A 115,343-nucleotide genomic window follows, 5' to 3' on the forward strand; every position below is an offset into this window, starting at 1 on the left:
GGCTGAAGCAGGCGTCAGCACCCATATGCCACGCTCTACGCAGGCCTGATAATCAATATTAGGCAGAAAGTTCGTTTCGACATTGAAGATGCCTTTGAGCTTTGACGCACGATCAAGCCGCTCTTTGGGCATAGCTGTCTGCCCTATCAGAAGCACGGTATCGGGCAGATAGCGCTCAACCGTCTCGTCATCCATTGGCTTGTCTTCGCTGATGACAAGCTCACCCAGCGCCTCTAGTCGAGTCCGAACTTCCGGACGCATGATCAGGTCCAGAGTCCGCGGCAACGGATCCACCAGAATTATATTCTTTGTCATAGCTCCTCCCACAAAGCCCACTTAGCTTGGTGGAAAAATCGATTTTCTGCAACAGGAATCTTATTGGACCGCTATTTTTCACAAAAGAAACCTTTACACTACAAGCACATTGGGAGCTAATCGCGACAACATCAAATACTCAGTGAAAATTTACGCTACAAAAAAATCTCAGTTATCGACGCACATCTAATCAATCGTTGTCGAGCGAGCCGTTTTTTGTAATCCTATCCCAAGATGGGGTTATTCATTTGCTGACCGGTGGAAGGTCGCGTTTGAGCCAGAAAATTTATTGGCGCCTTGATTATTTCAGGAGCTTCGACCGGGTGGTCTGCCCCCATCGGGTGATCCGTGTTTACTGTTAGTGCATGCTCGGTCGACTTGCCACTGTTGGTGTTGACGCTGGCCCATTTTGTGGGGGGCAGACGCCTGCAAGCGCTCCGGCAGCATAGTTTCGACAAAAGCGACGGGTTGTGATCCCGACAATCGGACCGCTCGATTTCACTAATTTACTGCCCCACTATTTAAGTCGATCGACTGGGTTAACCTAAACTAAGAAAGATTAGATCATCACCCAGGTCATCAGAAACCGTTTCCAGGTGTTTGATAATGGCTCTCCAGATCACAGGTTACTGTCATCGGTTATTGACGAATTGATGAATCCTGCCAAATCTCACATATTGAAGCGATAATTCAATAATTTATCCAATAAATACGAATGTTAAAACTACTCATTTGTATCATTATGTACCGTGAATAAATCATTCACATCATAATTTGTTAGCGCTAACTCTAGACACTGTGGGAGGCATCAGTGGGTATTTTGTTTGGGGCCCGGGTTCTCGATCGCTTAATCGTCAAGGCCGCACCGTTTGCGCTTGAGAAAATGCGGCAACTATTATTGCGGAGGCGGTGATAGCATGCAGGGAGGAGCATTAATCAGACAGCTTGGAAGGCACCGCGAGGCGTCAGTTCTTCTGATGCTGCTCGTAGTTTCGGTCTATCTAGCTTTTGCCAGCGACTACTTTCTCGCGCCGCGCAATCTCCTAAACATAGGACGACAGGCTTCAGTCGTCGCTATCGTTGCGCTCGGGCAAGCTCTCGTGATCATTGCTCGGGGCATCGATCTTTCGGTAGGGGCAGTTATCGGCCTATCTGCAGTCGTTGCCGCCGTGGTCACTCGTGATACTGGCGTTGAAAGCATCGGCCTGATTTCTGGCATTCTGACCGGACTGCTTTGCGGGTTGGTGAACGGGCTACTTTACACGAAGTTCCGAATTAACCCGTTTATAGCAACCCTCGGTACACTTTCTGTAGCCAGGGGCATTGCACTGCTCATGACCGGCGGGATTCCCGTCGAAGTCGGAGGTTTAGCAGAATTCATCGGCGCTGGAAGGCTGTATGGTGTCCCAATATCACTGCTTCTTATGATCGTGCTTGCCATTGTCGTCCACATCTTTGCCGGGCGTACAGTGATCGGCCGCGAAATTTACGCAATCGGCGATAATCCCAAGGCTGCTCGCTTGGCCGGCGTCAACCTGAAGCGCACACGCTTGTTCGTGTTCACGCTCTGCGGAACCTTAGCCGGCCTGGGAGGGCTGATACTATCAGGTAATCTTGCGAGCGCCGACCCTAATCTCGGACTTGGCTACGAGCTCGATGTCATCGCTGCGGTTATTCTTGGAGGGACAGCCCTTAGCGGTGGCCGGGGCTCGATCATTGGCGTCATCATCGGTGCTCTTCTGATGGCGGTCCTAAACAACGCATTCGTGCTTCTCGGCATCTCGGCCTATTGGCAGGTTGTGACTAAGGGTCTGGTAATCATCCTCGCGGTTGGCCTGGACGGCCTGCAGCGCGGTAGCGACGACGATTAATTCCACAGTTCAACGGAGGAGAATGTAATGAACTGGAAATCAATAAAAGCTGCCGCTGGCGTGGCACTTGCAGTGCTAACAATCTCAATGTCGGCCCATGCTCAGGATGCTCCGAATGGTGGATCAGTTGCGGCGGTTGAAAATAACAAGGGTCCGATCAAGATCGCATTCCTTTCGTTTCAGAACAATCCTTTCTGGACGCCCGTCACAGAAGGGGCCAAGGCCGCCAATGAGTATCTCTCCAAGTATAATGCGAAAGTTGATTTCGTAGACCTGGGCAACACGCTCTCTGCGGAGGCTGTCGTCGCGGGCATAGAAGGGGCGCTTGCAAAAGAATACAACGGTATCGTTGTCGTGCCGATCTTTGACGGCACGTCCCGCATCATCGACGAGGCAACAGAGTCGGGCGTGCCCGTTTTCAACATCGTGGCTGAGGGCAGTAAGCCGTCGCAACGCCTCGCATTCATTGGACAGAATGCAACTGCCGCAGGAAAGCAGATTGGCGAGTTCATTGTAGAGAAGATGGGCGGCAAAGGTGAGCTTGGTGTGATTACTGGCTACTTCGGTGCCACACAGCACACCGAGCGAATGAATGGTGCACTCGACTACATTAAGGCTAATGCGCCTGACATCAAGATCGTTGGGCCGTTCGAAAACAAGGACAAGGCTGAAGAAGCCTATTCCATCGTACAAAATATGGTCACCTCGAACCCTCAACTTTCAATGGTATACGTCACGGCTGGCGGCCCGTTTGGTGCAGCCAAAGCGATCAAGGACCTTGGTTTGACCGGCAAACTCGGGGTGATTGGCTTCGATCACACTCCCGACAACATGACCTACTTGAAGACAGGCGAGATGGTAGGTCTTCTTGATCAGGCTCCGTATCAGCAGGCTATCGATGCAAGCGTGTTGCTTTTTAACTACCTTGTCGCTGGAGTTCAGCCTCCTTCTAAGGTGATCCCTGTTGAAGGAAAACTCTTGAAACCAGAAGATGTGAAGTGAGAGCAGCAATTCGATGATCGGCGCACCTGTAGCATCCGTTCATCCCGGCTTGAAAGGTGATCCGCTCGTGCGTGCACGCGCGGTCGACAAGGCCTTTGCCGGGAACCCAGTCCTAAATTCGGTGGACCTTGACCTCTACCCTGGTGAGGTGGTCGGGCTACTGGGTGAGAATGGCGCTGGCAAGTCAACTCTAATGCATATTCTCTCTGGAGGCCTCGTCGCCGACACTGGATCCATCGAACTGGCCGGAAACGCTATTGATTTTAAAAACGTGAGCGATGGCATTGATGCGGGGATCAGCTTCGTTCATCAGGAGCTATCGGTGGTTGGAGCCCTGTCTGTTGCGGAAAACCTCCATCTTGGACGCTTCCCAAAAAAGCGGGGGTTTGTTGACTTCCGAGCAATGAAAGCGGCTTCTCAAGCGCTTCTCGAATGGATTGGTGCTGGCCACATCGACCCCTCTAAGGATGCAGGATCATTGCGTGCCGGTGAACAGCAGCTTGTTGAAATTGCCAAAGCTGCCGCGCGAAACCCTCGACTTCTAATCCTTGACGAACCAACGTCTTCTCTTACGCCGCATGAGGTTGAGAGTTTCGTCTTGTATGTGCGCGCTGCACGAGCAGCTGGCACTGCCATAATTTTCATCACGCATCGGCTTGAGGAGGCTCTGGCTCTTTGCGACAGACTTGTTGTCCTGCGTAATGGCTCCATTGTTAGCGAACGTATCCCGCAGGAGACCACACGAGAACAACTTATTACCGATATGACGGGCAAGCCCGCGATTTATGCGTATCGACCACGGGCGATTGACCGAACGCACGTCGCTATATCCTTGAACTCAGTGTCCGATGGCAGCCTTGTTCGAGATGTTGATATTTCGGTCCACAAAGGAGAGATAGTAGGTCTTTTCGGACTCGTGGGAGCTGGCCGGACCGAATTGCTTGATTTGATTCATGGCGTCAAACCTCTCGTTAACGGAAAGATCGAACTTTCTGGGGCCACGTATTCGCCCAAAAGCTCGAGCGACGCTGTCAGAAGCGGTGTGGCTCTCGTACCGGAGGGCCGAAAGACGGCCGGAATTCTCCCGCAACACAGCGTTCGTACCAACGCCGCAATATCGAGCATGCGCAGGTTCGCAGGAAGCATATTTTCGGACCGGCGTGGCGAAGCGGCCCGAATGGCTGGCTTTACGCGCGGTCTGGGTATTCGTATGGTGAACGATCTACAGCCTATTGCTACATTGTCGGGTGGCAACCAGCAGAAGGTTATTTTCGCACGAGCCCTCCTGACGGAGCCACGTATTCTTCTTTTGGATGAGCCTACCCACGGCGTTGACGTTGGCGCTAAAGCCGATATTTACACAATCATCTCTGAGGCTGCTGAGAATGGATTAACTGTGCTGATGGCCTCGTCGGAAGTACCAGAAATCTTAGCGCTATGTGATCGAGTAGCTATCCTCTCGAAAGGCAGATTGGCCGGCATGCTTGAGCGAAGCGAGATGACCGAAGACCGAATCCTTACTCTGGCATTTGCCGAACACTGAACGGGTTGCCGAATTTCAAATCTTTTTCCAGAGAACCAGATGTGCGGGTGACTATAAAAGACTTTAACTTTTATGATGGGTTTCGTTGCAAACATATTCTAGCAATGTAACCGAATGGCGCGAGATAGCCGGTTCGACGAAAGTTTAAATGCCTTAAAAGAAGACACATGCTCGTGAATTCGAATTCGCGAGAGACGTGTTTTTGTTAGTGTTAGTTGAATTGCGTTTATTGCGGGATTTTTGCGAATCCTTTGGAAAGAATCGGTCCAGTTGGCCGCCCTGTGGGCGAACCGCCAGCAGGCTCTAGCGTGAGTTCATAGAGTTGTTCGCTACGCGGCAACGGTAGATCTGGTGCCTTCAGCTCGGCGGATTGCGCACCTTCAAGCAAACCCATTGAGACAGGACCCATGTCCTGTGACGGAAGTGTCCAGACCTGAATGGTTTTACCTGATGGAATTTCGACATTGTTTAATAGCCGCACGCGAGCATTTTCATTGCCAAAATCTTCAACGATGGCCTGAACGCCTCCGGTATCATCCAGCAAAACAGCAATGACGACCGGCTCAATTGTTCTCGTGAGCGACCATCCGAGACCAATAGCAAGAAGGATTGATGCAGCCGATGCCGAGAGTGCCGCTAGTCGCCATCCATTAACACTAGGATCGTTATCGTTGGCACTTTTGACAGGTGTTGTAGCCGGGACTGGGCTATCCGAAAGCTGATTTTGAACACTTTCCCAGATGCGTTCATCAACGATCATCGGTGTTATGGACGTATCCAGCTCCAAAAATCGTTCACGACTGCGGGTAATTGCCTGTTTTAGCTCCTCATTGCGGGTAATTTCGGCCTCGACGTGAAGGACTTCGTCTGGATTAAGAAGACCGAGCACATATTCGTCGGCAATCTCTGGGGTATTATCGAATGATTTTATCATGTCATGCATGCTCGCAATGCGCTCAGACCGCGTCGTACCCAGGATTTTGCGGTTCCCAACGGTATTTGTAATCTGCCGGCGATTTCACCATGCGTGTAACCTCCGACATATGCCATGAGGATTCCATCCCGCTTGTCTTTGTCGAGAGCGTCGAGACATTCCTTTAGCTGGCTTGTTTGATCAAGCTGATGCCACGCCGTGAGAATTTCATTTGAATGCTCAGCTTCGCTTAAAGCGTCGACATCATTCACTGTCTGCTCACGTTTTCCATCGCGCAGAGCATTCAAGGCACGATTACGCACAATCGCATAAATCCACCCCTTGGCAGAGCCCTGATCGGGCGCATATTGATGGGCATGGGTCCAGATGCGAATGAGCGCTTCCTGCAAAACCTCTTCGGCAAGTTCGCGGCGGCGCAGAATGCGGTGGGCAACGGCCAGCAATCGTCCCGATTCCTGATCAAATATCGCACGGAGTCCTGACCGATCACGCCGCACGCAGGCAGCAATAGCCTTTGCCAGCTCATCCGTTTGCCCGCCCATTGCACACATCTCCTCATCCGTTCGACAGATTAGCCCTAATTCATCTACGCAGGAAACACGCAAACAGATGCATTGGGAATTTTATTTTTCTCCACTGCATCCAAACCGGCGTTCCCATGTGTCTGATAATCAGAGGCGCTGAAACCCACGACTTAAACGGCAGCTTCGAAAAGCGAAACAGAGGAGAACAATGATGCGTATCATTCAACTGGCACTGGCTACATCCACAATTCTTGGCGTTTCGATTATTCATGGCATAGCCGCACCTGCTCTTGGCCTGGTCGGTGACAAGACGCTTGTGATGTTTGACACAGATGACGGCAAAGTCACGAAGACACTGGAGGTTGATGGTGTTGAAAATCTGGTTGGAATCGATTTTCGACCTGTCGATAAGACTGTTGTCGGCGTTACGGGGGATCATCGTATCGTCGCAATCAGCCTCGAAAGTGGAGCGACAACAGAAATCGCTAAAATGAATACGATGTTGCCAATGGCTGAAGGGCAGGCTGTCGTTGTTGATTTTAATCCAATGGCTGATCGTCTTCGTTTCATGACGGGCACGACGAACCATCGTGTTCATCCCGATACCGGTGAAGTGACGGTCGATGGCAAGCTGGCCTATGAAAAAGGTGATGCTGGCGAGGGCACTGAAAGCAAAATTGTCGCCGCTGCTTATACCAATTCAATCGGCAAGCCTGAACAGACGGCCATGTTTAATATCGACGCCGGTAACAAAACCCTTGTGCAGCAGACGAAGCCGAATGATGGAACGCTGAAAACAATCGGTAAACTGGAAATCGAGGGAAGTCCGGAGATTTACGCTTTCGATATTCATGGAATGGAAGAAGATAAGAATATGGCTTACCTGGTCGGTGACAACACGATTTACACTGTAAATCTCGAAACTGGCGCTGCCTTGAAGATAGGCAACGTTGAGAAACTGGAAAGCAATATGCGCGATGTGGCTATTTTGCCAGCATCATAATTTCCGGAATGGGGCCGGTTTCAAACCGGCCCTTTTTCGTCTTTTGCCTCATCTACAATCTGACGCTCCACTTGCCTCGCTACAACACTCAAATCTATGTCTCGCCCCGCAACCTTCTCAATGGCTGAGCTCACAAGATCGCGTGCCACATAGTCAGATTTGTGCCCCATACCTTTGATCACATAAAGTTCTGACAGGGTAATGTCATTTGCTAGTCGTCGCGCATGCACGTCGGGCGATACAATGTCGTCTGTATCGCCTGTGATAATAATGGTTGGTGCTTTGATCTGTTTATAGTTTTTATGAGTAGTTTCAGCCCATTTACATAAGGCGCCGAGTTCTCGCGCATTATGTCGGAAGGCGCGGGGGCGCAACGTTTGCCATGCCTTTGTCCAACTGGTGTAGCCAGAAGGGTATTTATTTGGTGTGAAAACCGATTTCATTGCTTTTTTTAGACTTAATAGCCCGATTGTTGGCGCAACAAGCAGAGTGAACAATGCTCCAATTATGGGAGCCTTTGCCAGATTATTATACCATGAGATGCCGCCAACCCATGGATAGACAGCTGGTGAGAGGAAAATCAAACCTGCTACGCGTTCGGGATGACGGACAGCCAATGCGGCGGCAACCGCTCCACCGTAAGAGTGACCTACGATAATTGCATTATCGATACCGTGTATTTGCATAAGTCTGGCTATGGCATCTGCTTGTGCATCCGGGCGAATATTTTCAGCAGGTCCCTGTTCGGATTGTCCATGTCCTGGCCGGTCTACAAAAAGCATTTGCATGTCTTGCAGGCATAGGTCCGAGAACGTGAAATATGGATCCAAGAGGCTGCAGCTGGCACCGTGAATGAATAAAATTGTTGCTTCAATTGTGGAGTTGACTGGCGAAATAAGAATGCTGCTGAGCTGATAATTACCCAGATTTGTCATCATTCGGGTGCAGCGCATTAAGTTTGGATCCATGATCAGCAGGGCATTTGATGTGAAACGAGATTGATTTTAGATTTTTTATTTAACATTCGCAAAGCGAAAAAGCGCGCCATTGCTTCATTTGAGAAGATGCCCGCCGATGATAAGCGCCGTTCGACAACAGTTGAGATAATTTTCTTGGCTTAAAAAACATTAGAGTGTTCACTATGTTGACATATGTCATAAGTTGAGTTTAGATATTTGTGTAAGGCAGAATTCAACTCCAGGAGGCCTGTTAATCAGGTGAGGTGAATTGTGCTCGGGAGGAATAATAATGAACGCATATCAAATGATGCGAACGCGTCTCGCGTACGCTTGTTTTCTGACGGCTATGAAAAAGTCAGCGCAAGCGCGCGGCACAAAACCAGCTGTCATTCTTGCTGAAGATCGGGGCTTCTTTGCGCATAAGGTTGTTTGCGCATGAAGTATGAGTTCAGTTTCGCTTTCCTGGAAAAATATTGGCCATTGCTGCTGCAAGGTACAATCGAAACGATAAAAATGTCGCTCATCGTGACCTTTTTAGGTTTTCTATTGGGTGCCCTTTGCGCCGTCGCAAGCATTAGCAAGTATCGCTTCTTGCGTATTATCGTGGCGATATATGTCGAAGCCATCCGCAATACCCCGCTGCTTATCCAGCTGTTTTTGGTGTATTTCGGCCTGTCTTCTTTAGGACTAAAGTTCTCTGCGCAAGCTTCCGCGTTGATCGGGCTAACCATCAATGTTGGCGCTTATTCCAGTGAGATCATCCGTGCGGGCTTGCAGTCAATCAATAAGGGTCAGCTGGAAGCTGCCGACACGCTTGGTCTGAACCGTTTGCAAATGCTTGCCGCTGTGATGCTCCCGCCAGCGCTGGAACGTGTCTACCCATCGCTGGTTAGCCAATATGTGCTGTTGATGCTTGCAACAAGCGTCGCGTCCCAGATTTCTGCGGAAGAGCTCACGGGTGCCGCAGCGCGGATACAATCGATGACCTTCCGATCCTTTGAAGTCTATTTGGTCATTCTCGTGATTTATCTGCTGCTCTCGTTTCTTATGCGCGGCCTGTTCAAGCTTCTTGCGCTCGGCTTCTTTCCCCGCAAACGCCGTCTTGGCACCAATCTCTAGGAGGACGCAATGTTTACATCTTTCTCCTGGCTGCATGTTGAAGTTTTGCTGCAAGGGCTTGTTTGGACTGTCATATTATCGATTATCAGCTTTGTTTTTGGTGGGATTTTTGGGTTCGCGGTCTCTCTTGCAGGCATTTCCAAACACAAGGCGTTGGTTCGATTAGCCGATGCCTACATCGTTCTCGTGCAGGGCACGCCAGTCCTGATATTGATGTTTCTGGTCTATTTTGGACTGCCAATCCTCAACATTGAAGTGTCTTCACTTTTCGCGGCAAGCGTTGCCATGACGATCTTCGCAAGCGCCTTTCTTGGTGCGATCTGGCGCGGTAGTTTCCAATCGGTTTCGCGCACGCAATGGGAGGCTTCCGACTGTCTTGCACTGACCGGATTGCAAGGGCTGTGGTTGGTAATCGTTCCGCAAGCAGTTCGTATTGCGACACCGCCGACGGTCGGTTTCATGGTGCAAATTGTGAAGAATACATCGCTGGCTTCGATCATTGGCATGGCGGAAATGACCTATATCGGCAAGGAAATTAACGCCTCCACTTTCCAGCCCTTCACCACCTATCTCGTGATTGCTTTGTTCTATTTTTGCATCTGCTTCCCACTCTCGGCGGCAAGTCGCAAATTTGAGAGGATGTATAATGTCAGCCATCGTTAAGTTTGTTGATGTCCATAAAAGCTATGGCTCGCTACCCGTCCTCAAAGGGATCAATCTTGAAATTGAAAAGGGTCAGGTTGTTGCGTTAATCGGGCGTAGCGGATCGGGAAAGAGTACAGCATTGCGCTGCGTCGACCGGCTCGAGACCATCAATAGCGGTGATATTTGGGTCTGCGATCATCACGTCAACGATCCTGAACTTAATGTGCGTTCGCTTCGTCAGGATGTGGGGATTGTTTTTCAGAGCTATAATTTATTTCCGCATTTGACGGTTGAACAGAACATCACGCTCGCGCTTCGCTGGGTTAAGAAGCTCAACCGCACAGAGGCCAGAGAACTGGCTGAAATGGTGCTGCGTCAGGTCGGTCTCGCTGAGAAAATCGACAATTATCCGGAGCAGCTTTCGGGTGGCCAACAGCAGCGTGTCGCGATTGCGCGCTCTTTGGCGATGAAGCCGAAAGTCATGCTGTTTGATGAGGTGACATCCGCACTCGATCCAGAGCTGACAGGCGAAGTTCTCAAAGTCATCGAAGACTTGGCGCGCAATGGAATGACGATGCTGCTCGTAACGCACGAGATGGATTTTGCAAAACGGGTCGCAGACACGGTTGTGTTTATGCACCAGGGCAAGATTTGCGAACAGGGCAGCCCTGACATTCTAAGCAATCCAACGACACCGGAATTGAAGAATTTCGTTGGCGCACACCACTGATGTTTGCATTGGCGTAGAGGAGCGCCAAAGCAATTTTCAAATTTTCCAGGAGGAGGAAACATGACTGTATTTAATAGAAGAAGAATGCTCACCGCATTGGGGCTAGGGCTGAGCTTTATGGCACTTTCCCTGCAACCGTCTTTTGCTAATCAGCTCGAAAGCATCCGCGAAAAGGGTAAGCTGCAAGTCGCAATTGATCTCGGTAATCCGCCCTATGCCATGCGCGACGCCAAGTTTGAGCCAACAGGCTCTGAGGTTGAGACCGCCAAATTGCTTGCGAAAGACTTGGGTGTTGAAATCGAATTTTTGACAGTGCCGACGTCTGGGCGCATTCCGTTCCTCGTCTCTGGTAAGGCGGATTTGGCGGTATCGACATTGTCGATTACCAAAGAGCGGTTGGATGTGGTCGACTTCAGTGTTCCTTATGCTGAAACAGCTATCGTGGTGGCTGCACCCAAAGAATCCAATGTGAAGTCCTATGCCGATTTGGCGGGGTCGTCGGTTGCGGTCACACGCGGCACCGTCAATGACACCAATCTCACGGAAAAGACGGCTGATATTTCTGGCGTACAGATCGTGCGTTTTGAAGATGATCCGACCTCGAGTGCTGCCGTCACGAGTGGTCAGATGGCTATTTATGCAACCTCGCGTCCGCTTTTGACCGAGCTGATCAAAGCCAATCCAAAGCTCGATCTCGAAGAAAAGTTTGTTGCGCAAGCTTATCCGCTCGGGATCGCGATGCGTCGCAATGAACCACAGCTTAAGGAATGGATCGATGCCTGGGTAAAAACCAATCTCGATAACGGCAAGCTGGTCGAGATTTACGAAAAGTATCACGCTGCAAAGCTTGATCCTAAAAAACTCGCAACGATGGATCTGCCCCGATAATCCGCCTGCGCCAGAGACGGGTATGAAGTCACCGCCCTCTCTGGCCCATGACGCCGATCAAAATGGCATTTCCTTACAAATATACTCGGTCGTGCAAACCGTTCTTCGACCGAGACACGTTCAATATTAATGATTGAATTATCAGGATTTAAAATGGTCGATAAGTTCAGTGTGAAAGACAAAGTCGCGATTGTGACGGGTGGTTTGGGTCAGCTGGGAACACAGTTCAGCAAGTCACTTGCTGAAGCCGGTGCAAAGGTTGCTATCTTCAGCCGTCGTCCGATCAGTGCGGATGATCTCAGTGCCAAATTCCCTAGTCTCACAGACAATATCCGTGTCTATGTTGCAAGCGTCACCGATAAAAGCGCTTTGGAACAGGCAACCAATCAATTGATTGAAGATTGGGGCGTACCGCATATTCTCGTAAACAATGCAGGTATTGACTCCAAACCATCGGGTTCTGCGGATCAGAATAGTCCTTTTGAAATTTACCCGCAGGAATATTGGAACGAAATTATCGAGACCAATCTGACGGGTGTTATGCTCTGCTGTCAGGTGATCGGCTCCAAGATGGCTGATGTGAAGCGCGGAAGCATCATCAATGTTGGTTCGATTTACGGAATAGTCTCTCCTAATCAGGCGCTTTATGCATATCGCGAAGCGCGCGATGGCGAACCGTTCATCAAGGCAATTTCCTATGCAGCCTCCAAGTCAGGTCTGGTCAATCTGACCCGATATCTTGGCACCTATTGGGGCACTAAAAATGTCCGCGTTAACCTGATTTCATTTGGTGGCGTGAAGACGGCAAACTTCGACAAAGAGTTTATCGACGCCTTCCTTGAACGCGTTCCAATGCATCGTCAGGCAGAGCTTGATGAATATAACGGCGTTATTCAGTTTCTTGCCTCTGATGCGTCATCCTATATGACGGGTTCAAACGTCGTCGTCGATGGAGGATTTACAGCGTGGTAGCAGAGCAGGCAGACAGCCGACAGTCCCAGAAACGTGCCATCCCAGATCGGGATAAGCTGCATGTTTCAGTCGTGGAAGACTTCGAAGCGCAGATATTATCTGGGCAATTGGAGGTCGGTGATCGTTTGCCTGCAGAAGCGGCCATTGCAAGAGACTTTAACGTGAGCACGCGTTCGGTGCGTGAAGCACTCCAAATTCTTGAAACGAAAGGCCTTGTTCGTCGTAAGCATGGTGAACGTGCGCTGGTCGTTCGTGATGATGTTGGAGAGTTTCTCGGATCATTGGCCAAAACCGTGAAACAGCTTTTCGCGAACAACTCCGATTATCTTGTGCAACTGATGGAAGTGCGCCGGATCATCGAGACAGAGGTTGTCACGCGTCTAAGCTCGGAAGAGTTGACGATCACCCAAGAGGTCGAAGACTCGCTCGCAGAAATGCGCGCGGCGGCGCAAGCCAATGATATGTCGCGATTTACCGACAGTGATGCTGCGTTCCACCGTGGGCTTGTGCACTCGGTCGGCAATGAAATCCTCAATGTGGTCTACGACAATCTGTTTTCGATCATCATTGATGTCATTCGCGTGACGAGCCGCGTGCCAGATAAATCGCTTCAAGACGGGCTTGCAGAGCATGAGGAAATCTACAACCTCATCAAAGCAAAGCAGCCTGACGAAGCGCGTAATTCTATCCGCAGACAAATTGAAGAAAGCTCCCGCTACCTCAAGGTAGCAATGGACAAAGCAGCTATGAATTCAAAGGCGAGAAGCACATGAACAAGTTCGATTATGCAGATACTGATTGGGAATCCATCAAGCGTTTGTCAAAGTGGTATTCCGGCGATGTCCACGACAGCTTGGAACAGCTGGGTGGCTGGGGCTATCTTGATGGCATCTCATTGCAAGGTACCTTGGAGCCTGGCCAGGTTGTATGCGGCCCGGCAGTGACGGTACAGTTTGAACCAAGCGAACGCCGCAATCAGCCACAGGACGCATATCATCATGCGATTGATTGCACGCCAGAGGGCGGGATTATCGTTGTCGATTCATCTTGTGCTCAGGGCTCATGTTCTGGTGAATTGATGAGCTCAGGCGCAAAAACACGCGGTGCTGCTGCAACCATTGTGAACGGAACGGTGCGAGATATCGCGCAGGTTCGCGGTCTCGGGTATCCGCTGTTTGGCCGTGCACGTTCGCCTGTTTCTGTTTCAGGAAAAATGGAGCCAAAACGCTCTCAAGTCGAAATCGAAATTGCTGGCGTAAAAATCAATCCCGGCGATGTGATTTTCGCCGACATTGACGGTGTCGTGGTTATTCCAAAAGCTATGCTGTCGAAGGTTGCAGATCAGGCAGACCAATTGGGTGCAAACGAAGCCGCAGCACGAGATCGTATTCTTGGTGGCGAAAAACTGCAGTCGGTTTGGCCGGTTGAATCCAAATACGGCGTTTAATACCTGTAAGGCAGCTTTAGTCGCTTCGTTGCTAGAGCTGCCTAATATCTATGACTATTTGCTGATGCTGTCTTCGTCCTTGAACCTTTGCTTTTCTTGTGCCAGCATTTGGTTGGAGGAGGAGCAATATGGTGTCGGCACTGTCGCACATCAGGGAGATTGAGCGCGTCGCTATGGGCGGTGCGTCTGATCGTGATCGTCCGGTCATCCAATCCTGGCTGCGTTGTCTCAACGATTACCAGCTTAATCCTGCCCGGACGCAGGAGGCTTATATTGTGCCCGACGCATTGCTGCGCGAGCATCGTGAGCAGTCAGAAGAACTGATCCGGATTGGCAGAACCGGCCTTGAAGGCCTTTTCCGGCAGGTTGCAGATCAGAACTATGTGCTGTTGTTGTCGGATGCGCGCGGCGTCACCGTCGAGTTTATGGGCGATCCGACCTTTGATAATCATCTGCGCAAGGCGGGGCTTTATCTTGGATCGGAGTGGTCTGAAGATCGCGCCGGAACCTGCGCAGTGGGTGCCTGTATCGTATCGGGAAAGCCTGTCATCATCCATCAGGACGATCACTTCGATGCCTCGCACATTGGATTGACCTGCACAGCCGCTCCTATTTTCGACACTCTGGGTGATCTATCGGCAGTGCTCGACATTTCACAATTGCGGTCACCAACTGCCAAAGCCAGCCAACAGCTTGCATTGCATCTCGTGGCTTCCACAGCGCGTCGCATTGAGCTTGCCAATTTGATGACCAGAGCACGAGAAGACTGGGTTCTGCGGCTGGCAAAACTGCCGGATTTCCTCGATGTTGATCCTGACGCAGCACTGACTATTGACGGCAGCGGCATGATAACCGGAATGACACATGGCGGTTTTGGTGCTGTTGCACGCGGCATGAACCTCAACACTCTTTCGACCAAGGACTTTATCGGAAAGCCGATTTCCAGCGTCTTTGATGTCGATATTGATCAGCTCCCCGCGCTGATGCGGGGACGTCCTAATGGAGAGCGTTTGCTGCGCGCGCGCAATGGTCTGGCGCTGTTTGCAAGCGCGATTGCACCAGTTAGCAGTTTCCGCGCTCCAACAACCAGCATATCCGTGCGATTACCTGCCGCCTTGCGACAGTTGAGTTTTGGCGACCCAGCTATGGAGGCGCTGCAGGCTCGCGCCGCCAAACTGGCGGATCGGCATATCCCCATTCTCATCAAGGGTGAAACTGGCAGCGGTAAGGAATATCTGGCGCGTGCCATTCACGATAGCAGCGCCAAACCCGGTCCGTTCATTGCGGTTAATTGCGCGGCAATTCCTGAACAACTGATCGAATCCGAGTTGTTCGGCTATGTTCCCGGTGCCTTTACCGGCGCCATGCAAAAGGGAAAGATCGGGCTTATCGAGGCAGCCAATGGCGGCACGCTGTTTCTGGACGAGATCGGCGATATGCCGCTTATCCTGCAAAGCCGTCTGCTACGGGTTCTCTCAGAAAACGAAATTCAGCCGGTCGGCGCGCTGAAACCGAAGCCAGTCAAATTTCGGCTTTTGTCGGCATCGCATCGTGATCTTGCAGCGCTTGCTGCCGAAGGCCGTTTTCGCGAAGATCTGCTCTACCGGCTCAATGCCGCAACATTGACGTTGCCGTCGCTGCGACAGCGGCAGGATTTTGACGCGCTGGTTGATCACCTTCTACGCCGTATTGGCGAAGAAGAGGGCGAGACGATCACGATTGATCGCATAGCGAAGGCTAAACTTGCAGCCTATAGCTGGCCCGGAAATCTGCGCGAGTTGGACAATACGTTGCGTGTTGCAGCCGCAATTGCAACAGATGCAACTATCACAATCGACTGTCTGCCCGATCAGTTCCAGACGGATATTGGGGTGGCGAACAATCATCAGGGCCTGCGCAATCAGCTTGATGAATGCGGTAACAATATTTCGGCGCTTGCGCGCAAGCTCGGCGTTAATCGGTCAACGATTCATCGTCGCCTGAAACAGACCCACTGATGCTGCAACAGATGCAACACCTGTTGCAGGAAGCGTGTTGCATTGGTTTTAGTTCCCAATTTATTGCCAAATAAAATGAATAAAAATCAATATCTTATTGTCTAAGGTAAAACTGGCATACCGCTTGCTTTTCTTCTCTCGCAAATGGAGGAGAAATATATGCGTGCGTTGCGCTTTTATGCTGCCAAGGATCTGCGCGTTGAAGACGTGCCAGCGCCAGACGATCTTGGCCCGGATCAGGTTCTCATTGAAAATCGCTTCTGCGGTATCTGCGGCACTGATCTGCACGAATATGCTTATGGGCCGATTTTCATTCCGACCGAACCGCATCCTTTTACAAAAACAAGCGGCCCTCAGATTTTGGGCCATGAGTTTGGCGGCGTGGTCAAAGCTGTGGGCTCGGACGTCAGTCATGTCAAAATTGGTGACCGCGTATCGGTGCAGCCACTTATCATGCCAAGGGCAGGGGATTACTTTGCAGATCGTGGGCTTTATCACTTAAGCACCAGTCTGGCGCTTGCGGGGCTATCTTGGCATTCGGGCGGTATGGCAGAACAGGCTTTGCTCAACAGCTATAATGTCCAACCCATTCCCGACGATCTCAGTGATGAAGAGGCAGCTCTGATCGAACCGACGGCTGTTGCAGTCTACGCCTGTGACCGTGGCGGCGTTACGGCTGGCAATAGTGTGCTTGTTACGGGTGCTGGGCCGATTGGTATTCTGGTGGCGATGGCAGCACGGGCTGCAGGCGCGTCGCAGATATTCCTGTCCGACCTCAACGAAACACGGCTGCAGCTCGCGCGCGAAAAGCTGGGTGATATTCGCACCATCAATCCGAAGTCTGAAAATGTTGGCGATGTGGTCCGTGCGGAAACCGAAGGCAATGTCGGTTGTGATGTGGCCATCGAATGTGTCGGCAATGAACATGCCTTGAAGAACTGCACCGATGCCGTACGCAAACAGGGCGTCGTGGTGCAGACCGGGCTGCATCCGCATGAAAATCCGCTCAACTGGTTTGATGTCACGTTTAAGGATATCGATATTCGTGGTTCCTGGGCCTATCCCACACATTATTGGCCGCGTGTCGCAAGGCTGATCGCCAGCGGTCAGATTCCTGCAAAGAATATTGTAACCAAGACAATCGCGTTGGAGGACGCTGTTGCCGAAGGTTTCGACCGCTTGCTCGATCCGGCCGGCACCCAGCTCAAAATACTAATCGATTTGAAGCGATAGGCATTTCACTGCCGGGCTTGGGAGAGCCCGGCGTCAACATCTATGGGAGGAAATTGCAATGTTAGAGAAAACACCAACGGTCCGTGTGCAGGCCTTTCTCGATAAGTTCGGCTCAGCACTTGAAGCGGGTAGGATCGATGAAGCTGTTTCGATGTTTGCCGATGATTGTTATTGGCGTGATCTGGTTGCCTTCACCTGGAATATCAAAACGGTCGAGGGGCAGGATCAGGTGAGAGACATGCTGCAGTCACAATTGCAGCTGGTAAAGCCGACGAAATGGCTTGTTGCGCCGGGTGAAGCGGCGACAGACGCCGATGGTGTGACCGAAAGCTGGATCTCTTTCGAAACCGAAGTCGCTCGCGGCTATGGGCTCATCCGTCTGAAGGGTGGCAGGATATGGACGCTTCTCACCGTCATGTCTGAATTGAAAGGCCATGAGGAGAAATCCGGCTTCACTCGTCCGCTGGGAGCAAAGCACGGTCAGGATCTCGGCGCAAAGACATGGAAGGAAGAACGCGAGGAGGAAGCCCGTACGCTTGGTTATGAAACACAGCCCTATGTGTTGGTGATTGGCGGCGGGCAGGGCGGTATTGCGCTTGGCGCACGCCTGCGTCAGCTCGGCGTGCCAACGATTATTGTTGAGCGCAATGAGCGTCCCGGCGATTCATGGCGCAAGCGCTACAAGTCGCTCTGTTTGCATGATCCGGTCTGGTACGATCATCTGCCCTATATCGATTTTCCGAAAAACTGGCCGGTTTTTGCTCCGAAAGACAAGATTGGTGACTGGCTGGAATTCTACACCAAGGTGATGGAGCTGAATTACTGGACGCGCTCCACGGTCAAGTCTGCACAATGGAACGAAGACAAGAAGGAATGGTCTGTCATCATCGACCGGGATGGCGAGGAAGTCACGCTGCGACCCAAACAACTGGTGTTCGCAACCGGCATGTCGGGTAAGGCGAATATTCCGAGCGTGAAAGGACAGGACCGTTTCAAAGGTGAGCAGCAGCATTCTTCTCGCCATCCGGGACCGGACGGTTACAAAGGCAAGAAAGTCGTTGTCATCGGGTCGAACAACTCAGCGCATGATATTTGCGCAGCGCTTTGCGAAGCTGGCGTCGATGTGACTATGGTGCAGCGCTCATCCACGCATATTGTCCGCTCTGAACCGCTCATGAAACATGGGCTGGGCGCACTTTATTCAGAAGAAGCCCTGCAGAATGGCGTTACCACCGCCAAGGCTGATTTGATCTTTGCGTCACTGCCTTATCGTATCATGCATGAGTTCCAGATACCCATTTATGACAAGATCCGTGAGATCGATGCAGATTTCTATGCGGCACTTGAAAAGGCTGGTTTCCAGCTGGATTTCGGTTCCGATGGTTCCGGGCTATTTCTCAAATATCTGCGGCGCGGGTCCGGCTACTATATCGATATCGGCGCTTCACAGCTTATCATTGACGGCAAAATCAAGCTTGCTTCCGGTCAAATTGATGAGATCACAGAAAACGGTGTCAGACTTGCCAATGGTACGGAGTTGCCAGCGGACCTCATTGTCTATGCGACCGGCTACGGCTCCATGAATGGTTGGGTTGAAGATATTATTGATAAGGAAACCGCGGACAAGGTTGGTAAGGTTTGGGGATTGGGATCGGATACGCCAAAAGACCCCGGACCATGGGAAGGCGAACAGCGCAATATGTGGAAGCCGACCCAGCAGGAGGCATTATGGTTCCACGGCGGCAATCTGCACCAGTCACGACACTATTCGCAGTATCTTTCGCTTCAGCTTAAAGCCCGAATGGAGGGAATAGATACGCCGGTCTATGAGCTTCAAGCAGTTCACCATACGCATTAAAAGCAGGACTTGCGCGCGCCGATTTCGGCGCGCGCAGTCAAGCAGTTTTGTCTTAACCTCCACCCCCTTGACTTCATGCTCACCGAGCGCCGAAATCTTGCGGCTGCGAGGCGTTTCTTTAAGCACGCAATGGTCTTCCTGACAAAATCGTCATTGATAAAAGCGGAGTAAATCTGGCTGGTGCACAGGCTCTAGACAACATCCTGAAAATCACGGGCGCAGGCAAAGTGATTGAAATCCTGCAAGTCAAATATCTCAACAATATTCTCGCGCAGGATCATTGGTTCATCAAACGGATCACCGAACACATGTTAGGCTTCAAAACATTTCATTCCGCTGCAGCCACTATTGCCGGCATTGAAGTGGCGCATATGATCCGCAAAAACCCATTCGCAAATGACAATGGACCGCCATTCAAAGTCGTTGTGGAGTTCGCAGCATAATTGCGTCCAAAGATAGGCTTGTTCTTAACCTGCTGAAATATTTTCGACAGAGCCCAATTAACTCAGCGGGAAAGCGATGGCAGTGATAAAGCGATCAATAAGGTTCGGTCACCCCTTTTTATCACACCGCATGCTTAGGCTAAAGTTTAGGTAATGGTGCCATTGGAGGATGCTCCGTTCAGAACAGGTTCATGAAATTTTGGTTAACATTTTTGTGAGGTTGTCGCACTTTGTTCTTAATCAGCAAATACCGATAGCAACATAAGGCAATTTTGTTCCGGGAAAATGCTCGCAATTTATGCCTTCTATAAGGAGAAGGGCTATGTCTATTCGTTCTAAGCGTATGATGCTTCTTGCTACGGTCTTTGTACCAGCTTTTTCTGTTTCCATGAGCGTCCAACCGAGCATGTCAGAAACTTTAGAGCCCCCTGTGCTGTTGGCCCAGGATAGCGGTGAGCCTGCATCAGAAGGCCAAGATCTGCGTCAGCAGCAAGAAGACGAGTTGAGACGCGCTCAGGAAGAGGCCCGGCGCGCAGCTGACGAACAACAGCGAGCTGCAGAAGAAGAAAATAGACGCCAGGCCGAAGAGCAACAAAGAGCAGCTCAGGAAGAAGCTGATCGTCAAGCTATCGAGCAGCAGCGTGCTGCAGAGCAGGCGCGGCAAGCTGCAGAGGAAGATCAGCGCGCCATCGAACAACAACGTCAGCAAGCTGAACAGGCTCGTCAAGAGTCTGAAAAGCAGCAGCGTGCTGCCGAAGAAGAGATGCGACGCAACGCCGAAGCAGAACAGAAAGCAGCAAAAGAGGAAGCTGCGAAGCACGCTCTGGAGCAAGAGAAAGCCGCTGACGATGCAAAGCGGAAAGCAGCCGAACAGCAGGCAAACGAAGATAAACAACGTGCAACAGAAGAAGAGGCGCGCAGGAAAGCTGCTGAAGAACCCACACCACAAGAAGTGGAACAACAGTCAGCACCTCAAATGCCTGCCCAACCAGCTGACGAGCCGCTGCCATCCCCAGCTTTGGAAACTCCGCCTCAGGAAAATACTGCTGAACAACAACAGCAGCCATCACATAATGCCCGACCACTTCAAAATGAAGTTCCCCCGCAACCGGAACAACCCATTGATCAGCCTTCAATGCCCCCAAAAGTACCTGAGGGTGCATCAACTCAGCAGCCCGTTGAGCAGCCAATAGAACCAAACCGTGAGGTGCAGCAAACAATTGCTCCGGTACCGGCACCAGAGATTGTTGACGAACGTACGAACGATGAAAAGCAAGCGATTGCGAAAGACCCTGCAAAGAGTGACGAGACTGTTGTTTTGCCAGTCGAAAACGGTGCGGCAATCCTGGACAGCGATAAAGATGCAGACAATTGGGGTGGCAATAAATCTCGTGAAGATCGTCGGAAACAGCGTGAACAACAACGCGCGAGTGAGGAAAATACAGCGTCACCTGTCGACGACGCATCTGCGCAAGTCGCCATTCCAGAAGCGTTGAAGGCGGATTTGTCTAAAAAAATAGAGGCAAATCTCAAACAAGAGGGTACGCGCATTGACGCTGCCCCCGCCTTTGTCGTTCCTGAAACAACCAATATAATCAACAATACGGTTATCAATAACACTGTTGTTAACAACACGACGGTCAACAATATCAATAACAATGTGACAAACGTTAAGGTCGTTGAACAGGTTGACAATCGTGTCATTCTGGATGCTGGCGATCGTATTTTTGTTCGGGGTGACGACCGTCCTCGCCTTCGTCGCGATGCAGAGCGCACCTACTATGATGAATTGCCGGGAGGCCGCATGCGCGAGACAATTGTACGCCCCGGCGGCTACGAAATCGTGACAGTTTATAACCGCTATGGCGATATTCTACAGCGCAATAGGATCGATAGGGATGGCAATGACTATCTCATGATATACGCTCCCGAATATGATGATGGGCCACGCGCTGCTATCGTGGATGTCGGCTATGAACTGCCGCCAATGCGGCTGACAGTTCCTGTTCGTGATTATATTATCGATGTCGCAGACGATCCTGACCGCGATTTCTATGATTTCCTTGCTCGCCCTCCTGTTGAGCGTGTTGAACGTGTTTACACGATTGATGAAGTCCGCCATTCAGCCCGAATTCGCGACAAAGTAAGGCGCATCGATCTTGATACAATTCATTTTGCGACGGGAAGCGCCGAAGTCTCTCTTTCACAAGCAAAAACTTTGCGAAAAGTGGCTGATGCCATGCACAAAGTTTTGCAGAAAGATCCGGGTGAAACCTTTTTCATCGAAGGGCATACAGATGCTATCGGCTCGGATCGCTCGAACCTTATCTTGTCAGACCGTCGTGCAGAGTCTGTCGCCAGCCTCTTGACCGAAGTTTACGATATTCCAGCTGAAAACCTCGTCACACAGGGTTATGGTGAACGCTTCCTCAAAATACGCACACAGGCGGCCGAGCAAGAAAACCGGCGCGTCACCATCAGGCGTGTAACACCGCTGGTACGTCCTGTGGCACAACGTTAAGCTCTCGTTGTTCCCCGGCCATTCACCAGCTTGGCCGGGGAACACCTATAAATAATTCAGAAGGTTATGTTCGAAAACATGATGCGAGAGCGACACTGAGTGGCATGACGATTCTATTTAATCGCACGCGATATAAACAATACAGCTAATCAAGTGGGTGTTTGGTAGATTGCAAATCAACATCGCAACGACACCGATACCTTAACTTTAACGTAAGCTTGCGGTGTGATAAAAACGGTAGACCGAGCCTCATTCTTAGTTTTATGTCCGCCATCTTTTTCCGCTGAGATTATCGCAGAAGCAGTAAGGTCGTATTTTCGTTTTCCACTTAGCTTTCGCATAGTCGAGGCTATGCTGGCTTTCCGTGTCATGATTGTTACCCACAAGACAATTCGTGAATGAGCTGAGAAGTTCGGGCGACGCTACGCCAATAGTATAGTCGTCGAACGCCACGGCCTGGTGAGAAATGGACCTGGACGAATGTGTGATATCCATCAAAAGTGAGAAACACATTCTCTGGCGTGCAGTTGATCAGGAAGGGTTTGTCCTTGAAGTCGTTGTGCAAAAACGCCGTCATACTAGCGATGCCAAGCACCTTATCCGTAGACTTTTATCTGACCAGGGCCGTTCGCTTGGCGTCGTGGTGACCGACAAGCTGGGTTCTTACAGTGCTGCAAATCGTGAGATCGGCGTGAGCGTTTGCGACCAGCGCCAGTATAAGGGTTTAAACAATCGTGGCGAGAATTTGCATCAGCCTGTTGGGCGACGAGAAGGCATAAGGAAGCGTTTCAAGTCTGCTCGACATTTACAAAGTTCGCTTCCATTCACGACCCTACTTACAACCGCCATTACTCCCCAGGAAACAAATTCAGTTCCGCCGATCACCGTGAATTTCGCCAGGCCGCAACAAACATGTGGCGTGAAATCGCCTGCCTGTAGATCAAGTCAAATACAATACATTCCTCAAGCAAAACGGTAGTCAGGTTCAGGTTACGCTGTCGTTTCAATTTGTTTTGTGATAAGTGGGGAGGAGAGCAGGCAGTCACAATCCTCCGCTGCAATCCCTCTTTGACAGTCTCCCGAAAAATTGCTTTCTATCCTTGAGTTGGAAGGCTTTGCCATTGAATCAAAGCCTTTTCGTACATGAGGCATGTAAGGATATCGAATGCTCGCACACCGCTTTTTCCCCAACCCGCTTTGCCATGCTTTGTTGTTCTCAAGCACAATTCTTTTAGTGGTGACTGTCGGAGAAGCGCGGAGCGCGCAAGAGATTCCGCCGGTTCCTGCGATAATGATACCTGATTTTATTGGTGTCGAGCCCGCGCAACAAAAGTTTCAAAATGCGCTTAGCAAAACGCTTTTCGCTGTTCCAGGCATCCGTGTCTTTCCAGCACGCTGCGACGATCAGGGTGCATTCGTATCGGGACTTGGTTTGGTACTCAAGGAAGATGCCGGAATTGTCGCGAATTTCGGTGATCAGGGCGCCTTTATTATAGAGCAAGGCGGAGCAGGCGTTGCTAATATCAATGGCGCTCAGTTTACTGTCGAAGAGGATGGTTCGGGTACCATCAACCGTGTTGGTGAGGATGGCGAGCAGATCACAATCGAGGCCGATGGCTCAGGAAGCTATAATGGTCAGGCCGATCAGATTACCCTTGATGGTAAAGGAGGTGGAACCTGGAACTCTGAGCGCATGGGTCAGGTCGTGATTGAACCAGATGGCAGTGGGGTCTGGAATGGTCCTCTTGGCCAGGTCGTCAATGAGGGCGATGGAAAGGGATCATGGAATGGAGAACACGTCATTATCAATGACGGTGATGGCAATGGCACCATAGACGGTCAGAGTGTAAAGATGGAGCCTCTGCCTCCTGTACCAAAAGCAGGTAAATTCCCGTTGTTGACGAAATTCCGTTTGCCACCGGCAGTATGTGGTTATCTTATCACCCTGGAAGATCGTATTCTTTTTAATTTTGACAAAGCCGATTTGCGTTCTGACGCCAGCGCAACCGTCGATTCACTGGCAGCGGCGTTAATTAGTGCCGCCCCCAAACGTCTGGAGATCAGAGGCCATACTGATGCTAAAGGCACTGACGAATACAACTTGGACTTATCTGAGCGACGTGCATTGACAGTTAAGTCTGCGTTGAAAGATCGAAAAGTCACCACCGAGATGGAAGCCAAAGGCTTAGGTGAAACCCAACCGGTTGCGCTGAATGAAGTCGACGGCAAGGACAACCCTGCTGGCCGTCAACTCAATCGAAGGGTTGAAATATTTGTGCCTGATTGATGTCTTGTACAGATGACGTGTTCAGACTGGGTTCTCGTCTCATCGGCAGCAAAGTTTCCTTTATTAGTCCTCTACGTTGGGTGTGACACTTTTAAGCTGATACCTCATTAAACCAAGTGCACAGTCTTAACGTTATGGGCTCCTGTTGCAGATGGCGATGAACAGAACTCGGTCTTTTGACTGGACATCAGCATAATATAGCTTGCAAAGAAGCGAAAATTTACTGGTACGAGCGTACACGAAAACCGCACTGATCAACGGCTTGTCTAATCTTGTCTGCCAGTTCAACAGAGTTAGGTGTGTCGCTGTGGATTAGGATTGAATCCACACACATATCTATATGGGTTCCGTCAACCGTTTCTAATCCGCCTGTTTGCAGTATCGCAGAAATTCGCCGGGCGACGGCTGAACTGTCATGAATGACCGCACCGTTCTCTCCACGCGCAACCGGCAGCCCTGCTTTTGAATATCCGCGATCAGCAAGGAAGGATTTTATGAGTTTGACATTCTGTAACTCGGCCTGATGGGCCGCAGCGGTGTTCGGAAGTCCAATGAAAGCGAGCGTGGGGTCAAAGGCTTTCATAGCTGCAATCAATGTTTTTGCTACATCGTTGTCGGTGAAAGCGAGATTGCCAAGTGCGCCATGAAAATTTGCGTGCGTTAGTCTCCCACCGCGATGTTGGGCGATCGCAGACAATGCACCCAATTGCGTGATCGTCGTGAGTTCCAACTCCTTCAGCGACAGCCTCATCATACGGCGCCCGAAGCCCTCACGATCAGGAAAGCCGATATGCGCACCAATGGCGACTTTGTTCTTGAGTGCTTCCTTAACCGTTCTGTCCATAACAACCGGGTCGCCTGCATGTACACCACAGGCGATATTGGCTGAGGAAACTATTTTAAGTAATGCCTGATCGTCAGCCACTTCATAGGCACCATAGCCTTCACCAAGATCAGAGTTTAAATCAATGGCTTTATTAGTCATGTGATATTCCTCTTAGGTGCGGATGTTGGCAAGTATCGTATTATAGCCAACAATGTGCCCGTTGCTCACGTTGAAATGTTCGAATATTCCGGCTTCAGGGGTTTTAACTTCAAAAATTAAATCTCCTGTCTCAAGCCAACCCAGCCGCTCATTCTTACTGACCGGAATACCAGCCCGCAGTACCTGGTTGCTGATTTCCTCACGAAATACGCCCGGAGTGAAAGCACGAATTGCCAGAAGCTGCCCATGGGAGGCCGACTCCGGCACAGGGGTATCAAGCCAAAGTTCCAGCCTGGAGTGTCCGGTTGAAATGCAGACATGGCTGATGCCTGCAGTGGTTGCATGGTCACTGACCGCACGAATAAAATTACCAGTAAATAGTGTCATGCAGCTTTTTTCCTGACCATTTGCCATGCGAGTGTCGCCTGCGCCTCCAACTGGTTTAAACGCAGTTCGCTGGCATTGGCGGCGGCAATCGCAGTCTCATGATCGGTGCGTGTAAATCGGACGTGTCCCCCCAGTCGGGTCTGGGCAAGTTTGCGCAGGTCGGCACCAATAATAACACCGAGTTTTGGGTAGCCGCCGCACGTGTTGGCGTCATTCATCTGAACAACAGGTTGCCCCGATGGCGGCAACTGGATAACCCCCGGCAAAATGCCATGGGAGAAGAGTTCAGTTTTTCTCACAGCTTCTATAATCGGACCTTCGAGACGATAGCCGATGCGATTGCTGTCAGGCTGGATACGCCAGTTACTCTGCAGAAAGCTTTGTTGCATGGCGCTATCGTAGTTGTCCCACTCGGCGGCTGGGAGCATTCTGATCACGTTATCAGTTTCAAGCAGACCGAACTTCTGCGTGTTGAAACCAAATCCCCGGGCGATTGAAATTTCTTGCGCACCCGATCTGAGGGGTAGGTGGTCGCCCGTCTTGAGAGCACGTCCTTCAATACCACCAAAGCCGCCTTTGCGATCAGTTGAAACTGAACCCAAAACCGGTTCAATGGTAAAGCCGCCGGCGATGGCGAGGTAAGCATACATACCTTCCCCTACTGGGGTCGACTTTAACACTTGACCAGCATAAGCCTGCTGAACCCACCAGCCGGGGACAGGAGAGCCGTCAAGAGTTGCATTGATATTGGTTCCGGTAAGCGCGAAAACGGTGTCATGTAAAAAGTGAATTTCAATGCCACCGAGCGCAATTTCTATTGTTGCCTCATTGCGGTTGTTTCCAGCCAGAATATTTGCGGCTTGAAAAGCGAGTGGGTCCATCGCGCCACTGGCCGTCACACCGACCTGCCGGTAGGATGGTCGGCCGAGATCTTGTATAGTCGACAGAATTCCAGGCTGAATAATTTCAATCATGGCTGAATGTTCTCAATGATGAAGCGGACACGATCTCCCGGCGTAAGCAGCGCGGGGGAGGGATGGTCTATATTGAAAAACTCCAGATCAGTTTCACCGATAACATGCCATCCTGACGGTGAGGTGCGTGCTTGCACGGCAGTCTGACCTCCACCGATGATCACTGAACCAGCTTTTACACTCAAGCGCGGTGTATCTCGGCGTGGCGTTGAAAGCAGCGGATCCAACCCTCCAAGGTAGCCAAACCCAGGTTGGCTACCCAGTGCATAGACAATATAATCTCCGCCCGCATGCAAGTGGACAAATTCTTCCGCACTAAGGCCCTTGCTCTGTGCAAGAACAGGAAGATCTTCACCGCAAGTGCCACCATATCGTACTGGTATCTCTATAAGCTTTCCGGCGCGGGGACGGCTGTTGGCGCCGCTCCATAAAAGGGTGATATGGCTTACCAGCGCATCGCGTGAGAGAATATTTGCATCATACCCGACCAGCAGATTGTTCATGCCGGGGATGTTTTCTCCGACTCCTTTAAATTTCTCCAGTTCCTCACTCAGTGCCCAGAAACGTTCCTGCGTTTGCACCGATAAGGCGGCCGGAGGCAACTGGCACAAGATGGCCCGTTCTCCCATGTCGGAGATAAGAAGTGCTGCGGCGTCGGTCATGCTGCGGTGCCCCCCGCACCAATTATTCTTTTTTCAAGGAAGTGAATATTTGTGCCACCGGCACAGAAATCCGGGTCTTGCAGAATGACCTGATGCAGAGGGATATTGGTTTTCACCCCCTGAAGCTTTGTCATTTTGAGGGCGTTCTGCATACGCTTGATTGCGTCTTGCCGGGTCTCGCCCCAGACGATAATTTTCCCGATCATGGAATCGTAATGGCGCGGGATTTCGTAGCCCTCTTCGATATGGCTATCGACACGGACATGTTCACTTGCCGGAAAAACCCATTCGCTGATTATACCCGGTGAAGGGAAGAAGCTCTGCGGATCCTCAGCGTTGATGCGGCATTCCAATGCATGTCCTTTAAGGACGATATCCTGCTGCGAGAAGCCCAGTTGTTCACCCCGGGCAATGCGCAATTGGGCCTGAACAATATCAACTCCGGTAATTGCTTCTGTTACCGGATGCTCAACCTGCAGACGCGTATTCATTTCAATGAAGTAAAGTGCGCCATCTTCGTAGAGGAATTCGAAAGTACCGGCACCACGGTAATTGATCTGATGGCAGGCTAGCAGACACTGTTCTGCAACCCGACCTATCAGATCACGATTGATATGTGGCGCAGGTGCCTCTTCGACAATTTTCTGATGACGTCTTTGCATTGAGCAATCACGTTCACCCAGCCAGACGCCATTGCCATGGCTATCTATAAGAATTTGAATCTCGACGTGACGTGGATTGGTCAGGAATTTTTCGAGATAGACTTCCGGATTACCAAACGCGTTTCCTGCTTCTTCTCGCGTAATTGCGATTGCCTCAGAAAGTTCAGCCTCACTATGGACAACACGCATCCCGCGACCGCCACCGCCGCCCGATGCTTTAATAATAACAGGATAACCTATTTTTCGTGCCAGATATTGTTGTTCGGAGAGCGAATTGCTCAGAGCTCCTTCTGATCCGGGAAGGCAGGGTACGCCCGCCGCAGCCATCGTAGTCCGTGCTCTGACTTTGTCACCCATCAGATAGATTGCTGAAGCGGGGGGACCGACGAAAGTTATTCCGCTGTTTTCTACGGCTTCGACAAAGCCGAAATTTTCTGAAAGAAAACCATATCCCGGATGAATTGCATCTGCGCCGCAACTCATTGCCGCAAATATAATGGCAGATTTATTCAGATAGCTTTCACGCGGTGAAGCCGGGCCGATACAAATTGCCTGTTCTGCACGTTTTACATAAGGCGCGTCGACGTCACCTTCTGAATAGGCCTGCACATAAGGTATTTGCATTTCCTTACAGGCACGCTGGATACGGACAGCAATTTCTCCGCGATTGGCAATAAGCACCTTGTTGATCATGCTTTTTACTCCGCTGCGGGTGCCATGCCGAAAAGCTTTTGCGCTGAATCGACAGAAGCTTCATTTTCTACAAATATTGCAGCGATAATACCATCTTCAGTGGCTGCTACAGGCACCATCGTTTTCATGGCTTCAATCAAAGCAAGGGTATCGCCTTTTTTAACAGCGCTACCGATTATGGCATAAGGAGCCGCATCAGGGGATGGTGCCAGATAAAGAATGCCGGGCAGGGGGGCATTGATAGTGCTTGTGTGATGCGTCTCAGTTGTTGAAGTGGAAAGAGGGGGTGGTGCGATGCTGACTGGTGCATCCTTTGGATCGCGCCTGAGACGAATTTCTCCATCATTATCGATCAGCACCAGCTCTTTGACGGATGAGCTGGACATCAGATCCAGCAAATCCTTAACGCGCTCCAGATTCATAAGATTGTTTTTCCGATTTACCCATTTTGCCGGACAAAGTGATTATCCGGTGCCTCCGTAACGCCCGATGTGACGACAAGGGATTGCTCCCGGGACTTCTTATTGACAGTACGTCATCGAGTCCCCGACATGTGACCTTAATCGAGCTTCCGAAAGATGATCGGCAAGCATAAAGAATAAAAGCGATAAAAATATATAATTTGCCATCGCTTTTGGGAATGTAGCTTTTAATTCTGATATTGACGTGAGAAATCACAGATTTCTGCTGCGAGTTTGGCGATAGTGGAGACAATAGCTGCCGGACGGTCGCTGCGATACATTGCTGAATACGGAACTGGGGGAAGTGCAGGCGATGTCGGAATTATTTCCAATTTGCCCTCATTCACCAGAGGCTGGAAACAATCGCGGGGAACATAGCTCAATCCAAGACCGGCGATTGAGAAACCGAGAAGGGCGGTCATGCTGTCACTTGACAGAAGTTTTGGGAAAATGACGCCTTCATTGCGAAACCATTTTTTGAGGTAAAGTCCGGATCCTGACCTCCCACCCTGAGACAGAATAGGGTATTTTGTAAGTTCCGACAGAGATACGCTATCTTCGAAGTTGACCAGTCCAGGTTTCGCCATCCAGGCGTTTTCCACTTTTGCCAGTGGAATCGCAATAACATCCGGATCAGCGAATGTCTCTGGGATTACGATGAAATCCATTGAGCCATCGCAGAGTTTTTCAAACAGTGTTCGGCTCATGTCCACTTCCGGCTCAAGCAATACGGACGGAAAAATTGCTCTGAGTTCTGTCACGAAACGAGGCAACCATGTAATGGCAGTCAACTCCGTTACACCAATACGCAGGCGGTAAAGTGGTTGCTGTGACGTGTCGTGCAGTGCCTGAATGCGATCTGTCAGCTGTAGCATTTCCTCTGCAATGGCAAATAAATACTCGCCTTGCTCGGTAAGCCGGGCCCCGCGCTGCGAACGGTCGAAAACGGTTATGCCTGTCAACCCTTCAAGCTCTTGTACACGTTTAGAAATAGCTGATTGGGACGTGTTGAGCCGCAATGCGGCTTTTTCAAATGTACCCAGATTGGTGATCCAGTAAAGCGCTTCCATTTGTTTTACAGTTACACCGGTGGTCATATTAGTCATTCCCAAAAGAGATGAAATTTTATTATTATTTATCGTTTTTCAGAATGAAAATAAAGCATCACTTTCTGTTCAGTTTGTCGGGCTTTGACCTGTGCCCGATTCCCAACCTGGAACAAATGATGTCAATTGAGCTTTCAAAACGCGTTCTTGATCTGAAACCATCTGCCAGTATTGCGGCCAAAGCCAAAGTGCGCGAGCTGGAAAGTCAGGGATTCAGGATTATTGATTTTACAATTGGTGAACCGGATTTCGCAACCCCACCACATATTATAGATGCCGCAATGGATGCGTTGAAGGCGGGTGATACACACTACACTGCAACGCAGGGCACGGATGCACTACGCTCTGCAATTGTTGGAAAATTGAAGCGTGATCATAATGTATCCTATGATATCTCGGAAGTTATTGTTGGTGTTGGTGCAAAGCAGCTGATCTTCGAAGCATTTGCTGCAACTCTGAACAAGGGTGATGAAGTTATTGTTCCTGCACCATACTGGGTTTCTTACCCCGATATTGTCGCCGTTAATGATGGCACCCCGGTTGTCGTTGTCTGCGGGGAAAAACATGGGTTTAAGCTGACGCCATCAGCGCTTGAAGCAGCCATTACGCCAAAAACCAAGTGGCTTATTCTGAACTCTCCGAGTAACCCAACGGGCGCTGTTTACAATCAAGAAGAACTGCGCGCATTGCTGGCAGTTCTTGATCGTCATCCGCATGTGGCGATCATGACGGATGATATTTATGAGCACATCGTTTATGATGGGGTGACGCATTACACACCTGTGCAGATCAATCCGGATTTCAAGGCACGTTGCTTGCTCATCAATGGCATGTCGAAAGCCTATGCCATGACTGGCTGGCGTGTTGGCTATGCAGCAGGGCCTAAGCCGTTGATCGCAGCAATTGGAAAATTGCTTGGCCAGAGCACAACCTGTGCAAGCTCTATCAGTCAGGCAGCCTCTGCAGCAGCGCTAAATGGCGATCAGAATCCGGTCAAAGATATGTGCGCCATCTATAAACAGCGTCGTGACCGGATGTGTGAATTGCTCGCTGAGATTCCGGGTATTCGCTGTGCGACACCGGAAGGTGCTTTTTATGTGTATCCATCGGTCGAAGGACTGCTGGGTAAGACCACACCAGATGGTCGCGTGCTGAAAACCGATCTTGATGTGAGTATGTATTTCCTTGAGGTCGCCAATGTCGCTGTGATGGATGGCACGTCATATGGTCTTTCGCCCTATCTGCGTCTGTCTTTTGCGACTGCCATCGAAACAATCGAGCAGGGCTGTGAGCGTATTGCGCAAGCTTGCGCTGCACTGAGCTGACCAATACCGACATCGAAAAAATAATATCTTAAACCGGTAGCAGCTTTTGCTGCCGGGCTATTTCCGGAGATTAAATATGACAGGAAATCGTCGTTTGCAGAGTGCTGAGCAAGCCAGTTCTGAGTTGATTGCGGCCTTCGCAAAAATACCCGTTGCCAATATCAGCGATAATCTTGAGCGGCTTTCTGGTGCAGTTGGCATCCGGCCTTATCACAACGGTTCGGTAATGGCTGGTACAGCCCTTACAGTTCGCACCCGCGCGGGTGACAATAAAGCCATTCATGAAGCACTGGAAATGATCCGCCCAGGCGATGTGATCGTGGTCGACGGTGGCGGTGATACAAGCCGCGCTTTGATTGGCGAAATCATGTCTTCCGTTGCTGCAATGCGCGGAGCGGCTGGCTTTGTGCTGGACGGTGCTATTCGCGACGCAGCAGAGCTTGCAAAGTCAGATTTTCCTGTCTTTGCGAGGGCAGCCATTCATCTCGGTCCTTATAAGAATGGCCCTGGTGAAATCAATGTTCCGGTCAGCATTGGGGGTATGACAGTCAACCCGGGCGATATCGTTATTGGTGATGCAGATGGCATTGTCGCTTTCCCTCAAGAAATTGCTCAGGAGCTTTTGAAAGCTTCGCAACAACAGTCGGCTAAAGAGGACGAAATCCTGAAGGGAATTGCTGCAGGGCAATATACCGGCGTCTACGCAAAACATTAAATGTAACAAATAATAATAAGAACAGAGGTGAACATGACAACCACACATTCAGCGGCCAGTCTGGCCGCACGACTCGATCGCCTGCCTATTCTCGGCTTTCATAAAAAATTCCTGCTCCTGGTTGGGGCAGGGATGTTCTTTGATTCTTTCGATATTTACCTGGCAAACTCTGTACTTGCGACACTCAAGCAATCGGGTTGGTCGACATTAACGCAGAATGCGACGTTTCTTTCAGCAACAGCTGTAGGGATGTTGATCGGCTCTTTGATGGCCGGTATTCTGGGGGATCGTTATGGACGCAAGTTTACCTATCAGTTCAATCTTGCCATTTTTGGCTTTGCAGCAATAGCCTGTGCCTTTGCACCGAACATGGAGTTTTTGATCGTCGCGCGATTTATTAGTGCGATTGGTATGGGTGCAGAGAATATCATCGGCTACGGCATCATCAGTGAGTTTGTTCCACCTGCTTATCGTGGGCGCTGGGCTGCACTGCTGTCGTGCATTGCGCAGGCCGGTTTGTTCTTTGCGACACTAACTGCATGGCTCGTTATTCCGACCATGGGTTGGCAGATGATGTTCATCATCGTGGGCGTTGGAGCTATTACCGTTTTAATAGCGCGGAAGAATATTCCTGAATCTCCACGCTGGCTGGCAAGCAAAGGGCGTTTTGAGGAAGCCGCGGCTGTTGTTGCGGATATTGAAAAAGGGACGGATGTTTCCAAGCTGCCACCACTGACGATTGATCGCACGACGACGCAGAATATTTCGGCAGACTACAAGACTTTCGATCCACGTTTCCGCACATCGCTGATCGTTGCTGGCATTGCCATGATCGTACAGAGCGTCTCTATCTATGGTTTTGTTGCCTGGGTGCCTACTATTCTGACCCAACAGGGCATTTCGTTGAATGCGTCTCTGCTTCAATCAGCATTCATGACTCTTGGCGGACCTTGCGGTGCTATCCTCGCTTTCATGTTGACTGACCGTATCGGCCGTCGTCCGGCAATCATTGGCGGTTCGCTTCTTGCTGCGATCGTGGGGCCACTATTTGCTTTGGTGACGTCACAGGTTGCGGCAACGGCTTTAGGCTTTGTGATGTTCACGATTATCTATTATCTCGTGTCCGTCGTTCAGGCTGGCTATCTGCCGGAACTGTTCCCGACCCAGGTTCGTATGCGTGCTACCGCAGTTGCCGTAATGGCAGGACGTTTTGCAAGCATCGGCGTTCCTTATGCAATCCTGTTCCTGCTCAATGGCTGGGGCCTGATGGCTGTCGTTGCGATGGTCTCTGTCTTACTGGTCATCCAGATCATCGCGATTGCCGTTGCCGGTGTTGAAACCCGACACAAGAGCCTCGAGGCAATTACGACAGAGACGATCACATCCCGATAAGCGCGCTGCTTGTCCTTCATCCCGGCATGGCTTCGATCAGAACTTTGCCGGGTTTGTTTTAGTGCGCATTCAAAGAGTGTGAAGCGTGCTCAGAAATCCACCTCTAAAGATGACTGCAACCGCCTGAAATCCTAAAATCCAGTGCCTTGCTCTGTATTGCGATTGCATTCGAAATGGTCCAACGTCATGCACAGTCACGAAATCCAAAAAATAATTCAGATCGCTGAGAATGCCACTCGGAATGGGCCACCATCGCGTCCGGGTAATCCTTATTTTGGCGTTGGTCCAATTACGGATGGCACAGATGGTATTCTGGCCTCTCAGCAACTCAATTTTGAATTTGGAAGATGGCTGACAGCCAATTACAGAAAATATGATGATCGGGGCCGTGATCTGGGCGGCTTCACTATCGCCGAAATTGAACAATCCATGCACCGGGGCTACCCGGCGGATAAGATCATTCTCGACATGATGCGTGAAATTCATAGTTATTTTGGTTTTTCTGAAAAGAACCGCCTGGCTGTTGGCCTCGGCGGGGGGCACAGCGGCTTCACCAGTTGCATCATGCATCTCATGAATACGTCCCCGGACTGTCAGGTATATGTTGATACGCCTGCACCTGAAGGGGATGATGCAGCTGGCGCAGGTTTTTTCCGACAGTCATGGGCAGCGCAGATTATAGAGATGCAGCGTCATGCCAAAGACGGAGATGTCAGCCGATTGCATTTTGCAGCATCCGAAGGGGCGATACCCGACACTGCATGGTTGAAAAGCAGGCGCATTCGTCTGTTTATTGGTGTCGGCCACGAAACGACTGGTGCAACAAGTTACAGTGCAGCTGATATTCGCAATCTTTGTGACTGGCTTGATGCTGACCCGCATAATCATCACGCCATTTTGGATGCCACGTCTCTGTTAGGTGCAATGGCGTGGGAACCGTCACTGATCAAAGCCGTTATGGAAAAGTGTTGTCTTTTTACACCACTGCAGAAAGCTATTGGTGGCATTGCGGGCTACTTCGTAGCGTCATTCACGCCACATGCTCTCGCTCTCATTGGTCGCAATCAGCAAACTCTATCATGGTTTATTCCGCGACAGCTGCGACTAACGGCACCACTAGACCCGAAACGGCCACTTAGCAGTCAGTCGAGTGTTGAAATCGGACCATTTTATGATCCGGCTTCCGATAAAATGCTGGGCGGGGTGATTAATACTTTTAGCGTTTTGGCTTTTGCACGCACGACCTTCGGTTTGATGCGTGTTAAGAGTAGAATTGGCAATGTTGAAGCCTTGAACCTCGCGTCAATACGCAATCGTGATGTGATCGCGAACTGGACGAAGACCAGTACATTGTTGTCATTGTCGGTCAGCGATGTCGAACGTCGCGGTGCTGCGGTTACATTGTTGAGCGTAAATGACGCGGATATTACTGATCCTGAAACCCATGCCCGGATCCTTGCAAAAGCAAAAAGTTTGCTGGGCTATGAGGGCATAACCCATGCCAGTGGTCGTCATGAGGCGGGGCTTTGTGCAGCATTTTATATCAATGCTTTTCCTGGGACACCGGGAGATTTCCGTGCATGGGTTGGCGGAGTGCGCAGTGAAGAGGACGTTCTGCTTCTGCTGGAAAATCTGCAGTATGCCTGGCAACGTGCGAAGATTGTCGTTTTGCAATCTGACAATGATAGCACGGTCACAGCAACAGATATTACAGGCCACATACGTCGTGAACTCGATATATCCATTTCTTCAGATCATGCCGAGCAGTTGTTGGAACTACGCAAAAATGCCGAAGATATTGCGGCCTTATCCGTTGCGATGTTGGCGTGCCGGGCTGATGAATATCCTGAGTTAGTCAAAGAGCTTACCGCACACTTGCGACGGCTTTCTTGCTCAGCAGCCGCTGTTAATCCGATTCTTGCTCGAGCTTAAAAGCTGGGAAAGACAATCAATGGCGGTCAATTATGAGAAAGTAATTCTTCGTTGAAAAAAGTACTTATTTGCGATCTGGTTGGTTTAAAACTTAATCAAAATGGTTGCCCGGATCATTCTGAGGTGGCGGACTTTGTCCACGCGCAGGGGGGCGTATTTCATATCGGCGGCGTTCTGGAGAACGCAGCAGAAGCGCGTGCTGATGCCGTTAATTTCTATTATTTGCCGCATCTGTCTTCGGATGAAGAAATGATGCAGGCAGGAAATGGAAGTTATGATGCTGTTATTGCTGCTGCAACCCTCATTCCATCACAAGCACAGTTTGGTCTTGGCGGTGTACGGATCGGTGCGGGAACGGGAAACATGGGATCGGCCTCATGGGGCGGTAGCACCGGTGCTGGCGGTAACGCGCCGCTGATGAATACGCCGGGCAGTAACAGCCGTGCCACAGCACAGATGGTCATGAAGGCGATACTGAGTGTGGCGCCTGATCTGCCGCTTGATGATCTGCATGATAAGGTTCTGACCGGGCGTTTTGATACGCGGTTTCATATTCAGGCCTACCCGACAGAAAAACTTGAAGGTAAACGACTTACTGTCCTTGGATTTGGTAATATTGGCCGTGAGGTCGCAAGGCTCGCAAAAGCTTTCCGGATGCATGTAACTGTCTATGCGCGTTCTGCGCACAAAAAGCGAGTTCTTGCTGAAGGTTTTGATTACAGCGATGATCTGGTTGCAGCTTGCAGCAATGCTGACATTCTGAGTGTCCATGTTGGTCTCGGCCTGCGTGACGAAACCAGTGGCTTGTATGGGAACTTCGCAATTGTCAGCGCTTCAGTGTTAAAGGCGATGCGTCCCGGAGCCATTATTGTAAACTTTGATCGTGGAGAGGTCGTTGATGTTGACGCGCTGTCGGATGCGATGCGATGCGGCCAGGTGCGTTACGCTTTTATTGATGCAGATATTTTTCGCGATACGCAAACGGGTCACTTGAGTGGACCGTTAGCTCCTTATATTGAACCCGCCCGCCAACTTGGCGGCAGAATGAAGCTTTATCCGCATATTGCTGCTGATACCGATCATCCGTCACGGGTTGCGGGTGCAAAACAAGCCGTTTTGCAGATTATCGAAGCCATACGTGACAAGCGTGTTCGTAATCTGGTCGGTGATCTCCCAGATGGTTACACATGCGCTGTTGATGACATCGCGCACATAGCTGAATGAGCATTTGCATGATTGCCGATACAAAGACATTCTTTGATAGCCTTTTCCGCGCGGCCGTAGCTGCGGCAGACCCCGCTCTAAGTATTTGCAAGTTTTTGCCGTCGAGACCAAAAGGTCGGACGATTGTGATCGGCGCTGGAAAAGCGTCATCACAAATGGCGGCAGCACTTGAGAATAACTGGCAGGGCCAACTCGAAGGTGTAGTGGTCACGCGCTATGGATATGCTGCGCATTGTGAAAAGATTGAAATCCTTGAAGCTGCTCATCCTGTTCCTGATCAAGCCGGCTTGCTCGCATCACAACGCCTGTTCGAGGCGGTATCTGATCTTACAGAAAATGATCTGGTAATCGCCCTGGTATCGGGCGGCGGTTCTGCCTTACTGCCAGCGCCGCCAGAAGGCATGTCACTGGCCGACGAGATTGTAATCAACGATGCACTGCTTGCCTCCGGTGCTCCGATTGCCGCGATGAACACTGTTCGCAAGCAGCTTTCTAAAATCAAAGGCGGCAGACTTGCGCTTGCAGCATGGCCTGCGAAACTTGTCACGCTTGTCGTCTCGGATATTCCCGGCGATGATCCGGCTCTTGTGGCATCAGGGCCGACCATTGCAGATCAAACAACACGTGCAGACGCGCTCAGAATTATTGATGAGTATAAGATAAGGCTGCCCAAATCGGCAATCCGTCATCTCTCTTTTTCCGAAGTGACTGCGCCGTTGCCATATGATGAGCGTTTGCGAAATCATCGGGCTGAGGTGATTGCTTCTGCAGCACTTTCGCTCGAAGCCGCTGCCAAATATGCGCGAAGGCAGGGCATTGAGGCGGTCATTCTTTCGGATTCTATCGAAGGAGAGGCAAGGGACGTAGCCGGGGTCCATGCGGCTATTGCGCGTGAAATTAAGCTACGCAATCGACCTTTTCCTAAGCCCATTCTGCTTTTGTCTGGAGGCGAGACCACAGTGACCCTTCGAGGGAAAAGTGGCAAAGGTGGTCGCAACAGTGAGTTTCTGCTGGCACTTGCCATTGCTTTGCAAGGTTTAGACGGCGTGTGCGCTTTCGCGGCTGATACGGACGGTATTGATGGTTCCGAGAGCAACGCTGGTGCGTTTGTAACGCCGGATACACTTGTGAGAATGCGAGAGGCGGATGTGGATCCTGGTGCGTCATTATCCGGTAATGACTCCTGGACAGCATTCAATTCAATTCAGGATCTTTATATGTCAGGGCCTACCGGGACCAATGTGAATGACTTACGGGCTATCTTAATTACATGACAGATCGGGATTCGTAGCGTCCTAAGCCCGTAAAAATTTCAATGTTTGAAATGCTTAACTGGTTATAACATGCGAACCCGTTAAAGCGAATACACCCTTTGATGTTATCTTTTGCGCATTAAAAATAAAAATATTGATCGAGAGCTTCTAAGCATATTGAATAGTCTGTGTCGTTGTTTGTAATATAAATGCTGTTAAGCGCCGTGATTTATAATGCTTCTGAAATTTGTATTGCGAGGTTTCAGTGACTGAAGATCAGACTTTCAAAAAAGATGATGATAACAGCGCAAGCAGTGGACTGCACTCCGAAAGCATGATCAGGCCTGTTCTGTTATTTGCGGGTCCCATTGTCGCAATCGTAATTGCTCTTTTAATTTATTTTACTGGTGGTCGTACGGTCTCGGAAAACGACAGCTATGTCGGCGCGCCCAATGTGACTATTGTCGCCCAGGTTTCAGGTCGGGTCACCCATATCACTGCTGTTGAGAATGAGCATGTTGCCATTAACTCCACTCTTTTTGAAATTGACCAGGATCTTTATCGCATAGCACTTGATCAGGCTAAGGCACAGGTTCAAGCCGCGCGTGAAAAGCTGGATGGCCTTGCATTAACATATAAACAAAACTTAGCTGCTGTTGAACAAGCTAAAGCTGATGTCACATATGCACAAGGTGAACTTGATCGTGCTCAACAGCTTCGCCAAACTGGAGTAGGAACTGTACAAGCTGCTGAAGAGGCGCGGCGGAACCTGCGCGTTGCACAGGATCAGCGGATAGCGGCACAAGACGCAGCCAATTCGACTCTCGCCTTACTCGGCGGGTCTGTAGATATTCCGGTTGAACAACAAGCAGAATACCTGCAAGCAATGGCAATGCAGGAAAAGGCGGCTTGGAATTTAGGTCAGGCCATAGTGCGTGCACCGTTTGATGGTATCGCAACACAAGTGGATAATATTCAGATAGGAACTTACCTCGTGCCGGGCCAGGCGGCCTTCACACTTGTCTCAACGGAGTCGTGGGTTGATGCCAATATTAAAGAGACAGACCTCGCTCATATTAAAGTGGGTAATTCTGTCGATATTGTCGTTGATAACTATCCTGATCTGAAACTCCATGGGCGTGTCGCGAGTATTTCCCCAGCGTCCGGCTCTGTGTTCTCGTTGCTGCCGCCGCAAAACGCGAGTGGTAACTGGGTGAAGGTTGTGCAACGCATTCCCGTTCGTATTTCAATTGAAGATCGTCCAGATGATGTTCTTTTGCGGGTGGGCTCAAGCGCCAGTGTAACTGTTCATACGGGATATCGCCGGACGCTAAAAACTTTGATGGCTGATCTGGCCAGCATAGTGAATTTTTAATGGCGGCGCCGTTGGTCGAAAATCAGCAGGCCGTCGGATCGCGACGAGTTGCGATAACACTCTGTGTTATGGTTGCGACGCTAATGCAGGCCCTGGACTCTACCATCGCAAATGTTGCTTTGCCCTATATGCAAGGAGCGTTGTCAGCCACAAGCACGCAAGTTAACTGGGTTTTGACATCTTATATCGTTGCTGCTGCCATCACGACCCCGGCGACTGGCTGGCTGGAAGAAAGATTTGGCCGCCGCCGCCTGTTCATAATTTGTATCATTGGGTTTGTGGGCGCGTCCATGCTATGCGGAACCGCTACCAGCCTGACGGAGATGGTCGTATTTCGTCTTATCCAGGGAGTGTTTGGTGCGCCATTGGTTCCCCTTGCTCAAGCAACACTCTTAGACACTTATCCTCGACGCATTCAGGGGCAAGCGATGGCCATGTTTGGCCTTGGGGTTATGCTTGGGCCGATCCTGGGGCCAACTTTGGGCGGTTGGCTTACTGAGTATTATGACTGGCGTTGGGTTTTCTATGTAAATGTGCCGATTGGAGCGTTCGCTCTATTTCTTGCCGTAGGATATCTGCCGAAACGACCATCTAACCCTAACGCTCGCATTGACGCCTTTGGGTTCGCGACACTCAGCCTTGCAATAGCCTCGCTGCAATTGTTTCTGGATCGCGGACAGGAACTAAACTGGTTCCAATCTGTCGAAATTCGTTTTGAATTTGGGCTATTCATTTTGGGCTTCTACCTCTTTATTGTTCACACTGCCACTGCAAGGTCTGAAAGCTTTATAAATCGTAATCTGTTTGTTGATCGAAACTTTGTTGTTTCGCAATTTCTGATTTTCGTGGTTGGCGCTGTTCTACTCGCAACCCTTGCGATGTTGAGCCCATATCTGCAGGAGTTATTGGATTATCCTGTTTTGACAGCCGGTATAGTGCTCGCTCCCCGCGGCATTGGAACTATGATTGCAATGATCTTAGTTGGTCGCTTAATTGGGAAGGTTGATATTCGATTACTATTGGCCGCAGGTTTTATGATGACCGCTTACTCGTTGTGGGAAATGAGTAAGTTCACTCAGAATGTGTCGGAGGCGACGCTTATAAGGACCGGCATTATTCAGGGTTTTGGAATAGGGTTTGTTTTTGTCCCGATGTCGACTGTTGCATTTGCTACTCTTCCTGACGCGTTAAGAACACAAGGCACAGCTTTCTATAACCTTGTCCGAAATATCGGTTCCAGCGTGGGCATTTCTGTGATGAGTTTCTTACTCGTTCAAAACCAACAGATCATACATTCATCATTGGCTCGGGATGTCTCACCATACTCCCGCGCCCTTCAGCAATTAGGCAGCACAGTAGATGTGTCCTCTTTGCAAGGGCGAGCAGAGATAAATGGGCTTGTTAGTGTACAGGCCGAAGTGATCGCTTATGCTGATTGCTTCCTGTTGATGATGTATGCCAGCTTAGCTGCATTGCCGTTGATATTACTATTGAGGGGTAATGATCGTAGTTAGCGATGGATGCCATCAGCGCAATTATCAAGTTAGCTATGCTGCGTAACTTCCAGACGATTTTGCGTCATCATCACGTACTAACAGCTTGCCTGGAAGGTGATGTTGCTTAAGGCCTATAGACGTGAGCATGTAAAAAAGATGCTTGATGATGATCAGTTTAGCATAGGGCGGTTAGCTGTCGCCTGTTTCCCATTCCGAAGTCCGGTTGTTACCCTCTGGAGGCTTTCCTGGCTAAATTTAACGGCTTAAGTTGCAGACGTTTCTCTTTTCTGGCGATATCACGTCAGACATTGCAATCGGTGCTGTTATTTCCTACGAGTAACCATTCACCAGAAGTTCAATTGTTCTTAGGCTCATGGCAACAAAATTTCATATTCGTCGATTTTACATCGCTATATCGAATAGCCAGTCGGCCTTCCCACTGATGATGGACGCCCGGTCTGACGATGCCATTGGGTTGCTGTTCCTTTAGGCGCAGCGACCCCAGAAAATCCAATCACCCAAAATTATCAAAGTTCTACCTTTTTAAAGGTAGTTCCATGGTTGGGATTTATCATGGCTATTTGGACTGAGATTGCTCGCACCAGTAACATTGCTGGCGACGAGATACTATTGCGCAGGCGAGATGATATTTACGAGATCCGTTTTAATGGGCTCGAACTTATGTCGAATATAAACGTTCGGTCAGAAACCGTTCTTGCTGAACGTTCACTAAGAATACTAAATCATTCACCGCAAAATGTTCTGATTGGCGGCCTTGGAATGGGCTTTACGTTAAGAGCCGCACTCGACGTTTTGCCGGAATATACAAAGGTCACTGTGTGCGAATTTGTTCCTGCAATAGTTGAATGGAACCGGCACCGCATCGGGCATCTTACAAATTATCCACTTAACGACACTCGGGTTGAAGTCGTTGTTGGTGATGTGATGCAGACATTGATTGGTAGCCGCTCACAGTTCGACATGATTTTGATGGATACGGATAATGGGCCGGATTTTCTGGTCAGAAAAGATAATGATGCTATCTACGCGCAAGACGGTCTATCGGTTGCCATAGAGGCTTTAAGGCAGGGTGGGGCAGTAAGCTTTTGGTCGGCAACAGCATCTGATATGTTCGAGCGGCTTCTTGATATGATGCAGCTTGAATGGGAACGTCACGACGTATGTCTGATGAGCGGTCGCGCAGATGCTTTCCATTACATCTATTTTATTACAAATGACGGAGCTGCAACGCGTAAAATCGGCAGAAGACGGCAAAAAGCGTTAGCTGAATATATTATATAACCAGAAATACGGGGCGGCTGAGTGGCCGTCCCATTCTCTCGCTTACCTCCTTCTTTATATCTATTCGGGCGCTGTCTGGGGAAGGAGCAGCAATTAACATTCACTGACCTGCGTTTCGCAGGTATAGCAATCATTCAGCCGTCGATCCGCCGGTCCTTCCCGAAAAATATCGCGTTTATTCTTACTTCATCAGATTCTGAAGGAGTAATGGAATGCGCGGCGCGGATATTTTGGTGCAAATGTTGATTGGTTACGGTGTCGAGACAATCTTCGGAGTGCCCGGCGATACCAATGTGCCTCTCTACGAAGCATTGCAGCAGCGCGAGGGCGAAATCCGCCATATCATGGCGCGCGATGAACGCTCTGCTGGTTATATGGCCGATGCCTATGGTCGCTTTTCTAACAAGCCGGGTGTGTTTGAGTGTCCGTCGGGCGCGGGCGCCATGTATTCGTTGCCACCTGTCGCTGAATCAAACGGTTCATCCGTTCCGGTCATCCTTTTGACGATTGATATTCCGTTGCCGGGCGAAGGTCGTGGTGTTCTAACGGAGCTTGATTGTGCCAAACTGTTCGAGCCAGTGACGAAGCTCTCAGTGCAGGTGAAATCTGCCGATAAGTTACCTGAAATCATTCGCCGTGCCTTCCGTGTTGCCTGTTCTGGCAAGCCGGGTGCAGTGCATCTGCAAATTCCAGAGGATATGTTGCTGGCCGAAGTCGATCCTGCACGCATCTCGCTTCATGTTGAAGAAGAGTGCAAGACCTTTCCTGCCTTCCCCACACTGCCGCCAAAGCAAAAACTCGATGAACTTCTCGAACTTATTGCAAAGGCTGAGCGCCCATTGATCGTCGCGGGTGGTGGTGTCAACCGTGCCCATGCCGGAGGACTTATTACCAAACTCGCCGAGCGTTTTGATATTCCAATGTGCACCACCATGACAGGGCAGGGTGCGATTGACGATGACCACCGTCTCGCGATCGGTGTGATCGGTGACAATGGTTATCACCCTCATGCAAACTGGGCGCTGGAGCATTCCGATTTTACATTGTTTGTCGGATCGCGGATTGGTTCTGTGGTAACGATTGGTTGGACTTTCCCCAAAATCACTCTCAACCGTCGTCTTGCTCAGATTGATATTTCGCCCGAAATTATGGCCAATAATTATGAGAACCTGCTTTCTATTCAAGGCGATGCATTGCTGGTTCTGGATGAATTGTTGCAGATTGAGCAAAAAGACGAGCCTAAAAGGCATGACAGTTGGATTGAAGAACTGAATGCGCATCGCCGCACATTCTGGGAGCATGCTGAAGAAGCCTTGAGCGATGAACGGGTGCCTTTGCGCCCTGAACGTGTTGTGCGCTCGTTTAACGAGGCGCTGAGTCAGTCAGGCCAGCCAGCATTGATCTATTCAGATGCTGGTACGCCAACGCCCTATATGACGCGCTTCCTGAAGATCAATGATCGTGAAACGCGCTTTGCTATTCCGCGTGCTTTTGGTGGTTTAGGTTCGGCTTTGCCAGCAACGGTTGGTGCGTGGCGTGCTGACCCCGATAAGCGACCAATCGGAATGTTTGGCGATGGTTCCTTTGGGATGACAGTGGGTGAATTGGAAACGTTGGTGCGATTGCAGGTGCCTGCACTTCTGATCTTGTTTAACAACGGAACGTTCGGCTGGATCAAAGGCCTTCATCGCCTGAAAGGGCATAATCAATGTTTCGGTGTTGATTTTCTGGCACCAAAAGGACAGGCGATTGCCGAAGCGTATGGTCTGAAAGCATGGACCGCCAAAACAGCAGATCAGCTGGATGCCGCTATGTCCGAGGCATTCGCCTGGAAAGATGGCCCGTGCTTTATTGATATTCATGTTGAATCGATCGCTGACCGTGTTCCGCCCGTTTATTCGTGGCTTTTAAAACGCGGTGAAGACCCGCTCAACTTAAAGCCCGTTGAACGCTCTTATATCTGAGCACCTCACGCCACAGGCACTTGATGTCTGTGGCGTTTTGCTTCTGCGATGAACCAGTCGCGAAACAGGCGGACGTTTTTCGATCCTTGGCGCGCTTGTGCAGAGCACAGAAAATAGCTTTCTCCTGATGTCTGAACACGATCGAGCGCCAGCTTGAGCTTTCCGGAGCGCAATTCGTCCTGCACGAAAATTTTGGGCGCTATCGCAAGCCCCATCCCCGCAACAGCGCATTCGATAATGATGTCATGCGTTGGAAGGCGTGGTCCAAAGATGCGCTTGTTATAATGAATACCCGCGCCACGCAGCCAGTGCAGCCATAGGCTCGGCCTGTTTGAATTCTGGATCAGTGGAAAATCGAGCAGTTCTACGTCTCCGTTCAGCCCATTCTCGGGCACAACGTCGGGCGAGCCAATCACGACCAGTTCTTCATCGAAAAGCAAGTGGCTGCGGACATTCGCCCAGTTGCCGATACCACGCAGAACCGCGAGATCAAGGTCGGATTTGCTCCAGTCGAGATCATGGGAGCAGGGAAACACTTCAAACCATATTTGCGGATGCGATCTCGCGAAGGTGCTGATAATGCCCGGCGCCCATTTGCGCATCAGTGTTGGTGGTAGGCCAACTTTGAGCAGGCTTTGCGTTTTATAGCCGCGCACCGCATCCATCGACACTTCTTCAAGCTTTGCGAGGATGCGCGAGACTTCTTCGTAATAGCTTTGCCCTTCTTCCGTTAAAACCAGTCGCGGCCCTGCACGCTCGAAAAGCTTAAGCCCCAGAAAAGATTCAAGGTTTTGAATCTGACGGCTAACGCCGCTTTGCGTCATGCCTAAGTTTTCGGAGGCCCGCGTGAAACTGAGATAACGCACAGATGCATCGAAAGCATGCAGTGCGGAGAGGGAGGGAAGAAAACGGCGCATCGGGTTTCCTCAAAATTTCATCATGAGTTTAAGTCATGACTAATCCAATTTTCAATGCTTTTATTTGATGAGAAAGAGCCGCATTCTCATTAAAAATAAAGATAAGGGAACACGATGGACTACGGTGATAGCATCGACCGAAATCTGGTCAGTATCCTGGAAGAGAATGCACGGCTTCCTGCAAGTGAACTGGCGCGGCGCGTGGGTCTTGCCCGATCAAGCGTTCAAGAGCGCATTGGCCGTCTGGAACGACGCGGTGTCATATTGGGCTATCGCGCGATCGTTCGTCGGGCAACAGACGATAACAGCATTTCCGCCTATTTGTTTATCACGGCTGCGCAACGTATCGCGCAACGTCTGTTTGCGACATTGCGTGCTTACCCGGAAATCCTGACTGCCGATGCGATCAGTGGGCCGGCCAATATTATGTGTCGCGTTCATGTTGGCTTTCTTGAGGATCTGGAAGCTTTGATTGAAGAGCTGGCACAGATAGAAGAGATCGAGAACGTTAGTTACTCGGTGGTACTTTCCAATAAGTTTAATAGAGAAAGCAGCCTGGCGCATTCAAGCGCCCAATAATGTTCGACGGAATGCTCGGTCAAAAAAGAGGGAAACAACAATGAACAGACGTAAATTTATCCAGACAACGCTTTTGGGTGGCACAGCAGTGATGCTGGCACCTAGTCTTTCATGGGCCGTTGAAGAAGGCGCGACGCTTAAAGCGATCAAAGATCGGGGTGCATTGCGCATCGGCGTTTTTAACGGCACCCCGCCTTATTATCAGAAAAATCTTGCAACCGGCGAATGGGATGGTTTCTGCGTTTCGATGGGCAGGGATTTGGCTGAAAATATTGGAGTCCCGCTGGAAATGGTCGAAACCACCTGGGGCAATTCCGTTATGGATCTTCAGAGTGGCAAAATCGATATCATGTTCGCACTGAGCAATAATCCTGAACGCGCGAAGACCGTCGATTTTACTGAAGCGATGATGGACAATGTCTTCACTGTCATCACCAACAAAGACCGCGATGTTAAAACGTGGGAAGAGCTGAATAAGCCGGAAATTCGCGTCACGGTTGATCTTGGTTCCACGCAGGATCTTTTTGCCCGTAAAACATTGCCCAATTGCACGCTGGTTGCGCTTAAAGGTGCGGATGAAACCGTTATCGCCCTGCAATCGGGTCGGGCCGATGCAATCGTTCAGGTCGCACTGATGTCTGTAGTGACAGCGCATAAGCTGGGCGACAAATTTAAAGTGTTTGTTCCAGAGCCATTGGATAGCCAGCCGACCACGATTGGCGTGCGCAAAGACGAGAAGGGCGAATTCCGCGACTACGTTGACGTTTGGCTCAAGAAGCGTCGTGAGGACGGAAAGGTCAATGAGTGGATCGTCAGCAGTCTTTCACTTGTCGGCGTGCAGCCATCTGATCTGCCACCAACGCTGAAATTCTGACGCGTCAACCATCATGCAGTTCGAGCAGAAAACACTCGGTGTCATCATGCTTGACACCGACTTTCCAAGGCCGCCCGGAGACGTCGGAAATCCGGCATCATGGGATATGTCTGTGCGGTTCAGGAAGGTCGTTGGAGCGTCAGCCGATAAGATAATCCGTCAACGAGGCGCTGGATTGATCGAAGACTTTGTTGAGGCTGGCAATGCTTTGATCATTGAAGGGTGCAATGCGCTGGTCACGTCTTGCGGTTTCATGGCGCGGCATCAAAGTGTTTTAAGTGAGAGACTATCGGTGCCGATGGCAACGTCCAGCTTGCTGCAATTGCCGATGGTGAAAGCACTGGTTGGTCAGACACGCAAAGTCGGTGTGATCACCTATGATGAAGCGAGCCTTGATGAGGCAATCTTCCTGGCTTGCGGTGCCGACATCAACACACCACGGATCGGCATGCCAGACGGCGGCGCATTTCGTGAATTAATCGAAGGCAGTGGGATTTACGACCGCTCTGCCCTCGAAGCTGAAATCATCCACGCGGCGCAGCGATTGCAGTCACAAGAACCAGATCTTGGTGCCGTAGTGCTCGAGTGTACGAACATGCCGCCATTCGCACAAGCGGTCGCAAAAGCCTGTGGCGTGCCGGTGTTCGATATTCTGTCGCTTGGGCACTGGCTGTTCAGCTCAACGTCCTCCCGTGCCTTTGCCGGGATGTCAGAAAGAGTGAATTAATGGACTATCAATGGGACTTTTCCGGCCTGTGGCAATATCGGGGATTATTTGCCCAAGGTCTGGCCTACACTGTCGGTTTCACAATTATAACGGTTATTTCCGGCATCTTGGTTGGCACAATTTTCGCTCTCGGCAGACTTTCCGGTAATAAGATTATCACCGTGCCTATTATGACGGTTGTAGAAATATTCCGTTGTACGCCGGTGCTGGTGCAGCTTGTCTGGTGCTACTATGCGCTCCCCATGCTGATCGGCCTTGAAATCTCGCCAGCCATGGCGGCTTTTCTTACGCTGACGTTTTATGGTGCTGCATTTTACGCGGAAATCATCCGCGGCGGCATTGTTTCCATCGATGCAGGGCAGTGGGATGCCGGACGCGCTATCGGTATGCGCCGCGGTCAATTGATGGGCAAGATTATTCTGCCGCAAGCACTCCGCCGCATGGTGCCACCGCTGGTCAACCAGTCTGTACTTCAGCTGAAAAACACATCGCTTTTATCGGTCCTTGCAGTACCCGATCTCCTATACCAGGGCCAGCTTGTGACATCGGCGACTTACCGTCCGCTTGAAACCTACACCTTGATTGCAGTGCTTTATCTCGCAGTTCTCTTCCCTCTCACACGCCTCGCTCATGGGCTGGAAGGCAAGCTGAAATGACGTATCGAATGAAGCAAGCAAGCCTTGTGGAGATAAGCCATGAATACTGAACCGATGATCGAAGTACGTGGGCTTAAGAAGTCTTTTGGTGACATCGAAGTGCTGCGCAACATTAGCCTCACCGTCGAGCGTGGCCAGGTGGTTGCGCTGATTGGACCAAGCGGCTCTGGCAAATCCACACTGCTGCGCAGCCTAAATCTGCTCTCGCTACCGGATGCAGGCTATGTTGCAATAGGCGATCAGAAGATTGATTTTTCTTCAGGAAACGTATCGCTGAAGGATAAATATCTCGCTGCGTTTCGCGCCAATACGGGCATGGTGTTTCAGAACTTCAATCTGTTCCCGCATATGAGCGTGATCGATAACGTCATGGTCGGGCCTGTCACCGTTCTGAAGCAGGATAAAAAAGCAGCTCGCCAGTTGGCAATGGAATTACTGGAAAAGGTGGGGCTCGCAGCACGTGCGGATGCCAGACCGGAGCAGCTTTCAGGTGGACAGAAACAGCGTGTGGCAATTGCAAGAGCGCTCGCGATGCGTCCCGATGTGATGCTATTCGATGAGGCGACGTCGGCTCTAGATCCGGCGCTGGTCGGCGAAGTTCTTGCCGTCATCCGACAACTGGCAGAGCAGGGCATGACGATGATCCTCGTAACTCATGAAATGGCTTTTGCACGGGATGTTGCTGACAAAGTCATCTTCATGCAGGACGGTTATGTCGTTGAAACAGGCGATGCTCGTCAGATGATCAATGAGCCACGCGAAGCTGCAACCCGCGAGTTCTTAAGCCATTTCCATGGCGGCCTGGCATAAGCGCACGCGCAGAACGGATAGATGTCATGACAGGCAATGTTATTGTCGTTGGGGCTGGCATTATCGGCTCCACAATCGCTTTGCGGCTTGCCGAGGCTGGCCTGAAGGTAACGCTGTGCGACGGCTCAGAACCGGGCGGCGAACAAAGTGCAAGCTATGGCAATGGTGGCTGGATCAGTCCCGCTTCTATCATTCCCATGAGTATGCCGGGCCTCTGGCGGCAGGTGCCGGGCTTTCTGCTGGATCGCAATGGCCCGCTTACGCTGGACTGGAAATCCCTCCCAAGGCTCATGCCATGGCTTGCGCGTTTCCTGTTTGCCGGCGCCACAAAATCACGCGTGACGAAGACTGCTGCTAAACTGAACTGGTTGCTCAATGATGGACCGAAACGGCATCTGGAGCTGGCGCATAAGACGGGGCAAGAACATCTCATTGTGCAGAAGGGTTTGCTTTATGCCTATCCCGATCGCATGGCCTTTGAAGCTGAATCACTGAGCTGGCAGCTACGCCGCGATAACGGCATCCTGTTCGACGAATGGGAGGAAACGGAACTGCGCGAGCGCATTCCTGCGCTCGGAAATAACTATCGTTTTGCCATTCATGTAACGGAAGGCGCGCATTGTCTTGATACTGGCAGATATGTTGCGGGTATCGCAGCACAAGCTGAAAAATCCGGCGTTCAGTTTATACGAAAAAATGTCGTGCGCGTGCTTGCAGGTTTGTCTCCGCGCGTTGTCCTGGACAACAATGAAAGCCTTGCTGCTGATCATATCGTGCTTGCCGCAGGTATTCATTCTGGCCGCATCATGAATGATCTTGGCATGCATGTGCCAATGCAAAGCGAGCGCGGCTATCACGTAACTTTGCCGATGAAAGAGCTTCCCTTCGATATTCCGATCATGCCGAGCACTGGTCGGATGGGGAACACGCCAACCAATATGGGGCTGCGCTTGTCCGGGCAGGTTGAACTCGCAACCGTTGAGAAGGCACCAGACTGGAGGCGTTCCGAAGTTTTGCTGAAACACGCGTTGGCGACTTACCCCAATCTAGCCAAGCAGGATTTACAGCATCTCAAGCTTTGGATGGGCCATCGCCCTTCGCCATCTGATGGTGTTCCGGTGATTGGAAAACTTACGCGCCATCCAGGAATTATTACGGCTTTTGGTCATGGTCATATCGGGATCGCAGCGGCTCCCAAAACCGCAGACATGGTTCTCGACGCAATCAACAATGTCGCCTCTGAACGCGCTCGTGACTTCTCGCCCGCACGTTTCGGCCACTAATTTTCTGAATACAAAGGAATAAAACAATGATGCTCAAAGGTGGCTTCACCAATTATGGTCAGCAGATTGGTGTGTTGATGCTGGACACAATTTTCCCGCGTCCGGCTGGCGATATCGGCAATGCGCTATCGTATGATTTTCCCGTTCGCTACAAGACGGTGAAAGGTGCGCATGCCACGCGCATCATGGGCAACAACCCGGATCCAAAACTCATTGAACCCTTTATCGAAGCTGCGCGAGAGCTTGAAGCAGAAGGTGTACGCGCCATCACCACAAGCTGCGGTTTTCTGGGGCCATTCCAAAAAGACATTGCGGCAGCGGTGAATATTCCTGTCTTTACATCTGCCCTGATGCAAGCACCGATTATCCATGCGATGCTGGCTCCAGGCAAGGTCATTGGTGTGTTCACCGAGCGCGCACACCACATGAATGACGCTCACTTCAAGGGTGTTGGCTGGTCGTCAGAAGTGATCCCTGTTCAGGTGCAGGGTATGAAGGAAAACGCTGAGTTTCCGCAGACCTATATCGAAGGCCGTGATTATCTTGATACGGATGTGTTGAAGGAAGAAATGCTGGAAATGACACGTGCATTCATGGCGAGCTGTGAAAATCCCGGCGCTATCTTGTTTGAATGCACCAACATGTGCCCGTTTTCGTCATTTGTTGCGGAAGAATCCGGCTTGCCTGTGTTTGATATCAATACGCTGATCAACACATTTTATCTGGCAGCCAATCCCCGCCGCTATCTATAATTAATTATCGCCTCCACAACGAACCGTCGTGGAGGCGATAATTATGCAATTTTCGCAGATTTATCTTTGTTTCGTATGAGGCAGAACCAACTGATTATTTGCGCAATTCTGCTTCGATATCGTCAAATGCCTTGTCTTTGCCGATGCCAGTCAGAAATGGCAGGCCTTTGATAACCGTCTTCGTTACCGAAGCTGAAATTGGTGTCGTGGAGACGATAAAATCCACGTTGTCTGCCAGAGAAGGAACTTCGGTTGCTTTCGCCTGCTGAGCGTTGAAAGTCAGGCCACGCTTTTTCATTTCTTCGGTGACAGCCGCATTCACTGCAGTAGATGTTGCTACTCCTGTGCCGCATGCGAAGAGAATTGTTTTTATTTTAGCCATGATTTCCTCCAACTAGGCTCATGCACCTTCACGGTGCACAAATGCGTATTCTGTTTATTAGTTCAGCCCGTAATTATTACCTATGCATCGCATTGGCATTTTATCAAAGAGCGGATCGAACGTCTTCTAAAGTGCGCGCTGCTTTCAATCGGTCGAGTGCATCAGCGTCCTGAATGGTCGTCATAATCTGCTGCAAGGTCTCAATCTGTTTGTCTTTGTCGTCGATAGCAAGCAGAAAGACATAGCCAACCGGAACTGTTTCTTCCGGGTCTTCCATATTGGCAAAGTTGACAGGTGATTTCAGTGTTGCAAACGCCACACCAGCTTTGATTACGTGCTCAGGATCAGTATGCGGCACGGCAACATTATCGTCGCGCTCAAGCGGCAATCCGGTTGGCATTGATAATTCGCGTGCAATGACGGCATCAGCATAGCTTGGCTTTACATAACCGAGCTTTTCGAGCTTGCCTGCTAAAATGCGGATAATTTCTTCGTTGGTTTTTGCTTCGCTTTGAAGCTCAATCGCTTGTGGGTCGAGATAATCAAGCAGACCAGCAGCCATTCCATACTCCATTTGGAAAAGACCGCACGTCGAAACTGACGTGCGGCTTTGATTATAGTGCAGAATTAATTGCCAGTATCAGGCAATCTTTTCTTCAGCAGGCTCATCTTCTGCGCCCGCCGCACGTTCCCAAGCGAGTGTGTTGCGGCGATAGAGAATGAACAGCAGGGCGATAACAGCTGCAATGACTGCCACGCCAACCGTACCACCAAGCCAGCTGATTGTTTTGATGATAATATCAGGAACCCATAGGAACCCATCAACCACCGAAGTAATCTGCAAGGCATTTTCAGGCAGCTTGAAGCCAGACGACACCGCTGCACTGGTAAAGAGCGGAGCAAGCGCATTGGCAACATAGAAGCCAATTGCCAAAGTGATGGTGCCGACCACGACCATACGGAATACGTTTCCTTTCAGAAGCGGAGCCGTCATGGCGACGATGAACGGGATAACCGCAAGATCGGCAAACAGGATCACGCGGTTGCCCGGCAGGATGACAGAAAGGATAATCGCAATCGGCACAAGAATGAGCGCCGACGAGATTGCTGCCGGATGACCAATCAGGATGGCCGAATCGAGACCAACGAGCAGTTCGCGGTCACCTGTGCGCTTACGCACAAATTCCTGCGCTGCATCAGAAACCGGAAGCAGGCCTTCCATCAAAATTTTGACCATGCGCGGCAGAAGCAGCATCACAGCTGCCAGTGTCATGCCCGTTCCAAGTACCTTGGCAAGCACCGTACCGAAGTCGCCCGCATTATAGAATGCGATAAGTCCGAGCACGAGACCGATGATCAGGCCCATCACAACGGGCTCACCAAAGACCCCAAAGCGGCGTTCGATGGTTTCGGTATTGATGTTGATCTTGTTGATGCCTGGAATGCGATCCATGATCCAATTGAGCACAATCGCGATTGGCAGGATTTGTGCGGACGCCAGATGTGGCACGGAAACGCCGGGAATGCCGTAGAACTGCTGCACAGCGCGCGCCGACCAATCTGCAAAGAGCAGAGATAGGGCTGCAACAAGGGCTGCAACAATAATACCGTAAGCGATATTATCGGTTGCAGCCACTACCAGCGAGCCAACGAAGGCAAAGTGCCAGAAATTCCACACATCGACATTCAGCGTTCGCGTCCAGCGCATCAGAAGAAGGGCGATGTTGACCAGGATACCAACCGGAATAACCCATAGGCCCACCGACGAGCCAAAGGCGATTGCCGCAGCAGAAGGCCAGCCCACATCCACGATATCGCGCTTAATGCCTGTGTTGGTGACGATTGCCTGAGCGACTTCACCGATAGAGGTGAACATCAAGCCCAGAACCAGATTAATACCGATGAAAGCGACACCGATGGTGATCGCAGCGCGGAAGGCTTTGCCCACCTTGGCACCAAGAACCACCGCTATAATGAAGATGACGATAGGCAACAGAACCGTTGCCCCAAGCGTATCGACTGCCGTTTTTAGTCCGCTCAGAAACGCGTCCATTTATTTCTCCTCCCCCCGAAGCACTCCCAACGTGCATCGAGCTCACAGAACGCCATTGTTAGCTCTTACGTGTCGACACTTCAAAATATGAGTTATGCGAAACGGCAGAACATTTGTATTCTATAGCAAACTAAAGTTGAATAACAAGATGGCATTTCAACGGGCTTGGCGTGAGATCAAAATGAACACTGGTATTGACTTAGAAACAAATGTTCATTAATCGATAGGATATCAGAGGAGACTGCAAACGTATTGCAGAGACGTTCAGGAGGAAACGATGGCAACCAATGTGGCGTTGACAGGTTTGGCACGCGATATGCAGGCGCGGGCGGACAGCGGACGACCGATCCGTATCGGGCTGATAGGCTCCGGCGAAATGGGTACCGACATTGTCACGCGCGTTGCGCACATGCCGGGTATCGAAGTTGGTGCTATCTCTGAACTGCGTGTTCCTAACGCTCTCAAGGCCGTTGATATCGCTTTTCAGGAAGAAGGGCATGGTCGCGAAGTATCGACTGCGTCTGATCTGACCGCCGCGATGGAAGCGCATAAGGTTGCTGTCACCGACAACGCAAATCTTATCCTTGAAAATGATCTTATTGATGTTGTGATTGATGCGACTGGCGTTCCGGCTGTTGGTGCCGAGATCGGCCTGCGCGCCATGGAGCATGGCAAGCATCTGGTCATGATGAATGTTGAAGCCGATGTCACCATCGGCGCTTACCTGAAAGCGGAAGCGGAGCGCCTTGGCGTCACCTATTCGCTGGGCGCTGGTGACGAGCCATCATCCTGTATGGAGCTGATCGAGTTCGTCTCCGCCATGGGCCACCCAATTGTGGCTGCTGGCAAGGGCAAGAACAATCCGCTCAACATCGATGCAGTTCCTGATCAATATCTGGAAGAAGCCACGCGCCGTAACATGAACGTGCGTATGTTGGTGGAGTTCGTCGATGGTTCAAAAACCATGGTCGAAATGGCCGCCATTGCCAATGCGACAGGTCTTGTGCCTGATAAAGCCGGTATGCACGGCCCAGCTGCGACGCTTGACCAGCTTAACAAGACGCTGATCCCTGAAAAGGATGGTGGCGTGCTGTCAAAGGTTGGTGTTGTTGATTATTCTATCGGCAAAGGCGTTGCGCCGGGCGTTTTCGTTGTCGCCGACATGTCGCATCCGCGTATTTCCGAGCGCATGGAAGACCTGAAGATGGGCAAGGGTCCATATTTCACATTCCATCGCCCATATCACCTGACATCGCTTGAAGTGCCGCTCACCTGCGCCCGTGTTGTTCTTTATGGCAAGCCTGACATGGTTCCGCTTTCAAAGCCGGTCGCAGAAGTGGCTGCCGTTGCAAAGAAGGACATGCAGCCGGGCGAAAAGCTCGATGCGATTGGCGAATATTGCTACCGCGCATGGATCATGACTTCCGGCGAGGCAAGAAGCGCGCATGCGATCCCATGCGGGTTGTTGCAGGGTGGCAACGTGACCAAGCCGATCAAAAAAGGCGAACTGATCACTTACGACAACGCTGCTGTAGCTCCCGGCTCCAAGATTGCCGAGCTGCGCGCACGTCAGGACAAGCTCGTTTACGGAGCGTGAGGACAAAACATCATGGTTCAAGCCAAAAAAGTCGAACCGCAGGATACGGGCGACCGTCACAACTTGCCTTATGCCTTTCGCACTTATTCGCCAGAGCAGCTGAAAGAAGCCTTGCATAAAATGTATCTGATCCGCCGCTTTGAAGAGGGCGCGGAAGAAAGCTACACGCGTGGTCTCATTCACGGAACAATGCATCTGTCCATCGGACAGGAAGCAAGCGCGATGGGATCGTGCCTGCCTCTTAACGACGATGATATGATCACCTCGACCCATCGTGGTCATGGTCATTGCATCGCCAAGGGTGCAGACGTGAAACGTATGTTTGCTGAGTTTTTCGGCAAGGAAACTGGCTATTGCAAAGGCCGTGGCGGGTCGATGCATATTGCTGACGTTTCCAAGGGAAATCTTGGTGCAAACGGCATTGTCGGCGGTGGTATTCCGATTGCGGTAGGTGCTGCACTTTCTGCCAAAAAGCAGAAAAACGGCAAGGTCGTCGTGTCGTTCTTTGGAGACGGTGCTAATAATGAGGGCGCGTTTCATGAAGCGCTCAATATGGCCTCGGTTTGGAAGCTGCCAGTCGTTTTTATCTGTGAAAACAACGGTTACGGCATGTCTACATCGACCAAGCGCTCGACGGCAGTTGCCAATGTCGCTGACCGCGCATCTGCCTACAATATGCCGGGTGTGATCGTAGACGGTAACAATCTGTCGGAAGTAGCAGAGGCCGTCAACGAAGCCAGCGAGCGCGCACGGCGCGGCGATGGCCCGACGCTGATTGAAAACAAAACATACCGCATTCGTGGTCATTCCAAGAGCGATCGTAACCGCTATCGCACCAAGGAAGAAATTGAGCATTGGCAGAATGATCGCGATCCAATCGCGCATTTTGAGGCCGACTTGAAAGCTTATGGCTTCATCAATGACGCCGAGATCGAGGCCATTCGTGCTGAGGTGGAAAAGGAAATCGCCGATGCGATTGAATTCGCCAAGAACAGCCCGGCGCCTGATCTTACCAACCTTACCCGCGACGTTTACACGGACGATATTTGAACATGGACACCACAATCCGTGAGTTGAGCTATTCGCAAGCCATTCAGGAAGCAATGGCGATTGCCATGGAACGCGACGACCGCGTTTTCCTGATGGGTGAAGATATTGGCGTCTATGGCGGCGCATTTCAGGTGACAGGTGATCTGGTGCATCGCTTTGGCGAGGACCGGGTTATGGACACGCCGATTTCAGAACTGGGTGGCGCAGGTGTTGCGGTCGGTGCAGCTCTGACCGGTATGCGTCCGATTTTTGAATTCCAGTTTTCTGACTTTGCAGCCCTAGCCATGGAGCAGATCGTCAATCAGGCAGCGAAAATTCGCTATATGCTTGGTGGTGCGGTTTCTGTGCCGCTGGTCATGCGCTTTCCGGCTGGGTCGGGAACGGGTGCTGCTGCACAGCACAGCCAGAGCCTTGAAGCATGGCTTGGCCATGTGCCGGGTCTCAAGGTCTTGCAGCCTTCGACACCTTATGATGCCAAGGGAATGTTGCTTGCAGCCGTCGAAGATCCTGATCCGGTGATGATTTTCGAGCACAAGCTGCTTTACAAGACCAAGGGTCCGGTTCCTGAAGGTTTCTACACCGTGCCAATTGGTAAGGCGGAAGTGGTTCGCGAAGGCCGCGATCTCACAATCGTTGCAACAGCGATTATGGTGCATAAGTCGCTTGAAGCCGCCGCTGAACTTGCCAAAGAAGGCATTGATGTTGAAGTGATTGATCTGCGCACCGTGCGTCCAATTGATCGCGAAACCATCATCAAGAGCGTCAAGAAGACGTCGAAGCTTCTTTGCGTTTATGAAGCGGTCAAGACGCTCGGTATCGGTGCTGAAATCTCTGCAATCGTTGCGGAAAGTGACGCGTTTGATTACCTTGATGCACCGATTGTGCGTCTGGGCGGAGCTGAAACGCCAATTCCTTATAATCCTGATCTTGAACGCGCGACCGTTCCGCAGGTGCCTGATATCCTGAAAAGCGCTCGTGATCTGGCCAAAGGAGTGCGCTGACCATGGCTGTGGAAGTCATTCTCCCCAAGGTCGATATGGATATGGAGACGGGGCAGATTTCGCGTTGGTTTGCCAAGGATGGCGATACCGTCACGAAAGGCCAGCTTCTCTTTGAAATTGAAACCGACAAGGCAGCGATGGAAGTCGATGCTCCAGCATCCGGTATCATCGCAGACATTACTGCTGAGGAAGGGACCGTTGTTCCCGTCGGTCAAGCTGTCGCCTGGATTTATGCTGAAGGTGAAGAGCGTAACGGCAAGTCAACACCCGTCGTTGAAGAGCCAGTTGCTGCTGCGCCCGTAGAAGCTGTTATCGAGCCGGTGGCTTTAAAGCAGGCTGAACCAAAATCCTCCCAGGACTTTGAACCGGGTTCAGCCAATGATGTGCGGGCAACGCCGCTCGCACGTCGGCTTGCGCGTGAAGCTGGTATTGACCTCAAGTCCATTCAAGGTTCAGGCCCGAAAGGCCGCGTGCAGAAAAAAGACGTTGAAGGCAATATCAGCGTTGCGAAGCCAGTAGCTGCTGCGGTTGCGGCTAAACCGCCAGTGAGAAACGCTGCTGAACCGATTGTTCCGGGACAGCTTCATGCCGTGTGGTTGCGTGAGGGTGATGCAGGCCGCCTGCCGATCGTTTTGATCCACGGTTATGCGGCGGATCTCAATTCGTGGCGCGGATTGTTTGCTGGTGCGTCGCTCGGTCATCCGATCCTTGCACTTGATCTTCCGGGACACGGCAATTCACCACGTGCCGTTCCTGCAAGCATTGACGACATTGCCGCAAGCGTCGAAGCAACGCTCGCATCGCTGAACGTATCAGCTTGCGTGCTCGTTGGGCATTCGCTCGGTGGTGCGGTCGCGACTGTTACGGCAGCCCGCGGTGTTGTCGATGTGCGCTCGCTGCTGTTGATTTCGTCGGGTGGTTTAGGCCCGCAGGTCAATGGCGCATTTATAACGGGTCTTGTCGGCGCAAAAAGCGAAGCCAGCATCGTTCCCTGGTTGAAAGTTCTTGTTGCTGATGAAAGCCATCTGACAAAACCGTTTATCAATGCAACGGTTGCTCAGGCTGCTGATACAGAGCTGCGCGATACGCAAGAAGCCATTGGTGCCCGGTTCTTTGCTGATGGCACACAGACCTTTGAAGTGCGCTCAAGCATTGCATCGCTTGCCATGCCCGTGCGGCTCATCTTCGGTGCGGAAGATCGCGTCATTCCCGCGTCTCACGCGCATGGTCTGCCGGGTAAAGTGGGTGTCCATATCTTCGCAGGTTGTGGACATATGCCACAAATCGAAGAGCGGGCTGCTGTGCTGCAAATCCTGAAAGAATGCGCAGCCGCCGCCAATTAATACCGGCCTAGAGCAATCAAAAAGCGCATCGTTTTACAACGATGCGCTTTCTGACTTTAGTGGGCTGCCGCTTTGTCTTTCAGCATTTGCGCGGCACTTTCCTCATCCGTGATGAGTACCGTGGGCTTCAGAAGCTCTACGGCACCAAGCAATGCTGCGATTTTTTCTTTGCCACCGGATGTCAGAATGCGCTGCGGCGTTTTTTGAAGGCTCTCGATCTTGGCTGACATGACACGATCATGTACCGGATCATCAACGATCTTGCCGTTTATGTCATAGAAATGGAACAGCACGTCGCCGACGGCACCGTTTTCGATGAGCGATATTTTCTGCTGCTCATCAATCAGGCCCACACGATAAGACGTGCTACTGGCTGTCTGAATATCGCCGACGCTGAGCAGCACCATGTCGAGTTGCTCTGCCATATCAAGCACTGTGTTTAAGCCGCAGCGCTCAATCAGTGCTATCCGGGTCTCTTTGCTGTCAACCAGTGCAGGGGCGGGGATCAAATAGCCTTCGCCCTGAAAAATCTGCGCAAATTGCCATGCAAATTCCGGCGGGTTCGAGCGCCGTGGCTGCACAATACCGCCGAGCAGCGAGATAACTTTCAAGTCATTAAGCGGACGCGCACCGATATGTTGAAGCGTGCTGGAAAGCGTTCGGCCCCAGCCCACGCCAATTGTCATGCCGTGCTGCACTTTTTCCGAAAGATAGGCGCCGGTTGCTGCACTGATTGGCGGAATCGGATCAATATCGGCGGATGATAGCGGCGCGACAATGGCGCGTTCTAAACCGAAGGTCTTTTCAAGCTCGACTTCCAGCGCTGTCAGGCTTGCCAGTTTGCCTTCAATGGTAATCTTGACTTCGTTGCGAGCACGGGCATCAGCAAGAAGGCGAACGATTGTGACACGGCCAACACCAAGCGCTTCTGCAATGTCATTTTGCGTCATCTGCTCGACGTAATACATCCATGCAGCGCGCGTTCTCAGCCGGCTTGTACGATTTTCCGCAGCCACACCTTCCGAACCAATAATGAGGTCTGTTGCGTCAGCATTTTTCTTTGTCTGCTTGCCGGTTTTCTTCAAAACTATCCCTCAAATTAATAGCAAAATACAGTGTTATTGAAGTTGTGGTCTTCTTGTTAAACTATTGCTTTTCCATGTGAACGCAAACAATAATTCCTATGCATTGCCTATTCTGTTATCATGGCGGCGTCGGTGAGGAAAACGAATATGTTACGCATAATTTCAGAAGATATTGCAGTCAATTTGAAGGACCGTCTGCGTGAGGTCCGATATATGATCCGTCGCAATCGTGATGAAAGTTTGCGTGCAGATCAGGCCTCATCGCGTCCCGGTCAAATTGTTTCTCCCGAACTGCTGCTGGGCCATGCGGCCAGCGTTATGGACAAAGCACTGACCACCGCCGAAACAATTTCGATCTCGCTAATTTCATCTGATCCAAAGGTCCATAATGGTACGCCACGTGTGAAGAGCCTTGCGATTTACTTCGGTGGATCGGCAGAGGGTGTGCGGGCTTTCCGCAAAGATATGTATTATCTCACCAAGGAGGTACTGCGACGGCACCAGTTGCAGAATGTCCTGATTCAGGAAGCGGTCTTTGTCACAGTTCATGACAGGCTCGTACGGAACCACACTGCGTTGCTCAAAAACGCGTTTGCGGGAGAAGCTGAGGAGGACAGAATAGCCGCGACGGCAAAAGTCATTTCTACGATGTTTACGCAGCTGCTTTTGGAGAGACCTGTGCGGTTTATTTCGATGGAGGGTAACTGCGATCCGCAGGCTTTGCGCCGGTTTGAAATATCCTGTTTTGCCGCCGTCAGTCTCGCCTGTGGTTTGATGACTTTGAAACCTGCTGATCTCGCGGGCACTGATCCTTTGGAAAGTGCTATTCTGGCATTGGATGTGCGGCAGGAGCGCCTCATGCAGGCAGCAGAAAACGGCAATCAATCGCAGCTCGAAGCCCTGTTTCAGACACTGCTTGCGCATCTTCCATAAGAGAAAACCCGGATCATGATCCGGGTTTCAATGCTTGCATCGCAAATGAAGCTTAATTTGCGAACATGTCCGCGATCAGCTTTTTTGCACGCGGAATGGATGCCGGGCTCATGCTGAGTTCGGTCAATCCCATACGAATAAACTCGCCAATCAGTTCTGGCTTGCCTGCTGCTTCACCACACATGCCAACCATGATGCCTGCCTCGGTGCCGGCTTTAGCCGTCATCTCGATTGCAGCCATCACCGCCGGGTGACTGACATCATTGAGCTTCGCAACGGTCGGATTGAGTCTGTCAGCGGCCATCACATATTGCGTCAGATCATTGGTGCCGATGGAGAAGAAGGCAGACTCTTTTGCTAGTTCTCTGGCCGCAAAAACCGCTGCCGGAGTTTCGATCATCACACCAAGATCGACATCAGCGTAGGCTTTGCCTTCATTCTTAAGTTCGGCGGCACATTCTGCGATCAGCCGCTTTGTGGCCCGGATTTCTTCGACATCTGAAATCATTGGCAACATTACTTTGAGATTGCCATTGACCGCTGCACGCAAAAGCGCACGCAGCTGCGGCTTGAATATATCCGGGCGGTCGAGACACATGCGAATGCCGCGCCAGCCGAGGAACGGATTTTCCTCTTGAGGAAACTCGATCCCTGCAATCGGCTTGTCACCACCAATATCGAGTGTGCGAACGATAACCGGGTTTGGCGCAAAAGCCTTCAAAAGCGCAGAATAAGTTTCTGTCTGCATATCTTCGGATGGCAGATGAATATGCTTCATGAAAAGAAGTTCGGTGCGGAACAATCCAACACCCATGGCTCCAGATTCAAGCGCAATGTCAATTTCTTCCAGCGCACCCATATTGGCCGCGACTTCGATAATCGTTCCATCTGCACGGCGCGGCGTTATTGAGCGATAAGCATCCAATGCCTGTTTGTCCTGCAAAGCTTTGGCAATGCGCGCTTCGATCTCGGTGCGGGTAGCCTCGTCCGGATCGGCGTGAACGATGCCAAAACTTCCATCGACTGCTACGGTTTTCGCAGTCTTGAGCTGTTGAACAGCACTGCCAAGACCCAGAACCGCGGGGATGCCATGCGTGCGGGCGATGATAGCGACATGCGATGTTGCGCCACCATGTCCGCAGACAACGCCTTTGATTTTCTTGAGTGGTGCACGCGCCAGATCCCAGGCACCAATATCCTCGGCAATCAGAACGGAACCGTCCGGGAGTTCTTCCAGATTGATGTCGTCTTTGCCAAGTAGCGCAAGACAAATCTGGCGACTGACCGCATGAACATCATCGGCGCGTGCGTTGAGATATGGATCATCGAGTGCTGCAAATTGCCCGGCCACGGTTGAGGCAGCAGCAAGCATTGCCGAAATCGCATCAAGACCGCCACGGATAAGCCCAAGCGCTTCGTCGGTTAGGCTGTCATCGGCTGCGATGTCTTTCAAAGCTGCAATAATGCCACGGTCAGCATCGGCGAGATTGCCGCTTGCAAGCGAGGCATCCATGCGATGCTGCACGGTTGCGATTGCCGATTTGAAATGTTCGATCTCCGCATCAATTTCCGATGCTGCGAGTTGTCTGCCCGAAGGCTTGATTTCTTCTGGAAAAAACGGAAATGCCGTGCCCAGTGAAATACCTTCACTGGCTCCAACGCCCTTAATCTGACCGGCAGGCAATTCTATCGAAAGCGCGGGTTGAGGCACAGTCGAAGGTGTAGCTTCCGCTTTGGGTGAAGGGGCAGTGGCAGTGGCTTCTTCAATCCCTGCCTGCGGGTTTTCCAGATAGCCGATCAAAGCTTCAATGGCTTCAATCGCATCCGCTCCATCGGCACGAACGGTCACTTCATCAAGCTCTTTCACGCCAAGCAACATCAGCTTGACGGAGCTTTTTGCACTGACGCTTTTTCCGGCTTTGGCGATCTCAATATCGCTTTCAAAGCCTTTAGCCAGTTTAACGAAGCGCGTGGCAGGGCGCGCATGCAGCCCTTCATGCACCCGGACGATTGTCGAGCGTTCCATGTCTATAGCCTCAAATCAACAGATGAAACAATTCCAGCGTCCGGGACTTTGATAATCATTCCAATAGTCTGTTTTAGAACATAATTTTAGATGAGAGAGCAATCAGCCCTCAGCCGCCGATGGTGATAATCTGGCCTTCTTTCAGGGCCGCGACAAGGTCTTCGCCTGCTATTTCACTGGCGCAGATTTCTCCCGGGCGATCAGTTGAGGTTGCGCCTGTGAAAGAAATAACGACATGTCCGATCTCACGCACTTTTTGCCAGGCACTTTCGCCAACGGCTGTAATTTCTGCAGTGACCGAGCCAATGGCAATTTTAGCGCCAATTGCAGGCGCAGAGGCTTCCGGGCCTTCTTCCACAATATGCATGACTGACACTTCGGCCAGTTCTGGCGGGGAGCCATCAGCAAAAAGAATAAGAACGCCGCCCTCCGCGAGATCCGCAACTTCCGGGCCGATCGCGGTGATCCGCGTTTTCAGGTGTATCGACATAGAGGCGGTCCTTTCCTGGTATGTTGTTCGATGTTTGAAAGCATCGCTATTGTCATGTTTGGGATTGTCCTGCCGCATTAGGGTTGCGGCAGGACAGGAGTTTTAAAGCACTGCGAGGCTGACAAGCCATGCAATCAGAACCGAGAGCGGTCCCATGAATTGGCGACTGATAAGAACAGCAGGAACACCAATTTCAATTGTCTTTGGCTTTGCTTCTCCAAGTGCCAGACCAACTGGTACGAAGTCACAACCAACCTGCGCATTGTAAGCAAACAGTGCTGGCAGAGCCATCGCAGGCGCAATGGTTCCGTTGGCAATTTGTGGCCCAATGATCGCCACACCAATCACCTGCGCGATGACCGCACCCGGTCCCAGAATTGGTGAGAGGAATGGCAAGCCACAGATTGCCGACAAGATAAGCAGACCAACAATATTATTGGCGAGCGGTCCGAGTGGCTGTGCAAGAATGTCGCCGATACCCGTGTATAGGATAAGACCGATAAGCATCGTAACAAACGCCATGAATGGCAGTACGTTACGGATAACCTGATCGATAGTACGGCGACCAGCCTGGAAGAAGATACCAACCACGCGGCCCATAACGCGGCCGATGCTGCTGATGAAGCCGACAATGCCGCCTTCGCTTGGCAGATCAACCGGTTCAGCTGTTTCTTCTTCTGACGCTGCAGCTGATGCTGCCTGTGCCGGAGTTTCCGAACCGTCGGCAAGAATAATGTCTTCCGGCTTCACGCCCGACACATAAATGTCTTCCGTGATGAACTGGGCCAATGGGCCAGACTGTCCGACAGGCGTGAGGTTGACGGTCGGAATACGCTTGCGTGGATATACGCCGCAACGCGCTGTTCCACCGCAATCAACAACCACAACGGCCATTTCGCTTTCAATGGGTGGTGAACGAAAGCCGTCGACAGCTTCACCGCCAGTGAGATCGGCGATCCGTCGTGCAAGCGGATGGATTCCACCGCCAGTAACAGACACGATCTTGTTGCGCTGTTCGGTCGGTTGAATGACCAGAGGTCCGCCCCAGCCGTTTGAACCGCGGGAAATTTTTACTGCTTTATAGGTTTTAGCCATGATGTCCTCCCCAGTTCCCGCTTAAAGATCAATGCCCTGACGCCGCGCCATGATGGCGGTGATGCGTTCGGTCAGCATGCCTTTGAGGAGGATGACGAAGAGACCCACAATCGCGTACCAGATGGCGACATTGATGTGATAGCCAGCGGGCACAGCACCCTTTTTCTCAAGCTCAAGCAAAGCAACCAGAACACCGCCCCAGACGAAATATTCACCCGGATTGATGTGTGGGAAGAGGCCCAGTGGCGGATGCACATAAGAAACAGCAGCATCATAGAAAGCTGGCTTGTATTTTTCATCCAGGAACGAACCGAAGGTATAAGCCATCGGGTTGGTCAGGAAGAAAACGGCAAGCACTGGCAGCACGGTATAGCGGGTGAGGGCGATACGTCCTGCGCCACGTGCAATGCCGTGAACACGCTTTTCGCCAACCAGTTCGGTAATGGCATAAAACGCCGTCATCAGCACGATCAGTGTCGGAATGATGCCGGTCACAAAGCCGGAAAAGACTTCACCGCCCTTTTGGAAGACGCCGATAAAGTGCTTGCCAATAGAGGCGAGCCAGCCGAGCTGTTCTTCCTGTGCGACGTTCTGCAAACGCTCCTTGAACTGGTCAACGGAGATTCCGGCTGTTCCGGTGTCTGCAGGTGCTGGTGTTGTCGCCTGTGCGAGTTGCAGCAGATCATTACCAGCGTGTTCGGCGGCATGTTTACCATGCAGCGCCGCGTCTGATAACATGCTGCCAGCGACATGTATTGTTTGCATTGTTGTGTCGGCGTGTTGCGCCAACATTGAGATTAACGACATAGCTCCTCCTCAATTGCCTGTTCAGACAAGCAATCCTAAGCTCCCACTGCCTTCAAACCTTCGAGTCCGAGACCATCGGACTGATCTCTTATGCGACCGATCTGCTCCATAGCCTGCGTAGCAGCAGCAGCTACTTCAGGCTTTCCTTCTCCGATTGCAGGATTGTCCTGTAATTCACCCAGGCGCATTCCTTCAAAGCCTTCACGGCGGATGAATTTGGCAAAGACGGTACGTCCGCTCATTTCCAGAAAACGCCGCACCACCAAATTCCGGTCAACGACGATCAAAACGATCACGCCTTTGGCGAAACGCCCCCGCACATGCCCGGCGCCAACAAAGCCGTCGGTATATTTTGCGGAGATGCCTTTCATGACATCGGAATAGTGGCGCATCTGGAACCAGACGCCCAAAGCCTGACAGCCCCATAGCAAAGCGAGGCCAATTAAAGCCCATTGCCAGATTGCCATATTGATCCTCCTCCACGAAAAAAGTGCCGGAAATATCCAGCCTATCTTTCAATTGATTAGAGAACATTTGTTTTCTTGAATGTCAATATGTATAATTATCGTGGGTATTCTGATGCGATTGACACCTGACATCCGCTTTCGTTTGGCTTAAGATAAATCGCAAATTGGAGAACGTTGCGATATGGACTTGCTTCTCAGAGAGCAGATGGCATCAATGCCTGATCTACGGCATCGGCTGCGCCAGTTGCGCTGGTTTCGCGCGACCTTTCGCAAACATGCCGGACAGCTGCAGGACGTGTATGGCGTCGAGTATTATATTGACGAAAAGAAGCTGACCGAAGCGTTTCTCAATTGGGTGGAACTGGTTGATCAGAACAAACGCTTTGCAAAGATTGACCGCAAAGATTTTATAAGTTTTGCCGCTGGACTTGTTCTGCGCGAACTCATTCGCTTGTCGCCAGTAAAGCTTGCCAATCCACCAAAGCATGCAAGCGGGGATTCCGCCCGAATGTACGAGATCATCAGCTTCTGGCCGGAAGGTTTTTTATACACCAATTACTGTATCTGTGCGATTGCCGCTATTCAGGAGCAGGAGTTCGGCATCGTTCCGGACCTTGATAAATGTGCAGATGATTTACGCACTTGGTGGTCATATAAAGAGAATGTCTCAGAAATGCCGGGCTATGCAATTGCATTTCTCGATAAGTTCCTTGGTGGTGAGCCTAATTGGATCATGCCGGATTTGGCCTCAGCACGTGCAGCGATTAAGCGGGGGCAGTTGAATCTGGTGTCGGGCAAAAGTATGTTAAGGATCAGATCGGAAAAGCTACCCCAAGTGCATCATGACAAAGGTGAGAGTATCTGATTATGCTGCTTCCTGCAAAAGTTGGGCAAAGCTCTCAGTGGGTGTCTTAAATCCGAGACACGTGCGCGGCATTCCATTGAGATTATGGGCGAGGGCGGTTAGCTGTGCCTGCCTAGATAGCTTGTGTCAGGTCAGTGATGCAGGATAGATGCTGTCGAATGCGTTTGTTTGTGTTCTCAATCGTACCTTTTTGCCATGGTGTGTTTCGATCACAAAAGCAGCTTGTCGTTCGCCATTCCATCTTCCAATGCGCGGTACCGCATAAACTCTGAAGATAGATTGTTTCGGCTCACAGACGTATCACGCTCAGGCTATGGCTAATCAGCCGGCCGCAGATCTGCTCCGGCGACCAATGGGCTTCCAATTGATTAAAGCAAACTTGGGTAGTTCTGGGTAACGTCTGAGCATGCGCAACCATGTTCTGCATTCCTTACTGATGTCGTCGGCAAAAACGCTATGATGGCCATTATAGTCCGGTGTCTGAGTGTCCCGAAAGCTGTTGCGCTTGATTTCGCGATAGATCGTCGAACGATGACGCCGCATCAGCCGCGCTATATCGCCGAGAGGGACTTTGAGCTGTTTAACTTCGAAAAGACGGTGACGTTCACGCAAAGTGATCAGTTAACAGCAATTCGGCATCCAATTTCCTCCATGGCTAGCCACATGAATTTATTGGTATTTTGCAGTTTAAAATAGAACGCACCTCCGTTCGACGCAATCGTGGCATAACTACTTCCAGAGTTAAGCTGCGCTGCATTGTTGCGATGAGAACCACAGGCACACTATCCGGATCGGCTCTTAGGATAGGAACTCCGTTTTGATCGGTAGTTCACCATGAATCGTTTTAATGTCAATCGCGTCGTTATCTCTTGCGAGCATGTCGAAAAGTACAAAACAGTTTTAGATAACATGTCTGTTTCAATGAAATACCAGAGCGCTGGTATAGCTTCAAATTCGAGATTCGCATCCCTTTGAAACAGACATCGGAACGGATTTCAGGTTCGAAGCCATACGAGTAACTTTTGAATCTGGTGTAGTTTACCGATTTGAAGTTCCTAAACGTGAATGCAACACAATTGATAAGAACTTCAAATACACCACATTAGCTGAATGCCCAGACGTCTTCACAATACATTCCAACATCATAGCCAGCAGCCTTCAGCTTCACAATAACATTGCCAACATCTGTCGGGGAAAGGGCACCTACTTCAACTTTAATCATGCCCGGCCGATACCGGTGCAGATCAAGCTGATCAAACACGATCCAGTCCGCTCCTTCACAATCAACCAGAAATGCATCAATATATTCAATATTGTTGCGATCCAAAATCGCCTGCAGTGTATCAGACGGGACAACAATTTCTTTCAGGTGTGGAGCAAACTTGTGAAAGTTCGGATCATCGGGTCCCCAAACATTCTTACCCGACATCAGGTTACTGTCCGTGACAGACGAGCATCCAATAAATTCTATCGGTAAAGTTCCATCTTCCAGCGCTTTGGCATCAAATGTTTTCACCGTGATTGAGCCCGGCTCGCGCGTCACTGCAACAGGTTCAATCTTAAAGCGCTCCGTATCCTGATAGTTTTGACGCAGCCTATGCAGGTTATAAGGAATAGGTTCTACTAATACCGCTTTGGAGCGAGGGATGCGGTGTAACCAAGGAGTCACATCATCAAAAAGAACACCATCGCAGGCACCAACATTGACCATCTGAAAAGGACGTTGTTTGCCGGATTTCGCAATGCTGGCAGCATGAGCGAGAAATCGTGTGCCACGAAGAGCAGCACTTCGGTTCAATATGCCATTAGGAACACTGCGTGCAGTCAATGTGCGTGCATAGTCTCTAAATTTCGATGTCCCTGGAGCATTCATGCTCGCGCCCTTTCATATGGCGATTTAAAATCAGATGTCAAAAAACGCTTAGTTAAATTCGTTAAGCCACCTTCGACAGTTAACTGATGACTTGTCGTTTTGCGATGAACCAAACAAAACTCGTTTGCTGACCATATTTCTCGTTCATTCTTAAAGTACGCTAAACTCGATCCGCTTCACGACGAAGGACGCGGAGCGAATAAAAGTGGAATATCTGTCGACATATTTGAGTAGCTTGCGCTGCCGTAATTTTAATCGCCATTGCTATTAATCCGAGAATTACCAACTGTTTCACAGCAGGCAAAATACTGCCGCAAAGCCCATTTTCGACATTCATACAGTTATCACCCCCGCGCCGCCTTCAACCCATAACGCAAATGAATAACACTTGTCTTCTTTAAATATTATCAAATTTGTAGAATTTTCATTATTTTATTAGTTTCTAATATGTTTAAATCGTCTACAGTGCTTGAATATTCTTCAGAATATTCGCCATAAGCGCACCCTATTGGTCCCTGGCATCTGACAATGTAGATGAAATCCGCCAGGCGTTTTTGAAGTGCAGAATCAAACGTCAACGGGATGAAAATAACAAAGCAACGGGCAACGGCAGCTTGCTCCGGCCGTATTATAGCTCAAGTTAAATGTGTTACATAACGAGTTGAGACTTGCGATACTCAGGACTTCACGTTGGACTGCACGCCAATTGTCGCTGCCCTGCAAAAGGCCAGGTTGATTTGCTAACGGCTGCTGCGAAAGTCCGAAGCCACGTTTCTGCGTTTAATAAGTCCGTATCAGGTTATTGGTCCTCGCTAGAGATAGCACACAATCAAATCAATTTACGATTTCGCTATGGCTGCGAGGTGACGCGTGCGGCAATCGTAGATGATCACGAACTTCCGCTGAGAGAAGGAAAAGGACGAAGCTGGCATTTATATAATGTTTCTTATACTTAAACGATAGAAAGCGGGTTTAGTCAGGCCGGGGCAGATAATGGATACAATAGTAAATTTGGATCAGCAGACAATGTTCACAGTCAATGCATTGCTGCTGGTGGTTTTCGCTATTGCTTTTGCGTTTGCAGGTTTTGAACGCCAGGATAGAAAATACTGGTGTTATATGCTGATTTCAAATGTCGTTTTTGCTGTTGCATTTCTCATTTTCTCAAAAGAAATTGGTGCAGAATCTGCTGAGCTTTTTTTACCAAATCTTCTCCTTTTCATCGGTTTAAGCTTACGGTGGAATGCTATTCGTGAGTTTTTCGGCCATCCTGTGTCTCTTGCGGCGATGACCGCTCCGCCATTGATTGGTATGATCATATTCGCTTTCTCACCGTGGCTCCGAAACAGTATCACCTTCGGTGCACTCAACTTGTTGATTACGTTGCAGATTGTCATGATTATCTGGGCAATTGCTTCAGAGCCCGAAGCTCTGAAATCCAAATGGGGCCTGATAGCCAGTTATGCGGTGCTCGTATTATCTTCATTCCTGCGTGTCATGCAGGGCTGGCTGTTTGACACGTCAATGGTATCAATGTTGCCAGCAGATGTTTTCCTTCACCTCAACCTTATTGCGGCTGCCGTTCATATAAGTGCGAGCGGTGCTTTTTCTTTACTCATCGCCTACGAACGCAATGCAAATAATCTGCAAGAGATCGCATTGCGCGACCCATTGACAGGCTTACTCAACAGATGGAGCATTGAAACGATCACCCTGCCCAGTGAGAGCAAGATAAGTCCAAAACTGATCTCGGCCATCATGATCGATATCGATCATTTCAAACTAATCAACGATAGCTATGGTCATTCGACTGGGGACGCCGCGTTGCGGCACCTGGCCATGCTGATAAAAGATGCGTTTCCTCAGGAAGCCACCATAGCAAGAGTAGGCGGTGAAGAATTTATGATCCTAGCCTATGAGCAAGGGGCAAGTAAAAGCGCAGAAATCTGCGCGCTTCTACGTAAAAAGCTCGCAGAAAACCCATTTCAGCATGGTGATCTTTTCGTACCCTTCACAATTAGCATCGGCATATGCTCTGCTTATGTGAATACACGTGCGGACATCGACCATATCTGGAACCGAGCCGACGAAGCGCTTTACATCGCAAAATCTTCAGGGCGTGATAGAACCAAAATAGCGGATAACAACAGCAAGCCAATTTAACAGGGGCGTGGTTGGTAAGCATGCGTCCTTCCCTATGGTAGTCGTCACCTCCATTGTGCCGCGTCAAGACCGCAGGAGTGGAGGCGAGCCCATTCAACCCAGACCTACTGCAATTTTAACGACAATAAACAATCCAAGATACGTCAACTGACGACACGGAATTATATATATTACAGTTTTACAAACTAAAACTTCAATACAGCATTTGCGGCATATGTTGTTGAGTCTGTTTCGTTTCCGAAAACTCCGGTATATGTCAGGTTCATTGAGAGACGCTCCAAATTAACCAGACCAATCTGTAATCTCATAAGCAAATATTCATCGTTGGAAGAAGCGCCAACAACATAGAAAGGATACTCGGGCGCAAATGAAAGTTCACGGCGGGTATTGCGATCACCCCACTCCTTACTCCAGGCAGCGTTTAGCCGTGCATTTAGACTATATCTCTGATTGAGAGAATAAGAGGCGTTGGTCTGGATACCCAGCGTTCCCGTCGTATTGTTTATGGACAATGAATGTCCGGAAAGGGCTGCATCCAACAGGCCACTTTCCTGAAAACCGTCAATCTCCGTCCGCGAATGGCTCAAAGCCAGATACGGTTGGACGTCCATAAACCCCGCGTCGAATGTATAACCAGCTTTGGTAAAATACTGAGTGGTGTACGCGTTATAATCAGCACTCAATGCACCCGTTAATGCATTTAAGTGTAACGATCGTTGCGTTTGGATTGAATGATATTGATATGTTGCACCACCTGCAACATTGAAGCCGTTCTGCTGCCATTGCAAGAATAAACCCGCCCCCCACGTGTTAATATCTGCGGAGCTAGCGCGGTCGGAAATCTTTAGCGAGTTATCTTGATAATCACCTACGATACCGGCGGATAGATGATCTGTAAAATCATAGGCAATACCGGCGTTGATACCGTAACCATTTGATTTGGTGCCTGCAATTGCTTCTGAACCGTTCGTTTTGGCATTCAGGCTTCTGCCAGACAGCCAAAACCGAGGGTGTTCGGAACGCGTTTCAGTTCCTCTAAAGCCATGCAAAGCGCGGTTAAATATTTCATCGCGAAAAGACAAACTGCTGTCAGATAAAGCCGTTGTAATGCTTGAATGCACTTCGCCTGAAAGAAGGTCAAAACTCCGTCTCGCATCGGTTTCAGAACTGCTTATAATTGAACGATATACCAAATTGTCTGGATTAAGATATTCGAGCGCGCCTGCCACCGCTGTTTGATTGGGTGTATTTGAAACGCTATCAAAACGGATATCGTTACGCGTAAGAATAACCGTATTTGAATCCACCGACGGCGTGACAAATACAAAATCGTGGCTTAACACCTCGCTGAACGCGGACCCGCTATATGTCGGAGCGTAAAAGATGCCGTATGTCTTGTTAATTTCATAAAGCAAATCATCGGCCCGTCTTAAGTCGAGAGTGCCACCTTGGAGTTCCAGGTCTTCAGCAATCAATCGACCATAACCGAGCACGAGACTGACATGGGACGTGTCATTGAGTACGATCTTCTGATCTGCCGTTAGTGTGGTTCTGCCTAAATTGACATTCCCAGCACTGACAAGAGAGCCTATAGATAGTTGCTGATTATCAAGCCGGGAAACATCCAAAGACCCATTTTGATCAATGTGAATGTCTGAGGTTCCGCCAGTGGACTGGCCAATAAAGCGTGCTGTTCCCCCTCCACTTATAAGGATCGAGGAACTCCCCGCTGATGCTGTACCCGAAAACGCAAGGTCGCCAGCATTGATGATGAAACTGCTTCCAGCGTTTGAATTGTTATCGAAACTTATGGAAGATTTCTCGTTGTTAAACAGACGTGCACTGCCAGCGCTGCTCTCATCGCTAAATGCGATTGTGCCACTATTGTTTATATTCGCGCTGCCGGCTGTTGCACTGCCATCTAAGCGCATAGTCCCCGTCTCATTGTTCACAATAGAGGATTGGCTTGCTGACGAATGATCGCTGAGAACAAGTGAACCACTATTGTTGAGATCGGATGAATTCGTCGTAGACGACCCATAGAAATTTATATTGCCAGACTCGTTATTGACAATAAGACCCTGACCAGCAGAGCTCTGGTCATAAAAATCAATCTGGCCATTATTTGTTATGTTGCGACGCCCCGCATCAGCGTTATCGCGAAACGCCATATCACCAGAAGAGTTATTGGTAATCAGAGAATTGTCTGCAGACGAACTTCCATTAAAATTAACGGTTCCATTGTTCGTTATAACAGAGTCACCGGCTGAGGCCTCATCGGAAAAGGTAACAAGCCCCGCCTCATTATTGGTTATTCGGGAATCTGCCGCAGAACTCTGTTGGTCAAACGATAATTTTGCATCCGTGTTCACAGTAATAAATGCGTTTGAGGCAGTGGACTGGTCCGAAAACCGCGTTTCGCCTCCAGAATTATTGATAATAGTCGCCTCGCCGCCAGAACTTTGGTCGAGAAATGTCGTCCTATCAGCAACATTATTTGTAATTTCGAGCTGACCCGCTGTTTCCCCATTTTTGAATACGAGATCACGGCCGTTTTGAACATCGCTCGAGAGCATTTGAAACCCCTTAATCCCTGGTTCATCGACGGGAGAAAGAGGAATATTATCGGTTTCCAGCAGCTGAAACGGCTCTGCGGAGGAAGCGGCATTAGTATGGAGTGCAATTGAATTAAAACAGAAGAAGCTAAGGATTAAGCTCTTAGCACATGCTGAATTTAATCGCTTTCGTTTTTCCGCCGCCATCAGACACAATCCAAAAAAACAACTTCAATCTGAAGTTGAGCGGACTATGAATCACCCGCCTATTCGAATAGTGCCCAACATGGTTAATAGCTAACCAATTACTGCAATATTAGCAATTCGTTTACACTTATTAACAAAGTTATAATTTGTCGAAAGAAGAAGATTCGACAAATTATCTTCCCTGAATATCTCTGATTGCAGCCATTCCTCTTATTCCCTCGCGATCACCGGTGGCAGCCAATGCCTCATAAATTACCCTCGCATCATCATAACGACGAAGTTTCAAATAGGCCGCGGCTTGAAGACCCATCAGATCCTTTCGAGGGGCTGCCAATTGAGCGCGTTGCTCAAGTATAAAGAGGACATCACGAAAGTTGCCAGCTTGATACGCAGCAACGGCTCTATCTGATAATATTGAAACGCGCAGTTCCTTCTGACGTTGAGGGCTTAACGGCGCCTTAGTGGCTGATACGGCGGCTTTATCAACAAGACCTGCACGCAAATAAGCCAGCGCCTGGCCATAGGCCGCGTCCGAACGTTGGGAAGCAGATCCAGTCATCAGCGCAGATTCAAAACTTCTTACAGCGTCGAGAGGACGATTGAGTTCCATCAGACACCAGCCATGAGAAACTGCATTCCCGCCAGTGGGCATCGGCCCTTCCAGAGCCTGAGCACAGGATCGCGCATTTCCTGATCCTGCTGATCTCGGCGGTGCTGCACGATCCACCGGGTTGTCTGAATTGCTCCTGACAGTTCGGGTAGCGGTCGCGTTACTTGGCCTTGAGGTCTGCCCCCGAGAAGAACGGCTGCTATTTTGTCTGCTATCGCCAACCTCCCGAATGCGAGCCGACTTGGAGTCCCAGTTCTCTTTTACTTGCCGCAACTGATTTTCGTCATCTATCGACAGCAGACCTAAAGCCAATCCGTAGGCAGCGGGTTCATTTGACGGGTCCCACGAAAGAGCAGTCTGGAACCATTGAACTGCGGTCAAATCTTGTTCCATTGCCCGCGCATACCAACCAAGTTGTTCTGCTGTCGTAATATTTTTTTCCGCAACCGTAGCATTTGCAATACGCGTCAATACTTGCGGACTAATAGTCTCAGGCATTCGATTGGGTGGATCACTTGAGAGCAAGTTCGCCGCAGAATCAAAATAAACCAGCGTTGCATCGGGCGACTTATCACGCCACGGATACATCAAATCCTCTGCTGCCGAATAATCTTTGCGCGCATTTAAGACAAGCGCCATTCCTTGGGCAGATGTAACCGTCGCTTGCTTCTTATTGGCCAAATCAAACCATTTTTCAGCCTTTGTCGGCTCATCACGGCGCATATAATACCAACCGAGCATCTCCGCATCAGATCCCAGAGTTTCACTGTCCGGGATGTTTTCGAGTGCTGAAATATTGGACGGATCTATTACCAGATCTTTATCGAGAGCAGCCAAACCAACGAAATGACGCGCTATATCTTTCTCGAGCCCTGCAAATTCACGCTGTCCATCTGGTGAGCGCCTTTCAACCTCCAAAAGCTTTTGCATTTCATCATAAGAGAGATTTGTCAGTGCCTTTTGTATCGTACCAGTACGAACATTGGGATCAGAGCAATTATTTATAATGTAGAGATAACCGTCGAGCGCTCGATTACCTTTATCAACCTTGGCAAAGGCTTCGGATAATCTCCAAAGGACGTCTACCTCATTGCAAGTCAGCATTTCTGGCGAACCCGCCGCAAGATTGATGACCATCTCATACTGAGCATTGTTCGATGCATTGATAAGACGTTCTCTATTCTCGCTTTGGTCGAGAGCCTTCAAAAGATCATCCGGCACAACCCAATCAGGTTCACTACTCTTTCGCGACGCAATCGCTTTGCGTAGCGCGCTGTATTCGCCTTTGGAATACAGCTCCCAAAGTTCATCAAGTTTGTTGTCAGAGACTTTCGCTGGTGCTGCAGGATCCTCTGGCGGAACCCAGTCTGGATGCAAGGACTTCAATCGGGCGATCTCGGCTTGCATTCGAACCTTATCACCTCGCGTTGCAAAATAACGCAGCGCGCTTTCATCGACATCGGAGCTGGTGTCACTTTGAGCAGCTGTTTGGCTTGCACGATTTGAAACTGGGGAAGGTGAAGTTGCTTGATTGACAGTGCCGAACTGCAAATCAGACAGAGGATCATCGTTTTTAAAAAATAAATAATAACCGCCGACGGCAACCGACCCTAGCAAAACACTGATGAGAATATTTTTCATAGGCATAGCGGGTAAACTTCTTTGATATAAGCGAGTGAAAGAAGGTGTAGAGTTGACGGATAGTAATGTGTCGGCTGAAACTCTTTAAGTGCTGCCGATATCTTTTGTCCGGATTTTGCACATGAAACCAGTTCGTTCAGAATCCTATAGCCCGGTTCACTTAACGAGGTTACGGTCGCGCCTGTTTGAACATTGACCAAACGGACATCACCATTTTTTTGCGTCATCGCTGTGGTTAAGTCGACCGTAAGCTGGTCAGCTCCATTGCCGGCACGTGCGAGATAAAGTGGTATCCGAACATTATTGTAACTGAATTCTGGCGGAAATCCATTTGCAGGCATCGGCTTCTCCCCAAGACTAATCCAGTCGGAAGGGAGTTTAACAGACCCGAAACGGGTTAGCGACAGCAGTTTAAGGCCACTCAATTTTAGAGCATTCCATTTCGGCGAAGGGGCAATTTCGTTTAGCACCGGAAACGCTTCAAATACCCAATAAGAAAGATTGATGATCGGTCCATCTTTCCTGTCATCCTGTGAAAATCCCCGAATGGCGGGCAGAAGTATCGTTTCACCATTATAAACAACGATCTGCTTCGCCAACAATGTATTGGCGATGGTGTGCGCATAAGTAAGATATTCAGTATTTGGCCATTTCCTGCCAGCCAAGGTGAGCGCATAGGCTATCAGGATATCTCCGTCCGATGCATTGTTCGTATCAACAATATGCGGACGGACACCCGGATCCCATTTCCAAGCGGACAGACCGTCATTGCGTATCAGCAGCTCTGTTTTAGTGAATGTCCAGATGAGTTCAAAATCATCCTGTCGCCCAGCCAGAACAGCCAGAAGCAAGCCATAACCCTGTCCTTCGCTGTGGCTTATGTTGCCATTCGCATCATCAATGATACGACCTTCGGGGCTGAGAAACTTTTCAGTGTAAAGTTTCCACTCGTTTGCATTGATGGTCATAGGGGCTTTGGTAACATCTTGGGCGTGAGAATTCCAAACTGGCATACCGAATAACAATAGTACTGCCATCGTAGCAGCAATGCGCTTCCATTGGCTCACAATCATCGAAAAGCGACTGCCATTATTCATCATCACGTCTCCCCGAACGTGAAACCAAAGCAGACGTTGTCAGACCGAGTGCCACAAAAACCGCTATCATTAATAAGACATAGGATAATGCGTTGCTTGATAACCAGTTGGTAGCGATAAGGCGCCAGTTCGATATTGAAAAAGGCTGCGTGGGAATGAAAGAAAGATTCTGAACCGGCATGGTTTCAACGGCAGTATTCACCCTGTTATAGGCCGTAATTCTGCCCTGACTTTCGTTCCAATTTTCCTGTTGCGTAAGCGTTTGTGCAGTTGTTCTTAGCATGGCGCTATCAGGTGCCGTAAATACGGTCCATGCTCCATTTGAAGATGGGCTTGGACCTTGTGCCATAACGCCCGAAATTTCTCTCGACGGCGTATATTGCGTTGTTTCTCCCGGGAATAAACGCAGTTCATTCGAAATATTAAACGTTGTGCGCAGACTGGAATAAATATTTTGCAGATTACTCACCCAGGTAGATTGATGCAATCGTTGCCAATCCTTGAGAGTCAAGTTCTTATTGTCGGGTAAAAGAACCTCTGAATCGTCATCGCTCCATGAGTTCTTTGCATCAGGATTAAGACCAACGCTTGATAATACGGTGTCAGGCAAGCTATTGATATTACCAACAAAAAGCGCGTTGTTTGATAGAAGACGATCATCCGTGATGCTTGTGGTAATATCAAATGGTCTGCCTGCTGCGCTGGCAAGATTGCCCAGAATTGTGGCGGACGCCCCCATGACATTGAAATCGTTAAAGTTTGCTACTAACGGAAGCGTTTCACGTGAGTAGCTATAAGGATAAGCCATTCCAGCCATTGCAGCGAGATTTGGGGTTTGCCCGATCCGGGCGAATGTCGGGACGCTAAATGTCGATGAATCAAAAAGTGCAAAGCGTGGTGAACTCTGTGAGGTTGTCACACCAGGCGCGCACACATTATCCTGATTGGTCAAGAGAGCAGCTTCTACGACGACTGTATTGACGCCGGGGCGGAAATTGCGCATCGAGATATTGATTGGCAATTGGCGCATGACGCCACCGTCAGTGTTCGTAATCGGTATCGTCGTCGCAATATTATCATTGACGTAAATATCAATCCGGCTGCCTGGCAAGACTTCCGATGAATATGCCGCGTCCATGTAAATGGTCGCATTGCCGTAAGAGTTTGCATAGAAATCCGCAGGAATGCCAAAAATAAACTCGTTACTCAATCTGCGACCATTAAATTGCTGTGTGGGTATCCCAAGCTCTGAAAATGTCAGAGTTGTTTTATTTCTGACCATCGGTGCTTCTGGCAAATGCCAGTTCTGCGTGTTCAATTCAGTCCTTAACACATCAGCCGGACGATCTGTTAACTCGGCAATCCGATCTATGCTCTGCTTTACCCGTTGCCAGTTACCACCCGCAATTAATAGAACTCTGCGTCCGGAAGGATCAGTTAAAAACTCAACACTTTCCGGGGCCTTGGCATCAAACTGAATACCCAGGGTTTGCGCGGCAGTTTTGAGTTCGTCATAAGTTCCCAACAAAACGGTCAGTTCTCCAGAACGATGAAGACTTGCATCTTGAACGTCTGAAAAAAGAAACTTTTCGACGGAAAAGCTCTGATTAGGCATTCCCCCCAATATAGCTAAGGCTTGTGAGAGCCGCAGAAGGCTATTGCCATTCTCGCTATTATTTGAACCCGGAGCGACAATGGTGAAGTGTGTTTCACCTTTCGCGTTAACACCTATGGTTGAAATATGATCATTAATGTCACGCAAGCTGCCAGAAATATTGTCAGACTCAGCACTCAGGTCGAACGTCAAAAATGTCCGGGTGGAATCGATATTGGTCCAAAGCTCGTATGTTGACTGAACAGAACAATCCGTCCGATGTCTCTGATGAGCGCTTAAGGTTATCGTATTATTGCCGGCTCTGAGTAATTTGGCCGGAACGGCAATATTTACATCAGCAACCTGATCAGATGATCGAATGGCCTGCTTCAATACTTCTGTATTGTTCAGCGTGACAGTGAAGAATGAATTCTCTGGTGCAACCAGGATCGCATTTTGATAGCCAATGTTTAATGTCGCTGCCGAACTGGCTTCCGCCTCGGAGAGGGATATGTTCCAACTACGTTTGAACTGCTCACCCCTTACGGATAATTGGTTCGTTGGTATGAGGTATCGTTGCCATTTATGCAAATTGGCTGCCGACGGAACTGCTGAAGGCGGCGCTACTGTTGGTTGCTGGATGACAGGGATGCTTTCCTGTGCGCCTTCCGGCGTCATACTGAAAGGCGCTTGTGCATATGAACAGGTTGAAGCAAGTGATGCCACCGCCCCACTGACAATCACCGCGCCCACTCTAAATTTGCTAATAACCGACTTTTTTTGGGGTAGAAAGACCGTCATGCCTTACCTACCTTTTTTGCCTGTGCTTTCGCTCTGCTGTTTTTAGAGTACTGATTCAGCCCCAGGAAATAAGCAAGTCCTCTGCCCGTTTGGTAAATTGAAAGGCTGAGAAACCATAGTGTCGCACGCAACACACCTGGATTGGTTCTCCGTTCTTGTTGTATTTCTTTCCAGCGCTCCGAATTTGCAAAAATCAGGTCGGCTACCAATCTGTGATGATCAGCGGTAGTGGGTTTAAAAAGGCAACCCACAGACAAAAGGTCTCCCTCCAGTTTCACATTTCTGACTTCAATCGGGAGTTCGTCGCTGTCCATAGTTGCAAGCGTCTGGAAGCGGGCCGACGTGCGTTGTCCAACGCTGAGCGCGTTTGCGTCGGTCGCATAAACAGTCAAATGCATCCCGTTGACAGAAACATCATCAATCGTCGCTGTATTCCACTCTCCATTGATCAGGACAGAACTTCGTCGTGTCACCTTTACGCGCACGGTAGATGACCACTCACCCCGCTCTGAAACAACACCCAATGCGCATCCGGCCATGATCAGGTTAAGCAGCGTCCATCCGCCCACAACAATCAAAACATCGGCTTTGTAGGGTTCTGTATATACGCGATATGCCGCGTAGAGCAACGCGATCACCAAAACGATGAATATTATAAAAAATGGTCGTGATATTTCAGACAGTCGGCTGACTGTTATGGATTCATCTTTCGCCGTCACATTAAATGTAGGCTTTTTGGGATTGAGCAGAACCGATATGATCGCCGGAAACAGATGTACGGACTGCACATATTCATAAAGCTCGGAGATCCACGGCCAGCGATAGTTCCCATAGAGATAGTTTTGAAGCAACAAATTGATAAACAGATAGATCAACGTGTAGGCAAGAAATTCGCCTCCTGAGGCAACAAAAATCTGGAGATCAAAAAACAGATAAAACAGTGGGGCAACAAGAAATGTCATTCGAGCAAATGGGAAGAGCCAGAATAGCGTCGATGACATATAACAAAGCCGCTGAGGTAATGCTAATCCAGGCAGAAATGGCGGGAAGCGGTATCGAAGAATTTGCATCATTCCTTGAGCCCAACGGCTTCTCTGCCCGATAAAGCTCGCGAAGGTTGCTGGTTGCAGGCCAGCGATCAGCGGACGATCAATATAGACACTTTCCCATCCCTGAGCATGCAAGTTAACCGCAGTTTCACAATCCTCGGTGATGCTAACACCGCTAAATCCATCAGTTGTGGACAGTGCTTCACGGCTTAACAGCGCAGCGGAGCCACAGAAAAACGCCGCGTTCCACTTATCGAGGCCACGTTGAATCATGCCATAAAACATCTCGTTTTCACTTGGCATCTGATTAAATGTACGAAGATTTCGCTCAACCGGATCGGGATTGATGAAGAAATGCGGGGTCTGCACGAGAAACAATTTACGGTTTTGTACAAAGTAGCCCACGGTTTGCGTCAAGAAATTTCGAGCTGGTGCATGATCCGCATCAAAAACGGCTATGAGTTCGCCTTTTGAATGCGCAAGGCCATTATTCAGGTTACCCGCTTTTGCATGTTCGTTTCGTGCACGTGTCAAATAATTAATACCGAAGTCGGCACAGAGCGCTTTTAATGTTGCGCGACGTTCTGTGGCGCGGCGGCTCGCCAATAGATCTGATGACCCGCATTTTTGATCGGTGCCACCATCATCCAGCAGCCAGATTGCGAGCTTGTCCGCTGGGTAATCCATATTAACAGCCGCAGCGATCGTGTTGGCAAGGAGGTTTGCATCTTCGTTGTAAGAAGGAATGAACACATCAACCGATGGCATGTCATCTTCAACCAGATCAACACTGTCCGGCGATTTACGGGGAAGTGAAACCACAAATACGGAAAGTGCCAGCATCATCACACTGTAAAGTTCCGCCATATAGAGTAAAATTCCAGGTATGAAATTCTGTAACTGGCTTACGGGAGGAATAGTTTGTGTCGTTCTCCAATAAACGTATCGCAAAACGATAGCACTACAAAGACCAACGACAACAAGTCGCCATGGTCCGCCAATCCTGAAATGTTTCAGAACTGCAACGAGAACCAGAACACTAATACCAAGAGAAAGCTGCGTTGCCAAATTTATCGGAATAAAGCAAAAAAATAGCACACCGACAGCTGAAAGAATCCAACAGATTACAATTCCCAAATTCGGCATAGCGTATTCTTTCCTCGACCCATTATTCGAACAATGCAGATACGTTAATTGCAGAAGTTATTAGCTTCGCTTTCTCCCCCATTTGATCTCTGAGGCCTGATTAACGAACAAGGAGACGGAACTTGTACGGCGTCGTTTTTCACTGCTCCACCATTCGGCGACTGCTCTCTCGAAAAACTGGAGTTCTGACCCGCCACTGGCGGAGACGGGACAGTAACCGTGTTTGGATTGGTAACTTTAACAGAAGCTGGCACTGCGCTCTGTGGCGCCACACTCTGCGGGCTTGTACTGCGCGATGATGGGTTTCGCGGACGGTTTTCTTGCTGTTTATTTTGCACAGCATTTTCGAAAGTCGTCTCGTTTTTATTTAATCGACTGCTGTTTAAATCTGATGCTGGAAACGGCCCGGCAAGTTCAGTTTTTACAGCCGGCGGGAAAACCGGATTGCCCGGTCGGCCAAGGTTGGGCGACGGAGAAGCGGGTTCGCCATATGGGTTCCACGAGTTGGCCTGGTTCGTCGCATTGATTGTGAAGCCGTACATCGCCGACAAAAGCTTATCTACATCTGCACCAGTCTCGCAAAGGCGTAAGCGCAAATTGATACGCCCTCTGTTTTGGAAAAAGTTTTGATTATGATCAGGCGATTGAATTTGTTGCCACGCATATATGCAATTGTCGCCCCCGGGAGCCTTACCGGTTGCATAGCTGAAAGAGCCATAATTGTTTTGGACATAGAATGGAGAGCGCGACATTGCGATGCCAGCCATCTCAGTGCGCAATTCTCGTGCTATCCTGCCGTCTGTAATCGCAGCATATGAAATGGTGTTTTCCGTGCGCGCGTCTGTCGGGCCCAAAAACTGAACGTAGAAGTAATTTTCGCCCGCCAGCTTGGAGTTCGTACTCAGTGTAATTTTTTGCGTAACGCCATTACGCGCCCGATCTTCGACAACACCAACAACGAAATAATTTGCAGGGAGAACGAACGCATCCTCCGGCGTAACCACCCGTTTGCCGTTGCTAATGCTAGCCGTTCCCGTTGAAGTGCATGAAGCGAGCAACGGAGCTATTAAAGCAAGAATGCAAACATGCCAATTATTCAAAACAACGAGTCCCACCCTCATAAAATATGATGACATAATCAGCAATTCGTTATTCATTATTTAGTAATTTTTAATCTTAGTGTATAGAGAAAATTCGAGAAATTAACGTGTTTTGTTTCATTTTGATTTGTTTCCGGCTGCCTACCGCAATTTGCCGGGGGAGTCTTGACCTGAGCAGTAAAATATTTGAGGCTTGCCTTATGCTAAATCAACACATTGCAGCCCATGCAAAGGGTCTGATTATTATCCAGACGTTTGCGGCGTAAACCCCCACCTCAGAGAAAGACGACCATTTTCTCGGAGTTCTTTGCTGCACTGAACCTCAAGTTTAGACAGCGGGGAATCAGAATTTTCCGGCTCTCGTCCCAATGGCTGGCTGATAACGCCATCAGGATTATGAGGGGCAATCGGTGCATCATATTCGATTGCCGAATGAGGACGATCCTCATTATAGTGTCGGTGCCAATTCTTCAATTTTTTGCACGCATTTTCGAGCGTTAAGAACCAGTGTGCGTTCACATATTCTGTATGAAGCTTGCTGTTGAAGGCCTTAATGAGCCCGGTATCCGTCGACTTACCCGAACCAGAGAAATTCAGCGTGACTTTGTTGGCATAATCACAGATCCAGGGCGTCGCCTGATAAACTGATCCAGCAGATGCGGATAGCGATGAGTTTGACAACAGCAAGGAAATTGGCTGGTTTCTTGTTGTAACGTATGGTGATGCCACGATAGTACTTGATGCGGTTAAAGAAGCGTTCGAGTAGGTTTCTCTGGCGATCCACCCATTGTGAGAACGCGAAAACATCATTAAATTCATCACGATGCCGCCATCATAGGCCCACACACGGCCCCCGGCAGTCGATCCCAGACAACAGTACGTCGCCAACGGATGAACCGGTTGTAACAGGTCGTTGCAACACCACAGCATTCAGGGATTTCGGACCATGATGAACCCTGTACGGAAACACCATAGAATGCCATTGTGCATCATGCGATCATCAACACGTGGTACGCCACGAGGTGTGCACGACAACGGCGGCGCAATAAGCGACCATTCTCGTGGAAGTGGAGCCAGAGCACTTAAGAGCGCTGGCTCCAAATAATCAGAAGGAATGCTTTAGCGTAAGCTTGAAATTACGGGGCGAACCCATGAAGAAGCCATATCCAGCGCTCGTATTCAGGGCCGAATAATAATCCTTATCGAAAAGATTATTGACATTGAGTTGGAGCGCTGTCTGTTCGTTGAAGTCATACTTCGCCATCACATCAGCCACCGCATAAGCCGGCTGCTCGGCATTGAATGCACCACTTTCATAGTAGAGCTTACTTTGAGCCCTTACACCGCCACCAATAGTGAGATGCTCATCCGGGAAAGTGTAAGTTGTAAACAGCTTGAAGACGTGTTCCGGATATTGATAGGTGGCAAATTTTTCTCCTGCAGAAGCACCTTCAGTATACTTGGAAAGAGCATAGGTATACCCGCCTGTCATACGCCAACGATCTGTGATGAAGCCGCTCAGTTCGAGTTCAATGCCGCGCGTCCGAACACCATCTACACCTTCGTAGCAAGCAAGAATTGTTGGATTACAATATGAAACGTCTGAAAGGCGAGAGGCGACGTTGTCTCGCATTACCTGGAAAACGGCGAGTGTTCCATTGAGCCTCTGATCGAAAAATTCGCCTTTGAAACCAGCCTCGATATTTGTGCCAGTGATCGGATCAAGCAGATCGCCGCCACGGCCGAAATTATATTGTGGCTGGAAGATGCTGGTATAACTCGCATAAGCGGAGAGAGTATCGTTGATATCATAAACGACACCGGCATAAGGCGTGAATATCCCATTCTCTCGAATTTGGTTTGGCGTAACTTTTGCAGTCGAAAGGATAGTGGTCGTGGCATCGTAGTCGTACCATGAGAACCTGGCTCCGGCGATCAGCTTAAGGGAATCGGTGATTGCAAAGCGACCGGCTGCATAAGCTCCAATTTGCTCAGTCTTATAGTGAAGCTGGCTGAAGGGCTTGAAATCTGAATAGTCGAATACCGATGATGAACTCCAGTTTAATGGGTCGTTAATCAGGGTTGTTGGGCCAAGCGAGTTTAGAATTGTTAGATTGGTGCGGTTAGCATTGATGCCAAGGACGAGATCATGTTCACGACCGAACGCTTCTAGCGAACCATTAAGGTTGGCATCGAACGCGTAGACGTCATTATCATAGTTGAAAAGGCGATCGTACAGATAAAGATTGGAACCAGTGTAGCTTGAAAAGGATGCTGCCATTTCCGACTTAGACCAGGATGCGCGGCCAGTAACGTTCAGTTTCCATTCATTGTCAAAACGATGCTCCAAATCAACAAATGCGGTGTGCTGTGTACGATCAACATACTGCCAGTCATTGCCAATAAAATCTGATGGTGAAAAATCATAGAATGAGCCATCTGTTTTAACCGGTAACCCACCCCAATCGTAGCCATCAATCTTCTGCTTCTGGTAACTATATCCAAGGTTGACGGTCGTATTCTCTGTCACATCCGCTTCGAGCGTGCCGTAAAAGATGCCATCCTTGTTAAAAGAGTCATCTTTATAGGTTTGACCAGAACCATAGGAACTCACTATGCGGCCCCGCACAGTTCCTTCAGTGTTGAGCGGAGTAGAATGGTCCAAAACCGCTTTGATGCTCCCCCACGACGAAGCCCTTGTGGTAATTGTGGTTTTCTTCTCATCAAGAGGTCTCTTGCGCATCAAATTTATTGCACCGGATGGATTACCAGCGCCCGTGACAAGGCCCGATGCACCGCGCAGCACTTCAACACGATCATACATGTCCATATCATCGGCGCCATCACTGTCACGTGCATAATACTGCACAGGATTAGCCACACCATCATACTGCATGTTGTCGATGATTAACCCGCGCGACCAATATTGATAACGTGCATCACCAAAGTTCTGATTAGCAATAAGGCCCGGGGTATCCGCAACCGCCTGATCAAGCGTTTCATAAGACTTGTCTTCAATTTTTTGGCGAGTCACCACTGTAACGGTCTGAGGCGTTTCCTTGACGGAAAGCGGTAGCTTCACACCGGTCGACATTGCGCCTGTCGTGTAGGAGCCAGTACCTTCTGTTGTACTGCCAAGGCCACTGATGGTTATGGTATCAAGTACTGTGGAGTTTTCGACGTTTTTCACATGGTCCGTCGTCAAGCCCGAGACAAGAGAAACTGAAGTTGCTCCGGTGAAGCGATAGGAAACGCCCGTCCCTTGCAACAATATACCGATTGCCTGTTCACGCGAATAAGTGCCCTTAACGCCGGAACTGCGAAGTCCCTTCAATCGGTCAGCGTCATAGAAAACCTGGAGCCCCGCACGATCTGCAAGAGCGAGAACGGCTGTATTGAGACTCTGTGCGGGAATGCTGAGAGTAATTTTCGACGCATCTGCTACTGCGCCAGCGGTCTTCTGCTGCGCTAAAGCCGACGATGCTGAGATTGCTAGCCCAGCGACGATAGTCAGCGCACTTGCGGAAGCTACGAGCCAGATTGGCGTGGTATGCCTGCTTTCCGAGCGATTGCCACCTGATTGCATCCCCATTGCGAAAACCTTTCATCCTATTCGATTGCATTGGCAAAATATCTCTTCCGCCAGTTCGCAAATAAGACGAATTCAGTCATGTTTCCCGGTAACGATTTTCCCAGTTTTTTAAAAAATATGATAAGCTATTGTAATATATTGTATATTTTATCACCATAAGGACGAAATTTAATAAAGCACCGTGACCAGATGAGGAACAGATGTCGAGCGCAAGCCGAGTTCGCTGGAGATGGTGGAGAGCGCATTATCAAGATCATTGATCTGGAACACGCCGCTGACCCTGCGGTTCGCAAGTGTAGAGTCGGAGATGACAATGCGACCGCGGCGATAGCGGTTGAGTTCCGCTACAACCTCAGCAAGCGTCACCTGATCAAAGACCAGACGGCCGCGGCGCCAAGCTGTGGCTTGCTCAACATTCTGGAGGCTCACCTGGCCGAGGCCCGTAGCCCGAGAATAGCGCACGGATTGTCCAGGAGATAAAACGACTTGTTTCATGTCGCCTGCTGCGTCGGAAAGCTCAACCCGGACTTCATGCTCGGCAACCGTAACCTCAACGGTATCCGATAGACGCTCCATCGCAAACTGGGTGCCGAGCGCCGTCGCCGTACCATTGACGCCTTCAACGACGAAGGGACGCTTTTCACCTGATCCCATGGGAGCAACGGTAAAATACGCCGCGCCCTTGATCAGCGTGACGCGTCGTTCCTGATCACTAAAATGCAATGCGATTGCGCTGTTGGTGGAAAGCTCTACAACGCTTCCATCGGAGAGGTTCACAGTACTCTGCTCGCCCGGCGTCGTGTAGTAATCCGAAGCAATGAGCGTGACGGGGTTCCCATACCAAAAGCTCAGGGCAGTAGCAGCAACGATCAGACAGATGGCCGCCATCACAGACCGCTGCCAGAAGCCAGAGCGCTGTTTTATGATCGGTACACGTACAGGCTGATACGGTCGCTTTTGCTGTTTGGAAGGCGCTATATCAGCATTCAATAGGTCGGGAGTGTGACGAAGCCCGGCCAGATCGCTCCATGTCTGTCGGGCAAACTCAAACGCTCTTGTATGAGACTTACTTCTTGAGCACCAGACTTCAAATGACTTTTGCTCGTGCGGCGACAGCGGTTTTCCACCCAAACGGATAACCCATTCAGCGGCTTCAGCCTCTATTTGTTCTTTGTCGTCTTTTTGTCCCACACTACGGTCCATGTCATTTGTGCTAACTGCCCAGACCCATTTCTGAATATGACGCTCGAGCACCCCATATCCAGTAAAGCCCTGACGATTTTTTGTTATTGTGGCCTAAGTCGCTGCGTAACGTGCAGCAGCGCCTTGGCAAGATGTTTTTGCACGGAGCTTTCCGAAATTCCAAGCCGATCAGCCGTCTCAGCATAGCTCAAACCTTCAATTCGGCTGAGCACAAAGATTTGACGAGTTCGCCCTGGCAATTCAGCGACAGCAGTCTGCAAGCGGTCGAGCTTTTGCCGGGCGTCGATCGCCTCTTCTTGTGTTGGGCGATCGTCGGCAATCTCCGCCATCTCGTCATGGGTAGAAGTATCTGTCTTTCGACGCGCTTTCTGCCGCACATGGTCAACAGCCAGATTATGCGCCGTACGATAAAGATAGGAGCGAGCGTGCACAACTTTTGTGCCGTCCACGGAGTTTTGTTCTGCATAGCGTAAGAACGCTTCTTGCGTCAGGTCCGCAGCAGTGTCCGAGTCTTTTAACTTTTGTGTGAGATAGGCTTTCAGTTCCCGCTGGTGTGCAAGGAACAGCCCCTTCAACGTCTTACCTGCCACTTTTTTTGGTAAACACTCTCAGTTTATCAAATTCATGAGCGAAACTATCCGGATTTATACGATTCCGCAATCTGGCAGTATACAGACCATCGCAAATTCCCATAACCAACCATTGCCCGTTGAGGTTCGCTAAACACTAAAAGATAGTGCGATCTATTTGAATCGAAGCGACTATCTCACACTTAGCGCAATACGATTGGCCGGTTTTAGGGCTATTAGAATTCGAGCACAGCGTCCGGTTTAGAGCGCAAAGCGGGCATTGTTTAGCCATACGAAATCTGCGCCTGACATCTAATAGCAACTTCTGTCGGGACTTCGCGATTTGGCAATGCTTTCTTCCATGAACCACTCAGCGGCATTTCGTCTACAGCCGGCACGGTGTTGTCCTGCTTACTACGCGAAACAACTCATAGGGCATATCTGTTGGCGGTATGATGTTTCTAATTCAAAGTCGAAATCGGCCCTCGCTAACGGCGCGCGCAGTGCAAGGTGTATGATTTCCAGCATAAATCTCAGAGTTTTTCTTATGCTTAAGCCAGACTTTGCTCTCAATCCATTATACGCCGTCGTATTTTTGGCCCATTAAAATCTGATATTTCAGATATTGAAGTATCAGATATGTTCTGTTAATGATGCCTGACAGACGAATTTGGAGAAGAGAAGAACTTTGGATCAGCATGCTTCACCCTTTAAACCGATAAAGCTGAAAAACCTTCGGGATCATGTTCATGATGATCTTCGTGAAGCGATTATTTCAGGGCGATTGAAGTCGGGGGACAGGTTGAATGAGCGCCAGCTGGCGCTGGATCTTGGGATCAGTACCAGTCCGCTTAAAGAAGCTCTGCGCCAGCTAGAGGGTGAGGGATTGGTGCGGACTGAATCGCGTCGCGGTACCTTTGTTTGCTTCAACGCGCGTCAGGCTGAAGAAATGACACTGGCGCGCGCGGCGCTTGAAAGCATCATAGCACGGCAGGCAGCAAAACACGGAAGCGAGGAGGCTTTCATCATGTTGCGTGCGGTGATTGAAGAAATGCGTCTTGCTGTAGAATCTGGCGATGTGGATGCTCTTATTGAGCTCAATGAGAAGTTTCACGATGGCATCCATGATGCGTCGGGATGTGAATATCTGCGGCGCTTACAGAATGCGCAGCGGATGTATGATCACGCAGCCCGAGTAACGGTGTTGTCGCGGGAGGATGTTCGTCGCCAGTCATTTCAAGAGCATGAGTCAATCATGAACGCGATTGCTGCGAGAGATGGAGATTTGGCTGAGCGACTGATGCGTGAGCATATCGTGAAGGCGGGGGATACGCATATCGAACTGGTCTTCTGACCAGTACCTGGGAGGGTATTATGAATTTGACGGAATACCGTGGGGTGCTGCGAGGCATCTCAGGCGTACACGCGACTGCATATAATAGCGACGGCGATATCGATGCGGTTCTGACAACAAAAATCGTTGAGCGTATCGCCAGTGCCGGTGTGCATAATATTGTTACCGGCGGCAATACTGGCGAATTCTATAGTATGACCATTGATGAGGTCATTCGCTTGCAGGCGATTGCCATTAAAGCAGTGGATGGCAAGGCAGCCGTAACTGCCGCCGCCGGACGCTCGGTGCGTGATGCAATCCGACTTTGTAAAGCTGCGAGTACAGAGGGTGCTATGGGTGTGATGATCCATCATCCGCTTGATCCTTTTGCCGCACCTCATGCGCAGGTCGATTATTTCATTGAGATTGCTGAATCCACAGATCTGCCGATCGTGGCCTATATCCGTTCAGATCTTATACCGCTTGATGAGATGGTGCGTCTTGCGACGCACCCTGGAGTAGCAGGCGTCAAATTTGCGTCGCCCAATGCAATGCTTTTCTTCGAATGTTGCCGGGCGACCAAAGGCACCGATGCGACATGGATTTGCGGCCTCGCGGAAAGCTGGGCCCTGCCATTTTACGCGCTTGGAGGGCGTGGCTTTACGTCAGGGCTGGTCAATGTTGCACCAAAACGTTCGCTTGCTGTGTGGAATGCGCTGGAGAAGGGCGATTACCAGCGTGCAAGAGGGATTGTGGAAAGTATCGCTGATTTTGAAACGATGCGGACCAAATATCGCAATGGTTCCAATGTCACAGTTGTGAAGGAAGCTTTGCAGATTCAAGGGCTTGCGGTTGGGGATGTTCGGTTGCCCGGTTTGCCGAAGCTTGATGCGGAAGATCGTAAGTCACTCGAAAAGATTATTGCCGGATGGGAGACTGACGCTCTTGTCTGAAAAATAGAAAACCGGCCCGCTGCGCAGGAGGAAGCGAAGCGTGCCGGATTGTTTAAAAGTGGAGGAGAACATGGGTACAGGAATTTCACGCCGTACATTCATGGCTGGCGCTGGTCTTGCGACAGGTATGGGGATTTTATTGCCTAAAGGGGCTGCATGGGCGCAATCGGCAAAATTGCCATCCAGCCCGGTCGGAATCAATGTGATTGACGCGGCAGGTAATCTCGCGCTGACACAGCCGATATTTGATAATTTTGCTGCCGAAAATAAGAACCTGGTTTCCCGCTTTACATTTAACAAAGCGCCAGCGCCGGAGTTGCCCGGCAAAATCAAAGCTCAGCAGCGAGCCAATCGCGTAGATATTGATCTTGTGATCATCGGTCCTGATGCACTTTCAGCTGGCCTTGCCGATGACATCTGGACTGACATTATCGCTCTGCCTGATAGCGGTCTGCCAAATTTGCAAGACGTCTATATGGAGCCAGCATGGCGCATGCAGGAAATGTCGCAAGGCAAAGGCGTTGTGGTTTCCTATTATCCATCGGGGCCTTTGCTTGAGTATCACCCCGATAAGGTAAAGACGCCGCCTAAGACTGCGGAAGAGCTGCTCGAATGGACCAAACAAAATCCGAATAAGTTCATATATGCCCGCCCTGCAAATTCTGGTCCGGGTCGTACGTTCCTGATGGGGCTGCCGTATCTTCTGGGCGATAGTGATCCAAAAGATCCAGTGAATGGCTGGGACAAAACATGGGCCTATCTCAAGGAACTGCACAAGAATATTGAATATTACCCTGCCGGCACGGGCGCTTTGATGAAAGAGCTGGGCGAAGGCACACGCGACATGACTGTCACCACCACGGGTTGGGACATCAATCCGCGTGCGCTGGGTGTGGTTCCAAAGGAAATGGCTGTAAGTAAACTCGACGGTTTCCATTGGGTGGCGGATGCGCATTATTTTGCCATTCCGAAAGGCGTGCCGGAAGAGAAAGTCGCGGTTCTGATGGAGTTTATCAAGTTCGCGCTCAAGCCGGATCAGCAAGCTTACTCTTATGATGCGGGTTATTTCTATCCGGGACCTGCGGTCAAAGATGTGACTATCGATATGGCTCCACAGGCAAGTCAGGACGTAATCGCCGAATTTGGCCGTCCTGAATATGCTGACTGGATTGCCAACAATCCTATCGAAATGCCGCTTGAGCCGGCAGCTCTGGTCGCAGCTTTCCGCCGTTGGGACGAGGAAGTCGCCTCTCAGTAGGTCTCTAGTGTGGCGTCTGTAACGGGCATCAGATTGCGCCGTTACAGGCAGCCCATGATCACCAATCAACTTATGGTGCTTGCGTCAATGTCATTTCAAGAATTGCGGCTTGACCGCATGAGCCGGTCATTCGGAAATTTTGCTGCGCTGAGTGAAATTAATCTCACCATCAGGAAGGGAGAATTTATTGCTCTTCTTGGTCCCTCGGGTTGCGGAAAGTCGACCGCACTTAATTGCATCGCCGGTTTGTTGGGCACCACCGGCGGTGGCATTTATGTCGATGACAGGCGTGTGGATCAGTTGAAGCCGGAAGATCGCGGTTTTGGTATGGTCTTCCAGAATTATGCACTGTTTCCGCATATGACTGTGCTTCAGAATGTGGGCTTTGGCTTGAAAATGCGCGGCGTTTCAAAAAGTGAAATCGAACAGCGCTCCCGTGCGGCCTTAATGCTTGTGCGTTTGCAGGGACAGGAAGATAAACTGCCGGGACAGCTTTCCGGTGGACAGCAACAGCGTGTCGCTATCGCACGCGCGATTGTGATTGAGCCGCCTGTCGTGCTGATGGATGAACCGCTCTCCAATCTTGATGCAAAACTGCGGCTCGAAATGCGCGCCGAAATCAGACGCATTCATAACCAGCTCAACTCAACGACGATCTATGTGACTCATGATCAGGATGAGGCTTTGTCATTGGCCGACCGTATTGTGGTTTTGCGGGACGGTGAAATCCGGCAGGTCGGAACACCGCACGAGCTTTACGAAAAGCCGCTTTATCGCGATGTCGCGGCTTTTATGGGCTTCCGCAATGCACTGCATGGACAAGTGCTGCGTATCCATGGTGATCAGGCAACGATTTTGGTCGCAGGCCGAGAGTTAAACGGGCGTGCCATGGACATGCTTGCACCGGGCAGTGATGCGGTTTTGATGGCGCGTGGCGACGATGTTGTTTCGGGTCAGAAGGGCAACAATACCATTGAAGCGATTGTCGAGACGATCGAATATCGCGGACGTGAATATGTCGGCATAGCGCGTACCGACAATGCCATGGAAATGGTTTTTCATGGCCCGCAAGAAGTCGGTCCGGGCGCAAAAATCACACTGAGTATCGATGCGGAAAATGCTCTTGTCTTTGCCGGAGGAGCTTAAGCCATGGCGGACGAACGGTTTTCCAATGCGGCTCTGGCACCGGGATGGCGTCAGCGGCTTGCCAATCGCGGAATTGACGGCGTTACGTTGCTAATTCTTCCGGCTCTATTATTTGTAATCGGCGTTTTCATCTATCCGTTTCTTTATGGTCTCGTTCTCTCGTTCAATCCGCTAGATGGTGGTGGAATGCTTGCGAATTATCGTAAGTTCTTTTCCGATCCGTTTCTTTATAAAACCATCGGTGCAACCCTGTGGTTGGCGATCCCGGTCACCGTGATCAGTGTGCTGCTGGCGGTTCCCATCGCCATGCGTGTTCGTCTGATGCACAAGCAGCGTCTTTTAACGACAATATTGGTACTGCCTGTAACGCTAGGCACGGTTCTGATTGCTGAAGGTTTGCTGAATTATCTCGGTCCCCAGGGCTGGTTCAGCCGTAGTCTGATTGCGATTGGCTTTATCGATAATCCATTAAAGCTCACCAATAACTACTGGGGTGTGTTCGCCTCGCTTGTGATCACGGTGTTTCCGTTCACCTTCCTGTTGACGCTGTCTTACGTGACCGGGATAGATCCCGCACTGGAACGTGCCGCTGCGACACATGGTGCCGGAAGCTGGCAACGCTTTCGTTTCGTTATGCTGCCGCTGCTGGTTCCTGGACTTGTCGTAGCCTCATGCCTGACATTTGTGCAGGCGTTTGCTGTGTTTCCATCTGCGGTGTTGCTTGGCGCGCCATCAGGGCCGACGCGTGTCATTTCCATTGCCGCAGCGCAGGCAGCCTTTGAGCAGTATGATGACTCCATGGCCTCCTCTATCGCCATGATAATGGCTGTGGTTCAGCTTTTGGTGGTCGGCGCTCTGCTTGGTGTGCGCTCGTTATTTTACCGCGGTTCGACCGCTGGCGGGAAAGGCTAAACCATGATCCGCGATACATCTGCACTTTCCAAACTTTGGATCACTGTTGTTTGGCTTGTCACCGGCTTCTTCGTTCTCAATGTATTGGCCGTCATAACAGCGGTCGTAGTTTCAAGTTTTGGAACGCGATGGCTTGGCACATGGTTGCCGGATGCGTTTACGACGCGCTGGTATGCGGCTGCATGGGCAGAGTTCCAGCTTGATCAGGTCCTTCTTGTTACCTTTCAGGTTGTGTTTGCCGTTGTCATTCTGTCAGGCTTTCTTGGTGTTACTGCAGCCTATGCCATGGCACGCCGCGACTTTCCCGGTAAAAAGCTGGTGCTGCTGATCTTCTTGCTGCCATTGTTGGTGCCACCAATCACTTTCGGCATTCCGCTGGCAACCGTGCTCTACAAGTTTGGTGTTGGTGGTACTTTCTGGGGCGTTGTTCTCGCCAATCTGGTTCCGACCGTGCCTTTTGTTATTCTGGTTATGGTGCCATTCATTGAGCAGATTGATCCCAAAATTGAAGCAGCGGCGCGCGTGTTTGGTGCGGGTACGTTCAAATTGTTTTTGCATGTGCTGTTGCCAATGCTGACACCTGGTATACTGGCTGCAATGCTGCTTGTGCTGGTGCGCACGGTCGCCATGTTTGAGTTGACCTTCCTTACTGCCGGACCAACATCGCAAACCCTTGTGGTCGCGCTCTATTATTCGGTCTTTGCGGCTGGTGTCCGTTCTGTTCAATCCATCGATGCAATGGCGGTGATTTACATGATCACGTCGTTGATCTGGCTGATTTTGGCACTGCGTTTCGTCAATCCGACACAGATCGTTGCCCGCAGCCGTCAATCCTCAGCGCATTGATCGATCATATTATTTGGAGTGCATGATGAAAATTACTGCGATCGAAACGGTGCAGCTTCCACATCTCAATAATATCCTTTGGGTTCAGATTCATACGGATGAAGGGATCATTGGTCTGGGAGAAACGTTTCGAGGAGCTAATGCTGTGGCGGCTTATATTCATAGTGATATTGCACCGCAGCTTATTGGCCAGAACCCGCTGGAAATTGATCGTATATCGAAGCTTCTGCTGGAGCCTTATGTCGGTTTTCGTTCGTCTGGCGTCGAAATTCGCGCGGCTTCCGCAATCGATATTGCGCTGTGGGATATTTTCGGAAAGCTGACTGGCCAGCCGATCCACCAGTTGCTGGGCGGGCTCTCACGCCAGTCTATCCGTACTTACAATACCTGCGCTGGTTACACCTATAACAAGAGTGGTGCGCGCCGCTATATTGGCGATCAGGATAAGGCGCAGGAAGGTCCCTATGAGGACCAGCTTGCCTTCCATCGTGATGCAGGGGCACTGGCTGAAAGCCTTCTGTCAGAAGGTATAACTGCAATGAAAATCTGGCCGTTCGATCCTTTTGCGGTCGCAAATGGCGGCAACTTCATTCATGCCACCGACCTTGATAAGGCGCTGCTGCCGTTTCGTCAGATCCGCGATGCGGTTGGCGATAAAATGGAAATCATGGTTGAGTTTCATTCTATGTGGGATTTGACTTCTGCACTTGCCATAGCAAGAGAACTCAAGCCATTTCGTCCTTTCTGGTCGGAAGACCCGATCAAAATGACAAATCCGCAGTCGCTGGCCGTTTACGCGGAGCGCTCAGGCATTCCTGTCTGTGCCAGCGAGACAATGGCAACGCGGTCCCAATATCTTGATGTGTTGCGGGCAGAAGCATCCGATTATGTGATGCTCGATATTTCATGGTGTGGGGGGCTTTCGGAAGCCAAAAAAATCGCCACGATGGCCGAGGCTTTTCAGCGGCCGATTGCACCGCATGATTGCACTGGACCTGTGGTCTTTGCAGCCTCCATTCATTTGTCGCTTAATGCCCCCAATGCCATTTATCAGGAGTCGGTGAGGGCCTATTACACCTCGTGGTATCGTGATCTTGTTACTGTCATGCCGCGAATTGAAAATGGCATAATTTACCCGTTTGAGGGGGCAGGGCTGGGATTAGAGCTTTCGGATTTTGTGCTCAAACACCCGAATGTTATTCGTCGAAGCACTGGGGCGGAATGATGGGTCCATTTCAATGCATAGCGGATTTACGCGGGCAGTTGATGGAAAGTCCTGTTTGGGATGATCGTCGGAAAACGCTGTTTGCCTGCGATATTAATGGGCACAAAATCTATGAGATTGATCTTGAAAAAGGTCCGTTGCGCGAATGGGCGTTTGAAACAGAAGTGCCATGTGTGGGGCTTGCCGAAAGTGGTAAACTGGTTGTCGCACTGGCGCGCGAAGTGATCCTCTTCGACCCTGAAACAGGAGAGCGCCAAGCCCTATGGAGCGGTTATACTGAGCCGGAATCCTCGCGCCTCAACGACGGCAAGGTCGGACCTGATGGCGCACTCTGGATCGGCAGTATGGATGCTCGTCCTGAACGCGAGGCAATTTCCAAACTCTATCGTATCACCGCCGATGGCCTCGCGCAGATAAAAGCGGAAGGCTTTGAAATATCCAACGGACTGGCATGGTCTGCCGAAGGCAAAACCATGTTTCATACAGATTCACGCGGTCCATGGATTGATCGCTACGACTTTGATGCATCCACGGGCGATATTTCGGCGCGTAAGCGCATCCGTGTTCTGGACGAGCAGACTGGCAGGCCGGATGGTGGCGCATGTGACATCGAAGGCCATTATTGGAGCGCTGGTGTTTCAGCCGGTGTGCTCAATCGTTTCGACCGTGACGGCGCTTTGCTCGAGAGCGTTGCAGTGCCAGTTCCTTCGCCGACAATGCCATGTTTTTGTGGGCCGGATTTAACCTTGATCGCCGTGACATCGCATAGTCTCGGTAGCTCAGACAGTCCGCAATCGGGTGGTGTACATCTTGCAAAATCTCATGTTGCGGGCGCAAAAATTGCACGCATGAAGGGAGTGTGAAGCGATGAAACATATTCTTCTCACGGGCGCCTCTGGAAATCTTGGTCGAATGCTGGCTCCAAAACTGGTGGAGGCAGGCTATCGGTTGCGCCTATCGGACATTGAGCCTTTCCCGGATGAATTGCCGCATGGTACTGAATTTATTCAGGCTGATCTGAGCAATGCAGAAGCGGTGGCAGACCTTGTTGATGGCACTGATGCTGTGCTGCACTTTGGTGGTATCAGCGTTGAGAAATCTTACGACCTGATCGCTCAGGCTAATCTTCTGGGTGTCATACATATATTTGAGGCTGCCCGCCCTGCGCGGCAGCGCGTTGTATTTGCGAGTTCCAATCATACGATTGGATTTTACGCTCGCAACGAGTTGTTGAATGCTGATGCGGCTTTTCGTCCGGATGGATATTATGGTCTCTCCAAAGCCTATGGTGAGATGCTCGGGCGTATGATGTTCGACAAGCACGGTATTGAGAGCGTGCATCTGCGTATTGGTTCGTGTTTGCCAAAACCGACCGAGGCTCGCCATCTGGCGACATGGCTGTCGCATGATGATCTGGTTCGGTTGTTGATTGCGGCGGTCGAGGCACCACGCACCGGCGTTGCAACAGTTTGGGGCATTTCCGCCAATCGTGATCGCTGGTGGGACAAGGATGATGCTGCGCTGATTGGCTATTTACCGCAGGATGACGCCTCGCGATTTGGCGTATTGGCTGAAACCGGCGATCCAGTATCCCGTCGCTTTCAGGGTGGAACTTTCACTGCGCATGATTATTCCCGTACGGATTAACGCTTATGGTGATTGAACTGGCTGCTTATGATTATCGCCTGAAAGTGGACCCAAAGCATGGTGCGACCATACTCTCGGTGGAATGGCAGCATCCGGATGGCGATCAGGTGCCGCTCTTGCTGTCGCTTGATCAGCCTGAGGCAGGATTGAAAGCCGGCTGCTTTGTCATGGCGCCTTTTGCCAATCGTATTGATGGTGGAAAATTCGTGCTTAATGACCGGCCAATACAGTTGCCGGTCAATGCACCGGACGAAGCTATGGCAATTCATGGCTTTTCGCGAGACAGGCAATGGCAATGCGCATCGGTACGCGATGATCGGGTCCTGATGACGGATATCGTTGCTGGAAGCCAGCATCCTTACAGTTACCACCTTGGACAGCAAATCTCGATTTTACCCGAGGGTATTCGGGTATCGCTTTCTATTCGCAATGAAAGTCTGCTGCGACTCCCATTCGGCCTTGGACTTCACCCATGGTTTGAAAAGACACCGGGTGCAACGCTGGAGTTTTCATCTGGTGGCGCGCCACGGTCTGACACACGCGGACTGCCGGAGGGGTGTGCTGTTTTGATGGCAGGATTTGAACCGGGTTGTCCGACGCGACTTAGTGTTCTGCCATTAATCAATAGTTGTTTTTCCGGCTGGAACAGCTGTGAGGCTCTGATCAAGTGGCCGGAAAGATCTACAGCGCTCATGTTGCGAGCGGAAGGTGCATTGAAACACCTTCATGTTTTCAATCCTCAGGACCGGGCAGTGTTTTGCGCTGAACCCGTCAGTCATTTGCCGGATGCCGTAAACCGGCCCGCCCTTGGCAAAGATGCCGCCATGACCATTCTAAGCCCCGGAGAAAGCCTTTCCGGTAGCGCTTTTTTCTCTGCCTTCGCTCTTCAAAACAGCACGGTCGAGCCTTTTTCGGGAAGGACTTAATATGAGCAGAAAGATTTATAGCGATCTGCGTTCAGCACGCTGGATGTTGCCGGACGATCAACGTTCGTCCGGTCATCGCTCCCGAACGATGCAGATGGGCTACGATCCTGCCGACTGGGAAGGCAAACCGATCATCGCGATCATCAATACATGGTCGGATGCTCAGCCGTGTCATGCGCATTTTAAAGACAGGGTAGAATGGGTCAAACGCGGTATTCTTCAGGCGGGGGGCTTTCCGCTTGAACTGCCTGCGCTTTCATTGTCTGAAAGCTATGTCAAACCCACAACGATGCTCTATCGCAATATGCTTGCGATGGAGACTGAGGAGCTTTTGCGTTCGCATCCGGTGGACGGTGCGGTGCTTATGGGGGGATGCGACAAGACAACGCCTGCTCTTATCATGGGCGCAACAAGCGCTGGCCTACCGTTCATTTTTCTACCTGCAGGGCCAATGCTGCGCGGCAACTACGCGGGCAAATTTCTTGGTTCTGGTACGGATATGTTCAAGTTCTGGGACGAAAGACGCGCAGGTACGATCGGCAAAGAGGAGTGGCAGGGTATAGAGGGCGGAATTGCTCGCAGCTATGGTCATTGCATGACCATGGGCACGGCTTCTACCATGACGATTATCGCTGAAACCATGGGGCTGACATTGCCCGGTGCGTCGTCCATTCCCGCACCTGACGCCAATCACCAACGTATGTCCACTCAATGTGGTCGCCGTATAGTTGAGATGGTATGGGAAGATCTCACGCCTGATCAGATTATCACACCAGCGGCCGTCAAAAATTCGGTGATCGTTGCCATGGCGACGGGATGTTCGACCAATGCGATTATTCATCTGATTGCTATGGCGCGTCGTGCCGGTGTTCCGCTTGAACTCGACGATCTTGACCGTATTGGGCGCTCCACGCCGGTCATTGCCAATATCCGGCCATCGGGTTCCAGTTATTTGATGGAGGACTTTTACTATGCAGGTGGCATCCGTGCGCTTGTTAAGCAACTTGCGGGTAAACTGGATACGTCTGCAATCACTGTGACGGGAAAGCCGATCACAGATGGTCTGGAAAATGTTCAGGTCTTCAACGATGATGTCATCCGGCCTTTGTCCAATCCGGTTTACCATGAAGGTTCACTTGCCGTGCTCAAAGGTAATCTGTGCCCTGATGGTGCTGTGATCAAACCTGCTGCCTGTGACCCTAAATATCATAGGCATACTGGTCCGGCGCTGATCGCAGACAGCTATCCTGAACTCAAAAAAATCATTGATGATCCAGATTATCCGCTGACACCTGAAACCGTGCTCGTATTGCGCAATGCTGGTCCGCAGGGGGGGCCGGGCATGCCGGAATGGGGTATGATTCCGATGCCCAAAGCACTGCTTAAACTTGGTTTGCGGGATATGGTACGGATTTCCGATGCGCGTATGTCTGGAACCAGTTTTGGTGCCTGTGTCTTGCATGTTGCGCCTGAATCCTTTGTTGGCGGTCCGTTAGCCTTGCTTAAAACTGGCGACATGGTTGAGCTCGATATTCCGGCACGCAGTCTCAATATGCTTGTGCCTGAAGATGAATTGGTTGCTCGCCGCGCTGCGTGGATCGCACCGGAGCCCAAATATGAGCGTGGCTATGGCTTTGTATTTTCCAAACATGTCGAGCAGGCCGATAAGGGCTGTGACTTTGATTTTCTTAAAACTGAATTTGGTCGTCCGGTTGACGAGCCAGTGATCTATTAAGGATCCCCTATGATGGACTATATTCTCTCAGAAGAAACCCGCTCTAAACTCAAAAAAGTCTCGACTGCATCTGTTGCTACCGCTCTTTATAAACGCGGGTTGCGCAATCAGTTTATTCAAGGAGCGGTGCAGGTCGCACGTAAGCCGGAAAATATGGTCGGACAGGCCTTCACGCTGCGCTATATTCCAGCTCGTGAAGATCGCAATCCGATTACTGTTTTCCGCAATCCGGATCACAAGCAACGCGTGGCAATAGAGACCTGTCCGCCTGGATGCGTATTGGTTATGGATGCGCGAAAGGATGCGCGTGCAGCCACTGCCGGCTCCATTCTGGTGACGCGTCTGGCCCTACGCGGTGCGGCGGGCATTGTCTCTGATGGCGGCTTTCGGGATGTCACTGGCATTGGCGAACTTGATATGCCTGCTTATTGCGCCAAAGCATCCGCGCCAACAAATCTGACCCTACACGAGGCGATCGACATTAATGTGCCGATTTCCTGTGGCGATGCTGCGGTGTTTCCCGGTGACGTTCTCGTTGGTGATGCGGACGGAGTGATGGTTATCCCGGCGCATTTAGCGGAAGAGATTGCAGATGAATGCGCAGGAATGGAGGTGTTTGAAGATTTTGTTCTGGAAGAAGTGATAAAAGGAGCGGCCATCATTGGTCTTTACCCTTGCACCGACGAGACAATTGCTAAGAAGTTTGACGACTGGCGACGACACAACAAACGCTGACGTTTGAAAGGAGATGTACTGCTGAACACGGCTTTAATTCTGATCATATCCCGTTAACGCCTCGAACAATAACGTTAACAGCGGATTTATTCTGTTTCACAGACTTGTATCAAGTTTCGGCGTCATGACCTCGAACATAGGCAGAGAAGCTGCACCAAGGGCCGCAGTAAATTGGCCTGTTTGTCCGCGAAGAACACGGGGTATGGTTCGTGCACTTCTGTTCGCAACGGATATAGGCAGTTCACCCATCTGCGAGATAAGCGCATCAATAACAGGATCTGGCAGCATTCCTCCAAGAATCACGGTCTCGGGGTCCAGTATATTTTCAATAATCGCAATCATTTGAGCGAGATGCCTGGCAGCATCGTTTAACCATTCAAGGATCAATGGATTTTTTTCGCGTAGTAGTTCTTCGAGCCTTTCAGAACTGACATCAATCAGTCCGGCCTTCGCCAAAGTTTCTTTTAGAGCATGTGCTGACGAGTAGGTTTCGAGGCATCCGTGCTGGCCGCAGGAGCACAGCCTTCCATCCGGCACAATGGAAATATGCCCTATTTCACCAGCATTGCCAAAAGCCCCTCGAAAAGGTGCTCCATCCTGTATCATGCCAAGGCCGATACCGGCTCCAAAATAGATCATTGCAAAGTTTGAAATTGCACGCCCTGCACCAAAAAGCCGCTCACCCACTGCCGCAGCATTCGCATCATTCTCTACAAGAACGGGTTCGCCAAACGCTGAGCTTAAAACTGCTGCAGCATCAATGCCTGCCCAACCGGGTAGTGTCGTCGGGCCGACTGAGGTCATACCTTCGATGCCAAAAGGGCCAGGCATCACGACCCCAATACCAAGAAGTCGTGCATCAAATTCGGATTTTATCTTGTCGATTTCGATGCGGAGTTGTGAACAAAGTGCTGCTGGTCGTGTGTCGCGTACCAAATGTATCTGCTGCTTGCGCGGGGCGCCAGCGAGATCGAGGACTGTCGTCACGATATGAGACGAACCCATTTCGATTCCGATTGTCATTGCCCCGGAAGGATTGACGGCAAACTGGATCGGCGGTTGGCCGCGACCCGTCTTTAATCTGCCAAGCTGCATCAGAAGATTTTCTGCAACCAGTTCATCAACAATATTGGCGATAGCCTGAGCTGTCAGATGCGTCAAACGAGCGATGTGCATGCGTCCGACGGGACCATGGCGGCGTACAACATCCAACACAACGCGACGGTTATGGTCCCGGATTCGTTCAGGATTTTTCCCCAAAGTGATGGGGTGTGTGTCGGGATGCGTCATGGTTGATGGGTCTGCCGTCTTTGATTTCATGTCCTCTCCCAATTGTCTTGAATTTAGATAGCCTGCATGACTTTTAACAGCAATATATTAATTCAACTAAATTATCTTATTGACAAATGGGTCGCAAAATAGAAGCCTAAGCGAGGGCAAAAAATTGTCTTGTCGGTAGTTGAGCGGCTTTTGCCGAACACGCCGGCGGTGAGGACGCGTCACGAAAAGTGAAGCAATGGTGGAACCGGCAGGTCGATGACCTGCCCATACCTTGTTCGGGCACCAGAGGGTCTGAACAACGGGGAGGTCGAAAGCAAATGGGTAAATTGCTACTTGCTGGTCTTGTGGCCGGTCTGAGTTCAATCGCGATCAATGCTGCACAGGCAGTTGAAATCGAATATTGGCAATATGTCTTTGAATCACGCGTCAAGACGATGGACACGCTGATTGAAAATTTTGAAAAAGCTAATCCGGACATCAAAGTCAAACATGTAACATTCCCTTATGATGATTATCAAACCCGCGTAATTGCTGCCAAAATGGCCGGCAAAAGCCCGGACGTGATGCAGCTTTTCTATGGCTGGCTGGACAAATTTGCAGCTGGCGGCATTTTGCAGCCATTGCCACAGGATGCATTCCCGCACGACAAAATTGAGAGTGAGTTTTTCCCGATTGTTGGTGCGATGAAGCGTGACGGTGAGTATTACGGCCTGCCGACGGCTGTGCGCTCGCTGGCGCTGTTTTACAACAAGAAATTGTTTGAAGAAGCCGGGCTTGATCCGAACAATCCGCCTAAAAACCTTGAAGAATTGCTCGAATATGCACAGAAAACCACCAAACGTGATGGTTCAGGCAATCTTTTGAGCGAAGGTATCACGTTGGACATGCCAGGTCAGGACCTGCATTGGTATCGTGAAGTGCTGGTGCGGCAGTTCGGTGGCAAGCCTTACAGCGATGATTATACCAAGGTTGCCTATAACGACGAAGCTGGTGAAAAGGCTTTGCAGTTCTACACTGACTTGCAGACCAAATATAAGGTCGGTGAAGTTAAGTTCATGGACGAAGGTCATGCTGCATTCCGCGCCGGTAAAGCTGCAATGACTGTTGACGGCACTTTCCGTCTTGCTGCTTTCAGAACCATTGAAGGTTTTGACTGGGGTGTGACCGAACTGCCGGCGAATGGTGATGGTGTTCGCTCAAACTATGCCAGCTATTTTGCCAATGGCATCAGCGCATCGACCAAGGGTGAAAAACTTGTCGCTGCTTCCAAGTTCCTGAATTATATTTCTTCTCCGGAAGCAATGGAAATCTGGCTTAAAGGCGTTGGCGAGTTGCCTGCACGCCGCTCGGCAGCTTTGACAGAGACCAATCTGGCAGATCCGATTTATGGGCCATTCCTCAAAGGTTTGGAATACGCGCATACAACCATGTTCAAAGATGAGCTGAAACAGCGCCAGATCATCGTTGATATGTCTAATCGCGTAATTCTGCAAAACCAGCCGGTTAAGGATTCCATCGCGGAAGCTGCCAAAGCTGAACAGGCACTTTTGGACGCTGCGAAGTAACACTGATCGGGTAGGGCGGTTTGTGAAAGCCGCCCGCTCATAACTTTAGCAACGCAAGAATTGTTGACCAGCTTTATACGACTGTTTGGTTTTGAAACCTGACAGTCTGACTATTTCCTCTCATGGCTACCATGCCTTGCAGCGGCGTCACCTCGCCGAAGGATTTTGATAATGACAATGACGGCTGAACCCGATCATACAGCGCGCAGACCGTTTGGTTCGCGCCTGACAGATCGCCTGTCGATGAAAACCAGACGCTTGATGTGGGTGTGGAGCTTTTTGGCTCTGCCGATCCTGTTCTATAGTGTTATCCGCTTTTATCCGACGATTGAAGCATTCTGGTTGTCTTTCACCGATTGGGATCTGATGAGCCCGCCCCAGTTTATCGGGATCGGCAATTATGAGAAACTATTTGCTGATCCGGAATTCTGGAAAGTGTTCAAAAACACTTTCATCTATCTGTTGGTTGGCACACCGATCAGCCTGCTTATCGCATTTGTCATTGCTTATTATCTGGATCGTGTCCGGATTATGCATGGTTTTATCCGTGCGCTCTATTTCCTGCCTTATCTGACAACTGCGGCAGCTATGGCATGGGTATGGCGTTGGTTCTATCAGCCGGCACCCATCGGCTTTATCAATAATATTCTGAGTTCAATGGGGCTGCCGCAACAAGGCTTTTTGCGGTCCGTGGATCAGGGGCTTTATGCCATTATGGCAACCTCGATCTGGGCGGGCCTTGGTTTTCAGATCATCATTTTTATGGCTGGCTTACGCGCGGTGCCAAATACATTCTATGAAGCCGCACGCATTGACGGCCTCGGTGAATGGGCAATCTTACGCAAGATCACGATTCCACTATTGAAACCGACCACTGTGTTTCTGGTGGTGTTCTCTTCCATTGGCTTCCTGCGCATTTTCGATCAGGTCTATAACATGACCACCAATGATCCGGGAGGACCGCTGGGTTCGACAAAGCCGCTGGTGCTGATGATTTATCAGACAGCATTTTCCTCCTATGCAATGGGCTATGCGGCTGCGCAAACCATTATTCTCTTCATCATTCTGCTTTGCGTATCGCTGTTGCAGCTCTGGATTCTGAGGGAAAAGAAATGACCGCGACGGCACAAACAAAATCACTTCCGTTCCAGAATTTGAAGCCCGGCCGTATCATCACATGGACATTGCTGTTTATCGGCGGCCTGATCATGATCACACCACTGGCATTTATGTTTTCCACCTCGTTGAAAACCGCCAGTCAGGTTTATGATCTGCGTCTTATACCGGCGGCACCGACTTTACAGAACTATATCACAATTCTCGCTGACGGACGCTTTCTGCGTTGGTTCATGAATTCGATGATTGTTGCTGTTGTGGTGACCTTATCGAACGTGTTTTTCGACAGTCTTGTCGGTTACACACTGGCCAAGTTCCAGTTTCGCGGTCGTTACTTCATCTTCCTTGCGATCCTATCAACACTGATGATCCCAACTGAAATGCTGGTTATTCCCTGGTATCTGATGTCGAGCAAACTCGGCTGGCTGGACAGCTATTGGGGCATCATGTTCCCGGGAATGATGACCGCTTTTGGTACCTTCCTCATGAAGCAATTCTTTGAAGGCGTACCGAATGACTTCCTTGAAGCCGCGCGTGTTGATGGCCTCAACGAGTTCCAGATCTGGTGGAAAATTGCCATGCCTCTGGTCACGCCTGCTTTGTCGGCACTGGCGATTTTTACCTTCCTTGGCAACTGGACGGCGTTCTTCTGGCCACTGATCGTTTCAACCAGTCCGGAGCTTTATACGTTGCCGGTAGGATTATCGAGCTTTGCGGTTGAGCAATCGATCCAGTGGGAAATGATCATGACCGGAGCAGCTATTGCCACATTGCCTACACTTGTCGTTTTCATGCTGCTTCAGCGTTACATCGTACGCGGTGTCATGCTGGCAGGTCTGAAAGGTTGAACCATGTCTGATCTCGACCCTAAATTGGCCGACAAAAGCGTTTTCCCAAATGCGGTTTATAAAGAAACCGTTCTGCGTCCGCTGTTTGATGGTGCCAAGACACATCACGTCGATGGTTTCCGTCGTATTGACCGCGCTCATTTGGTGATGCTTGTTGAAACCGGCATCCTTGATCGCGAACAGGCAGCACAGATTGCCGTTGCATTGCAAGCGATTGATCTTGAGATCAATCCGGCTGAGCTGACCTATACCGGTGAGGTTGAAGACTTTTTCTTCCTCATCGAGAAGGAACTGAAAGCCCGTATCGGTGCTGATGTTGCCGGGCGGCTGCACACTGCACGTTCGCGCAATGATATTGATCACACGCTGTTCAAACTCGGTTTGAAAAAGCACATTGATGTGCTGCTGGAAAAATTACGTCACTTGCTTGATGTGTTCATTGCAGCGGCTGATCGCGAACAGGCGACATTGATTGTCGCCTATACCCATGGTCAGCCGGCACAGCCGACGACATTCGGTCATTATCTGGCAGCAGCAACAGAGGTGCTGATCCGTGATATTGAGCGGATTGAAGCAGCGCGTGCGATTGTCAACCAGTCACCAATGGGGGCAGCAGCCATCACCACCTCAGGTTTTCCTATTGATCGCCAACGCGTCGCGGAACTGTTGGGTTTTGCTGCCCCTTTACACAATTCTTATAGCTGCATTGCTGCGGTGGATTATGTCACCTCGACCTATTCGGCGCTGGAATTGATGTTCATACACCTTGGACGCCTCATTCAGGACTTCCAGTTCTGGACGAGTTTTGAAGTCGGCCAGATTTATGTGCCGAATGCATTTGTGCAGATTTCTTCAATCATGCCACAAAAGCGCAATCCGGTACCGATTGAGCATATGCGCCATTTGTCGAGCCAGACCATGGGGCGTGCCCGCACAGTGCTGGATGTGATGCATAATACGCCTTTCACCGACATGAATGATAGTGAAGGCGAAACCCAGCAAATGGGCTATGAGGGTTTTGCCTCTGCCGGTCGTGTGCTTGATCTGCTGGCAGCGTTCATTGAGGCTATCCGCATTGACCCATTGCGCGTTGCGGAAAATATCCGCCGCTCGTGCATTACCATCACCGAACTGGCGGATTCACTGGTGCGTATTGAAGGCCTGTCTTTCCGGCAAGCGCATGAGATTGCGGCCAAAGTTGCCCGCGCGGTGGTCGCCCAAGGCGGCGGGTTGGAAAAAGATGGCTTTACGCCGTTCCTGACAGCCTTCCATGAGGCAACTGGACGCGATCCATCTTTCGATCAGGCTAAATTTGAAGAACTGGTTTCGCCGCAGCATTTTGTTGCCGTGCGAGACCGTTTGGGTGGACCGGCACCAAAGCCAATGGGTGAAGCTCTGGCGCGTTACCATGCGGCCGCTCAAGGCTTTACTGACCGGGCCTCAGAACATGCAGCGTTAGAGGCAAAATCTGATCGCGAACTTAATGAAAAATTCAGCGCACTTGCGGAGACACGTTAATGGCAATCATTGAACTTGAAAAACTTGTCAAACGTTACGGCAAAGTCGAAGCGGTTCGCGCAATAGATTTGCAAATTTCCGATGGTGAATTTGTCGTTTTTGTCGGCCCTTCCGGCTGCGGTAAATCGACAACTTTGCGCATGATTGCCGGTTTGGAAGATATTTCCGGTGGCAATCTGAAAATTGGTGGCGAAGTGGTCAATGAGCGTGACCCAAAGCAGCGTAATATTGCAATGGTGTTCCAGAACTACGCAATTTACCCACATATGAGTGTGCGCCAGAATATCGGTTTTGGTCTCTATACGTCGAGGCTTTCGAAGGCTGAAAAAGCCAAGCGTATCGAAGAGGTCGGAGCATCCTTGGGACTGACACCTTATCTTGATCGTCGTCCTGCAGCACTTTCCGGTGGTCAGCGGCAGCGCGTAGCAATCGGTCGGGCGATGGTACGTAAACCATCAGCATTTTTGTTTGATGAGCCATTGTCCAACCTTGATGCGCAGTTGCGTGCGCAGATGCGTATTGAAATCAAGCGTCTGCATCAGAGTCTCAAGACAACTACGGTTTACGTAACCCATGATCAGGTGGAGGCCATGACGATGGCTGACCGTATTGTTGTGATGCGTGACGGTAATATTCTGCAAACCGGCACACCGACTGAGCTGTATGAAAATCCTGTCGATGTTTTCACAGCACGTTTTATCGGTAGCCCATCGATGAATCTTCTCAAGGGGCGCCGCAAGGGTGATACGGTCGAGTTTTCTTCAGATGGTGATGTGTTGATCGGTATCCGTCCGCATGAACTGACTGTTGGTGGCCCCCTCACAACCGGCGGTGTATCGCTGCAAGGAGTGGTCACAGCCGTTGAGCCGCTCGGTGCTGAAACTTTGGTGCATCTTGATGTGAATGGTGATGCGGTTATTGCAACGGCGCCGGGTAAAACCGTGCCTGTCTCTGGCAGTACACTGCAAGTTTTTGCGCCTGCGGGCAGTCTGTATCTGTTCGATGCTAAAACAGAAAAGAGCCTCGGTCGCCTATAATGTCAAAGCAATTTAAAACTCCCGCAGTCCTGAGTATCGGACGTCTTTATTGCGATCTCATTTTCACGGGCCTTGAGGCATTGCCACAACTGGGGCGTGAGGTATTCGCACGTGATATGAAAATCGTAGCTGGCGGAGGTGCATTCATTTCCGCCGCCCATTTCGCCCATATTGGCCGCTCGGTTGCGCTGGTCGCGCGACTTGGTACGGATAGTCTCTCGCAGGGTCTAACGACTGATTTGACTATCGATGGCCTTGATCTGAGTTTTTTGGAAACGTCTGAGAATGCGGGGCCGCAGCTCACAGTCGCTAGTGTTATAGGCAATGATAGAGCGTTTCTTTCGCGAAGAGCAGGGACAGCGCATCCTTCCACACTTGAAGACGCTTTGGCCTGGAAAAATGCAAAGCACTTGCACATTGCTGAATATGCAACACTGCACGAAATTCCTGATCTTATAGCAAAAGCAAAAGCTGCCGGTTTGACAATCTCCCTTGATCCAAGCTGGGACGAGACCCTTATCTACAGCGAAGATTTCCTGACAAACTGTGCTGGCGTGGATATTTTCCTCCCAAATAGCGAAGAAGCAGAAGCAATTACCGGCGAGAGTGATCCGAGCAAAGCGCTCGATATCCTATCTGAGCACTTTCCGCTGGTTGTCTTGAAGAGGGGAGCAGAGGGCGCGTGGGTGCGTTTTGACGAAACCTCGGTTCATTTGCCAGCTGAAGCCGTCGACGTTGTTGATACCACAGGCGCCGGCGACGCTTTTAACGCCGGATTTATTGATCTTTGGATCGAGGGACGTTGCGCTTTGGATTGTCTGGAAGCTGGCGTCAGACGTGGTAGTCTTGCTGTTCAGGCAGCAGGCGGTGCTTCGATTTTGCAGGGTTAAACCGCGAAAATTATTAGTCTAATGGTGAGGTCTTCAATGACTACGACATCTTTTATGCGGCAAGAAACGATAGAAGCGGGATCTGTTGTTTCTCACGTATTGAGTGAAGAAGCAGCTACAATAGCTGAGATCAAGCGCATTTATGATCAGCTCAAGCCACGCGTTATTACAACGGCTGCGCGGGGCTCGTCGGATCATGCTGCTTCTTTTTTTAAATATCTCTTCGAAATCAGCGTAGGCATACCTGTCGCGTCTATTGGCCCCTCAGTAACCTCTGTCTACAATAGTCGTTTGCAATTGCATGATGGTTTGCATTTTACGGTTTCACAATCGGGTGCGAGTCCTGACATTGTCGCGTTGCAGAAGGCGGCTAAACAGGGTGGAGCTGTTACCGTTGCAGTGGTCAATGTGATTGATAGTCCGTTGGCAAGTCAGGCGGACATCGTTCTCAACCTGCACGCCGGTAAAGAGCAAAGCGTTGCAGCTACCAAATCCTGTATAGCCGGTGCCGTAGCGCTTGCTGCCATTACAGCAGAAATCAGCGGAGATGCTGCGCTGAAACAAGCATTGTCAAAACTCCCGGAAGCTCTGGAGAAGACAACGACTGCGGCAATTGATGGTGATCTCGTTTCCCGTCTCGCAGCCGTTGAAAGCATGTATATGGTTGGCCGTGGCACGGGCTTTGCGGTTGCACAAGAAGCCGCGCTCAAAGCCAAAGAAACCTGTGGGATTCATGCGGAAGCATTTTCGCTTGCAGAAGTAATGCACGGCCCAATCCGCCTGGTACACAGCGATTTTCCAGTGCTCGCATTCCTCAATCGAGATGAAGCCTACGATGCAGGTAAGCAAGCAATCGATCGTCTTATTGGAATGGGGGCAGACGTCATCACAATTGGCGATAATGCGGGCACAGAAAAGAGCATCAAGATCACGTCCAGCGGCAACGGTTTGATCGACCCATTGGTTGGGCTCGGCGCCTATTATCGCCTGATCGAAGAAGTTGCACAAGCTCGGGGATTAAATCCGGATACCCCGATGAACCTTCGCAAAGTCACGGAAACTATATAAATTGAGTTTTATATTCTCCGTTCGGTTACCCAGTGCGAATACTGCTAAATCAAGGCCGCCGGAGGGGTGTCCATCCAGCAGATCTAAAAATCGGTTTTAAATTGGAGGAATGACAAAAAGGACCGGTATGCTTCATGCAGGTCCTTATTTTCTTTGTGTATTTATCCAATGGTCCGTTTTACAAAATTAAACTGAAACAAAATTTTTCTGATATTATATGCTGATGCGGCAATTATAAGTCATTGGTTTGTATGTTATATTTGTGAAGATATCAGAATATATCTCTAGCGTATCTATGCCATTATTGCTGGTGGTTCGAGCGTGATTGATTTCAATCAAAGGCTTAATATTGTCATCTGTTAATATACATAAGGTAGCCTACTGACGGCTGAGTTTTGCTGTTGGTAAAATGTTGAGCGCGATTGAAGCTAGGCTCTCTAGGAGCCGCAGTTGTTTTAGATACGCAGCAGGATTATAAACTAACTGGGCGCTGCATATTTCAATCGTTTGGTCCCTACAGATTCTGTGGGAGCCTGAGCAGGCAAAGTGTGCAATGATGAAACAGCCGATCAATAATGTCGTCGAGACGACGTCGCTTCCCATTGAGGGAGCTAAGGCAACAATACTTGGTAATGATACGTCTCTTTTTGTTACGAAAGAGGTAGAAACGATCCGCAGTAGCCAAAGGCACGGCTGGCAGGAGCTATTTGCTGCCCATACACTCGAGCATCCTCATGAAAGTTCTCATCATTCGGTTCCTTTCTTTTGGTTGAGTATGGGGCTGAGCGATACGCAAGTGCATAGAAGCATTTCAGGGCAAGAAGAGCTTGCGGTGTTACCTGCTTACTCCATCAGCATTGCAGAGCCGCTCACTCCAGTTGATTGCGTTATTGGCAATGAAACAGAGGCCGTACACGTCTTTTTGAGGCCTGAGCTGTTGCATGAAGTCGCATATGAGCTGTTTGAAATTGGTCCCGATAGGCTTTCCCTTTCGCCGGTATTTGGCGAAAAAAGCACCAGCTTGAGCTGGCTTTTACGTTCAATCAAGCAATCCCTGAACGAGCCTGCTCATCTTTCTCAGCTTAAAATCGACTACATGTCTCGTGCGCTTTGTGCAGATTTACTGGCCAAATATTCCGTCACATCAACGGTTGCAATCAGTTCTGAGCGGCTGAGTGGGCTGACCTCCAGGCAAATGCGCAGGCTTGATGAATATATAATCGAACACCTCGGTCACGATATACATATCAGTGAACTCGCTTCTCTGTGTGCTATGGGGCGCACGACGTTCCATCAGCGTTTCAAGACCACAATGCACATGACGCCCTACCAATATGTTATGCGGTTACGCGTTAGCAAAGCTAAGGAAATGCTTGGCACTTCAAACTTGCCGCTTGCCGAGATTGGCTTCGCCTGTGGGTTTTCTGATCAGGCACACTTCGCGACGCTATTTAAACGTTTAGCTGGGTCCACGCCCGCTTCGTTCAGACGTGCTGCTGCATAAGTTATTGCATATATTACGTTTTTCGCAATGCGTATGGATAACACACATTACATATTATTGTACTATTTTAAAAACGTCTGAAGTTTTATGCAATTATTTTTGCTGATTAAATCATAAAAGTGCATGGAATTTAAAGCAAATACCCACCTGATGGTAGCTTGATATGTGGAGTGAATATTAGACTTAATCTCTATGATGGAGATTAAGTCTAATTTTTGTTCTATTTATTCTAATAGAAATGGTTTGATTACTAACTTTTTCTATAGAGTTATTTAGGGTGGCCTCGGGTAAGGATTGTCTTCCATGTCGCCTCAGAAACACCAAAATCAATTCACTGCTATCGGCCGCCACCATTGGACTTGTATGCTCAGTGTTTCTGTAATCGTTCTCGCGGCGACGGCAACTCCAGTAATTGCACAACAGATCCGGGTTATTGCAGGTCAAGAGCGTATTATCGAAAACTCGGATGCGCACGCGCATACGACTTCCGCAAACGGTCAACTGGATGCACCGGCCGTATGGGTTACAAATGGTACTTTGACCATAACCAATTCGGACATTGATCTTGTGAGTGAAGGTCGCGCTGCGGAGGCATTGCGCGTTGAAAGCTATCGCTCATCTGCTCCGAGTACTGTCAGGATCGTCGGTGCAGACGGTAAGGCAGCGCGCCTCGTTGCAACTGGTGCAGCCGGCAACGTCGTCAATATCTACGGTGATGGGTCGTCTGTCTATTTGGAAAATGTAGAGGTTATCGGGAGCGGAACCGGTCGACGCGGCATTCTGACTATGGATGAGACCCATTTGTCATTGATTGGCAGCAGTGTCGTGGCGGACGAAGTTGGTATTTCGATGCAGGGTAAATATGGATCGACTGCGGCATCGATATTTGTTGACGATACCAGGATTACGACCACGACGGGTGCCGGCATTTCAGCGATGAGTGGTACGCTCATCGCAAATAATTTTGATATCCGCACTGGCTGGAACGCTGCTACCAATGCGCCGACAACAAGTCGTGGTGCTTATGGCATTAATGCCAATACAAATAGCGATACAACTCTATCCAACGGTCGTATTGAGACTTGGGGCGATTATAATAATGGGATTTTTGCAGCCAATAACACCAGCGATACGAGCCAGGTAAAGCTACGTACAGATGGGGTAGACATCGTCACTCATGGGACGAATGCCACTGGGATTGAAAATATAAATGTACGTTCAGTTATCAATGGTGGCAGCACTCTTACTTATGGCCTGGGCGGACATGGTGTTGCCGCTGGCAATGGTGGTGTGAACAGCTGGGCGCCTTCGCATGTCACGATTTCGGGCACTAAAATCACGACCGAAGGTGAAAGCGCTTATGGGTTAGTTGCAACAACGCGGTCGACAATAGATGCCAGTGGGTTGATTATAAAAACCAGCGGTGAAAGTGCCATAGGTGCGCGTAGTCACGGTACTGGGCGGATACTTTTGTCTGGTGGAACATCCATTGCGACATCCGGCGATTATGCGCATGGAGCTGCCGTCACATTTGGCTCACATATGGATATTTCTGATACGAGTATCGTGACCACTGGCGAGAATGCTGCTGGCATATATTTGCTTGGCTATAATACGCCGGAGAATGTCACTCCTGTCACAAAGCACATCAATAGCGTTGATGTGGCAAATTCAACGGTTCATGTTGCGAAAGGCCCTGCGCTACGCGTGGGTGGCGGAGGTAGCAGCACATTTAACCTCAAGAATACCAGCGTTAGCGGTAAAGGTGATAATGCACTTTTGTTCTCCAGCGCGGATTATATCTATAATGATGGCACCAACATCATTCCTATGCCTGTTGGAACTGCAAGTGTGAATGCGGAAGGCTCCCTGCTTGAAGGTGATATTCTTGTTGCCAGTGGGGCAGTCAACTTTGATCTTCGTGATGGAAGTTTATTGTCCGGGGCTGCGCGTGAAAGCGATACTGGCACTATGCTCGACAAATTGTCGATAGACAACACAAGTGCCTGGGAAATTACCGGTTCATCTATCATTAACACGCTGGACAGCGCTGGTACAATTTCATTCGCTTCACCCAATGAGGATGAATTTAAGACGCTGACGGTGAAAGGCGATTTCACGTCTGACGATAGCCTGTTTGTCCTCAATAGCAAACTCGGAGATGACGGTTCTAAGACGGATCGTCTGATTTTTGAGGGGGCTGTTGACGGTATCAGCCGGTTGAGCGTTAATAATGCCGGCGGTCTTGGTGCACAAACAACAGGCAATGGGATTATGCTTGTCGATGCCAGTCAGGCAAGCAGTGGAGCCTTTGTGCAGCAGGGGCGTATTTCAGCGGGCGCATATGACTATACGCTTTACGCTGGGGATTACTCTGGTACGTTTGATGGACAATGGTATCTGCGCTCCACATATAACCCGACGCCAGATCCGGACCCAGATCCGGACCCAGAGCCAGACCCTGATCCAAAGCCCAACCCGGATCCAGATCCAAAACCAGAGCCTAAGCCCGATCCAGAGCTTCCGGACTATCGCTCGGAAGTGCCGCTGAGCATGGTCGCTCCTATTCTTGCTTCCCGGTTTGGTTTAGCTATGCTCGGTACATATCACGATAGGCGGGATACAATTGATCTGAATGCATCAGCCTTCTGGTTCCGCGCGTTCGGTGAACATGGAAATGCTGGCACTGCGTCTGGTGACGCTGAGCAACACCTCGCGGACTTCTATCGTGATGGTGCTTCCTATAGTTACACATTAGGAGGCTTCCAGGCTGGTGGAGATTTGTATCGTGGTGAGAGCGCGAATGGTTCGCTTGATTTTCTGGGATTATTCGTAGGTGTTGGTCGTGCTGAGGCCGATGTTGACCGCGTCTATGGTGGTAAAGCCGGTGACCTGTCGATGAATGGTTATAGCTTCGGTGGTTATTGGACCCATCTTGATCATACTGGCTGGTACACTGACGCTGTCATTCAGGGAACACGTTACGATCAGGTGCATAGCAGTTCGGTCGACAACGTTGGTATGCAAACAGCAGGATGGGGTTTTATCTCCTCTCTCGAAGGCGGATATCGTTATGCGCTCAATGATGGGTGGACTGTTGAGCCTCAGGCTCAGCTTATCTACCAGCATGTTTCGCTGGATGATACATCAGATCGGTTTGGCCAGATTGCCTTTGCCAGCAATGACATTGTTTATGGTCGTATTGGCGCAAAAGTTTCTCGCGATTGGAAAGCTGAAGATGGCCGACGTTATTCAGCATGGGCGCGTGTCAATGTCTGGCATACCATGGGTGATAAGGCAAAAACGAGTTTTTCTAATCTTGAAGGCAACAATCGCGTGACACTAGGCAGTGACCTTGATGGAACCAGAGGGCAAGTCGGTTTCGGGTTTTCCGGCCAGTTGACTGAACAAGTTTCTCTGTTTGCCAGTGGTGATTATAGCCGCAACCTTGGCCACAATGGTATCAAAAATGATAGCATCTCTGGTCGGGTTGGCTTCAAGATGAAGTGGTAAACCGCCATTCCTGCATCCGGCAGCGCCCCCCGTCAGGGATGCAGGGGTCGTCTCCTTCGCGGACAACGCGAAGGAGACGTATATTATTTAACTCGTGAATAGATCACGGCATATATCGATCTTAAGTCAAAGAACTAAATTCGACCGGCTTCGACGATGCGCTGAAGGAATGCAGCTGTACGCTCTCCGCTTGGGTTTCCAAAAATCTGCTCTGGAGTACCTTCCTCATAAACTCTGCCTTCAGCGAGAAAGCATATTTTGCTGGATACTTCGCGCGCAAACCCCATCTCATGAGTAGCAAGTAACATGGTCATACCATCTGCGGCAAGATCGCGGACTATGTTGAGAACTTCAGAAACCAGTTCAGGATCGAGGGCTGATGTGATTTCGTCCAACAGTAAGATCATCGGGCTCATAGCAAGCGCACGAATGATTGCAACTCGTTGCTGTTGCCCGCCAGACAAACGGTCAGGGTAAGCATTTGCTTTATGTGCCAGCCCAATACGTTCAAGCAAGGGCAGGGCAATTGCGGTCGCGTCCGCTCTGCTTTGGCCCAACACTTTGCAAGGAGCCAGAGTGATGTTCTCCAACACAGTCATATGCGGAAACAGATTGTAACTTTGAAAAACGATACCAACATCACGACGCAGGGCATTCACATCGACACCGGGCCCTGTTATGCGGTCATCATGAATTCGAATTTCGCCAGTGTCGATGGTTTCAAGACCATTCATGCAGCGTAACAGTGTTGATTTTCCGCAGCCAGAAGCTCCAATCAAGCAAACGACCTGATGCTCTTCAACCTCAAGATTAAGCCCATCGAAAACTTTGAAATCGCCATAGCTTTTTGAAATATTCTTTACTTCTATGATAGCCATTGCAAAGAACCTTATGCCGCACGCGTCCGACGCTGATCTCGCTCTAAAATTCGATCAACAAAACGCGCTTGCGGAATCGTGATCAGGATGAAGATGAAAGCGACGACAGAAACCGGTGAGAGATTGAAGTGATTGCTGGAGAGGATTTTGGCCTGATTAAAGGCGTCGACCGATCCAATGATATTGACCAGTGCTGTATCCTTCTGCAAGCCAATGAA

97 protein-coding genes and 4 pseudogenes (2 of these 101 cut by a window edge) are annotated in these 115,343 nt (G+C 50.1%); 64 read left to right on the top strand and 37 right to left on the bottom strand.

The genetic code is table 11. From position 1 onward, the window contains the following. Positions 1-315: the beginning of a hydroxyacid dehydrogenase gene (locus J2782_RS16370; RefSeq protein WP_310014509.1), read on the bottom strand. The gene continues 711 nt to the left of window position 1, outside the view; 315 of the gene's 1,026 nt are visible here — the first part of the coding sequence; its start codon is at positions 313-315; its stop codon lies off the left edge, out of view. A 917-nt stretch (positions 316-1,232) separates the two neighbouring features. Between J2782_RS16370 and J2782_RS16375 the strand changes: the two genes are divergently transcribed. The 3 genes from J2782_RS16375 to J2782_RS16385 are packed head-to-tail and all read left to right on the top strand — an operon-like array spanning position 1,233 to position 4,731. After that, positions 1,233-2,186 carry an ABC transporter permease gene (locus tag J2782_RS16375; RefSeq protein ID WP_310014511.1) on the top strand — a complete coding sequence of 318 codons (954 nt, stop codon included), beginning with the start codon at positions 1,233-1,235 and terminating at the stop codon, positions 2,184-2,186. Positions 2,187-2,213: 27 nt separating this feature from the next. Beyond that, complete coding sequence (locus J2782_RS16380) at positions 2,214-3,188, top strand: sugar ABC transporter substrate-binding protein (protein ID WP_310014512.1); 975 nt, start codon at positions 2,214-2,216, stop codon at positions 3,186-3,188. A 13-nt stretch (positions 3,189-3,201) separates the two neighbouring features. Then, entirely contained in the window at positions 3,202-4,731 is a 1,530-nt protein-coding gene (locus J2782_RS16385; RefSeq protein ID WP_310014515.1) for a sugar ABC transporter ATP-binding protein, read from the top strand. 226 nt (positions 4,732-4,957) lie between these two features. Here J2782_RS16385 and J2782_RS16390 read toward each other — a convergent pair whose 3' ends face one another. Together J2782_RS16390 and J2782_RS16395 are read right to left on the bottom strand one after the other, a co-directional pair. Further along, a complete protein-coding gene (locus J2782_RS16390; RefSeq protein WP_310014517.1) occupies positions 4,958-5,674 on the bottom strand; it encodes an anti-sigma factor in 717 nt (238 codons plus the stop codon). After that, on the bottom strand, positions 5,662-6,207 hold the full coding sequence (locus tag J2782_RS16395) for a sigma-70 family RNA polymerase sigma factor (RefSeq protein WP_310014519.1): 546 nt from the start codon (positions 6,205-6,207) through the stop codon (positions 5,662-5,664). Before J2782_RS16395 ends, J2782_RS16390 begins: the two co-directional genes overlap by 13 nt. Before the next feature lie 193 nt (positions 6,208-6,400). Here J2782_RS16395 and J2782_RS16400 point away from each other — a divergent pair, with 193 nt between their 5' ends. Next, positions 6,401-7,192 (top strand): DUF4394 domain-containing protein, encoded by a 792-nt coding sequence (locus tag J2782_RS16400; protein ID WP_310014779.1) that lies wholly within the window; start codon positions 6,401-6,403, stop codon positions 7,190-7,192. 20 nt (positions 7,193-7,212) lie between these two features. On the opposite strand, the gene J2782_RS16405 is transcribed toward J2782_RS16400, so the two are convergent. Then, positions 7,213-8,130, bottom strand: a complete 918-nt coding sequence (locus J2782_RS16405; protein ID WP_310014521.1) for an alpha/beta fold hydrolase — start codon at positions 8,128-8,130, stop codon at positions 7,213-7,215. 310 nt (positions 8,131-8,440) lie between these two features. Here J2782_RS16405 and J2782_RS16410 point away from each other — a divergent pair, with 310 nt between their 5' ends. The 15 genes and pseudogenes from J2782_RS16410 (at position 8,441) to J2782_RS16480 (ending at position 24,291) form a co-directional block, all read left to right on the top strand. Continuing rightward, entirely contained in the window at positions 8,441-8,590 is a 150-nt protein-coding gene (locus tag J2782_RS16410; protein WP_310014522.1) for a hypothetical protein, read from the top strand. After that, positions 8,587-9,270, top strand: a complete 684-nt coding sequence (locus J2782_RS16415; protein ID WP_310014523.1) for an amino acid ABC transporter permease — start codon at positions 8,587-8,589, stop codon at positions 9,268-9,270. The genes J2782_RS16410 and J2782_RS16415 overlap by 4 nt, the downstream gene beginning before the upstream one ends. 9 nt (positions 9,271-9,279) lie before the next feature. After that, positions 9,280-9,933, top strand: a complete 654-nt coding sequence (locus J2782_RS16420; RefSeq protein ID WP_310014525.1) for an amino acid ABC transporter permease — start codon at positions 9,280-9,282, stop codon at positions 9,931-9,933. Next, the gene (locus J2782_RS16425; protein WP_310014526.1) at positions 9,917-10,645 is read left to right on the top strand and encodes an amino acid ABC transporter ATP-binding protein; all 729 of its coding nucleotides are present in this window, start codon (positions 9,917-9,919) and stop codon (positions 10,643-10,645) included. Before J2782_RS16420 ends, J2782_RS16425 begins: the two co-directional genes overlap by 17 nt. Before the next feature lie 60 nt (positions 10,646-10,705). Next, complete coding sequence (locus J2782_RS16430) at positions 10,706-11,533, top strand: transporter substrate-binding domain-containing protein (protein ID WP_250042844.1); 828 nt, start codon at positions 10,706-10,708, stop codon at positions 11,531-11,533. Between the two features lie 153 nt (positions 11,534-11,686). Beyond that, positions 11,687-12,505: an SDR family oxidoreductase gene (locus J2782_RS16435; protein WP_310014529.1), complete on the top strand. Its 819-nt coding sequence runs from the start codon at positions 11,687-11,689 to the stop codon at positions 12,503-12,505. Further along, positions 12,499-13,278, top strand: a complete 780-nt coding sequence (locus J2782_RS16440; RefSeq protein WP_310014532.1) for a FadR/GntR family transcriptional regulator — start codon at positions 12,499-12,501, stop codon at positions 13,276-13,278. The genes J2782_RS16435 and J2782_RS16440 overlap by 7 nt, the downstream gene beginning before the upstream one ends. Beyond that, on the top strand, positions 13,275-13,952 hold the full coding sequence (locus J2782_RS16445; RefSeq protein ID WP_310014534.1) for an RraA family protein: 678 nt from the start codon (positions 13,275-13,277) through the stop codon (positions 13,950-13,952). The genes J2782_RS16440 and J2782_RS16445 overlap by 4 nt, the downstream gene beginning before the upstream one ends. A 128-nt stretch (positions 13,953-14,080) precedes the next feature. Next, positions 14,081-15,949, top strand: coding sequence for a sigma-54-dependent Fis family transcriptional regulator (locus tag J2782_RS16450; RefSeq protein ID WP_310014535.1), 1,869 nt, complete (start codon positions 14,081-14,083; stop codon positions 15,947-15,949). A 159-nt stretch (positions 15,950-16,108) separates the two neighbouring features. Beyond that, positions 16,109-17,182 carry a 2,3-butanediol dehydrogenase gene (locus tag J2782_RS16455; protein WP_310014537.1) on the top strand — a complete coding sequence of 358 codons (1,074 nt, stop codon included), beginning with the start codon at positions 16,109-16,111 and terminating at the stop codon, positions 17,180-17,182. 58 nt (positions 17,183-17,240) lie between these two features. After that, positions 17,241-19,040 carry an NAD(P)/FAD-dependent oxidoreductase gene (locus tag J2782_RS16460; RefSeq protein ID WP_310014539.1) on the top strand — a complete coding sequence of 600 codons (1,800 nt, stop codon included), beginning with the start codon at positions 17,241-17,243 and terminating at the stop codon, positions 19,038-19,040. 66 nt (positions 19,041-19,106) lie between these two features. Then, positions 19,107-19,483 (top strand): annotated as a pseudogene (locus J2782_RS16465) (DDE-type integrase/transposase/recombinase); the annotation flags it as partial. Between the two features lie 322 nt (positions 19,484-19,805). Continuing rightward, on the top strand, positions 19,806-22,004 hold the full coding sequence (locus J2782_RS16470; protein ID WP_310014540.1) for an OmpA family protein: 2,199 nt from the start codon (positions 19,806-19,808) through the stop codon (positions 22,002-22,004). A 228-nt stretch (positions 22,005-22,232) separates the two neighbouring features. After that, positions 22,233-22,943 (top strand): annotated as a pseudogene (locus tag J2782_RS16475) (IS6 family transposase). Positions 22,944-23,169: 226 nt separating this feature from the next. After that, positions 23,170-24,291 carry an OmpA family protein gene (locus tag J2782_RS16480; RefSeq protein WP_310014543.1) on the top strand — a complete coding sequence of 374 codons (1,122 nt, stop codon included), beginning with the start codon at positions 23,170-23,172 and terminating at the stop codon, positions 24,289-24,291. Positions 24,292-24,511: 220 nt separating this feature from the next. Here the strand turns inward: J2782_RS16480 and J2782_RS16485 are convergent, their stop codons facing one another. From J2782_RS16485 to J2782_RS16515, 7 genes are all read right to left on the bottom strand, one after another. Then, complete coding sequence (locus J2782_RS16485) at positions 24,512-25,276, bottom strand: LamB/YcsF family protein (protein WP_310014545.1); 765 nt, start codon at positions 25,274-25,276, stop codon at positions 24,512-24,514. A gap of 12 nt (positions 25,277-25,288) precedes the next feature. Beyond that, positions 25,289-25,690: a hypothetical protein gene (locus J2782_RS16490; protein WP_310014548.1), complete on the bottom strand. Its 402-nt coding sequence runs from the start codon at positions 25,688-25,690 to the stop codon at positions 25,289-25,291. Next, complete coding sequence (locus J2782_RS16495) at positions 25,660-26,637, bottom strand: 5-oxoprolinase subunit C family protein (RefSeq protein WP_310014549.1); 978 nt, start codon at positions 26,635-26,637, stop codon at positions 25,660-25,662. Before J2782_RS16495 ends, J2782_RS16490 begins: the two co-directional genes overlap by 31 nt. Further along, the gene (gene pxpB, locus J2782_RS16500; RefSeq protein WP_310014551.1) at positions 26,634-27,299 is read right to left on the bottom strand and encodes a 5-oxoprolinase subunit PxpB; all 666 of its coding nucleotides are present in this window, start codon (positions 27,297-27,299) and stop codon (positions 26,634-26,636) included. The genes J2782_RS16495 and pxpB overlap by 4 nt, the downstream gene beginning before the upstream one ends. Then, entirely contained in the window at positions 27,296-28,654 is a 1,359-nt protein-coding gene (gene accC / locus J2782_RS16505) for an acetyl-CoA carboxylase biotin carboxylase subunit (RefSeq protein ID WP_310014552.1), read from the bottom strand. The genes pxpB and accC overlap by 4 nt, the downstream gene beginning before the upstream one ends. A gap of 5 nt (positions 28,655-28,659) precedes the next feature. Continuing rightward, a complete protein-coding gene (locus J2782_RS16510; protein ID WP_310014553.1) occupies positions 28,660-29,076 on the bottom strand; it encodes an acetyl-CoA carboxylase biotin carboxyl carrier protein in 417 nt (138 codons plus the stop codon). A 227-nt stretch (positions 29,077-29,303) separates the two neighbouring features. Continuing rightward, complete coding sequence (locus J2782_RS16515) at positions 29,304-30,212, bottom strand: LysR family transcriptional regulator (protein ID WP_064322954.1); 909 nt, start codon at positions 30,210-30,212, stop codon at positions 29,304-29,306. Positions 30,213-30,337: 125 nt separating this feature from the next. On the opposite strand from J2782_RS16515, the gene J2782_RS16520 reads away from it, so the two are divergent. From J2782_RS16520 to J2782_RS16565, 10 genes are all read left to right on the top strand, one after another. Then, positions 30,338-31,546: an aminotransferase class I/II-fold pyridoxal phosphate-dependent enzyme gene (locus tag J2782_RS16520; RefSeq protein WP_310014555.1), complete on the top strand. Its 1,209-nt coding sequence runs from the start codon at positions 30,338-30,340 to the stop codon at positions 31,544-31,546. Between the two features lie 76 nt (positions 31,547-31,622). After that, positions 31,623-32,261: an RraA family protein gene (locus tag J2782_RS16525; protein WP_064322955.1), complete on the top strand. Its 639-nt coding sequence runs from the start codon at positions 31,623-31,625 to the stop codon at positions 32,259-32,261. Positions 32,262-32,294: 33 nt separating this feature from the next. Further along, positions 32,295-33,653, top strand: a complete 1,359-nt coding sequence (locus tag J2782_RS16530; RefSeq protein ID WP_310014557.1) for an MFS transporter — start codon at positions 32,295-32,297, stop codon at positions 33,651-33,653. Between the two features lie 186 nt (positions 33,654-33,839). Beyond that, positions 33,840-35,585, top strand: a complete 1,746-nt coding sequence (locus J2782_RS16535) for a hypothetical protein (RefSeq protein ID WP_404989662.1) — start codon at positions 33,840-33,842, stop codon at positions 35,583-35,585. A gap of 123 nt (positions 35,586-35,708) precedes the next feature. Next, on the top strand, positions 35,709-36,809 hold the full coding sequence (locus J2782_RS16540; RefSeq protein ID WP_310014559.1) for an NAD(P)-dependent oxidoreductase: 1,101 nt from the start codon (positions 35,709-35,711) through the stop codon (positions 36,807-36,809). A gap of 8 nt (positions 36,810-36,817) precedes the next feature. Beyond that, complete coding sequence (locus J2782_RS16545) at positions 36,818-38,083, top strand: glycerate kinase type-2 family protein (protein ID WP_310014560.1); 1,266 nt, start codon at positions 36,818-36,820, stop codon at positions 38,081-38,083. 244 nt (positions 38,084-38,327) lie between these two features. Then, a complete protein-coding gene (locus tag J2782_RS16550; RefSeq protein ID WP_310014561.1) occupies positions 38,328-39,437 on the top strand; it encodes an HlyD family secretion protein in 1,110 nt (369 codons plus the stop codon). Beyond that, positions 39,437-40,951 (top strand): DHA2 family efflux MFS transporter permease subunit, encoded by a 1,515-nt coding sequence (locus tag J2782_RS16555; RefSeq protein ID WP_404989663.1) that lies wholly within the window; start codon positions 39,437-39,439, stop codon positions 40,949-40,951. The genes J2782_RS16550 and J2782_RS16555 overlap by 1 nt, the downstream gene beginning before the upstream one ends. A 555-nt stretch (positions 40,952-41,506) precedes the next feature. After that, positions 41,507-42,235: a spermine/spermidine synthase domain-containing protein gene (locus J2782_RS16560; protein WP_310014564.1), complete on the top strand. Its 729-nt coding sequence runs from the start codon at positions 41,507-41,509 to the stop codon at positions 42,233-42,235. Between the two features lie 212 nt (positions 42,236-42,447). After that, positions 42,448-44,199 carry a thiamine pyrophosphate-binding protein gene (locus tag J2782_RS16565; RefSeq protein WP_310014566.1) on the top strand — a complete coding sequence of 584 codons (1,752 nt, stop codon included), beginning with the start codon at positions 42,448-42,450 and terminating at the stop codon, positions 44,197-44,199. A 5-nt stretch (positions 44,200-44,204) separates the two neighbouring features. Here J2782_RS16565 and J2782_RS16570 read toward each other — a convergent pair whose 3' ends face one another. After that, positions 44,205-45,116, bottom strand: a complete 912-nt coding sequence (locus J2782_RS16570) for a LysR substrate-binding domain-containing protein (protein ID WP_310014569.1) — start codon at positions 45,114-45,116, stop codon at positions 44,205-44,207. 114 nt (positions 45,117-45,230) lie between these two features. Between J2782_RS16570 and J2782_RS16575 the strand changes: the two genes are divergently transcribed. Genes J2782_RS16575 through J2782_RS16605 form a run of 7 tightly spaced genes read left to right on the top strand, consistent with a single transcriptional unit; the run spans position 45,231 to position 50,797 of the window. Then, the gene (locus J2782_RS16575; protein ID WP_094507580.1) at positions 45,231-45,695 is read left to right on the top strand and encodes an Lrp/AsnC family transcriptional regulator; all 465 of its coding nucleotides are present in this window, start codon (positions 45,231-45,233) and stop codon (positions 45,693-45,695) included. 40 nt (positions 45,696-45,735) lie between these two features. After that, positions 45,736-46,569, top strand: a complete 834-nt coding sequence (locus tag J2782_RS16580; RefSeq protein WP_310014572.1) for a transporter substrate-binding domain-containing protein — start codon at positions 45,736-45,738, stop codon at positions 46,567-46,569. 13 nt (positions 46,570-46,582) lie between these two features. Then, complete coding sequence (locus tag J2782_RS16585; protein ID WP_310014574.1) at positions 46,583-47,296, top strand: aspartate/glutamate racemase family protein; 714 nt, start codon at positions 46,583-46,585, stop codon at positions 47,294-47,296. Beyond that, positions 47,296-47,952 carry an amino acid ABC transporter permease gene (locus J2782_RS16590; protein ID WP_310014576.1) on the top strand — a complete coding sequence of 219 codons (657 nt, stop codon included), beginning with the start codon at positions 47,296-47,298 and terminating at the stop codon, positions 47,950-47,952. Before J2782_RS16585 ends, J2782_RS16590 begins: the two co-directional genes overlap by 1 nt. A 39-nt stretch (positions 47,953-47,991) precedes the next feature. Then, positions 47,992-48,762: an amino acid ABC transporter ATP-binding protein gene (locus tag J2782_RS16595; protein ID WP_310014578.1), complete on the top strand. Its 771-nt coding sequence runs from the start codon at positions 47,992-47,994 to the stop codon at positions 48,760-48,762. A gap of 26 nt (positions 48,763-48,788) precedes the next feature. Next, entirely contained in the window at positions 48,789-50,045 is a 1,257-nt protein-coding gene (locus J2782_RS16600; protein ID WP_310014580.1) for an NAD(P)/FAD-dependent oxidoreductase, read from the top strand. A 26-nt stretch (positions 50,046-50,071) separates the two neighbouring features. Further along, positions 50,072-50,797, top strand: a complete 726-nt coding sequence (locus J2782_RS16605) for an aspartate/glutamate racemase family protein (RefSeq protein ID WP_310014582.1) — start codon at positions 50,072-50,074, stop codon at positions 50,795-50,797. Positions 50,798-50,891: 94 nt separating this feature from the next. Here J2782_RS16605 and J2782_RS16610 read toward each other — a convergent pair whose 3' ends face one another. The 3 genes from J2782_RS16610 to J2782_RS16620 all read right to left on the bottom strand — a co-directional run bounded on the left by J2782_RS16610 (position 50,892) and on the right by J2782_RS16620 (position 53,232). After that, the gene (locus J2782_RS16610; protein ID WP_310014585.1) at positions 50,892-51,179 is read right to left on the bottom strand and encodes a PTS sugar transporter subunit IIB; all 288 of its coding nucleotides are present in this window, start codon (positions 51,177-51,179) and stop codon (positions 50,892-50,894) included. A 103-nt stretch (positions 51,180-51,282) separates the two neighbouring features. Next, positions 51,283-51,741, bottom strand: coding sequence for a PTS sugar transporter subunit IIA (locus J2782_RS16615; RefSeq protein WP_310014587.1), 459 nt, complete (start codon positions 51,739-51,741; stop codon positions 51,283-51,285). Between the two features lie 78 nt (positions 51,742-51,819). Continuing rightward, complete coding sequence (locus J2782_RS16620; protein ID WP_310014590.1) at positions 51,820-53,232, bottom strand: PTS galactitol transporter subunit IIC; 1,413 nt, start codon at positions 53,230-53,232, stop codon at positions 51,820-51,822. Positions 53,233-53,509: 277 nt separating this feature from the next. On the opposite strand from J2782_RS16620, the gene J2782_RS16625 reads away from it, so the two are divergent. The 4 genes from J2782_RS16625 to J2782_RS16640 are packed head-to-tail and all read left to right on the top strand — an operon-like array spanning position 53,510 to position 58,223. Next, positions 53,510-54,829 (top strand): NAD(P)H-dependent oxidoreductase, encoded by a 1,320-nt coding sequence (locus J2782_RS16625; protein ID WP_310014592.1) that lies wholly within the window; start codon positions 53,510-53,512, stop codon positions 54,827-54,829. Positions 54,830-54,841: 12 nt separating this feature from the next. Next, positions 54,842-55,879: a thiamine pyrophosphate-dependent dehydrogenase E1 component subunit alpha gene (locus J2782_RS16630; RefSeq protein ID WP_310014594.1), complete on the top strand. Its 1,038-nt coding sequence runs from the start codon at positions 54,842-54,844 to the stop codon at positions 55,877-55,879. Between the two features lie 2 nt (positions 55,880-55,881). After that, a complete protein-coding gene (locus J2782_RS16635) occupies positions 55,882-56,880 on the top strand; it encodes an alpha-ketoacid dehydrogenase subunit beta (RefSeq protein WP_310014596.1) in 999 nt (332 codons plus the stop codon). A 2-nt stretch (positions 56,881-56,882) separates the two neighbouring features. Then, positions 56,883-58,223, top strand: coding sequence for an acetoin dehydrogenase dihydrolipoyllysine-residue acetyltransferase subunit (locus J2782_RS16640; RefSeq protein WP_310014598.1), 1,341 nt, complete (start codon positions 56,883-56,885; stop codon positions 58,221-58,223). Positions 58,224-58,279: 56 nt separating this feature from the next. Here J2782_RS16640 and J2782_RS16645 read toward each other — a convergent pair whose 3' ends face one another. Beyond that, complete coding sequence (locus tag J2782_RS16645) at positions 58,280-59,308, bottom strand: sugar-binding transcriptional regulator (RefSeq protein WP_310014601.1); 1,029 nt, start codon at positions 59,306-59,308, stop codon at positions 58,280-58,282. 147 nt (positions 59,309-59,455) lie between these two features. Here J2782_RS16645 and J2782_RS16650 point away from each other — a divergent pair, with 147 nt between their 5' ends. Further along, positions 59,456-60,241, top strand: coding sequence for a hypothetical protein (locus tag J2782_RS16650; protein ID WP_310014603.1), 786 nt, complete (start codon positions 59,456-59,458; stop codon positions 60,239-60,241). A 52-nt stretch (positions 60,242-60,293) separates the two neighbouring features. On the opposite strand, the gene ptsP is transcribed toward J2782_RS16650, so the two are convergent. The 5 genes from ptsP to J2782_RS16675 all read right to left on the bottom strand — a co-directional run bounded on the left by ptsP (position 60,294) and on the right by J2782_RS16675 (position 65,126). Further along, entirely contained in the window at positions 60,294-62,267 is a 1,974-nt protein-coding gene (gene ptsP, locus J2782_RS16655; RefSeq protein WP_310014606.1) for a phosphoenolpyruvate--protein phosphotransferase, read from the bottom strand. Between the two features lie 109 nt (positions 62,268-62,376). After that, complete coding sequence (locus J2782_RS16660; RefSeq protein WP_310014608.1) at positions 62,377-62,757, bottom strand: PTS glucitol/sorbitol transporter subunit IIA; 381 nt, start codon at positions 62,755-62,757, stop codon at positions 62,377-62,379. A 102-nt stretch (positions 62,758-62,859) separates the two neighbouring features. After that, positions 62,860-63,852: a PTS glucitol/sorbitol transporter subunit IIB gene (srlE, locus tag J2782_RS16665; RefSeq protein WP_310014610.1), complete on the bottom strand. Its 993-nt coding sequence runs from the start codon at positions 63,850-63,852 to the stop codon at positions 62,860-62,862. A 21-nt stretch (positions 63,853-63,873) separates the two neighbouring features. Next, entirely contained in the window at positions 63,874-64,659 is a 786-nt protein-coding gene (srlA, locus tag J2782_RS16670; RefSeq protein ID WP_310014612.1) for a PTS glucitol/sorbitol transporter subunit IIC, read from the bottom strand. A 35-nt stretch (positions 64,660-64,694) separates the two neighbouring features. Further along, on the bottom strand, positions 64,695-65,126 hold the full coding sequence (locus J2782_RS16675) for a transcriptional regulator GutM (RefSeq protein ID WP_310014614.1): 432 nt from the start codon (positions 65,124-65,126) through the stop codon (positions 64,695-64,697). Between the two features lie 181 nt (positions 65,127-65,307). Between J2782_RS16675 and J2782_RS16680 the strand changes: the two genes are divergently transcribed. Next, on the top strand, positions 65,308-65,991 hold the full coding sequence (locus J2782_RS16680) for a hypothetical protein (RefSeq protein WP_310014615.1): 684 nt from the start codon (positions 65,308-65,310) through the stop codon (positions 65,989-65,991). On the opposite strand, the pseudogene J2782_RS16685 reads toward J2782_RS16680, so the two are convergent. After that, positions 65,992-66,612 (bottom strand): annotated as a pseudogene (locus tag J2782_RS16685) (transposase). It lies immediately after the preceding gene. Positions 66,613-67,093: 481 nt separating this feature from the next. Next, positions 67,094-67,819, bottom strand: coding sequence for an FkbM family methyltransferase (locus J2782_RS16690; protein ID WP_404989664.1), 726 nt, complete (start codon positions 67,817-67,819; stop codon positions 67,094-67,096). Between the two features lie 1,038 nt (positions 67,820-68,857). Between J2782_RS16690 and J2782_RS16695 the strand changes: the two genes are divergently transcribed. Beyond that, entirely contained in the window at positions 68,858-70,027 is a 1,170-nt protein-coding gene (locus tag J2782_RS16695) for a GGDEF domain-containing protein (RefSeq protein WP_310014619.1), read from the top strand. Positions 70,028-70,212: 185 nt separating this feature from the next. Here J2782_RS16695 and J2782_RS16700 read toward each other — a convergent pair whose 3' ends face one another. From J2782_RS16700 to J2782_RS16750, 11 genes and pseudogenes are all read right to left on the bottom strand, one after another. After that, the gene (locus J2782_RS16700; RefSeq protein WP_310014620.1) at positions 70,213-72,789 is read right to left on the bottom strand and encodes an autotransporter outer membrane beta-barrel domain-containing protein; all 2,577 of its coding nucleotides are present in this window, start codon (positions 72,787-72,789) and stop codon (positions 70,213-70,215) included. Positions 72,790-72,961: 172 nt separating this feature from the next. Next, on the bottom strand, positions 72,962-75,040 hold the full coding sequence (locus J2782_RS16705) for a tetratricopeptide repeat protein (RefSeq protein ID WP_310014623.1): 2,079 nt from the start codon (positions 75,038-75,040) through the stop codon (positions 72,962-72,964). Further along, a complete protein-coding gene (locus tag J2782_RS16710) occupies positions 75,037-76,107 on the bottom strand; it encodes a family 8 glycosyl hydrolase (protein ID WP_404989666.1) in 1,071 nt (356 codons plus the stop codon). Before J2782_RS16710 ends, J2782_RS16705 begins: the two co-directional genes overlap by 4 nt. 22 nt (positions 76,108-76,129) lie before the next feature. Next, positions 76,130-78,532: a cellulose biosynthesis cyclic di-GMP-binding regulatory protein BcsB gene (locus tag J2782_RS16715; protein WP_310014628.1), complete on the bottom strand. Its 2,403-nt coding sequence runs from the start codon at positions 78,530-78,532 to the stop codon at positions 76,130-76,132. After that, positions 78,529-80,727, bottom strand: coding sequence for a UDP-forming cellulose synthase catalytic subunit (bcsA, locus tag J2782_RS16720; protein WP_310014629.1), 2,199 nt, complete (start codon positions 80,725-80,727; stop codon positions 78,529-78,531). Before bcsA ends, J2782_RS16715 begins: the two co-directional genes overlap by 4 nt. Positions 80,728-80,771: 44 nt before the next feature. After that, complete coding sequence (bcsN, locus tag J2782_RS16725) at positions 80,772-81,884, bottom strand: cellulose biosynthesis protein BcsN (RefSeq protein ID WP_310014632.1); 1,113 nt, start codon at positions 81,882-81,884, stop codon at positions 80,772-80,774. Positions 81,885-82,070: 186 nt separating this feature from the next. Beyond that, positions 82,071-82,556, bottom strand: coding sequence for an integrase core domain-containing protein (locus J2782_RS16730; protein WP_310014780.1), 486 nt, complete (start codon positions 82,554-82,556; stop codon positions 82,071-82,073). After that, positions 82,444-82,904: pseudogene (locus J2782_RS16735) on the bottom strand (transposase). The gene J2782_RS16730 and the pseudogene J2782_RS16735 overlap by 113 nt, the downstream one beginning before the upstream one ends. A gap of 28 nt (positions 82,905-82,932) precedes the next feature. Then, positions 82,933-85,419, bottom strand: a complete 2,487-nt coding sequence (locus J2782_RS16740) for a TonB-dependent siderophore receptor (RefSeq protein ID WP_310014633.1) — start codon at positions 85,417-85,419, stop codon at positions 82,933-82,935. Between the two features lie 168 nt (positions 85,420-85,587). Next, on the bottom strand, positions 85,588-86,622 hold the full coding sequence (locus tag J2782_RS16745; protein ID WP_310014634.1) for a FecR family protein: 1,035 nt from the start codon (positions 86,620-86,622) through the stop codon (positions 85,588-85,590). An 83-nt stretch (positions 86,623-86,705) separates the two neighbouring features. Continuing rightward, on the bottom strand, positions 86,706-87,212 hold the full coding sequence (locus J2782_RS16750) for an RNA polymerase sigma factor (RefSeq protein ID WP_310014635.1): 507 nt from the start codon (positions 87,210-87,212) through the stop codon (positions 86,706-86,708). 667 nt (positions 87,213-87,879) lie between these two features. Here J2782_RS16750 and J2782_RS16755 point away from each other — a divergent pair. The 12 genes from J2782_RS16755 (at position 87,880) to J2782_RS16810 (ending at position 99,907) form a co-directional block, all read left to right on the top strand. Further along, complete coding sequence (locus J2782_RS16755) at positions 87,880-88,545, top strand: GntR family transcriptional regulator (protein ID WP_310014637.1); 666 nt, start codon at positions 87,880-87,882, stop codon at positions 88,543-88,545. Positions 88,546-88,565: 20 nt separating this feature from the next. Further along, positions 88,566-89,477 carry a dihydrodipicolinate synthase family protein gene (locus tag J2782_RS16760; RefSeq protein ID WP_310014639.1) on the top strand — a complete coding sequence of 304 codons (912 nt, stop codon included), beginning with the start codon at positions 88,566-88,568 and terminating at the stop codon, positions 89,475-89,477. 70 nt (positions 89,478-89,547) lie between these two features. Next, positions 89,548-90,735, top strand: coding sequence for an extracellular solute-binding protein (locus J2782_RS16765; RefSeq protein WP_310014640.1), 1,188 nt, complete (start codon positions 89,548-89,550; stop codon positions 90,733-90,735). Positions 90,736-90,807: 72 nt separating this feature from the next. Next, positions 90,808-91,881 carry an ABC transporter ATP-binding protein gene (locus J2782_RS16770; RefSeq protein WP_310014782.1) on the top strand — a complete coding sequence of 358 codons (1,074 nt, stop codon included), beginning with the start codon at positions 90,808-90,810 and terminating at the stop codon, positions 91,879-91,881. Positions 91,882-91,884: 3 nt separating this feature from the next. Then, the gene (locus J2782_RS16775; protein ID WP_310014641.1) at positions 91,885-92,793 is read left to right on the top strand and encodes an ABC transporter permease; all 909 of its coding nucleotides are present in this window, start codon (positions 91,885-91,887) and stop codon (positions 92,791-92,793) included. Positions 92,794-92,796: 3 nt separating this feature from the next. Then, positions 92,797-93,639 (top strand): ABC transporter permease, encoded by an 843-nt coding sequence (locus J2782_RS16780; protein WP_310014642.1) that lies wholly within the window; start codon positions 92,797-92,799, stop codon positions 93,637-93,639. A gap of 25 nt (positions 93,640-93,664) precedes the next feature. Then, positions 93,665-94,864 carry a mandelate racemase/muconate lactonizing enzyme family protein gene (locus J2782_RS16785; protein WP_310014784.1) on the top strand — a complete coding sequence of 400 codons (1,200 nt, stop codon included), beginning with the start codon at positions 93,665-93,667 and terminating at the stop codon, positions 94,862-94,864. Then, positions 94,861-95,727, top strand: coding sequence for an SMP-30/gluconolactonase/LRE family protein (locus J2782_RS16790; RefSeq protein ID WP_310014643.1), 867 nt, complete (start codon positions 94,861-94,863; stop codon positions 95,725-95,727). The genes J2782_RS16785 and J2782_RS16790 overlap by 4 nt, the downstream gene beginning before the upstream one ends. Positions 95,728-95,731: 4 nt before the next feature. Then, positions 95,732-96,511: an NAD-dependent epimerase/dehydratase family protein gene (locus J2782_RS16795; RefSeq protein WP_310014645.1), complete on the top strand. Its 780-nt coding sequence runs from the start codon at positions 95,732-95,734 to the stop codon at positions 96,509-96,511. Positions 96,512-96,516: 5 nt separating this feature from the next. Beyond that, complete coding sequence (locus J2782_RS16800) at positions 96,517-97,437, top strand: aldose epimerase family protein (protein ID WP_310014647.1); 921 nt, start codon at positions 96,517-96,519, stop codon at positions 97,435-97,437. A gap of 1 nt (position 97,438) precedes the next feature. Further along, a complete protein-coding gene (gene araD / locus J2782_RS16805) occupies positions 97,439-99,172 on the top strand; it encodes an L-arabinonate dehydratase (RefSeq protein ID WP_310014648.1) in 1,734 nt (577 codons plus the stop codon). A 9-nt stretch (positions 99,173-99,181) separates the two neighbouring features. After that, positions 99,182-99,907 (top strand): ribonuclease activity regulator RraA, encoded by a 726-nt coding sequence (locus tag J2782_RS16810; RefSeq protein ID WP_310014650.1) that lies wholly within the window; start codon positions 99,182-99,184, stop codon positions 99,905-99,907. Positions 99,908-100,003: 96 nt separating this feature from the next. Here the strand turns inward: J2782_RS16810 and J2782_RS16815 are convergent, their stop codons facing one another. Next, positions 100,004-101,227: an ROK family protein gene (locus J2782_RS16815; protein ID WP_310014651.1), complete on the bottom strand. Its 1,224-nt coding sequence runs from the start codon at positions 101,225-101,227 to the stop codon at positions 100,004-100,006. Between the two features lie 278 nt (positions 101,228-101,505). On the opposite strand from J2782_RS16815, the gene J2782_RS16820 reads away from it, so the two are divergent. The 9 genes from J2782_RS16820 (at position 101,506) to J2782_RS16860 (ending at position 114,247) form a co-directional block, all read left to right on the top strand. Further along, a complete protein-coding gene (locus tag J2782_RS16820; RefSeq protein ID WP_310014652.1) occupies positions 101,506-102,753 on the top strand; it encodes an extracellular solute-binding protein in 1,248 nt (415 codons plus the stop codon). Positions 102,754-102,924: 171 nt separating this feature from the next. After that, positions 102,925-103,869 carry a carbohydrate ABC transporter permease gene (locus tag J2782_RS16825; RefSeq protein WP_404989665.1) on the top strand — a complete coding sequence of 315 codons (945 nt, stop codon included), beginning with the start codon at positions 102,925-102,927 and terminating at the stop codon, positions 103,867-103,869. Further along, the gene (locus tag J2782_RS16830) at positions 103,866-104,717 is read left to right on the top strand and encodes a carbohydrate ABC transporter permease (protein WP_310014653.1); all 852 of its coding nucleotides are present in this window, start codon (positions 103,866-103,868) and stop codon (positions 104,715-104,717) included. The genes J2782_RS16825 and J2782_RS16830 overlap by 4 nt, the downstream gene beginning before the upstream one ends. Before the next feature lie 3 nt (positions 104,718-104,720). After that, complete coding sequence (gene argH / locus J2782_RS16835; RefSeq protein ID WP_310014655.1) at positions 104,721-106,235, top strand: argininosuccinate lyase; 1,515 nt, start codon at positions 104,721-104,723, stop codon at positions 106,233-106,235. Beyond that, positions 106,235-107,272, top strand: coding sequence for an ABC transporter ATP-binding protein (locus J2782_RS16840; protein WP_310014656.1), 1,038 nt, complete (start codon positions 106,235-106,237; stop codon positions 107,270-107,272). Before argH ends, J2782_RS16840 begins: the two co-directional genes overlap by 1 nt. Then, positions 107,272-108,162 (top strand): carbohydrate kinase family protein, encoded by an 891-nt coding sequence (locus J2782_RS16845; RefSeq protein ID WP_310014658.1) that lies wholly within the window; start codon positions 107,272-107,274, stop codon positions 108,160-108,162. Before J2782_RS16840 ends, J2782_RS16845 begins: the two co-directional genes overlap by 1 nt. 36 nt (positions 108,163-108,198) lie before the next feature. Beyond that, complete coding sequence (locus J2782_RS16850) at positions 108,199-109,230, top strand: SIS domain-containing protein (protein WP_310014660.1); 1,032 nt, start codon at positions 108,199-108,201, stop codon at positions 109,228-109,230. Positions 109,231-109,783: 553 nt separating this feature from the next. After that, the gene (locus tag J2782_RS16855; RefSeq protein WP_310014661.1) at positions 109,784-110,734 is read left to right on the top strand and encodes a helix-turn-helix domain-containing protein; all 951 of its coding nucleotides are present in this window, start codon (positions 109,784-109,786) and stop codon (positions 110,732-110,734) included. 363 nt (positions 110,735-111,097) lie between these two features. Further along, the gene (locus J2782_RS16860; protein ID WP_310014663.1) at positions 111,098-114,247 is read left to right on the top strand and encodes an autotransporter family protein; all 3,150 of its coding nucleotides are present in this window, start codon (positions 111,098-111,100) and stop codon (positions 114,245-114,247) included. Positions 114,248-114,381: 134 nt separating this feature from the next. Here the strand turns inward: J2782_RS16860 and J2782_RS16865 are convergent, their stop codons facing one another. Further along, complete coding sequence (locus tag J2782_RS16865; protein ID WP_310014666.1) at positions 114,382-115,125, bottom strand: amino acid ABC transporter ATP-binding protein; 744 nt, start codon at positions 115,123-115,125, stop codon at positions 114,382-114,384. Positions 115,126-115,136: 11 nt separating this feature from the next. Next, positions 115,137-115,343, bottom strand: the end of a protein-coding gene (locus J2782_RS16870; RefSeq protein ID WP_310014668.1) for an amino acid ABC transporter permease. Its footprint extends 921 nt past the window's final position; only the last 207 of its 1,128 coding nucleotides appear in the window; the start codon falls outside the window, past its right edge — the gene reads right to left on this strand; it ends in the stop codon at positions 115,137-115,139.

Origin of the sequence: Brucella pseudogrignonensis, from assembly GCF_031454375.1 — a bacterium.
Lineage (GTDB): Bacteria > Pseudomonadota > Alphaproteobacteria > Rhizobiales > Rhizobiaceae > Brucella > Brucella pseudogrignonensis_A.

Bases quoted from the DNA above. Each gene is read 5' to 3' on its own strand.
- J2782_RS16375 (WP_310014511.1), top strand. From the start codon at position 1,233: ATGCAGGGAGGAGCATTAATCAGACAGCTTGGAAGGCACCGCGAGGCG.
- J2782_RS16380 (WP_310014512.1), top strand. From the start codon at position 2,214: ATGAACTGGAAATCAATAAAAGCTGCCGCTGGCGTGGCACTTGCAGTG.
- J2782_RS16385 (WP_310014515.1), top strand. From the start codon at position 3,202: ATGATCGGCGCACCTGTAGCATCCGTTCATCCCGGCTTGAAAGGTGAT.
- J2782_RS16390 (WP_310014517.1), bottom strand. From the start codon at position 5,674: ATGCATGACATGATAAAATCATTCGATAATACCCCAGAGATTGCCGAC.
- J2782_RS16395 (WP_310014519.1), bottom strand. From the start codon at position 6,207: ATGGGCGGGCAAACGGATGAGCTGGCAAAGGCTATTGCTGCCTGCGTG.
- J2782_RS16400 (WP_310014779.1), top strand. From the start codon at position 6,401: ATGCGTATCATTCAACTGGCACTGGCTACATCCACAATTCTTGGCGTT.
- J2782_RS16405 (WP_310014521.1), bottom strand. From the start codon at position 8,130: ATGATGACAAATCTGGGTAATTATCAGCTCAGCAGCATTCTTATTTCG.
- J2782_RS16410 (WP_310014522.1), top strand. From the start codon at position 8,441: ATGAACGCATATCAAATGATGCGAACGCGTCTCGCGTACGCTTGTTTT.
- J2782_RS16415 (WP_310014523.1), top strand. From the start codon at position 8,587: ATGAAGTATGAGTTCAGTTTCGCTTTCCTGGAAAAATATTGGCCATTG.
- J2782_RS16420 (WP_310014525.1), top strand. From the start codon at position 9,280: ATGTTTACATCTTTCTCCTGGCTGCATGTTGAAGTTTTGCTGCAAGGG.
- J2782_RS16425 (WP_310014526.1), top strand. From the start codon at position 9,917: ATGTCAGCCATCGTTAAGTTTGTTGATGTCCATAAAAGCTATGGCTCG.
- J2782_RS16430 (WP_250042844.1), top strand. From the start codon at position 10,706: ATGACTGTATTTAATAGAAGAAGAATGCTCACCGCATTGGGGCTAGGG.
- J2782_RS16435 (WP_310014529.1), top strand. From the start codon at position 11,687: ATGGTCGATAAGTTCAGTGTGAAAGACAAAGTCGCGATTGTGACGGGT.
- J2782_RS16445 (WP_310014534.1), top strand. From the start codon at position 13,275: ATGAACAAGTTCGATTATGCAGATACTGATTGGGAATCCATCAAGCGT.
- J2782_RS16450 (WP_310014535.1), top strand. From the start codon at position 14,081: ATGGTGTCGGCACTGTCGCACATCAGGGAGATTGAGCGCGTCGCTATG.
- J2782_RS16455 (WP_310014537.1), top strand. From the start codon at position 16,109: ATGCGTGCGTTGCGCTTTTATGCTGCCAAGGATCTGCGCGTTGAAGAC.
- J2782_RS16460 (WP_310014539.1), top strand. From the start codon at position 17,241: ATGTTAGAGAAAACACCAACGGTCCGTGTGCAGGCCTTTCTCGATAAG.
- J2782_RS16470 (WP_310014540.1), top strand. From the start codon at position 19,806: ATGTCTATTCGTTCTAAGCGTATGATGCTTCTTGCTACGGTCTTTGTA.
- J2782_RS16480 (WP_310014543.1), top strand. From the start codon at position 23,170: ATGCTCGCACACCGCTTTTTCCCCAACCCGCTTTGCCATGCTTTGTTG.
- J2782_RS16485 (WP_310014545.1), bottom strand. From the start codon at position 25,276: ATGACTAATAAAGCCATTGATTTAAACTCTGATCTTGGTGAAGGCTAT.
- J2782_RS16490 (WP_310014548.1), bottom strand. From the start codon at position 25,690: ATGGCAAATGGTCAGGAAAAAAGCTGCATGACACTATTTACTGGTAAT.
- J2782_RS16495 (WP_310014549.1), bottom strand. From the start codon at position 26,637: ATGATTGAAATTATTCAGCCTGGAATTCTGTCGACTATACAAGATCTC.
- pxpB (WP_310014551.1), bottom strand. From the start codon at position 27,299: ATGACCGACGCCGCAGCACTTCTTATCTCCGACATGGGAGAACGGGCC.
- accC (WP_310014552.1), bottom strand. From the start codon at position 28,654: ATGATCAACAAGGTGCTTATTGCCAATCGCGGAGAAATTGCTGTCCGT.
- J2782_RS16510 (WP_310014553.1), bottom strand. From the start codon at position 29,076: ATGAATCTGGAGCGCGTTAAGGATTTGCTGGATCTGATGTCCAGCTCA.
- J2782_RS16515 (WP_064322954.1), bottom strand. From the start codon at position 30,212: ATGACCACCGGTGTAACTGTAAAACAAATGGAAGCGCTTTACTGGATC.
- J2782_RS16520 (WP_310014555.1), top strand. From the start codon at position 30,338: ATGATGTCAATTGAGCTTTCAAAACGCGTTCTTGATCTGAAACCATCT.
- J2782_RS16525 (WP_064322955.1), top strand. From the start codon at position 31,623: ATGACAGGAAATCGTCGTTTGCAGAGTGCTGAGCAAGCCAGTTCTGAG.
- J2782_RS16530 (WP_310014557.1), top strand. From the start codon at position 32,295: ATGACAACCACACATTCAGCGGCCAGTCTGGCCGCACGACTCGATCGC.
- J2782_RS16535 (WP_404989662.1), top strand. From the start codon at position 33,840: ATGCACAGTCACGAAATCCAAAAAATAATTCAGATCGCTGAGAATGCC.
- J2782_RS16545 (WP_310014560.1), top strand. From the start codon at position 36,818: ATGATTGCCGATACAAAGACATTCTTTGATAGCCTTTTCCGCGCGGCC.
- J2782_RS16555 (WP_404989663.1), top strand. From the start codon at position 39,437: ATGGCGGCGCCGTTGGTCGAAAATCAGCAGGCCGTCGGATCGCGACGA.
- J2782_RS16560 (WP_310014564.1), top strand. From the start codon at position 41,507: ATGGCTATTTGGACTGAGATTGCTCGCACCAGTAACATTGCTGGCGAC.
- J2782_RS16565 (WP_310014566.1), top strand. From the start codon at position 42,448: ATGCGCGGCGCGGATATTTTGGTGCAAATGTTGATTGGTTACGGTGTC.
- J2782_RS16570 (WP_310014569.1), bottom strand. From the start codon at position 45,116: ATGCGCCGTTTTCTTCCCTCCCTCTCCGCACTGCATGCTTTCGATGCA.
- J2782_RS16575 (WP_094507580.1), top strand. From the start codon at position 45,231: ATGGACTACGGTGATAGCATCGACCGAAATCTGGTCAGTATCCTGGAA.
- J2782_RS16580 (WP_310014572.1), top strand. From the start codon at position 45,736: ATGAACAGACGTAAATTTATCCAGACAACGCTTTTGGGTGGCACAGCA.
- J2782_RS16585 (WP_310014574.1), top strand. From the start codon at position 46,583: ATGCAGTTCGAGCAGAAAACACTCGGTGTCATCATGCTTGACACCGAC.
- J2782_RS16590 (WP_310014576.1), top strand. From the start codon at position 47,296: ATGGACTATCAATGGGACTTTTCCGGCCTGTGGCAATATCGGGGATTA.
- J2782_RS16595 (WP_310014578.1), top strand. From the start codon at position 47,992: ATGAATACTGAACCGATGATCGAAGTACGTGGGCTTAAGAAGTCTTTT.
- J2782_RS16600 (WP_310014580.1), top strand. From the start codon at position 48,789: ATGACAGGCAATGTTATTGTCGTTGGGGCTGGCATTATCGGCTCCACA.
- J2782_RS16605 (WP_310014582.1), top strand. From the start codon at position 50,072: ATGATGCTCAAAGGTGGCTTCACCAATTATGGTCAGCAGATTGGTGTG.
- J2782_RS16610 (WP_310014585.1), bottom strand. From the start codon at position 51,179: ATGGCTAAAATAAAAACAATTCTCTTCGCATGCGGCACAGGAGTAGCA.
- J2782_RS16615 (WP_310014587.1), bottom strand. From the start codon at position 51,741: ATGGCTGCTGGTCTGCTTGATTATCTCGACCCACAAGCGATTGAGCTT.
- J2782_RS16620 (WP_310014590.1), bottom strand. From the start codon at position 53,232: ATGGACGCGTTTCTGAGCGGACTAAAAACGGCAGTCGATACGCTTGGG.
- J2782_RS16625 (WP_310014592.1), top strand. From the start codon at position 53,510: ATGGCAACCAATGTGGCGTTGACAGGTTTGGCACGCGATATGCAGGCG.
- J2782_RS16630 (WP_310014594.1), top strand. From the start codon at position 54,842: ATGGTTCAAGCCAAAAAAGTCGAACCGCAGGATACGGGCGACCGTCAC.
- J2782_RS16635 (WP_310014596.1), top strand. From the start codon at position 55,882: ATGGACACCACAATCCGTGAGTTGAGCTATTCGCAAGCCATTCAGGAA.
- J2782_RS16640 (WP_310014598.1), top strand. From the start codon at position 56,883: ATGGCTGTGGAAGTCATTCTCCCCAAGGTCGATATGGATATGGAGACG.
- J2782_RS16650 (WP_310014603.1), top strand. From the start codon at position 59,456: ATGTTACGCATAATTTCAGAAGATATTGCAGTCAATTTGAAGGACCGT.
- ptsP (WP_310014606.1), bottom strand. From the start codon at position 62,267: ATGGAACGCTCGACAATCGTCCGGGTGCATGAAGGGCTGCATGCGCGC.
- J2782_RS16660 (WP_310014608.1), bottom strand. From the start codon at position 62,757: ATGTCGATACACCTGAAAACGCGGATCACCGCGATCGGCCCGGAAGTT.
- srlE (WP_310014610.1), bottom strand. From the start codon at position 63,852: ATGGCTAAAACCTATAAAGCAGTAAAAATTTCCCGCGGTTCAAACGGC.
- srlA (WP_310014612.1), bottom strand. From the start codon at position 64,659: ATGTCGTTAATCTCAATGTTGGCGCAACACGCCGACACAACAATGCAA.
- J2782_RS16675 (WP_310014614.1), bottom strand. From the start codon at position 65,126: ATGGCAATCTGGCAATGGGCTTTAATTGGCCTCGCTTTGCTATGGGGC.
- J2782_RS16680 (WP_310014615.1), top strand. From the start codon at position 65,308: ATGGACTTGCTTCTCAGAGAGCAGATGGCATCAATGCCTGATCTACGG.
- J2782_RS16695 (WP_310014619.1), top strand. From the start codon at position 68,858: ATGGATACAATAGTAAATTTGGATCAGCAGACAATGTTCACAGTCAAT.
- J2782_RS16700 (WP_310014620.1), bottom strand. From the start codon at position 72,789: ATGGCGGCGGAAAAACGAAAGCGATTAAATTCAGCATGTGCTAAGAGC.
- J2782_RS16705 (WP_310014623.1), bottom strand. From the start codon at position 75,040: ATGAAAAATATTCTCATCAGTGTTTTGCTAGGGTCGGTTGCCGTCGGC.
- J2782_RS16715 (WP_310014628.1), bottom strand. From the start codon at position 78,532: ATGACGGTCTTTCTACCCCAAAAAAAGTCGGTTATTAGCAAATTTAGA.
- bcsA (WP_310014629.1), bottom strand. From the start codon at position 80,727: ATGCCGAATTTGGGAATTGTAATCTGTTGGATTCTTTCAGCTGTCGGT.
- bcsN (WP_310014632.1), bottom strand. From the start codon at position 81,884: ATGAATAACGAATTGCTGATTATGTCATCATATTTTATGAGGGTGGGA.
- J2782_RS16740 (WP_310014633.1), bottom strand. From the start codon at position 85,419: ATGGGGATGCAATCAGGTGGCAATCGCTCGGAAAGCAGGCATACCACG.
- J2782_RS16745 (WP_310014634.1), bottom strand. From the start codon at position 86,622: ATGGACCGTAGTGTGGGACAAAAAGACGACAAAGAACAAATAGAGGCT.
- J2782_RS16760 (WP_310014639.1), top strand. From the start codon at position 88,566: ATGAATTTGACGGAATACCGTGGGGTGCTGCGAGGCATCTCAGGCGTA.
- J2782_RS16765 (WP_310014640.1), top strand. From the start codon at position 89,548: ATGGGTACAGGAATTTCACGCCGTACATTCATGGCTGGCGCTGGTCTT.
- J2782_RS16770 (WP_310014782.1), top strand. From the start codon at position 90,808: ATGGTGCTTGCGTCAATGTCATTTCAAGAATTGCGGCTTGACCGCATG.
- J2782_RS16775 (WP_310014641.1), top strand. From the start codon at position 91,885: ATGGCGGACGAACGGTTTTCCAATGCGGCTCTGGCACCGGGATGGCGT.
- J2782_RS16780 (WP_310014642.1), top strand. From the start codon at position 92,797: ATGATCCGCGATACATCTGCACTTTCCAAACTTTGGATCACTGTTGTT.
- J2782_RS16785 (WP_310014784.1), top strand. From the start codon at position 93,665: ATGAAAATTACTGCGATCGAAACGGTGCAGCTTCCACATCTCAATAAT.
- J2782_RS16790 (WP_310014643.1), top strand. From the start codon at position 94,861: ATGATGGGTCCATTTCAATGCATAGCGGATTTACGCGGGCAGTTGATG.
- J2782_RS16795 (WP_310014645.1), top strand. From the start codon at position 95,732: ATGAAACATATTCTTCTCACGGGCGCCTCTGGAAATCTTGGTCGAATG.
- J2782_RS16800 (WP_310014647.1), top strand. From the start codon at position 96,517: ATGGTGATTGAACTGGCTGCTTATGATTATCGCCTGAAAGTGGACCCA.
- araD (WP_310014648.1), top strand. From the start codon at position 97,439: ATGAGCAGAAAGATTTATAGCGATCTGCGTTCAGCACGCTGGATGTTG.
- J2782_RS16810 (WP_310014650.1), top strand. From the start codon at position 99,182: ATGATGGACTATATTCTCTCAGAAGAAACCCGCTCTAAACTCAAAAAA.
- J2782_RS16815 (WP_310014651.1), bottom strand. From the start codon at position 101,227: ATGAAATCAAAGACGGCAGACCCATCAACCATGACGCATCCCGACACA.
- J2782_RS16820 (WP_310014652.1), top strand. From the start codon at position 101,506: ATGGGTAAATTGCTACTTGCTGGTCTTGTGGCCGGTCTGAGTTCAATC.
- J2782_RS16825 (WP_404989665.1), top strand. From the start codon at position 102,925: ATGACAATGACGGCTGAACCCGATCATACAGCGCGCAGACCGTTTGGT.
- J2782_RS16830 (WP_310014653.1), top strand. From the start codon at position 103,866: ATGACCGCGACGGCACAAACAAAATCACTTCCGTTCCAGAATTTGAAG.
- argH (WP_310014655.1), top strand. From the start codon at position 104,721: ATGTCTGATCTCGACCCTAAATTGGCCGACAAAAGCGTTTTCCCAAAT.
- J2782_RS16840 (WP_310014656.1), top strand. From the start codon at position 106,235: ATGGCAATCATTGAACTTGAAAAACTTGTCAAACGTTACGGCAAAGTC.
- J2782_RS16845 (WP_310014658.1), top strand. From the start codon at position 107,272: ATGTCAAAGCAATTTAAAACTCCCGCAGTCCTGAGTATCGGACGTCTT.
- J2782_RS16850 (WP_310014660.1), top strand. From the start codon at position 108,199: ATGACTACGACATCTTTTATGCGGCAAGAAACGATAGAAGCGGGATCT.
- J2782_RS16855 (WP_310014661.1), top strand. From the start codon at position 109,784: ATGATGAAACAGCCGATCAATAATGTCGTCGAGACGACGTCGCTTCCC.
- J2782_RS16860 (WP_310014663.1), top strand. From the start codon at position 111,098: ATGCTCAGTGTTTCTGTAATCGTTCTCGCGGCGACGGCAACTCCAGTA.
- J2782_RS16865 (WP_310014666.1), bottom strand. From the start codon at position 115,125: ATGGCTATCATAGAAGTAAAGAATATTTCAAAAAGCTATGGCGATTTC.